At 71.9% G+C, this 113875-nt stretch carries 100 protein-coding genes and 1 tRNA gene (2 of these 101 running past the window's edge); 69 read left to right on the forward strand and 32 right to left on the reverse strand.

The features are described 5' to 3' along the window. The 3 genes in view from ACTMTJ_RS22275 to ACTMTJ_RS22285 are tightly spaced (at most 14 nt apart) and all read left to right on the forward strand, a layout consistent with a single transcriptional unit that may run on beyond the window. On the forward strand, positions 1-174 hold the end of the coding sequence (locus tag ACTMTJ_RS22275) for a hypothetical protein (protein WP_441219548.1). Its footprint begins 204 nt before the window's first position; the window shows 174 of its 378 coding nt (coding positions 205-378); its start codon lies off the left edge, out of view; it ends in the stop codon at positions 172-174. Position 175: 1 nt separating this feature from the next. After that, the gene (locus ACTMTJ_RS22280; RefSeq protein WP_441219550.1) at positions 176-1468 is read left to right on the forward strand and encodes a glutathionylspermidine synthase family protein; all 1293 of its coding nucleotides are present in this window, start codon (positions 176-178) and stop codon (positions 1466-1468) included. Positions 1469-1482: 14 nt separating this feature from the next. Then, positions 1483-2346, forward strand: a complete 864-nt coding sequence (locus ACTMTJ_RS22285) for a DUF350 domain-containing protein (RefSeq protein ID WP_441219552.1) — start codon at positions 1483-1485, stop codon at positions 2344-2346. Here the strand turns inward: ACTMTJ_RS22285 and ACTMTJ_RS22290 are convergent, their stop codons facing one another. From ACTMTJ_RS22290 to ACTMTJ_RS22300, 3 genes are read right to left on the reverse strand one after another with little or no spacing between them, the layout of a single operon-like run. Further along, positions 2347-2676: an ArsR/SmtB family transcription factor gene (locus ACTMTJ_RS22290; RefSeq protein ID WP_441219554.1), complete on the reverse strand. Its 330-nt coding sequence runs from the start codon at positions 2674-2676 to the stop codon at positions 2347-2349. Next, positions 2663-3097 (reverse strand): SRPBCC family protein, encoded by a 435-nt coding sequence (locus ACTMTJ_RS22295; protein WP_441219556.1) that lies wholly within the window; start codon positions 3095-3097, stop codon positions 2663-2665. Before ACTMTJ_RS22295 ends, ACTMTJ_RS22290 begins: the two co-directional genes overlap by 14 nt. Positions 3098-3145: 48 nt before the next feature. Next, positions 3146-3388 (reverse strand): hypothetical protein, encoded by a 243-nt coding sequence (locus ACTMTJ_RS22300; protein ID WP_441219558.1) that lies wholly within the window; start codon positions 3386-3388, stop codon positions 3146-3148. On the opposite strand from ACTMTJ_RS22300, the gene ACTMTJ_RS22305 reads away from it, so the two are divergent. The 12 genes from ACTMTJ_RS22305 (at position 3374) to ACTMTJ_RS22360 (ending at position 22176) form a co-directional block, all read left to right on the forward strand. Beyond that, positions 3374-3682 (forward strand): hypothetical protein, encoded by a 309-nt coding sequence (locus ACTMTJ_RS22305; protein WP_441219560.1) that lies wholly within the window; start codon positions 3374-3376, stop codon positions 3680-3682. The genes ACTMTJ_RS22300 and ACTMTJ_RS22305 overlap by 15 nt on opposite strands. A gap of 29 nt (positions 3683-3711) precedes the next feature. Continuing rightward, on the forward strand, positions 3712-4314 hold the full coding sequence (locus ACTMTJ_RS22310) for a DinB family protein (protein WP_441219562.1): 603 nt from the start codon (positions 3712-3714) through the stop codon (positions 4312-4314). A gap of 288 nt (positions 4315-4602) precedes the next feature. After that, a complete protein-coding gene (locus ACTMTJ_RS22315; protein ID WP_441219564.1) occupies positions 4603-5634 on the forward strand; it encodes a LacI family DNA-binding transcriptional regulator in 1032 nt (343 codons plus the stop codon). Between the two features lie 158 nt (positions 5635-5792). Then, positions 5793-7295, forward strand: coding sequence for an L-arabinose isomerase (araA, locus tag ACTMTJ_RS22320; RefSeq protein WP_441219733.1), 1503 nt, complete (start codon positions 5793-5795; stop codon positions 7293-7295). 53 nt (positions 7296-7348) lie between these two features. Then, on the forward strand, positions 7349-8635 hold the full coding sequence (locus ACTMTJ_RS22325; RefSeq protein ID WP_441219566.1) for an ABC transporter substrate-binding protein: 1287 nt from the start codon (positions 7349-7351) through the stop codon (positions 8633-8635). A gap of 72 nt (positions 8636-8707) precedes the next feature. Then, complete coding sequence (locus tag ACTMTJ_RS22330; RefSeq protein ID WP_441219568.1) at positions 8708-9592, forward strand: carbohydrate ABC transporter permease; 885 nt, start codon at positions 8708-8710, stop codon at positions 9590-9592. A gap of 3 nt (positions 9593-9595) precedes the next feature. Then, positions 9596-10513 carry a carbohydrate ABC transporter permease gene (locus tag ACTMTJ_RS22335; RefSeq protein WP_441219570.1) on the forward strand — a complete coding sequence of 306 codons (918 nt, stop codon included), beginning with the start codon at positions 9596-9598 and terminating at the stop codon, positions 10511-10513. 2 nt (positions 10514-10515) lie between these two features. Continuing rightward, a complete protein-coding gene (locus ACTMTJ_RS22340) occupies positions 10516-12423 on the forward strand; it encodes a glycoside hydrolase family 127 protein (protein ID WP_441219572.1) in 1908 nt (635 codons plus the stop codon). Positions 12424-12563: 140 nt separating this feature from the next. Then, the gene (locus ACTMTJ_RS22345) at positions 12564-17222 is read left to right on the forward strand and encodes a galactose-binding domain-containing protein (RefSeq protein ID WP_441219574.1); all 4659 of its coding nucleotides are present in this window, start codon (positions 12564-12566) and stop codon (positions 17220-17222) included. A 64-nt stretch (positions 17223-17286) separates the two neighbouring features. Next, positions 17287-20427: an OmpL47-type beta-barrel domain-containing protein gene (locus ACTMTJ_RS22350; RefSeq protein ID WP_441219576.1), complete on the forward strand. Its 3141-nt coding sequence runs from the start codon at positions 17287-17289 to the stop codon at positions 20425-20427. A 34-nt stretch (positions 20428-20461) separates the two neighbouring features. Next, complete coding sequence (locus tag ACTMTJ_RS22355) at positions 20462-21094, forward strand: hypothetical protein (RefSeq protein WP_441219577.1); 633 nt, start codon at positions 20462-20464, stop codon at positions 21092-21094. Between the two features lie 62 nt (positions 21095-21156). Next, positions 21157-22176, forward strand: coding sequence for a hypothetical protein (locus ACTMTJ_RS22360; protein WP_441219579.1), 1020 nt, complete (start codon positions 21157-21159; stop codon positions 22174-22176). Between the two features lie 57 nt (positions 22177-22233). Here ACTMTJ_RS22360 and ACTMTJ_RS22365 read toward each other — a convergent pair whose 3' ends face one another. Continuing rightward, complete coding sequence (locus ACTMTJ_RS22365; protein ID WP_441219581.1) at positions 22234-23106, reverse strand: DUF559 domain-containing protein; 873 nt, start codon at positions 23104-23106, stop codon at positions 22234-22236. Between the two features lie 203 nt (positions 23107-23309). On the opposite strand from ACTMTJ_RS22365, the gene ACTMTJ_RS22370 reads away from it, so the two are divergent. The 6 genes from ACTMTJ_RS22370 (at position 23310) to ACTMTJ_RS22395 (ending at position 31845) form a co-directional block, all read left to right on the forward strand. Next, complete coding sequence (locus tag ACTMTJ_RS22370) at positions 23310-23789, forward strand: Crp/Fnr family transcriptional regulator (RefSeq protein WP_441219583.1); 480 nt, start codon at positions 23310-23312, stop codon at positions 23787-23789. Next, a complete protein-coding gene (locus ACTMTJ_RS22375) occupies positions 23789-26776 on the forward strand; it encodes an FAD-dependent oxidoreductase (RefSeq protein ID WP_441219585.1) in 2988 nt (995 codons plus the stop codon). Before ACTMTJ_RS22370 ends, ACTMTJ_RS22375 begins: the two co-directional genes overlap by 1 nt. Before the next feature lie 54 nt (positions 26777-26830). Beyond that, positions 26831-27187, forward strand: coding sequence for a YciI family protein (locus ACTMTJ_RS22380; RefSeq protein WP_441219587.1), 357 nt, complete (start codon positions 26831-26833; stop codon positions 27185-27187). Positions 27188-27218: 31 nt separating this feature from the next. Next, complete coding sequence (locus tag ACTMTJ_RS22385) at positions 27219-28268, forward strand: S66 family peptidase (protein ID WP_441219589.1); 1050 nt, start codon at positions 27219-27221, stop codon at positions 28266-28268. Positions 28269-28332: 64 nt separating this feature from the next. Next, entirely contained in the window at positions 28333-30561 is a 2229-nt protein-coding gene (locus ACTMTJ_RS22390) for a glycoside hydrolase domain-containing protein (protein WP_441219734.1), read from the forward strand. A gap of 9 nt (positions 30562-30570) precedes the next feature. Next, positions 30571-31845 carry a glycosyltransferase gene (locus tag ACTMTJ_RS22395; RefSeq protein WP_441219591.1) on the forward strand — a complete coding sequence of 425 codons (1275 nt, stop codon included), beginning with the start codon at positions 30571-30573 and terminating at the stop codon, positions 31843-31845. Positions 31846-31896: 51 nt separating this feature from the next. On the opposite strand, the gene ACTMTJ_RS22400 is transcribed toward ACTMTJ_RS22395, so the two are convergent. Together ACTMTJ_RS22400 and ACTMTJ_RS22405 are read right to left on the reverse strand one after the other, a co-directional pair. Continuing rightward, positions 31897-32319: a calcium-binding protein gene (locus ACTMTJ_RS22400; protein ID WP_441219593.1), complete on the reverse strand. Its 423-nt coding sequence runs from the start codon at positions 32317-32319 to the stop codon at positions 31897-31899. Positions 32320-32995: 676 nt separating this feature from the next. Continuing rightward, positions 32996-35575 carry an ATP-binding protein gene (locus tag ACTMTJ_RS22405; RefSeq protein ID WP_441219595.1) on the reverse strand — a complete coding sequence of 860 codons (2580 nt, stop codon included), beginning with the start codon at positions 35573-35575 and terminating at the stop codon, positions 32996-32998. A 160-nt stretch (positions 35576-35735) separates the two neighbouring features. On the opposite strand from ACTMTJ_RS22405, the gene ACTMTJ_RS22410 reads away from it, so the two are divergent. Further along, positions 35736-36791, forward strand: coding sequence for a class I SAM-dependent methyltransferase (locus ACTMTJ_RS22410; protein ID WP_441219596.1), 1056 nt, complete (start codon positions 35736-35738; stop codon positions 36789-36791). Between the two features lie 73 nt (positions 36792-36864). On the opposite strand, the gene ACTMTJ_RS22415 is transcribed toward ACTMTJ_RS22410, so the two are convergent. Further along, positions 36865-38373: a ricin-type beta-trefoil lectin domain protein gene (locus ACTMTJ_RS22415; RefSeq protein ID WP_441219598.1), complete on the reverse strand. Its 1509-nt coding sequence runs from the start codon at positions 38371-38373 to the stop codon at positions 36865-36867. 203 nt (positions 38374-38576) lie between these two features. Between ACTMTJ_RS22415 and ACTMTJ_RS22420 the strand changes: the two genes are divergently transcribed. The 9 genes from ACTMTJ_RS22420 to ACTMTJ_RS22460 all read left to right on the forward strand — a co-directional run bounded on the left by ACTMTJ_RS22420 (position 38577) and on the right by ACTMTJ_RS22460 (position 49959). After that, on the forward strand, positions 38577-41075 hold the full coding sequence (locus tag ACTMTJ_RS22420) for a LamG-like jellyroll fold domain-containing protein (protein WP_441219600.1): 2499 nt from the start codon (positions 38577-38579) through the stop codon (positions 41073-41075). Between the two features lie 117 nt (positions 41076-41192). Then, positions 41193-42644, forward strand: a complete 1452-nt coding sequence (locus ACTMTJ_RS22425; RefSeq protein WP_441219602.1) for a DUF2252 domain-containing protein — start codon at positions 41193-41195, stop codon at positions 42642-42644. Positions 42645-42660: 16 nt separating this feature from the next. Further along, a complete protein-coding gene (locus ACTMTJ_RS22430) occupies positions 42661-43497 on the forward strand; it encodes a class II glutamine amidotransferase (RefSeq protein WP_441219604.1) in 837 nt (278 codons plus the stop codon). 166 nt (positions 43498-43663) lie between these two features. Continuing rightward, positions 43664-45325, forward strand: a complete 1662-nt coding sequence (locus tag ACTMTJ_RS22435) for a serine hydrolase domain-containing protein (protein ID WP_441219605.1) — start codon at positions 43664-43666, stop codon at positions 45323-45325. Positions 45326-45327: 2 nt separating this feature from the next. Continuing rightward, on the forward strand, positions 45328-45999 hold the full coding sequence (locus ACTMTJ_RS22440) for a response regulator transcription factor (RefSeq protein ID WP_441219607.1): 672 nt from the start codon (positions 45328-45330) through the stop codon (positions 45997-45999). Then, the gene (locus tag ACTMTJ_RS22445; RefSeq protein ID WP_441219609.1) at positions 45996-47069 is read left to right on the forward strand and encodes a HAMP domain-containing sensor histidine kinase; all 1074 of its coding nucleotides are present in this window, start codon (positions 45996-45998) and stop codon (positions 47067-47069) included. The genes ACTMTJ_RS22440 and ACTMTJ_RS22445 overlap by 4 nt, the downstream gene beginning before the upstream one ends. A gap of 251 nt (positions 47070-47320) precedes the next feature. Then, complete coding sequence (locus ACTMTJ_RS22450) at positions 47321-47908, forward strand: hypothetical protein (RefSeq protein ID WP_441219611.1); 588 nt, start codon at positions 47321-47323, stop codon at positions 47906-47908. A 135-nt stretch (positions 47909-48043) separates the two neighbouring features. Continuing rightward, the gene (locus tag ACTMTJ_RS22455) at positions 48044-49063 is read left to right on the forward strand and encodes an SPFH domain-containing protein (protein ID WP_441219612.1); all 1020 of its coding nucleotides are present in this window, start codon (positions 48044-48046) and stop codon (positions 49061-49063) included. Continuing rightward, positions 49063-49959 (forward strand): hypothetical protein, encoded by an 897-nt coding sequence (locus tag ACTMTJ_RS22460; RefSeq protein ID WP_441219614.1) that lies wholly within the window; start codon positions 49063-49065, stop codon positions 49957-49959. The genes ACTMTJ_RS22455 and ACTMTJ_RS22460 overlap by 1 nt, the downstream gene beginning before the upstream one ends. On the opposite strand, the gene ACTMTJ_RS22465 is transcribed toward ACTMTJ_RS22460, so the two are convergent. Genes ACTMTJ_RS22465 through ACTMTJ_RS22475 form a run of 3 tightly spaced genes read right to left on the reverse strand, consistent with a single transcriptional unit; the run spans position 49956 to position 53080 of the window. Next, entirely contained in the window at positions 49956-51017 is a 1062-nt protein-coding gene (locus ACTMTJ_RS22465; RefSeq protein WP_441219615.1) for a threonine aldolase family protein, read from the reverse strand. The genes ACTMTJ_RS22460 and ACTMTJ_RS22465 overlap by 4 nt on opposite strands. Then, positions 51014-52438 carry a M28 family peptidase gene (locus ACTMTJ_RS22470; protein WP_441219617.1) on the reverse strand — a complete coding sequence of 475 codons (1425 nt, stop codon included), beginning with the start codon at positions 52436-52438 and terminating at the stop codon, positions 51014-51016. Before ACTMTJ_RS22470 ends, ACTMTJ_RS22465 begins: the two co-directional genes overlap by 4 nt. Positions 52439-52453: 15 nt before the next feature. Then, positions 52454-53080 (reverse strand): TetR/AcrR family transcriptional regulator, encoded by a 627-nt coding sequence (locus ACTMTJ_RS22475; RefSeq protein WP_441219619.1) that lies wholly within the window; start codon positions 53078-53080, stop codon positions 52454-52456. Between the two features lie 36 nt (positions 53081-53116). Here ACTMTJ_RS22475 and ACTMTJ_RS22480 point away from each other — a divergent pair, with 36 nt between their 5' ends. From ACTMTJ_RS22480 to ACTMTJ_RS22490, 3 genes are read left to right on the forward strand one after another with little or no spacing between them, the layout of a single operon-like run. Beyond that, positions 53117-53743: an FMN-dependent NADH-azoreductase gene (locus ACTMTJ_RS22480; RefSeq protein ID WP_441219621.1), complete on the forward strand. Its 627-nt coding sequence runs from the start codon at positions 53117-53119 to the stop codon at positions 53741-53743. A gap of 60 nt (positions 53744-53803) precedes the next feature. Then, on the forward strand, positions 53804-54565 hold the full coding sequence (locus ACTMTJ_RS22485; RefSeq protein ID WP_441219623.1) for an ABC transporter ATP-binding protein: 762 nt from the start codon (positions 53804-53806) through the stop codon (positions 54563-54565). A gap of 3 nt (positions 54566-54568) precedes the next feature. After that, positions 54569-56470 (forward strand): FtsX-like permease family protein, encoded by a 1902-nt coding sequence (locus tag ACTMTJ_RS22490; protein ID WP_441219625.1) that lies wholly within the window; start codon positions 54569-54571, stop codon positions 56468-56470. A gap of 434 nt (positions 56471-56904) precedes the next feature. On the opposite strand, the gene ACTMTJ_RS22495 is transcribed toward ACTMTJ_RS22490, so the two are convergent. Further along, positions 56905-57474, reverse strand: coding sequence for a hypothetical protein (locus tag ACTMTJ_RS22495; RefSeq protein WP_441219627.1), 570 nt, complete (start codon positions 57472-57474; stop codon positions 56905-56907). A gap of 106 nt (positions 57475-57580) precedes the next feature. On the opposite strand from ACTMTJ_RS22495, the gene ACTMTJ_RS22500 reads away from it, so the two are divergent. The 12 genes from ACTMTJ_RS22500 (at position 57581) to ACTMTJ_RS22555 (ending at position 68280) form a co-directional block, all read left to right on the forward strand. After that, positions 57581-58120, forward strand: a complete 540-nt coding sequence (locus ACTMTJ_RS22500) for an RNA polymerase sigma factor (RefSeq protein WP_441219629.1) — start codon at positions 57581-57583, stop codon at positions 58118-58120. Next, on the forward strand, positions 58117-58971 hold the full coding sequence (locus ACTMTJ_RS22505; RefSeq protein ID WP_441219631.1) for a hypothetical protein: 855 nt from the start codon (positions 58117-58119) through the stop codon (positions 58969-58971). The genes ACTMTJ_RS22500 and ACTMTJ_RS22505 overlap by 4 nt, the downstream gene beginning before the upstream one ends. Continuing rightward, positions 58968-59642: a hypothetical protein gene (locus ACTMTJ_RS22510; RefSeq protein ID WP_441219633.1), complete on the forward strand. Its 675-nt coding sequence runs from the start codon at positions 58968-58970 to the stop codon at positions 59640-59642. Before ACTMTJ_RS22505 ends, ACTMTJ_RS22510 begins: the two co-directional genes overlap by 4 nt. Continuing rightward, positions 59639-60433, forward strand: a complete 795-nt coding sequence (locus tag ACTMTJ_RS22515; RefSeq protein ID WP_441219635.1) for a hypothetical protein — start codon at positions 59639-59641, stop codon at positions 60431-60433. Before ACTMTJ_RS22510 ends, ACTMTJ_RS22515 begins: the two co-directional genes overlap by 4 nt. A gap of 12 nt (positions 60434-60445) precedes the next feature. Further along, positions 60446-61333 (forward strand): ATP-binding cassette domain-containing protein, encoded by an 888-nt coding sequence (locus ACTMTJ_RS22520; protein ID WP_441219637.1) that lies wholly within the window; start codon positions 60446-60448, stop codon positions 61331-61333. A 36-nt stretch (positions 61334-61369) separates the two neighbouring features. Next, positions 61370-62272 (forward strand): SDR family oxidoreductase, encoded by a 903-nt coding sequence (locus ACTMTJ_RS22525; RefSeq protein WP_441219639.1) that lies wholly within the window; start codon positions 61370-61372, stop codon positions 62270-62272. Next, on the forward strand, positions 62272-62862 hold the full coding sequence (locus tag ACTMTJ_RS22530) for a TetR/AcrR family transcriptional regulator (protein ID WP_441219641.1): 591 nt from the start codon (positions 62272-62274) through the stop codon (positions 62860-62862). The genes ACTMTJ_RS22525 and ACTMTJ_RS22530 overlap by 1 nt, the downstream gene beginning before the upstream one ends. Positions 62863-64242: 1380 nt before the next feature. Beyond that, positions 64243-64755, forward strand: a complete 513-nt coding sequence (locus ACTMTJ_RS22535; protein WP_441219643.1) for a sigma-70 family RNA polymerase sigma factor — start codon at positions 64243-64245, stop codon at positions 64753-64755. A 22-nt stretch (positions 64756-64777) separates the two neighbouring features. Then, complete coding sequence (locus tag ACTMTJ_RS22540) at positions 64778-66043, forward strand: WD40/YVTN/BNR-like repeat-containing protein (RefSeq protein WP_441219645.1); 1266 nt, start codon at positions 64778-64780, stop codon at positions 66041-66043. A 10-nt stretch (positions 66044-66053) separates the two neighbouring features. Next, positions 66054-67220, forward strand: a complete 1167-nt coding sequence (locus ACTMTJ_RS22545) for an AAA family ATPase (RefSeq protein WP_441219647.1) — start codon at positions 66054-66056, stop codon at positions 67218-67220. Between the two features lie 57 nt (positions 67221-67277). Further along, complete coding sequence (locus tag ACTMTJ_RS22550; RefSeq protein ID WP_441219649.1) at positions 67278-67652, forward strand: PadR family transcriptional regulator; 375 nt, start codon at positions 67278-67280, stop codon at positions 67650-67652. After that, positions 67633-68280: a hypothetical protein gene (locus tag ACTMTJ_RS22555; protein ID WP_441219651.1), complete on the forward strand. Its 648-nt coding sequence runs from the start codon at positions 67633-67635 to the stop codon at positions 68278-68280. Before ACTMTJ_RS22550 ends, ACTMTJ_RS22555 begins: the two co-directional genes overlap by 20 nt. 8 nt (positions 68281-68288) lie before the next feature. On the opposite strand, the gene ACTMTJ_RS22560 is transcribed toward ACTMTJ_RS22555, so the two are convergent. Beyond that, positions 68289-69086, reverse strand: a complete 798-nt coding sequence (locus ACTMTJ_RS22560) for an anti-sigma-D factor RsdA (RefSeq protein WP_441219653.1) — start codon at positions 69084-69086, stop codon at positions 68289-68291. After that, positions 69083-69667 (reverse strand): RNA polymerase sigma factor ShbA, encoded by a 585-nt coding sequence (shbA, locus tag ACTMTJ_RS22565; RefSeq protein ID WP_441219655.1) that lies wholly within the window; start codon positions 69665-69667, stop codon positions 69083-69085. The genes ACTMTJ_RS22560 and shbA overlap by 4 nt, the downstream gene beginning before the upstream one ends. 123 nt (positions 69668-69790) lie before the next feature. Between shbA and ACTMTJ_RS22570 the strand changes: the two genes are divergently transcribed. The 12 genes from ACTMTJ_RS22570 (at position 69791) to ACTMTJ_RS22625 (ending at position 82894) form a co-directional block, all read left to right on the forward strand. Beyond that, positions 69791-70738, forward strand: coding sequence for an ABC transporter ATP-binding protein (locus ACTMTJ_RS22570; protein ID WP_441219657.1), 948 nt, complete (start codon positions 69791-69793; stop codon positions 70736-70738). Further along, positions 70735-71487 carry an MlaE family ABC transporter permease gene (locus tag ACTMTJ_RS22575; protein WP_441219659.1) on the forward strand — a complete coding sequence of 251 codons (753 nt, stop codon included), beginning with the start codon at positions 70735-70737 and terminating at the stop codon, positions 71485-71487. The genes ACTMTJ_RS22570 and ACTMTJ_RS22575 overlap by 4 nt, the downstream gene beginning before the upstream one ends. 1 nt (position 71488) lies before the next feature. After that, positions 71489-72277, forward strand: a complete 789-nt coding sequence (locus ACTMTJ_RS22580; protein ID WP_441219661.1) for an MlaE family ABC transporter permease — start codon at positions 71489-71491, stop codon at positions 72275-72277. Then, on the forward strand, positions 72274-73566 hold the full coding sequence (locus ACTMTJ_RS22585) for an MCE family protein (RefSeq protein WP_441219663.1): 1293 nt from the start codon (positions 72274-72276) through the stop codon (positions 73564-73566). Before ACTMTJ_RS22580 ends, ACTMTJ_RS22585 begins: the two co-directional genes overlap by 4 nt. A 76-nt stretch (positions 73567-73642) precedes the next feature. Continuing rightward, positions 73643-74674 carry an MCE family protein gene (locus tag ACTMTJ_RS22590; RefSeq protein WP_441219665.1) on the forward strand — a complete coding sequence of 344 codons (1032 nt, stop codon included), beginning with the start codon at positions 73643-73645 and terminating at the stop codon, positions 74672-74674. Continuing rightward, on the forward strand, positions 74671-75645 hold the full coding sequence (locus ACTMTJ_RS22595; RefSeq protein WP_441219667.1) for an MCE family protein: 975 nt from the start codon (positions 74671-74673) through the stop codon (positions 75643-75645). Before ACTMTJ_RS22590 ends, ACTMTJ_RS22595 begins: the two co-directional genes overlap by 4 nt. Continuing rightward, positions 75645-76823: an MCE family protein gene (locus ACTMTJ_RS22600; RefSeq protein ID WP_441219669.1), complete on the forward strand. Its 1179-nt coding sequence runs from the start codon at positions 75645-75647 to the stop codon at positions 76821-76823. The genes ACTMTJ_RS22595 and ACTMTJ_RS22600 overlap by 1 nt, the downstream gene beginning before the upstream one ends. After that, positions 76820-78211 carry an MCE family protein gene (locus tag ACTMTJ_RS22605; RefSeq protein ID WP_441219671.1) on the forward strand — a complete coding sequence of 464 codons (1392 nt, stop codon included), beginning with the start codon at positions 76820-76822 and terminating at the stop codon, positions 78209-78211. Before ACTMTJ_RS22600 ends, ACTMTJ_RS22605 begins: the two co-directional genes overlap by 4 nt. Positions 78212-78213: 2 nt before the next feature. Beyond that, positions 78214-79419 carry an MCE family protein gene (locus ACTMTJ_RS22610; protein WP_441219673.1) on the forward strand — a complete coding sequence of 402 codons (1206 nt, stop codon included), beginning with the start codon at positions 78214-78216 and terminating at the stop codon, positions 79417-79419. Positions 79420-79444: 25 nt separating this feature from the next. Beyond that, on the forward strand, positions 79445-80146 hold the full coding sequence (locus ACTMTJ_RS22615) for a hypothetical protein (RefSeq protein WP_441219675.1): 702 nt from the start codon (positions 79445-79447) through the stop codon (positions 80144-80146). An 11-nt stretch (positions 80147-80157) separates the two neighbouring features. Then, positions 80158-80631, forward strand: a complete 474-nt coding sequence (locus ACTMTJ_RS22620; RefSeq protein ID WP_441219677.1) for a hypothetical protein — start codon at positions 80158-80160, stop codon at positions 80629-80631. A 586-nt stretch (positions 80632-81217) separates the two neighbouring features. Further along, positions 81218-82894 carry an alpha/beta hydrolase domain-containing protein gene (locus ACTMTJ_RS22625; protein WP_441219679.1) on the forward strand — a complete coding sequence of 559 codons (1677 nt, stop codon included), beginning with the start codon at positions 81218-81220 and terminating at the stop codon, positions 82892-82894. A 148-nt stretch (positions 82895-83042) separates the two neighbouring features. Here the strand turns inward: ACTMTJ_RS22625 and ACTMTJ_RS22630 are convergent. The 6 genes from ACTMTJ_RS22630 to ACTMTJ_RS22655 all read right to left on the reverse strand — a co-directional run bounded on the left by ACTMTJ_RS22630 (position 83043) and on the right by ACTMTJ_RS22655 (position 87435). Further along, positions 83043-83181, reverse strand: a tRNA-OTHER gene (locus tag ACTMTJ_RS22630). 120 nt (positions 83182-83301) lie between these two features. Then, on the reverse strand, positions 83302-84033 hold the full coding sequence (locus ACTMTJ_RS22635) for a DUF7873 family protein (protein WP_441219681.1): 732 nt from the start codon (positions 84031-84033) through the stop codon (positions 83302-83304). Positions 84034-84094: 61 nt separating this feature from the next. Beyond that, a complete protein-coding gene (locus ACTMTJ_RS22640) occupies positions 84095-84586 on the reverse strand; it encodes a hypothetical protein (protein WP_441219683.1) in 492 nt (163 codons plus the stop codon). 37 nt (positions 84587-84623) lie between these two features. Further along, positions 84624-85250: an NADPH-dependent F420 reductase gene (locus ACTMTJ_RS22645; RefSeq protein WP_441219685.1), complete on the reverse strand. Its 627-nt coding sequence runs from the start codon at positions 85248-85250 to the stop codon at positions 84624-84626. Positions 85251-85305: 55 nt separating this feature from the next. Continuing rightward, positions 85306-85689 (reverse strand): VOC family protein, encoded by a 384-nt coding sequence (locus tag ACTMTJ_RS22650; protein WP_441219687.1) that lies wholly within the window; start codon positions 85687-85689, stop codon positions 85306-85308. Positions 85690-86445: 756 nt separating this feature from the next. Continuing rightward, the gene (locus ACTMTJ_RS22655) at positions 86446-87435 is read right to left on the reverse strand and encodes a LacI family DNA-binding transcriptional regulator (protein ID WP_441219689.1); all 990 of its coding nucleotides are present in this window, start codon (positions 87433-87435) and stop codon (positions 86446-86448) included. Between the two features lie 198 nt (positions 87436-87633). Here ACTMTJ_RS22655 and ACTMTJ_RS22660 point away from each other — a divergent pair, with 198 nt between their 5' ends. The 4 genes from ACTMTJ_RS22660 to ACTMTJ_RS22675 all read left to right on the forward strand — a co-directional run bounded on the left by ACTMTJ_RS22660 (position 87634) and on the right by ACTMTJ_RS22675 (position 92912). Further along, complete coding sequence (locus ACTMTJ_RS22660) at positions 87634-88605, forward strand: carbohydrate ABC transporter permease (RefSeq protein WP_441219691.1); 972 nt, start codon at positions 87634-87636, stop codon at positions 88603-88605. Positions 88606-88709: 104 nt separating this feature from the next. After that, a complete protein-coding gene (locus tag ACTMTJ_RS22665; protein WP_441219693.1) occupies positions 88710-89525 on the forward strand; it encodes a carbohydrate ABC transporter permease in 816 nt (271 codons plus the stop codon). Between the two features lie 20 nt (positions 89526-89545). Continuing rightward, a complete protein-coding gene (locus ACTMTJ_RS22670) occupies positions 89546-90889 on the forward strand; it encodes an ABC transporter substrate-binding protein (RefSeq protein ID WP_441219695.1) in 1344 nt (447 codons plus the stop codon). 40 nt (positions 90890-90929) lie between these two features. After that, positions 90930-92912, forward strand: a complete 1983-nt coding sequence (locus ACTMTJ_RS22675) for a beta-galactosidase (protein WP_441219696.1) — start codon at positions 90930-90932, stop codon at positions 92910-92912. Positions 92913-92961: 49 nt separating this feature from the next. On the opposite strand, the gene ACTMTJ_RS22680 is transcribed toward ACTMTJ_RS22675, so the two are convergent. After that, on the reverse strand, positions 92962-95025 hold the full coding sequence (locus ACTMTJ_RS22680; protein WP_441219697.1) for a cellulose binding domain-containing protein: 2064 nt from the start codon (positions 95023-95025) through the stop codon (positions 92962-92964). A gap of 190 nt (positions 95026-95215) precedes the next feature. On the opposite strand from ACTMTJ_RS22680, the gene ACTMTJ_RS22685 reads away from it, so the two are divergent. Next, positions 95216-95893 (forward strand): transglycosylase SLT domain-containing protein, encoded by a 678-nt coding sequence (locus ACTMTJ_RS22685; RefSeq protein ID WP_441219698.1) that lies wholly within the window; start codon positions 95216-95218, stop codon positions 95891-95893. 173 nt (positions 95894-96066) lie between these two features. Here the strand turns inward: ACTMTJ_RS22685 and ACTMTJ_RS22690 are convergent, their stop codons facing one another. The 3 genes from ACTMTJ_RS22690 to ACTMTJ_RS22700 all read right to left on the reverse strand — a co-directional run bounded on the left by ACTMTJ_RS22690 (position 96067) and on the right by ACTMTJ_RS22700 (position 97656). Beyond that, entirely contained in the window at positions 96067-96342 is a 276-nt protein-coding gene (locus ACTMTJ_RS22690; RefSeq protein ID WP_441219699.1) for a hypothetical protein, read from the reverse strand. After that, positions 96339-96890, reverse strand: a complete 552-nt coding sequence (locus ACTMTJ_RS22695; protein WP_441219700.1) for a hypothetical protein — start codon at positions 96888-96890, stop codon at positions 96339-96341. The genes ACTMTJ_RS22690 and ACTMTJ_RS22695 overlap by 4 nt, the downstream gene beginning before the upstream one ends. A gap of 121 nt (positions 96891-97011) precedes the next feature. Further along, positions 97012-97656 carry a TetR/AcrR family transcriptional regulator gene (locus ACTMTJ_RS22700; RefSeq protein WP_441219701.1) on the reverse strand — a complete coding sequence of 215 codons (645 nt, stop codon included), beginning with the start codon at positions 97654-97656 and terminating at the stop codon, positions 97012-97014. Between the two features lie 138 nt (positions 97657-97794). On the opposite strand from ACTMTJ_RS22700, the gene ACTMTJ_RS22705 reads away from it, so the two are divergent. Further along, the gene (locus ACTMTJ_RS22705; RefSeq protein WP_441219702.1) at positions 97795-98958 is read left to right on the forward strand and encodes a glycosyltransferase; all 1164 of its coding nucleotides are present in this window, start codon (positions 97795-97797) and stop codon (positions 98956-98958) included. On the opposite strand, the gene ACTMTJ_RS22710 is transcribed toward ACTMTJ_RS22705, so the two are convergent. Then, the gene (locus ACTMTJ_RS22710) at positions 98930-99397 is read right to left on the reverse strand and encodes an ATP-binding protein (protein ID WP_441219703.1); all 468 of its coding nucleotides are present in this window, start codon (positions 99395-99397) and stop codon (positions 98930-98932) included. The two genes, ACTMTJ_RS22705 and ACTMTJ_RS22710, sit on opposite strands and share 29 nt — an antisense overlap. After that, positions 99384-100262, reverse strand: a complete 879-nt coding sequence (locus ACTMTJ_RS22715) for an MEDS domain-containing protein (RefSeq protein ID WP_441219704.1) — start codon at positions 100260-100262, stop codon at positions 99384-99386. Before ACTMTJ_RS22715 ends, ACTMTJ_RS22710 begins: the two co-directional genes overlap by 14 nt. 104 nt (positions 100263-100366) lie before the next feature. On the opposite strand from ACTMTJ_RS22715, the gene ACTMTJ_RS22720 reads away from it, so the two are divergent. Further along, entirely contained in the window at positions 100367-100702 is a 336-nt protein-coding gene (locus ACTMTJ_RS22720) for an STAS domain-containing protein (protein WP_441219705.1), read from the forward strand. 23 nt (positions 100703-100725) lie between these two features. Here the strand turns inward: ACTMTJ_RS22720 and ACTMTJ_RS22725 are convergent, their stop codons facing one another. Further along, positions 100726-101898: a hypothetical protein gene (locus ACTMTJ_RS22725; protein ID WP_441219706.1), complete on the reverse strand. Its 1173-nt coding sequence runs from the start codon at positions 101896-101898 to the stop codon at positions 100726-100728. Continuing rightward, on the reverse strand, positions 101895-102416 hold the full coding sequence (locus tag ACTMTJ_RS22730; protein WP_441219707.1) for a SigE family RNA polymerase sigma factor: 522 nt from the start codon (positions 102414-102416) through the stop codon (positions 101895-101897). Before ACTMTJ_RS22730 ends, ACTMTJ_RS22725 begins: the two co-directional genes overlap by 4 nt. 106 nt (positions 102417-102522) lie before the next feature. On the opposite strand from ACTMTJ_RS22730, the gene ACTMTJ_RS22735 reads away from it, so the two are divergent. Continuing rightward, positions 102523-103464, forward strand: a complete 942-nt coding sequence (locus ACTMTJ_RS22735) for an acetamidase/formamidase family protein (RefSeq protein ID WP_441219708.1) — start codon at positions 102523-102525, stop codon at positions 103462-103464. A 751-nt stretch (positions 103465-104215) separates the two neighbouring features. Here ACTMTJ_RS22735 and ACTMTJ_RS22740 read toward each other — a convergent pair. The 3 genes from ACTMTJ_RS22740 to ACTMTJ_RS22750 are packed head-to-tail and all read right to left on the reverse strand — an operon-like array spanning position 104216 to position 108309. Continuing rightward, positions 104216-105634, reverse strand: a complete 1419-nt coding sequence (locus ACTMTJ_RS22740) for a dihydrolipoyl dehydrogenase family protein (protein ID WP_441219709.1) — start codon at positions 105632-105634, stop codon at positions 104216-104218. Positions 105635-105694: 60 nt separating this feature from the next. Continuing rightward, complete coding sequence (locus ACTMTJ_RS22745; RefSeq protein WP_441219710.1) at positions 105695-106651, reverse strand: 5'-methylthioadenosine/S-adenosylhomocysteine nucleosidase family protein; 957 nt, start codon at positions 106649-106651, stop codon at positions 105695-105697. After that, the gene (locus tag ACTMTJ_RS22750; RefSeq protein WP_441219711.1) at positions 106648-108309 is read right to left on the reverse strand and encodes a hypothetical protein; all 1662 of its coding nucleotides are present in this window, start codon (positions 108307-108309) and stop codon (positions 106648-106650) included. The genes ACTMTJ_RS22745 and ACTMTJ_RS22750 overlap by 4 nt, the downstream gene beginning before the upstream one ends. A 242-nt stretch (positions 108310-108551) precedes the next feature. On the opposite strand from ACTMTJ_RS22750, the gene ACTMTJ_RS22755 reads away from it, so the two are divergent. From ACTMTJ_RS22755 to ACTMTJ_RS22765, 3 genes are read left to right on the forward strand one after another with little or no spacing between them, the layout of a single operon-like run. After that, positions 108552-109592: a macro domain-containing protein gene (locus ACTMTJ_RS22755; protein WP_441219712.1), complete on the forward strand. Its 1041-nt coding sequence runs from the start codon at positions 108552-108554 to the stop codon at positions 109590-109592. A 31-nt stretch (positions 109593-109623) separates the two neighbouring features. Next, positions 109624-110637: a glutathione S-transferase family protein gene (locus tag ACTMTJ_RS22760; RefSeq protein ID WP_441219713.1), complete on the forward strand. Its 1014-nt coding sequence runs from the start codon at positions 109624-109626 to the stop codon at positions 110635-110637. Positions 110638-110669: 32 nt separating this feature from the next. Beyond that, positions 110670-111707: a LysR family transcriptional regulator gene (locus ACTMTJ_RS22765; RefSeq protein WP_441219714.1), complete on the forward strand. Its 1038-nt coding sequence runs from the start codon at positions 110670-110672 to the stop codon at positions 111705-111707. Here the strand turns inward: ACTMTJ_RS22765 and ACTMTJ_RS22770 are convergent. Together ACTMTJ_RS22770 and ACTMTJ_RS22775 are read right to left on the reverse strand one after the other, a co-directional pair. Beyond that, positions 111617-112288, reverse strand: coding sequence for a uridylate kinase (locus ACTMTJ_RS22770; RefSeq protein WP_441219715.1), 672 nt, complete (start codon positions 112286-112288; stop codon positions 111617-111619). The genes ACTMTJ_RS22765 and ACTMTJ_RS22770 overlap by 91 nt on opposite strands. A gap of 95 nt (positions 112289-112383) precedes the next feature. Continuing rightward, positions 112384-113875, reverse strand: partial view of a pectate lyase family protein gene (locus tag ACTMTJ_RS22775; RefSeq protein WP_441219716.1) — the 3' portion only. 32 nt of this gene lie beyond the right edge of the window; the window shows 1492 of its 1524 coding nt (coding positions 33-1524); its start codon lies beyond the right edge, outside the window — the gene reads right to left on this strand; it ends in the stop codon at positions 112384-112386.

The raw sequence follows: 113875 nt of genomic DNA on the forward strand, positions 1-113875 counted from the left end.
TACGGGCGCGGCCTCCGGCCCGGCCACAAGCTCACCGGCGGCACGAAGATCCCGTTCGGCGACGCGGCCGCCCGCGAGCGGTACGGCCTGCCACCCACCGGCAAGATTGCCAATGGCACCGTGGTGGCGGGCGGCTTCGGCAGCGACTCCGGCCGCGGCAGCGGAGGGGGCTGAGGTGCGCCGCATCGCCGCCGGCGCTGTCCGGCCGGGCTGGCGCGAGCTCATCGCCGCCCAGGGACTCGTGTACAACGAGACGCCCGGACCCGACGGCGAGCCCGTGCTGTATTGGCGGGAAGGTCCGTTCTACGACTTCACCGCCGCCGAGGTCGAGTCCCTGCACACCGACGCCGAGGCGCTCTTCGAGATGTGCGTGGCCGCGGGCGACCACATCCTGGAAAACGGGCTGCTCGGCCGGCTCGGCATCCCCGAGTTCACGTGGGAGCAGGTGGCCCGCACCTGGTACGACGACGACACCGGCCCGGGCGGGCGCTCGCGCGGCGACTTCTCGCCCAGCGTGTACGGCCGCTTCGACGTGCGGTACGACGGCGGAAGGCCGCAGCTGCTGGAGTTCAACGCGGACACACCGACCGCGCTACCCGAGTCCGCGGTGATCCAGTGGTACTGGCACCAGGAGACCGCGCAGGGCAAGGACCAGTGGAACGCGGTGCACGAGCGGCTCGTCGACGCCTGGCAGCGCAACATCGGTCGCCTGCGCCAGGCCCGGCCACACCTGCCCACCCCGCTGACCATCCACTTCGCCTGCGACGGGGCCGACGACACCGGCGAAGACCTGTTCAACACCGAGTACCTGATGGAGACCGCGCGCCAGGCGCTGGAGCCGCTGGGGTACCGGGTGAAGTTTCTGTGGATGAGCGAGATCGGCGCCGGCGACCCGGCCACCGACGACCATTTCTACGACGCCGACCTCGAGCGCATCCACGTCATTTTCAAGCTGTACCCGTGGGAGTGGATGAACGACGACCGCTTCGCGCGGCGCTGCTTCCGCGACATGGGCGACCCGTTGCGCGACAGCACGGTGTGGATCGAGCCGCCGTACAAGATGATGTGGAGCAACAAGGGCCTGCTGCCCGTGCTCTGGCAGCTGTTCGGTGACGACCCGGCGCGCCGCGACCTGCTGCTCCCGGCGTACTTCGAGGACGAGCGGCCGGCCTGGCTCACCTCGTACGTGCGCAAACCGCTGCTCGGCCGCGAGGGCGCCAACGTGAGCATCGTCGTCGACGGCGAGACGGTGCTCAGCAACCAGGGCCCGTACGGCGGTCCGTACGTCTGCCAGGCGTACGCGCCGCTGCCCACCTTCCCCGACGAGCAGGGCGCGCGCTGGCATCCCGTGCTGGGTGTCTGGATGATCGACGGCGAGCCGGCCGGGCTCGGCATCCGGGAGAGCGCCGGCCCGGTCACCGACAACCTGAGTCACTTCGTACCGCACACCATCGACTACATCGGCTGAGGAGCGCTGACGACATGGATGATCCGGCGCCACTGATAGCGGTACTCCAGGTGCTCATCGTCGTGGTGGGCGTCGGTGCCGGCTGGTGGCTGCTCAACAGGCTGACGGCGTTCGACGACCACGCCGAGCTGTGGCTGGCCAACAACTGGGCCTATCTGGCCCAGCGGGTGGGGTTCGTGTTCGTCCAGGTGGTCGGGGTGTCCAGCCTCGTCGGCCAGGACACCTCGGATTGGTCGTCGCTGGGCTGGGTGGCCGGCGCCCTCGCCTGGGCCACGGTGCTCGCCGCAGTCGGCCTGCCGCTGACCGACTGGATGATCCTGCGCACCCGCACCCGCACCCGGCTGGCCACGCTCGACAAGGTGCCGCTCTCGGTCGGGCTGGTCCGGCTGGGGTTCTACATCGGACTCGGGATGGTCGTGCGCGCCACGTTCGTCGGCGAGGCACCGACCTTGCGCACCGGACTGCTCGCCACGCTCGTCTTCACGGTGGCCGGGATCGCCGCCCTCGTCGTCGCCTTCTACCTGCACAGCGCGGTGACGCGAGGCCACCTGCGCACCGCGGTCGGGGCCGGCGGCGTCACCGAAGGTCTGGAGAGCGCCGCGGTGCTCGGCTCGGTGGGCCTGATCCTGTACGGCGCGATGGCCGGCGACTTCACCACGTGGTCGGACAGCCTGCGCGGCTTCGGCGTGGCGCTCGGCATCTCCTACGTCGGCCTGTACGTCGCGCGCTACGTCATCGACTGGTTCGTCCTCACCGGAGACTGCACGCTGAAGACCATCCACGAGCGGCAGCAGAAGGGTGCCGCGGCGCTGCTCGCGTTTCTCCTCGTGATGGTGGCGATACCGGTCAGCGCCGCGGTCAACCTCTACGTCGAGTAGCTACCTCAACCGCTCTTGGAGGGCGGCGAGCGGGCCGTCCCAGTCGCGGGCGAGCGCGGCGAGGAACTGCTGCGCCACCTTCATCGGCGCGGAGTCGAGCCGGTAGCGCACCCGGCGCCGCTCGCCCGGCTCGGCCACCACCAACCCCGCCTCGGCGAGCAGGGCGAGGTGCTTGGCGATGGCCTGCCGGGTGATCGGCAGCTGGCCGGCCAGGTCGGTGGCGGTGGCCGGGCCGCGGGCCGCGAGCGCGGCGAGGATGCCCCGCCGGCTCGGGTCGGCCAGTGCGGCGAAGACCTCCTGGGCCACCGCCTCCAGGTCAGGCTTTTCCATCGAGGTACGTGACGAGCTCGCCCAGCTCGCTGGTCCAGCCCGACGTGTTGCCCGAGAAGGCCGCCTTGTGCTCGGTGTCCGGCAGCTGCGCGAACCCGCTCTCGACCATCGTCAGGGTGGTGCCGCCGCTCGAGGGCTCGAGCGTGAACTCCACATAGGTGCGTCGCGGGTCGCCTTCGGGAAGGCCGTAGATCGACCACGTGTAACCGAAGACGCGCGGCGGCTCAAGGCGCTCGATGTTGAGCGTGGCGGTGTCGCCGCTGTCCCAGGTGAGGGTGGCCTGGCCGCCGACGCGCAGGTCGACCTCGGCGCTGTTGCCAAACCAGGTGCCCAGGCCCTCGGCGGTGGTCAGCGCCGCCCACACCCGCTCCGGTGGGTGGGCCAGCTGGAGCGTGCGCTCGATCCGGTCGGGGAATGCCATGTCCATCTCCTTGTAGCAACGTTTCGGTTGCCACCTAACGTATAGCAATCATTTGGTTGCGTCAAGCCGCCGGCCGCCACCCGTGGCCGTGAGGTCGAGTGCTGGCGCGAGGTAGCTGAATGCCTGGTCGACGAGGTCGGCCAGGCTTTCCCGGCCGTCGCTGTCGGTCCAGCGGCGCAGCGTGGTGTGCAGCGCGGGCGTGTCGAGGATCAGCCGGCTCACGTGCAGGGTCTTGGCCGGATGGTCGACGCTGGTCTGGACGAACGGCGACAGGGCGTGCCGCAGTGCCACCGCGGGCGGCTCGCCGGCGGGTCGGGAGCGCAGCTCGCCGGCCTCGGCAACAGGCTCATCGCGCAGGACATCGAGATGGGCGCGCTGCCCCCGCTGTACGCGGCGACCGCGCCCGACGTCGAGAGTGGACAGTTCTTCGGGCCGGGCGGCTGGCGAGAGCTGCGCGGGTATCCCACCGTGGTCCAGCCGGATCCGGCGGCCGAGGACCCGGAGACCGCGCGCCGCCTGTGGCAGCTGTCCGAGGAGCTGACCGGCGTTCGCTACGACGTGCCGGCGACCGGCACGCCGCGGTAGCCCCATGGCTCTCTGGGATCCTCGGCTACATGACTGGAACGGATCCCAAGGCCGACCTTCGGCACTACCTCCAGCGCGGCCGTGACGCGTTGCTGTGGAAGCTGGACGGGCTCTCGGAGTACGACGCCCGCCGGCCACTGGTGCCGACCGGCACGAACCTGCTCGGGCTCGTCAAGCACGTGGCCAGCGTCGAATCCGGGTACCTCGGCGAGACGTTCGGCCGGCCATTCGGGGAGCGGCTGCCCTGGCTGGACGAGGGCGCCGAGCCGAACGCCGACATGTGGGCGACCGCGGAGGAGACCCGCGAGGAGATCGTCGGCCTGTACCGGCGGGTGTGGGCGCACTCCGACGCGACGATCGACGCGCTGCCGCTGGACGCGCCCGGCCGGGTGCCGTGGTGGTCGCCGGGGCACGACGAGGTGACCCTGCACAGGATCCTGCTGCACATGGTCGCCGAGACCCACCGGCACGCGGGCCACGCCGACATCGTGCGTGAGCTCGTCGACGGCGCGGCCGGCTGGCGGCCCGGCGCCGACAACCTGCCGGGGCGCGACGCGGGCTGGTGGGAGGGCTACCGCGACCGGCTGGAGCGCGTCGCGCGGGAGGCCGGTCCTTACGACGCGTCCCGGTGACCCGCACAATCCGACGGATCGACACAGGTCGACGTGGAGGTGGGTGCGCGGGCGCGATGCCGGCGCCAGCGTAGATCGTTTTCGGAGTCGTTTTCGGGTGAGCGGTCTCGCCCTCTCTCGGGCCTGACCCGTTGGTGTAGCCTTCAGTGCCAGCATGGGGGTCGAGAGGGCCGTGACTGTACTGAAACGTTGCCGAAAAGGGTTTCAGGGTCTGTACTGTCGTAAGGAGTGGTCGATCCAGGCGCTTCGCGGGCGTGGCACGCGCCGGTCGCCGAGAGGGAGCGCCGCATGAGCACTGAGCAGGAGGTCCCGGCCAACCGGGCGCCCACGCTGACCGATGTCGCCAAGCTCGCCGGGGTGTCGGTGGCCACGGCGTCCAAGGCCATCAACGGCCGCGACGAGGTCAAGGCGGCCACTCGCGAGCGCGTGCTCAAGGCCGCCGAGATGCTCTCCTTCGCGCCGAACGCGCTCGCCCGCGGGCTGCTCAGGGGTCGCACCGGCACCGTCGGCCTGCTGACCAGCGACCTGGAGGGCCGCTTCTCCATCCCCATCCTCATGGGCGCGGAAGACGCGTCCGGGGCGGGGCAGGTGTCGGTCTTCCTGTGCGACGCGCGCGGCGACGCGATCCGCGAGGTGTACCACGTGCGCGCGCTGCTCTCCCGGCGCGTCGACGGCCTGATCGTGGTGGGTTCGCGTACCGACGCGCGGCCGCCGCTGGCCGGACCGATCCCAGTGCCTGTCGTCTATGTTTACGCTCCCTCGGCGGACCCCGGCGACATCTCGCTCACGGTCGACAACGTCGGCGGCGGGCGGCTCGCCATCGAGCACCTCCTGGCCTGCGGCCGGCGCAACATCGCGCACATCACCGGCGAGGCGAGCTTCCAGGCGGCCCGCGACCGCGCCGAGGGTGCGGAGGCAGCGCTCGCCGACGCGGGCCTGGCCATGCTCGGCGGCCGGCCGTACTACGGATCCTGGGACGAGACGTGGGGGCGGGCCGCGGCGCACATCGTGGTCGAGCAGCACCCCGAGGTCGACGCGGTCTTCTGCGGCAGCGACCAGATCGCCCGCGGCGTCCTGGAGACGCTGCGCGACCTGGGACGCGACGTGCCGGGCGCCATCTCGGTCATCGGCTTCGACAACTGGGAGGCAATCGCCGCGCACTCCCGGCCGCGGCTGACCAGCATCGACATGAACCTGGAACGCCTCGGCGCGGCCGCCAGCCGGCGCCTCTTCGCGGCCATCGACGGCGGCGCTCCGCCCACGTCGGAGCAGTTTCCGGGGCGGGTCGTCATGCGCGACTCCACGGCGCCCGCAAGCTGACCCTGCCTGCCGAAAACTTTTCGACGCCGGACGCGCCGCGCACGCGGGTCGATGACTCGCGGGTCGTTACCGAAATCAACTGTTGACACGGCTGTAATGGGCGGCCAGAATCCCCGAAAAGGTTTTCGGAACCGGAGGGGAGGTGGGCGCTCGTGGGCATGACGGAAGAGCCGGCGGAGATCTGGTTCCTGACGGGAAGCCAGTCGCTCTACGGCGAAAGGGTGCTCGAACAGGTCGCGGAGCAGTCCCGTGACGTGTGCCAGGCGGTCGCCGCCGGTCTCCGGGCGGGTCCGCGTGTGGTGTGGAAGCCGGTGCTCACCACCGCCGACGCGATCCGCCGGACCCTGCTCGACGCCACCGCGGACGACTCGGTGGTCGGCGTGATCGCGTGGATGCACACGTTCTCGCCGGCGAAGGCGTGGATCGCCGGCCTCTCCGCCCTCGGCAAGCCGCTGCTGCACCTGCACACGCAGGCCAACCGGTCGCTGCCCTGGGCCGAGCTCGACATGGACTTCATGAACCTCAACCAGGCCGCGCACGGCGACCGCGAGTTCGGCTACGTGCAGTCGCGCCTGGGCGTGGCCCGCAAGACCGTCGTGGGCTTCGCCGCCGACCCGGCCGTGCGGGAGCGGATCGACGACTGGGCCCGCGCGGCGACCGGCTGGCGGGCGGCCCGATCGCTGCGGCTGGCCCGCTTCGGCGACAACATGCGCGACGTCGCCGTGACCGAGGGCGACAAGGTCGGCGCGCAGGCGGCGCTGGGCGTCTCGGTCAACGCCTACGGGGTGAACTCACTGGTCGCGAGCGTCGACGAAGTAGACGACGTTAACGTGAACAAGCTCGTCGCGGAGTACGAGGAGCGCTACGACGTCGCGCCGGAGCTGCGCCGCGGCGGCGAGCGGCACGAGTCCCTCCGCTACGGCGCCCGGATCGAGATCGGCCTCCGCCAGTTTCTGGAAGACGGCGGCTTCGGTGCCTTCACCACCAACTTCGAGGACCTTGGCGGGCTCAAGCAGCTGCCCGGCCTGGCCGTGCAAAACCTGATGGCCGACGGCTACGGCTTCGGCGGCGAGGGCGACTGGAAGACCGCGGCACTGCTGCGCATCCTGAAGGTGGTGGCCGGCGACCGGCCGGGCGGCACGTCGTTCATGGAGGACTACACCTACCACTTCGGGCCGGGCGAGCCGAAGATCCTCGGCGCGCACATGCTCGAGGTCTGCCCGAGCATCGCCGAGGGCCGGCCGAGCCTCCAGATCCACCCGCTGTCGATCGGCGACCGCGAAGACCCGGTGCGCCTCGTCTTCACCGCCGCGACCGGACCGGGTTTCGTGGTGGGCCTGGCCGACCTGGGCGGCCGCCTCCGCCTCACCGCCAACGAGATCGACCTCGTCGAGCCGGACAAGCCGCTGCCGCGGCTGCCCGTCGCCCGCGCGGTCTGGAAGCCCCGCCCCGACCTCGCCACGTCGGCCGAGTGCTGGCTGCTGGCCGGCGGGCCGCACCACACGGTGCTCAGCACCGCGGTCGGTCGTGGGGCGCTCGTCGACTTCGCCGAGATGGCGGGCGTCGAGCTAGCCATGATCGACACGGCGACCGACCACCAGTCGTTCGCCAACCACCTCCGCTGGAACAACGCCTATTACCGCCTCGCGCAGCGGCTGTAAACGAACCCGAAATCCGAATAAAACCCCTAGGAGGACAGTCAATGAGAGGAATCGTGGGCAGACGTACCGCCATGCGTTCACTGGCCGGCGTCCTTGCGGCGACGCTGACCCTCGGCATGGCGGCCTGCGGCGGCGACGACGAACCGGCCGGCGGCACCGTCAGCGCCGGGCCCAACGGCGTCGACGACGGCAGCGAGCTCACCCTTTGGACCCGTGCACCGCTGGAGAAGCAGGCCAACCTTCTCGTCGAGGCCTACAACGCCAGCCACCAGAACAAGGTCAAGCTGACTGTCGTACCCAACGACGACTACGTCGCGAAGGTGGGCGCGGCGGCCGGCTCGGGCGGCCTCCCGGACCTGTTCGCCGCGGACATCGTCTACGTGCCGAACTGGGTCAACCAGGGCCTGTTCCAGGACATGAGCTCCAACATCAACGGCCTTCAGTTCAAGGACCAGATCAACAAGGGCCACCTCTCGGCCGGCACGCTCGACGGCAAGCAGTACGTGCTGCCGTTCGTGCTCGACCTGTCGATGCTGTTCTGGAACAAGCAGCTGTTCAAGGACGCCGGCCTCGACCCGGAGAAGGCGCCCGCCACGCTCCAGGAGTACGCCGACGCCGCCAAGAAGATCCAGGCGCTGAAGAAGCCCGGCGTCTACGGCACGGCGACCGGCCTCAACTGCGGCGGCTGCCTCGTCTTCACCTGGTTCCCCTCGATCTGGGCCAGCGGCGGCGAGGTGCTCAGCGCGGACGGCAAGTCGTCCGAGCTCGGCAGCGACACCGCCAAGCAGGTCTACAGCACCTGGGCCGACCTGTGGAAGTCCGGCGCGGTGCTGCCCTCCTCGGCGGGCGAGACCGGTCCGACGTGGACCGCCGGGTTCACCGAGGGCAAGGTGGGCCTCATGTTCTACCCGGCCACGCTGCTCTCCTCGACCCCGTTCGAGGCCGGTGTCGCCGGCATCCCCGGCCCCTCCGGCGGTGCCTCGACCTTCGTCGGCGGTGACGGCATCGGCGTCTCGAAGGACTCGAAGAAGGCGGCACAGGCCTGGAACTTCCTGAGCTGGATGATGTCCGAGGACGCCCAGGTCGAGGTGCTGGCGAAGAACAAGGACGTGGTGTCCCGCGCCGACCTGGCCAACAACAAGTACGCGGCGGCGGACCCGCGTCTGGTCACCATCAACGAGGTGGCGGGCAAGGGCGACACCCCGGTCGCGATGAACTTCCAGCAGGCCTTCAACGCGCCGAACAGCCCGTGGCTGACCCTGGTACGCAACCAGGTGCTCAACGGCAAGGGTGATCTACAGAAGGACAACGGCGAGATCACCTCCGTACTCGGGCAGTAGATATCCGACGTGGGCGTGTGCCGACCGGTATCCGGCACACGCCCACGCGCCGAATGAACGGAGAGAGGCCCCATGAGCGTGCGCAGCTCCGGGCGACTGCGCGGCCGCCAGGCCCTGCTCGGCTGGCTCTACGCGACACCGACGGCGGTCTTCGTGCTGGCGCTGTTCGCCATCCCGCTGCTGCTGGTCGTCAAGATGTCGCTGTCGAGGTGGCCGCTGCTGACCGGCGACCAGGGCATCAACGCCCCTGACAACTTCGAGAAGGCGGTCAACCACCGCTTCTTCACCGACTCCGTGGTCTTCACCATCAAGTACACGGTGCTCGCGACGGTTCTCCTGCTGGTCCTGGGGTTGGGGTTGGCCCTGCTGGTGCAGGAGTCCAGCCGGTGGAACAACCTGCTCCGCGCCTCGTTTCTGATCCCGAGCGCGCTCGGGCTGGCGTCGGCGTCGCTGCTCTTCTACGTGTTCTACTCGCCGTTCGCGAGCCCGCTCAAGCCCCTGATGGACAGCTGGGGCTTCACGTTCCTCGGCTCACCCAACGCCGCGCTCTTCTCCACGACGTTCCTGATCGTGTGGCGCTACGCCGGCTTCTACATGGTGCTGATGCTCGTCGGCCTCCAGGGCATCCCGGCGGACGTCTTCGAAGCGGCCCGCTCCGACGGCGCCACCCGCTGGCAGACCTTCTGGCGGGTCACGCTGCCGCTGCTGCGCCCGACGCTCGCCCTGACGACCGTGCTCTGCGTGACCGGCTCCCTGCTCGCCTTCGAGCAGTTCTACATCCTCACCAAGGGCGGCCCGGACAACAGCACCATCACCATCGTCCAGCTGATCTACAGCGTGGCGTTCCAGGGGCAGAACGACCTCGGGGTCGCCGCGGCCATCTCGGTCATCGTGCTGGTCGCGCTGGTCGTCATCAACGCGCTTCAGCTGCGCGCCTTCCGGTCCGAGGAGAGCTGACCGATGGCTGTCGATTCCCGTTCCACCTCGACCGCCGCCGCCGGGGGAGCGCCGCCGTCGAGCGCGCCCCCGTACCGCCGGCGCGACGTGCGCCGCGTCAGCATCGGCGGTATCGCGCTGCGCACGCCCTACTGGGTGTTCACCGGCGCGCTGGCGCTGATCTTCCTGGCCCCGCTCGTCTGGACCGCGGTCGCCTCGTTCTCCCCGCAGGCGGGCACCAACCAGGTGGACGGCTGGGGCTTCGGCAACTACCGGACGCTCGCCGAGTACCAGGCCGGCATCTGGCGCTACCTCTTCAACTCGGCGTTCGTCTCGCTGCTGACGGTCGCCCTCACGCTGACCATCTCGTTTTTCGGCGGCTACGCGTTCGCGCGGTTCCGCTTTCCGGGCAAGAACGTCTTGTTCCTGCTGACGCTCGCGATCCTCATGGTCCCGTACGCGACGCTGCTGATCCCGCTCTACGTGCTGCTCAACGAGGTGGGGCTGGAAAACTCGCTGGTCGGCGTCGCACTCGTGCTGACGATGTTCCAGCTGCCGTTCTCGACCTTCCTGATGCGGATCTCGTTCGAGGCGGTGCCCCGCGAGCTCGACGAGGCCGCGACGGTCGACGGGTGCTCCTCGTTCGGCGCGCTGTGGCGGGTGCTGCTGCCGGCGGTCAAGCCGGGCCTCGTCACGGTCGGGTTGTTCGCGTTCCTCACCGCGTGGAACGACTTCTTCGCGCCGCTGATCCTCATCAACGACACCGAGAAAATGACGCTCCCGCTGGCCGTGTCCAACCTGCGCGGCCAGGTGCAGGGTGTCGTCGACTACGGGGCGACCGAAGCGGGAGTCGTCGTGCTCGCCCTACCGTGCATGGTCCTGTTCCTCCTGCTTCAACGACACTACGTGCGCGGCTTCATGTCCGGCGCGCTGAAAGGCTGAGCATGAAAGGCACCGCACCTACGGCCGCGCCTGTCCTGCCCATCCGGGGCCGGTTCCGGCCACTCGGGCTCGGAGACGTCCGTATCACGGGCGGCTTCTGGGCCGAGCGCCAGTCGGTCAACGCCGGGGCGAGCCTCGCGCACATCGAGCACTGGCTCGAGCGTGAGGGCTGGATCCGAAACTTCGACCTGGCCGCTGGGGGAGACATCGCGGGCGAGCGCCGCGGGCGCGAGTTCTCCGACTCCGAGGTGTACAAGTTTCTCGAGGCGATGGCGTGGGAGATCGGCCGGACCGGTGACGCGGGGCTGGAGTCGAGGTTTCGCGCCGTGGTGTGGCGGGTGGCCGCGGCGCAGGAGCGCGACGGCTACCTCAACACGAAGTTCGGCCGGCCGGGGCAGCAGCCGCGGTGGTCCGACCTCGAATGGGGACACGAGCTCTACTGCGTCGGCCACCTCCTCCAGGCCGCCGTGGCCCGCGCCCGCACCCGGCCGGGTGCCGACGACGGCCTGCTGGAGGTCGCCCGCCGGGCAGCCGACAACGTGTGCGAGACGTTCGGGCCGGACGGCATCGACGGCGTCTGCGGCCACGCGGGCATCGAGACGGCGCTCGTCGAGTTCGCCCGGGTCACCGAGGACGAGCGCTACCTCGGCCAGGCCGCGCTCTTCGTCGACCGCCGGGGGCACGGCCGGCTCAGCGACGTGGAGTACGGCCGGGAGTACTTCCAGGACGAGCTTCCGGTGCGGCAGGCGACTGTCCTTCGTGGACACGCCGTGCGCGCCAACTACCTGGCCGCCGGTGCCGCCGACGTCGCGGTCGAGCTGAAGGACGCCAGCCTGCTGGACGCGGTGCGTACACAGTGGACGAATACGGTGACGCGGCGCACGTACATCACCGGCGGCCAGGGCTCGCGCCACCAGGACGAGGCGTTCGGCGGAGACTGGGTGCTGCCGCCCGACCGCGCCTACTCCGAGACCTGCGCCGGCATCGGCTCGGTGATGCTCGCGTGGCGGCTGCTGCTCGCCGACGGCGACTCCCGCTACGCCGACCTCATCGAGCGGACCCTCTTCAACGTGGTGTCGACCTCGCCGGCGGCCGATGGGCGGAGCTTCTTCTACACCAACACCCTGCACCGCCGCGAGCTCGGCACCGAGCCCGACGCCGACCGGCCCAGCATCCGCGCGGCGGCCTCGCTGCGGGCGCCCTGGTTCGAGGTCTCCTGCTGCCCGACGAACGTGGCCCGCACGCTGGCCAGCCTGACCGCGTACGTCGCGACGTCGGACGACGAGGGCCTCCAGCTGCACCAGTACGTGCCGGGGACCGTCGCGCACCGCCGCCCGGACGGGCGGGTCCTGAGCGTGACCGTCGCGACGGAGTACCCGCACGACGGGGAGATCCGGGTGCGCGTAGACAGCGACGACGAGCACCCCTGGACGCTGTCGCTGCGGGTGCCCGGATGGGCGGCCGAGGGCGCGACCGTGACCGTCGGCGGCGAGACCCGGCCGGTCGCGCCGGGCTACTTCACCGCACAGCGGACGTGGCGGCGCGGCGACGAGGTCTGCCTGTCGCTGCCGCTGGCGCCGCGCTTCACCTACCCGGACACCCGCATCGACGCGGTACGGGGCTGCGTGGCCGTGGAGCGCGGTCCGGTCGTGCTCGCCGTGGAGTCCGTGGACGTCCCCGGCCTCGACACCGTCGACGAGCTGCGCGTCGACACCAGCCGGCCGCCCGCCCTCGTCGACGGGCGGGTCACGGTGCGCTTCCGGCGGGTGCGCCCGGCCGAGCACGACTGGCCCTACCTGACCGCTCCGGCTCCCGTCGTGGACGAGGACCCGGTCGAGGTACCGCTGGTGGAGTACCACGCGTGGGCCAACCGTGGCCCGTCGACGATGCGCGTGTGGCTTCCCCAATAGACGTTTCCTGTGTTAGCGCTCACACCGGGCGGTGAGCGGCCCCGCGTAACAAGGAGGAAGTGCAAATGATCCGCAGACGCGTGCGAAGAGCGCCCGTATGGGCCGCCCTAGCCACGCTCATGGTGGGAGGAGCCGTCGTCATGCCGTCTCCGGCCTACGCCGACAGCCCGATCCTGCCCGGCAACGAAGGTGACGTCGGCGTCTACACCGACGGTCTCCACCACGTCATGGAAATCGGCGACCCGACCTACGGCAACACCGGCGACGTCGCCAACCAGCTCAACCCCGGCGTGCCGTTCACCGCCGGCAACATGCACCAGTCGATCTTCGAGAAGGATCTCGCCGCCGGCGGCACCGACTACTACCTCGACCGCGTTCTCGGCGTCCCCGGCACGCTCGGGTCGGCCGTGCTGATGACCCGCGGCCGCTCCCTCTACATGCGCGGCGTGAGCAACAACAACTTCACCGTCATGGGCTTCGCCGGCAGCGCGTACGTGGGTGGACCGAACAACCTCGGCAACCTGTATACGGTGACCGTTCCTGGGCAGACGGTCACCGAGGTGAACGCGAACCGGTTCAACGCGCCGAGCCACGCCAAGACCCGGTACACGATCGGCACCACCGGGGTGACCGCCGACCAGACGAAGTTCGTCACCTACGACAACGTCGCGGTCTCCGCGATCACCTTCACCAACCCCGGCGGCTCGCCGGCGACCTTCACGGTCCGGGCCGCCTCGCCACTGGCCACCCAGCCCGGTGAGGGCGCGGCCGAGGTCACCGGCACCCGCGTCATCACCAGCGGCTCCAACAACGGCACCATCGACACCCCCTGGGACACCGTCCGGGTGAGCCTCACCGGTGGCGGGTTCACCCGCTCGGGCGCCAACCTCGACCGCGAGGTCACCGTGCCCGCCGGTGGCAGCGTCTCCCTCTCCGTCGTCGGCGCGGTCTCCTCCGCCACGTTGCCGAAGACCGTCGAGAGCTACAAGCAGTACGCCGGCCTGGCGCCGGCCGAGGCGGTGCGCACCGGCATCACCGCCTTCAACCGCCAGTGGGCGCAGGACGTCCCGTACATCGACGTGCCCGATCCCGCGCTGGAGAAGGCCATCGTCTACCGCTGGTGGGGCGAGCGCTACAACAGCCTCGACGCCAACGCGACCGGCCACGTCTACCAGTACCCCACGACGATCGAGGGGGTGAACCTCTACCAGAACTCCGTCGCGCTGACCCAGCCGATGCACCTCCAGGACACCAAGTGGCTGCGCACGCCATACCTGCCGTACGGCCAGATCCTCAACATCGGCGAGCTCTCCGGCTCCTCGGCGTTCCTGGACAGCCCTGGCCACACGAGCTGGAACAACCACTACTCGCAGTACCTCGGCACGGCCGGCCTCGAGGCGTACAACGTGCACGGCGGTGGCAAGGAGATCGCCGGCAAGTTCGCGCACTACTTCGAGGGCGACGGTGTCGGCCAGCTCGAGCACTACGACGGCAACGGCGACAAGCTCATCGCCTACAACAGCAACTTCATGCCGGGCAACGACGCCGACGCCATCACCTTCGGCTACCCGAAGGTCAACGCCGGCGCGCCCGGCGCGTCGACGATCGAGCGTCCCGAGTCGGCGTACGTGTGGGGCGCGTTCGACGCCGCCCGGCAGCTGTACCAGATCTCCGGCGCCGACCAGGCCAAGATCGACGAGATGGCGGCCGGTGCCAACGGCGTCCGCGACGCGGTGCTCAACCGGCTGTGGAGCCCGGACACGCGGATGTTCCTCGCCGGCACGTCACACGGGGCGACGAGCGCGCCCAGCTCCAACGGCAAGCCCAACCCGCTGCCCGAGTCGGCCCGCACGCTCATCCCGGCGAAGGAGTCGAACCTCTACGACGTCTACGCCCAGAACCTGATCCCCTTCGACCAGTGGCAGAAGTACGTCGACGGCTTCCGGTTCCTGACCTACGGCGACAACTTCCCGATCTTCCCCTTCTACACCGCGAACCAGTACGACCGGGCCGCGTACGGGATCGGCGGCTCGAACAACTTCTCGAACATCAACTTCACCGTGCAGTACCGGGGTGTTCGCTCGGCGCTGCGCCACTACGACCCGGAGCAGAAGTACGTCAACCCGGCCTACGCCAAGCGGCTGCTCGACTGGATGGCGTGGAGCATCTATCCGAACGCGGACCTGCGGGCCCCCAACCAGGCCGAGTACTACTCCGGCTGGAACCCGACCACGAAGACCTACAACCGCAACAACCCCAACCACATCATGTTGGGCAACATGAACTACATCTTCGTCGAGGACATGGCCGGCCTCCAGCCGCGGTCCGACGACAAGATCGAGCTGTGGCCGATCAAGTTCGGCTACGACCACTTCATGGCGAACAACCTGCGCTACCACGGGCAGGACGTCACGATCGTCTGGGACCCGGACGGCACGAAGTACGGCCTGGGCTCCGGCTACAGCCTGTTCGTCAACGGTGAGAAGAAGGTCAGCACCGACAAGCTCGGCAAGCTCACCTACGACCCGAAGACCAACCAGGTGCAGGTCGAGGACGGCGTGACCGTCACCTTCAAGGCGGCTTCGGGCGGCGACTTCCCGAGCGCCGTGGACACCCCGATCCAGGACGACCGGGTCGTCGACTACCTGAAGACGGCCGGCATCGACCTCACCGAGGACGCGCCGAACCTGGCCAAGGGCGCCACTCTCGCGTCGTCGTACACCCAGCAGGGCCCGCGGCCGACGCCGTGGCGGCAGTTCCACACGCCGGGCTGGAGCAGCGGCACGATGAACTACACGCCGGGCGCGATAAAGGAGACCGAGCGACCCGTGTCGCTGGCTGCCGTGACCGACGGCGTCACGGCCAACGAGCCCTACTGGGGCAACTACGGCACCGCCGACAAGAACGGCTACATCGAGCTCGACCTGGGTTCGGCGAAGTCGTTCGACAACGTGAAGGTGACCTTCGTCAGCGACCGCCAGGCCGGCGGCTACCGCGAGCCGGCGCGCTGGTGGGTCCAGGTGCCCGACGGGAACGGCGGCTGGAAGGAGATACCGGGGCAGTTCAAGAACCCGACCGTCACCTCGGCGAAGTTCAACGAGGCGCTCTTCCAGACCGTCACGTCGAACAAGGTGCGGATCGCGTTCACCAACAACCCGACCTTCTTCACGGCGATCGCCGAGATCCAGGTGTACAACTCGGGTCGCGACGTGCCACCGGTCAGCAACCAGGCGCCGGTCGTCACCGCCGCCCGCGACGCCACGGCGGACGGCAACCTGTCCACCCGGCTCGTCGGCACGGCCACCGACGACGGCGTGCCCTACGACAGCGAGCTCACACTCGGGTGGGAGACGGTGTCCAAGCCGGACGGTGCGGGGGTCATCTTCGCCGACGCGAAGGCGCTCGCCACCCGCGTGACGGGCACGGTCGCCGGCGACTACGTGTTCCGGTTCTTCGCCGACGACGGTGAGAAGCGGACCGAGCGGACCGTATCGGTGACGCTCGCCCCACGCCAGGTCACGGCGGAGTTCGGCTCCTCGGCGGCGATCACCACGAGCGGCAGCGCGTCGTGGGAGAACCCGTTGCGGGTCAACGAGGCCACCACGCCGGCGAGCTCCAACCCGGGCGCCGGCAACGGCTGGGGCAGCTGGGGCCAGACGCAGAACGGCACCAGCGAGCAGACGGCCGCGTGGATCCAGTACAAGTGGAACGCGCCGGTGCGACTGTCCTCTACGGACATCTACTGGTACGACGACAACGGCGGCACGCGGCGGCCGACGGCCACGACGTACGCGATCGAGTCGTCGACTGACGGCACCACGTGGACCCCGGTGACCCTCACCGGCGGCTCGACGTACGCCGACGGCCTGGCCACCAACGCCTACAACCGCTTCAACTTCGAAGCGATCTCGACGAGCTACCTGCGCATCCGCATCTGGGGCGTGCAGACCGGCGGCGCGGGCACGGGCGTGCTGAGGTGGCGGGCCAACGGTGAGACCGTCGACTCGGTGCGTTCGCCGGTGCTCATGCGCACGACGGTGGGCGTGGTGCCCACGCTTCCGAGCGAGCTCGACGGCGTGTACGCCAGCGGTGCCCGCGGGAAGATCGCGTTCAAGTGGCAGCAGATCACGCCGGAGATGGTGGCCGAGACCAACGTCGACCCGTTCGTGGTCTACGGCACGAACGACGCCTACGGCCTGATCGCCGAGGCCCGCATCTACGTGCGGCCGGAGACCGCGCCGGGCGGCATCTCGATCCAGGGTGCCGAGTCGTTCCAGCAGACCGTCGACGTGGGCGAGCTGCCCTGGCTGCCGGACAAGGTGGAGGTCTCCTACAACGACGGATCCCGGGACAACCAGGCCATCGGCGTCGACTGGGACTTCGACGAGAGCATCGTCGACACTCCCGGCCGGTACACCATCGTCGGCGACCTGATCCTGCCTCCCTACGTCAGCGCGTCCGGCACCACGCAGACCACGCTGACCCTGACCGTCGGCGACGGCGGCCTGGCGTGGGAGGTCGAGGTGCAGGCGCGCACGCAGTGCATCGGCACCAACGCCTACGTCACGGTCAACGCGAAGAACACCGACGACGTGCCGCTCACCATCGAGCTGACCACGCCGTACGGCTCCCGCACGGTGTCCAATGTGGCTCCCGGGAAGTCCGCCTACCAGGCGTTCAACTCGCGCGCCAGGACGGTGGCGGCCGGCACCGCGACGGTGAAGGTCACCGGGACGGTCAACGGCCAGCCGGTGACCGCGGAGTTCCCCGCGCCGTACGGCGCGATTACCTGCGGCTAGCTCCCATCGAGGGTGGCGGCGCGGCACGGCGCCGCCACCCTCCCAGCCCAAGAGTGGGGACATCGTGAGATTCTTCGTCAGACTCTTGGCGGCCACCGGACTCTTCGCCGGTGGGCTGGTCGCGATCGCCGCGCCGGCTCAGGCCGCCGACTCGTACACCTTCACCAACACCACCAACCCGATCCTCGGCGACGGCAGCTACTACTCCGCCGACCCGGCGCCGCTCGTGGTGCCGGCGGGCGCGCCCGGCAACGAGAGCGGGCGCGACGAGCTGTACATCTACACCGGACACGACGAGGCTGGACCGTCCACCAACGACTTCATCATGAACGAGTGGGGAGCGTTCCGCACCACGGACGTCCAAGCTGGACAGTGGACCCACTACCCGTCGCTGATGCGGCCGGAGCAGGTCTTCGCCTGGGCCACGCCGGGGCGCGCGTACGCCGGCCAGGTGGTCCGCGGTGTCGACGGCCGCTACTACTGGTACGTACCCATCAACGAGCGGGACAGCCCGGCAGCCGACAAGTTCGCGATCGGCGTGGCCGTCTCGGACAGCCCGACCGGCCCGTGGACCGACCACGCGGGCGGCCCGATCATCTCCCAGCGGGTGCCCACGGCCAACAACATCCACAACATCGACCCGACGGTCCTCGTCGAGGGCAACCGGGTGTTCGTCTACTGGGGATCGTTCAGCAACCTGCGGATGCTGGAGTTCCAGCCGGACATGAAGACACCGGTCGGCACCCAGCGCACCATCACCGGCCTGACCGGCTTCTTCGAGGCGGCCTGGCTCTTCAAGCGGGGCAGCACCTACTACATGGCGTACGCCGGCAACAACGCCGGCCCGACCTCGCCGTGCACGCCGGCCAACTACCACGCCTGCATCGCGTACGCCACGGCAACGGCGCCCGAGGGGCCGTGGACCTACCGGGGCACCATGCTCCGGCCGGTCTCCTCGACGACCAGCCACCCGGGCATCCTGGAGTTCAACGGCCAGTGGTACATCGCGTACCACACCGCCGACGCCGTCGGTGGCGGCCACTTCCGCCGCTCGGTGGCGATCGACAAGGTGGAGTGGGACGACACCCAGACTCCGCCGCGGATGAAGCTCGTCACGCCGACGCCGGTCAAGGGCCGCGACCTCACGCCCCGGCCGAACATCGCGCAGGAGGCGAAGGTCACCGTCTCCAACGAGCCGGTGCCCACGCAGTACTGGGTGAAGGCGCTCAACGACGAGATCGTGCGCGCCAACCCGCTGCCGCCGGACATGTGGGGCACCTGGACCGGCAACAACCCGCCTCAGCAGTGGGTGCAGTACACGTGGGACCAGCCGATGCGGATCGCCAGCTCGCAGATCGAGTTCTGGAACGACCAGCCGCAGGGCACCGGCGTGGGCGTCGCGGCTCCGGCCCGCTGGCGGATCCAGTACTGGAACCTCGACAGTGGACAGTGGGTCGACGTGCCGAACCCGAGCGGCTACCCGACGGCGACCCAGGGCTTCCAGAACACCACGTTCGACCCGGTCACCACGACGCAGGTGCGCGCGACGTTCGACGCGTCCACCAACGGCAGCACGTACTCGGCGGTGGCGGTCGAGGAGTGGAAGATCCTCGCCGCGCAGCCCACGTCGGTCACCGCACCGGACATGACGGTCGAGGTGGGGGAGCGGGAGCTGCCCGGCACCGTCGGCGTGGCGTTCGGCGACCAGACGCTCCAGGTGCCGGTCTTCTGGGACGCGGTGACCGCGGAGCAGGTCGCCGCGCCCGGCACGTTCACGGTGCGGGGCACCGTGCTCGGCTACGCCGCCGGCCGGGTCTCGGCGCAGGTGCGGGTCATCTCGCCGGGTGACACCGAGGGTGACGTGACCGCGCCGACCCTGACGCTCACGCCGAGCGGCAGCGCGGGCAGCGCGGGCTGGTTCCGGTCCGCGGTGCGGGTGCGGGTCGCCGGCGTCGACGACCGGGGCGGCCGGATGACCATCGAGTCCAAGGTGGACGGTGGGCAACCGGTCGTCGCCACGGAGGTACGCTACGCCGACGTCGACGTCACCGGGGACGGCCAGCACGCCGTCACGGCGACCGCGACCGACCGGGCGGGCAACCGCTCGGCGCCGGCCGACCTCGCCGTGCGGATCGACGCCGCGGCACCGGTCAGCGCGGGCACCGTGGGCGCCGACCGGGCGGTCACGGTGACGTCGACCGACGCGACGTCCGGGGTCGCCCGGATCGAGTACGCGATCGACACCGGCGCGTGGACCGCGTACACCGGTGCGGTCACGGCGCCCGACGCCAGCAAGCACACAGTGTCGTTCCGCGCGCTCGACGTGGCCGGAAACCTGGAGACGGCCAAGACGGTCACCATCCCGGCGGACATCTCCGGGCCGCTGACCGGCAACATCGGGCCGATCGGGACGCCGACCGCCTCGTACACGGCGGGCTGGAACAGCGTCACCGCGCTCAACGACAACGCCGACCCGGCCAACCCGAGCCAGGCGCAGATCTGGGGCACCTGGTCCGGCAACCGGCCGGAGACCCAGTGGATCCAGTACGACTGGGCCCGCCCGGTGCGGATCAACGCGACGGAGCTGAAGTTCTGGCGGGACTCCGACCAGGGCAGTGGCGAGGGCGTCGCCGAGCCGGACGGCTGGGTGCTCCAGTACTGGGACGAGGCCGCGGCGGCCTGGCGGGACGTACCCAACGCGTCCGGATACGGCACGAGCACGACCGCGTTCAACAACGTCACCTTCGACCCGGTGACCACGCCGCGCGTGCGGGCGACGATCCGGGCCAACGGCAACGGCGACACGTGGTCCGCGGTGGCGGTCACGGAGTGGCGGGTCTTCGCCGACGACCCCGGCACCGGGCCGGCCACGGTGCCCGTCACGGTCACCGTGCAGCCGAGGTGCATCGCCGGCAAGGCGTACCTCGCCGTGCAGGTGCGCAACGACCACGACGCCCCGGTGGCGATCGGGGTGGTGACCGCGTTCGGCGAGCGGTCCTTCCCGAACGTCGCGCCGGGTGCCAACGCCTACCAGTCGTTCGCCACGCGGGCCGCCTCGGCCGCGGCGGGCTCGGTGACCGTCCGGGCCACCGGGACCGTGGACGGCAGAGAACGCTTGCCTGGTCCCATTCCGACAGGCTTCGTGGGAGGCGAGGTGACGACTGTCTACACCGCCGACTACGCCGGCGTCACCTGCACGGCATGATCAACTTACTCGCGATCCCGAAAGGCAAATGAGCATGAGCAGAACCAATCGCAGACGGCTGGCCGCGGCGGCCGCCGCCACGGCGGCCCTGGGCGGGGCGATGGCACTACCGGCGCCGGCCCTGGCCGCGCCCGGTGACAGCGACGACGTCCGGGTGACCGTCGACATCGAGGAGATCCAGGAGCCGGGCGTCCTCGCCATGTCGATCGCCGGCGACGCGGTCGCGCTGGCCGAAAACGGCTCGACCCTGCTGGTCCGCCAGTTCGTCGGCACCCTGCCGACGGTGACGGTCACCGACACCCGTACTCCGGAGGAGGTGCCCGACGGCGCCGCCTGGGCCGTGCTGGGCAGCGCGACCGACTTCGTCGGTAGTGCCGGCCAGGCCCCGATCAGCGCCGGCCACCTCGGCTGGAAGCCAAACCTGATCGACGGCGACGAGGAGGGCCTGGTCACCGAAGGTGAGGAGGTCGTGACCGTCCTCGACGAGCCGACCCAGCCCGGTAACAATGTGGGTCTCGTCGACCAGGAGCTGCTGGTGTCGACGTTCGACTCCGAGGCGGTCACCGGCGACGCGTACTCCGTCAACGCCAACCTGTACCTGCGTGCCCCGGCGGACGTCGCCGCCGGCGCGTACACGTCGACGCTGACCCTGTCCCTCTTCGAATGACGCACCGGTGGGGGGCCGCGCGGCAGCGGCCCCCCACCACACCCGGGCCGAAGGACGTCGCCATGATCCGAACCCTGCCCCGGCTGCTCGCCGTGCTGGCCGCGGTCGCTGTCGCCGTGCCGATCGCGCCGGCTGGTGCCATGGCGGAGCCGACCCCGCCGACGCTCACGTGGGCGGTGCAGCCGGCCAACCAGCAGGGCCCGGACGGGCGCCGCTGGGTCGAGCGCACACTCGACCCGGGTCAGGTGGTGACCGAACGCCTGGCCGTACGCAACTTCAGCGACCGCAACACGGTTTTCTCCCTCAAGGCCGCCGACGGCTACCTGACCGACAAGGGCCGCTTCAACATGCTCCCGTCCAACCAGAAGTCGGTGGACGGCGGCACCTGGATCAAAGTGCGGGACAAGGTGACCGTCGGCCCCAAGGCCACGGTGGTCGTGCCCTTCACCATCACCGTCCCGCCGGACGCGCGGGCGGGCGACCACCCCGCCGGCATCGCGGCCACGGTCACCGCCACCGGGGGCACGGTCGCGGTCGAGAGCCGGGTCGGCTTCCGCGTGATGATGCGGGTCAGCGGCACGATCACCGCGTCACTCGCCGTCGACGACCTCACCACCACCTACCGGCACTCGTGGAACCCCTTCTCGGCCGGCACGATCCGGGTCAGGTACACCACGAGGAACGACGGCAGCGTCGGCGTGACCGGCCGCGGCCGGGTGACGACGGCGGAGCTGTTCGGCGTGACCAAGCACAGCGCCCAGGCCGACGTCCAGGAGACGCTGCCCGGCGGCACCCGCGAGGTCGACCTCCGCGTGCCCGGCGTGTGGGCGCTGGGCCGCCTCCGCACGACCGTCGAGCTGACCCCCGCCGTCTTCGCCGGCGACACGAGCGGCGCCGAGATCCGCCCCACCACCGCCACCGTGACGGTCTGGACGCTGCCCTGGCCCCAGCTGATCCTCGCGGCCATCCTGATCGGCGCCTTCTTCGCCCTAAGCATCCTGATCCGACGCCGCCGGCGCCGCCTTGCCACCCTCCTCGCCAAGGCCCGCGAGGAAGGCCGCGCCGAAGCCCTCGTCGACTAGGCGCTAACGCAGATCTTGGTATGGATCGGCCCCTATTAGGGCCCATCCGTGCCAAGGTCAGCTGGTCCAGCCGGCAGCTCGCAGTGCCGCGCGGAGTTGGGTCGCCACTTCGTCGGGTTTGTGGCGGACCAGCCATGCGGGGAAGCGCAACAGGGTGTCGCCGGCGATGGCGATCTCGTTGTGGTGCCGCATATCGGCGTACCACGAGGCGACCCGCAGGTGCTGGGCGCCGTCGATCTCCACGTGGACGCGCCACCGGTCGAAGTAGACGTCGCGGTAGCGGCGCCGCCCCGCCGAGTCGACCCGTGCGACCTGCCGCGACGGCTCCGGCAGCTGGTGGCGCCGGCACAGGCGGGCGAAGTCCATCTCGGCGATCGACTCGGCGCCGCCGGCCGCATCCGCCACCGCCTCGACGATCAGCCGCCGTCGCTTGATGCGGGGCATCCGCTCCAGCACGGGTGTCATGTCGACGGCGGCGACGAGGCGCTGCTGAAACCCGGCGGCGATGATCGCGGCGGCGTCCCGGTCCGAGGCAGCCCACTGAGCCGCGTCGACCAGCGACCGTGCTGGCATCGTGCACGGTGGCCGCCCCATCCGGTGCTGGTCCTCGATCGGCACGCGGTAGGCGCGGTGTACGACGACGCCCGGCGGCGGTCGCCGGTGCTGCCGGGCGGCGGGGATGACCACGTGGATCTGTGGGGTGTCCACGCCTCGCATGCCCAGCACGGCCAACGCCGACCGGCCGCCCAACATGGCGATGCGCCCGTCGCCGACCGCCAGTGCCGCGATCCACCGACGCTGCTGCACGGTCACCGTCCCGCTGTGCGTGAGATAGATACCCCGGTGAACGGCCTGCCAGCGCCCGGACGTGACACTGTGCCGGATCGCCTTCGCCGACATGTGCCGCAACGCCTGACGCCGGCTGATCACACCGTCTTGACGAAACAACAGAACGTCGAGATCCCCAGACCACACGAGCAAATCCTGACCAAGCCGTCGCCGCGTTGGGAGAGGCTGTGGATAACCCGAGATCTTGGTACGGATTGGCCCCTCTGAGGGCCCATCCGTACCAAGATCTGGACTTGCCTGGGGTTCGTAGACTGCGGGAGTCCCCATCGAATCGAGGACTGACGATGGTCTCCGGTCTGTTCGACTATCCGGGCGATGAGGACGGGGGGAGTGCGGCGGCCGGCCGTGAGCCGGCCGCCGACACCGGCGTGCTGCTCCGCGAGGCCACCGCGGCCGACTGGGCGCTGATCGGTGAGCACGCCCAGCCTCGGCGTTACGAGCCGGGTGAGCGGATCTTCGCGGCCAACGACGCCGAGCGGTGCCTGTGGATCGTGGCGGCGGGGCGGGTGACCGTCGCGTCCGGGCGGCACGTCGTCGACGAGCTCGGGCCCGGCGGGGTGTTCGGCGAGCTGACGTTCCTCACCGGCGAGCCGGCGCGGTCGACGGTGCACGCGGCCACCGAGGCCACTGTGCTGCGGCTCAGCCTGGCCGGCTTCGAGGTGCTGGCCGGCAAGGACCCGACCCTCGCGCGGCACCTGCTCTTCGACCTCGCGCAGGTGCTCGCCGTCCGGTTGCACCGGCTCCGGAGGCTGGTGGGGGGCTGATGAGCGCGCACGGTTCGCTGCTGTCCACAGTGGATCTGCGTGCCGGCGTGCGCCGCGAGTACATCGTGGAGATCCGCGAGCCGGACCGGTCGGCGCGGCGGGTGGTGGTCACGGATCTGGTCGAGGTGGGCCGGCGGCGCGCCGACCGGGCGCCGGACATGCTCGCGGTGCGGCATCCGAGCGTCTCCCGCCGCCACGCGCGGTTCCAGGTGATCGGCGGCGAGCTGACCGTGACAGACCTCGGCAGCATGAACGGCACGCGGGTCAACGGCGACCGGATCAGCGGCACCACGCGGTTGGCGCTCGGCGACACCGCCTCGCTCGCCGCGGTCGACATCGCCGTGGTCGGCGGGCGAGCGTCGCACGAAGCCGTCAAGCCACCCGCGCCGGCCGCCGCGACCCATCCGTTTCCCACCTACCTCCAGCTGCGGCGCCGCCTGCCGGCCGGTTTCTGGGTCGGGCCGCAGGCCGTCGCCGTGGCCGCGGTCGCCGGGCTGTGTGTCCTGCTCCTGGCGCGACCGGCGACCGGCCTCCAACTGCTGTGGGGGCTGGCCGTGCCACTGCTGCCCCTGCTGTGGGTGGTCGCGCCCGGCCTCTGGCGCAACAGCTGCCCGCTCGCGGCCACCAACCAGCTGCCCCGCCGGGCCGGCTTCGGCCGGGCGAAGCCACCGCCGGCCTGGCTGCGCAACGGCGGGTTCGTGGTGGCGGTCGGGTTGTTCCTCGTGCTCGTGCCGACCCGCCGCGTGCTCTTCGACCACAGTGGACCGGCGACGGCTCTCCTGCTGGTCGGTGTGATGGCTGGCGCGCTCGCCGGCGGCCTGCTGTTTCGGGGCAAGAGCGGCTGGTGCTCAAGCGTGTGCCCGCTGCTGCCGGTGCAGCGGCTGTACGGGCAGACGCCGTTCGTCACCGTGCCGAACAGCCACTGCCGGCCGTGCGTCGGCTGCGCGAAGCACTGCTACGACTTCAACCCGCGCGTGGCCTACCAGGCGGACATGCACGACAACGATCCTCGGTGGACGGCGCCGCGCTCGTTCTTCGCCGGCTGCTTCCCGGGCGTGGTGGTGGGCTTCTTCGTCGTACCGGATGTGCCGGCGGCGCTCTTCTACCTCGTCTTCTTCGCCGTGGTGCTGGCGAGCGCCGGCTCGTTCTTCGCCCTCGACGCGCTGCTGCGGCTGCCGGCCAGCGCGCTCGCGGCGGTGTACGGCGCGGTCGCGCTGTCCACTTTCTACTGGTTCGCCGCGCCGGTGCTCGGCGAGACCGTCCACCACTTCACCGGGGTACCGGCGGCGGCGGTCTCCTGGCCGGTGCGCGTGGCGGTGTTCGGGCTCGCGGGCGTCTGGGTTCTGCGGACCTTCGGTGTCCGGCGGCTGTTCCTGCGGTGGTCGGTGGAGAGCCAGCCGGTGCGCCTCCCACCCGACGGCGCGGCCCGGCTGGCGGGCGACTCCGGGTGCGAGGTGACGTTCGAGCCACAGGGGCGGCAGGTGGTCGCCACCGCCGGGGAAAGCCTGCTCGACCTGGCGGAGAAGGACGGGCTGCCGATCGAAGCCGGGTGCCGGATGGGCGTCTGCGGCGCCGACCCGGTCGCGATCCTGGCCGGCGCCGACCAGCTGTCACCGCCGGCCGACGACGAGCGGGCGACGCTGCGCCGCCTCGACCTCGGCCCGGACGTCCGGATGGCGTGCTGCGCCAGGGTCAATGGACCGGTCACCGTCTCGCTCGACCCGCGCAGCGCCCCCGCGCCACCCGCACCCGCGCGGCGCCGCGGGACACCCACGCGCCGCATCGTCGTCGTCGGCAACGGCATCGCGGGGGTCACCGCCGCGCAGGAGATCCGCCGCCTGGAACCCGACTGCGAGGTGCACGTCGTCGGCCGCGAGCCGCATCCCTTGTACAACCGGATGGGCATCTCCCGCGTGGTATACGGGCGTTCGGCGATGGCCGGGCTGTTCCTGCTCGCCGAAGACTGGTACGAGCGCCGCGACATCACCTGCTGGCTCAACACCCGCGCGGCCGGCCTCGACCTGGCCGCGCGCACGGTAGCGCTCGGCACCGGCGAGCGGTTGGCCTTCGACCGGCTCATCCTGGCCACCGGGGCGCGCGCCGACGTGCCACCGATCGCGGGCGTGGCCACGCCGGGCTGCTTCGCGCTCCGCGACGCCGACGACGCGGTGCGCATCCGGGCGTACGTGCAGGAGCACCGTGCCGCCCGCGCCGTGGTGGTCGGTGCCGGCCCGCTCGCCGTCGAGGGCGCGTACGCCCTGCACGAGCTGGGCCTCGAAGTGTCCATTGTGGTGCGCGGTCCGGCTGTCCTGCGGCGGTACCTCGACCCGCGCTCGGCGGAGCTGCTGACCGGATACCTGGCGGCGCGGGGGATCGCGCTGGTGAGCGGCGCGGCCGTGGCCGGGGTGCACGGCACCGACCGGGTGCGGGCGGCGACCCTCACCGACGGCCGCCAGGTGCCGACCGACCTGGTGCTGCTCGCCGTGGGCGCCACGCCCGAATCGGGGCTCGCCCGGTCGGCCGGCATCGCCGCCCGGCACGGCATCGTCGTCGACGACGAGCTGCGTACCAGCGACCCGGGCGTCTACGCGGCCGGCGACTGCGCCGAGCTGCGCGGCCAGGTGACCGGGCTGTGGCCGGCGGCGGTGGAGCAGGCGACCGTCGCGGCGGCGAACGCGCTCGGCGAGCACCGCACCGCGCCCGCCACCGAGACGCCGATGCTCCTCAAGGGCATCGGCATCGACCTGGTCTCGGTCGGCCGGGTCCGCCCGGCGCCCGGGGACCGGGTGCTTATCCACGAGGACCCCGCCCGGTACGCGCACGGCTGGCTGGTGCTCTCGGACGGCCGGGCCGCCGGGGCGGTGCTGCTCAACCTGCCCCGTGAGGCGCCCGGGATCCTCGCCGCCGTGCGCTCCGGCGCCGTGTTCACCCCTCCTGGGATCTGGGTCGAGCCGGCACGGGTGAGCGGCCAGCGGCTGCCTCGGTGAGCACGCGCTGTTCGGCCGTGACGCCGGAGCCGGGCGTTCTCCTATGCTCTCGCCATGAAGTTTGACCAGCACACTCTCGTCCTGCTGGTGCGGCCGCCGGACGCGCCGGAGCTGACGCCCGAGGAGGCCGACGCGCTCCAGGACGCCCACCTCGCTTTCCGTGCCGACCTGCGCGACCAGGGCTACCTGCTCGGTGGCGGCCCGCTGATCGACCAGGACGACGAGCGCCTGCGCGGGATCTCCGTGATGTCGGTCGACCCGGCGACCGCCCGCGGGCTATGCGCGGCGGACCCGGCGGTCCGGGCCGGGCGGCTCGCCGTGCAGGTGATGACTTGGATGGTGCCCGCCGGCAACGTCCACTTCGAGGCGGTACCGGCGCCGAGGTCGATGCGCGAGGTGGAAAGCGACTGACGCCCGAAGGCGGATCTGTTTGGATCGCGGCATGACGCATGAGCTCGTGCACCCGCCGAAGGCCCGTCCAGGAGATCGCATCGCGGTCCTCTCGCCCTCGTTCGCGGCGGCCGGCGCCTTCCCCGAGCTGCACGAGCAGGCCATGCGCCGGCTCACCGAGGTGACGGGCCTGATTCCGGTGGAGTACCCGACGACGCGTCAGGTCGGCGCGACCGCCGAGGCCCGCGCGGCGGACGTCAACGCGGCCTTCGCCGACCCGGAGATCCGCGGGATCCTGGCCGTCGTCGGTGGCGACGACCAGATCACCGTGATCCCGCACCTCGACGCCGACCTCGCGCGGGCGGATCCCAAGCCGTTCCTCGGCACCAGTGACAACACCAATCTGCACCACTGGCTGTGGGAAAACGGCGTCGCGAGCTTCTACGGCGGCTCCTCGCAGGTGCACCTCGGCCCGGGGCCGGGCGTCGACGAGATCCACGCCCGGTCGTTGCGGGCGGCCCTCCTGACCGGTGAGCGGCTCGAGATCACCGAGCCGGGCGAGTCCGAGGACATCGGCGTCGACTGGGCCGACCCGCGTGCCCTGGAGTCCTTCGGCGAGCGGGAGCCGACCGGGCCGTGGAGCTGGTACGGGCCGGCCCGATCGGTGAGCGGTCCGGCCTGGGGAGGATGCGTCGAGGTGATCGAGTGGATCCTGACCGCGGGGCGGTTCCCGTTCGCGCCGGACGTCCTTCAGGGCGGGGTGCTGCTCATCGAGACGTCCGAGGAGCTGCTCCCGGCGGTCAACGTCGCGCGGATCGTCCGTTCGCTCGGCGAGCGGGGGTTGGTCGGCGCGGTGGACGCGGTCCTGTTGGCCCGCCCGCCGGTCTCCGACTTCACCCGCCGCCCGCCGGCCGACGAGCGGGCCCGGCTGCGTGACGAGCAGCGGGACGCGGTCGTGGAGGTGGTCGCCCGGTACAACGCGGAGGCCGTGGTGTGCGTCGGCGTCCCGTTCGGGCACACCAGGCCGCAGTGGATCCTGCCGCACGGCGGCACGATCACCGTCGACGGCGCCGAGCGCCGGATCTTCGCCGACTACCGGTAAGGCGGTATCGCCGACTTCATCTGGCCGAAACCCAGGATGTGCGCGTTCTGGGTAATGTCCGACCATCCTCGACGACGTTGATCCTTTCATCGGTACGGCCGCGACCGACCTGCCCCGGGCAGCTGGTCTTGCGGCCAGTTGGTGGTGGCCGAAACCGCAGGTGGGCAACACGCATCCGGGCGCCACGTCACCGCTGGGCATGGTGTCCGCGTGCGCCTACTCGGGCGCCTACCCGACCGGGTACGGGCGCTACACGAAGAGCACCGAGGGCCGGCCCGAGGAGATGTTCGACCGGGTGCAGGCGTCCGGGTTCACGCACTTCCAGCAGTCCGGCACCGGGGCGATCCGCAAGTACTACAACTACGTCCGGGTGACCCCGATGGTCGAGCCGCTCGACGTGCTCGGGCAGGCCTGGCCGCTGCACGACGAGATCGCGGAGGCCGGCTACTACGCGGCGACCGTCGACACCGGGGTGCGCTGCGAGATCACCGTCGGCGCGAAGGTGGCGGTGCACCGGTACACGTTCCCGGAGCACCACAGCGCACGCGTCGTGATCGACATGTCCTGCGGCGGCCTCGACGTCGAGCTCGGCCGCACCGTGCCGCTGCGGGCGCAGGTGGAGAGCATCGGGCACGGCCGCGCGCAGGGCACGGTCGTGATGGAAGGCGTGCCGCTGTCGGTCTACCTGGAGGTCGACAGTCCGGGCTGGCGGCAGATGCTCTGGTACGACCGGCGGCTCATCGACGGCGGCAGCCGCCTCGACTTCGAGAGCATCCGGCACACCACGCTGCGCCCGTTCGGCATGCTCTTCATGGGCCAGGTCAAGGCGGGCCAGACGATCGAGGTGCGGCTCGGATTCTCGCTGCGCGGGTGCGAGCAGGCGCGGCAGAATCTCGAGCGCGAGTGCTGGCCGGCGCAGCCGGCGTTCGACACCGTGCGCGCCGCGACCCGGGCCCGGTGGGCCGACCACATCGACCGGGTACAGGTCGACGGTGGCACGCCCGCCCGGCGCCGGGTGATGGCGACCGCGCTGTACCACTCGCTGATCAAGCCGTGCTTCGCCGACGACGAGAGCCCGTTCTGGCCGTCGTCGGGGCCGTACGCGTTCGACATCTGCACGATGTGGGACATCTACAAGACGCAGCTGCCGCTGCTGGCCGCCATCGTGCCGGACCGCTCCGCCGACCTGCTGGAGTCGCTCATCCGGGTGGCCGAGGAGGAGGGCAACTTCCCCAACGGGTACCGGATGGCGCGCGGCGCCGACCGGTTCTTCCGCCAGGCCAGCGCGCTCGCGCACACCGCGCTTGCCGACGCGCACGCGCTCGGCCGGCCCGCCCTCGACTGGAGCTGGGCGCTCGTGCACATGGTCGACGACCTGCGCCGCCTGTACGGCGAGGACTTCTTCGAGCACGGCCTGGTGCACCCGATCACGCACACGCTCGACCTCGCGTACGCGCACCACTGCACCGCGCAGGTGGCCCGCGCGCTCAACGACCGGCGCCTCGCCGACGACCTGGAGCGGCGCGGCCAGCAGTGGTCCAACGCGTTCGACCCGGCGACCGGGCTGCTGCGCGACTCCGAGTTCTACGAGGGCGGCAAGTGGAACTACTCGTTCCGGCTGCTTCACGACATGGCCGCGCGGATCGCGCTGGCCGGCGGCGACGCGGCGTTCGTCGGCAAGCTCGACCACTTCTTCGGCTTCGGCGCCCCGCCGGTCACCCAGCCCGGCCGGCACCCGACACCGGCCGAGATGACCGCCGGCTTCGCGCTGCACCGCTTCGAGGGGCTCAACAACGAGCCCGACATGGAGGTGCCGTGGGCCTACCACTACGCGGGCCGGCCCGACCGCACCGCGCAGGTGGTGCACTCGGCGCTGACCTGGCAGTTCGGCACCGGGCCGGGCGGGCTGCCGGGTAACGACGACTCCGGCGCGCTCAGCTCGTGGTACGTGTGGGCGTCGCTGGGGCTGTTTCCGGTGGCCGGGCAGAGCCTGTTTCTGGTCAACGCGCCCGCGTTCGAGCGGGCGGCGATCCGGGTCGGCGACGAGGAGTTCGTCGTGGAGACCAGCGGCCACCGCGAGACGCCGATCGGCGTGGACGGCATCGACGCGGAGCCCAAGCCGCAGTACGTCCAGTCCGCCACGCTCAACGGCAAGCCACTGCACGCCACCCACCTGCGCGCCGCCGACCTGCACGCCGGCGGGCGCCTGCACCTGCGGCTGGGCCCGCAGCCGTCGTCCTGGGGATGCGACATCCGGCCACCGTCCCACCCCGCGCGCAGCGCCAGCCCCTGAGGAAGCCCCATGATCCTGCCCTCTCGCCGTCTCGTCATCGTGGTAAGAGCCGACCCGGTCATCTGCGGCCACTCCGGCGAGGCGCGCAACCTCGCCGAGGTCGCGCTCACCCGCGGGTACGACGACGTCCGGCTGCTGACCTGGCCGATACCGGCGCTCCAGGCGGCCGGCCTGCCGCTCAAGCCGCTCGACCGGCTGCTGCCGTACAGCCCCGGGATCACCGTCGAGCGGCCGGAGGCGGTCGGCGACTACCGGGTGCCGGACGGGCGGCACATCGCCGGCCTCACCGGCCGCCTCGTCGAGCTGCTCGCCGAGCGGGTGCCGACCACGTGCCTGTCCATGTACCTCGTTCCACACACGACGGTCGTCAACGACGCGGTCGCGGCGGCGCGGGCGGCCGGCTACGCCCCGGACGTGCGCACCGTCGCCAAGGCGGTCGGCTCCGACGTCACCAACGTCATCAAGTCGTGCCTGCGGGACGGGCGGTTCGGGGCGGCGACCGTCCTGTTCACCACGTTCCTGGCCAGTGACGAGGTGGTGGCGGTGTCCGAGTACACCCGGGACGAGATCGTGCTCTCGGCCGAGCAGGTCGACGCGCACTGCGGCACGCGGTTCGCCGACGAGTGCCGGCGCCGGGTGACCGTCAGCTACCCGCCGATCGACGCCTCCGCCTACCTCGACCCGGATCCGGCCGCGGTCGACGCCGCGCTCGCGCGCCGCGGGCTGGAGCGCGGCGGCTACATCCTCTTCCTGTCCCGGGTCGCGCGGGCCAAGGGGATCTACGACCTGGTGATCGCGTACGGCCAGATGCGGTGCCGCGACAGCGTCCGGCTGATCGTGGCGGGCACCGGCCCGGCGCTGGAACACGTGCGGGCCATGTCCAAAGAGGACGACCGGATCACGTTCCTGACCGATGTGGACGACCGGGAGAAGCCGCTGCTCATGGCCGGCTGTGCCGCGTACGTGCTGCCCACTAAGCCCGAGCCCGACTTCGTCGAGACGTTCGGCATCGCGCTCGCGGAGAAGATGCTCGCCGGCGGCGGGCCGATCGTCACCACGCTGACCGGCGGCACCGGCGAGGCGGTCGGCGACACGGCGGTCCTCACCGAGCCCGGCGACATCGCCGCCCTCGCCGAGACGGTGGACCGGGTGGTACTCGACATGCCGGAGGCCGAGAAACGCGACCTGGCGCGGCGGGCACGCGACCGCGCCATGTTGTTCGACCGCGGTGTGGTCTTCGACAGCCTGTTTCCGTCGGCGGCGCCGGCCGCCGCGGTGGGCTGACGACGGCGCTGGTGCCCGGCCCCTGGGCCGGGCACCTTTGGTGGCCGCGTGTCAGCAGGGCAGGAAGTTCTGGAAGTAGATGATGTCCGGCCACTGGTCGCCGGAGCACCAGTCGTCGCCAAGACCGCCGTCCATCACGTCGTTGTTGCCGCCGCCGCCCAGCCTGTCGCTGCCCTGGTTGCCGTACAGCAGGTCGTCGCACGCGTCGCCGAGAAGAAGGTCGTGGCCCGGGCCGCCGATGAGCACGTCGCGCCCGCCGCCACCGTGGATCTCGTCGTTGCCCTCCCCGCCGAAGATCAGATCGGCTCCGGCGGTGCCCACGTAGGTGTCGTCCCCAGGTCCCAGGAAGACGACTATGCCCGGCTCGTCGCAGTCGTCCGGGATGCTCGCCTGAGCCGGCGCCGCTACGGCCGCCAGCACCGCCGACGCCAGCAGAGTGGCCGCCGCCGACGCGATCATGAGTCGTGCACGCATGGTTGGTTCCCCCTCCGGTCCTCCCCGACACCTTGTCGAGGGACTGGGGGACCGTCCCATCCCGGCATCATCGTGGCGTCATCGTGGGCGTCACCCGGCCGCCAGAGTGAAAGCGATCCGACAGCGCCGCGACGGCACGCGCGCCAAGGTGGAGCCGCTGGAGCGCCGGGCCGGCAGGTTTTGCCCCCGTCCGTGTCAGTTGGAGACCGTATGCTTCCGCGGGGACCGTTCCCGGCCGGCGGCTCGCGGGGCGAGCCGAGATCCCCGGCCGTCCACTGCCGGGTCCGCGGGACAAGCCCCGAAGGGGTTCTTCGCGGGGCCTATCTCCGCCATCCTGACGCGGCGTCACCAGCTCATGGGTCGGGACTTCGAGATCTCGGAGAGTTGGGGTTGAAATAGCGCCCTTAACTCTCCGAGATCTGGAATCTCGCGCCGCTCACACCGCCGCGGCGGTTACCGGCGGCGACGAAAACCCGCAGCTTTCCCAGAGCGCCGATCCGGGAGCAGGCATTGTGGACAAACAGCGACCGTCGCGCGGCCCGAGGGGGTGAGCGCGGCCAGCGGCGGACGGGTGAGGCCGCGGGAGCGGCGGTCTGGACCACGACGGACATCGCGGTAGCTCAAATCTTTGTCCTAAAAGGAACTCAGCGCCCGGCACCTCGACTCCGAAGGGTCTCTAGGAAACGAGGCCGAGCGCCCGAGCGCGGCTGGCGGCGTCGCGGCGGGTGCGGGCGTCGAGCTTGTCGAGGACGGCCGCGACGTGCGTGTCGACGGTGCGGACCGACAGCACCAGCTGGACGGCGATCTCGGCGTTGCTCAAGCCCTGCGCGAGCAGCCGGACCACCTCGACCTGCCGCTCGGTGAGGCCGGCCGGGTTGTCGCGTGTGGACGGTGTGGGGCCGCGCGGCACGCGGGCGACGCCGAGGTCCTTCAGGCGTTGGCGGACGCGGCGGGCGAGCGGCTCCGCGTTGAGTGCGTCCAGGGTAGACAGCGCCGTCAGCAGGTCGTCGGGGTTGTCGCCCTGCGCCAGCGCGCTCGCCCAGTGGTACGGGCAGCCGGCGGCCTGCCACAGCTCGGCGGCCTCGCGCCACCGGCCGGCGGCCTGGAGCGCGTAGGGGTGCGCGTCGTCCGCCACGGGCACGTCCGCGCCGGCCAGGCGCATCCAGTAGCCGAGTTCGGCGGCGAAGGCGTGCGCGCCGTACCGGCGGACCTCTTCGTAGTAGGGCGCCACCGCGGCCGCGGCGGCGGACGCGTCGCCGCGTAGCCATGCGGCCTCGATCAGCGCGCTCGCGGCGGGCGCCAGGCGCTGCGCCTCGCCCAGGCCCTTGGCCAGCTCCCAGGCCTCGGCGATGATCTCGTCGCCACCCTCCTGGCCGCGGCGGACACGGGCGCGGCCGGTCACCACCATCGCAGGGCAACGTTGGGTGGGGCCCTCGTGCATGGCCCACTCGGCCTCGCGCTCCGCCTCGTCCCAGGCGCCGCGCAGCAGGAGGAGCATGCCGTTGGTGAGGTGGAGGTAGCGCAGGAACCCCAGGAACTCGGCCTCGTCGGCCAGCTCGATCGCGTCTTCGAGGAGCCGCTCGGCCTCGTCCAGGCGCAGGTCGTCGAGGTACTGCCAGGACATGTTGGTGGACGCGCGGCAGGCATGCTCGACCTCGCCGGCCTCAAGCGCGACCGCGAGGCTCTCCTTCAGCAGCGCCTCGGCGTCGGAGTCGCCGTGGTGCCAGGACGCGGTGCCGACGTTGTTGAGCGCGTGCGACAGGATGCCGGCGTCGCCGATCTCCCGCGCCATGGCCGCGGCCCGCCGCCCCACCTCGACCGCCTCGTCGTTGTGGCCGGCCATGGCGCAGAGCTGCGCACGGTTGCTCAGGGCCAGCGCCAGCGCCCGCGGGTCGCCGGCACCCTCCAGGATCTCGATCGCCTCGGCGCCGCTGACCTCGGCGTCCGCGCGGACGCCCGCCCACCATTGCATCCGGGACAGCCAGCGCAGGCTCAGCCCGAGCGCACGCGGGTCGCCGAGCCCGCGGCGTACCTCGACCGCGTCCCGCTGGGCGCGCACCGACTCGGCGCCGAGGCCGATCGTGTAGCACTCGATGGCGTACTCCTCGAGCAGGTCGGCCTGCTCCGCCACGGTGAAGTGGGCGCGGTGGGTCAGCACCAGACGGTAGTGCGCGGCGGCCTCGCGGTGCGATCCGGCCGCGACCGCCTCGCGTGCGGCGGCCGGGCCATGGCGGATCACGGCGGCGTCGTTGCCGGCCTCGGCGGCGTGGTGCATGACCCGGGAGAGGTCGACGGTGTCCAGCCGGTCGAGCAGCGCGGCGAGCACCGCCTGGTTGCACGCCACGCGGCGGACGGCCGGCATCGAGTCGACGATGGCGCGGCGCATCAGCTCGTGGCGGAAGCCGATCCGCTTCGCCGAGGCGGTCAGCACCCCGCGCCGCTCCGCGGCGGCGAGCGCCGGGAGGCCGCCGGGCACCACCGCGTCGACGAGCCACCGCTCGACGCCGGACGGCACGACGGCCAGCTGCTCCACCGCGTCCCAGGAGCGGCTGTCGAGGTCCTTCATGCGCGCCGTCACCGCCTCGGCGATGGTCGGTGGCACCTTGTCGGCGTCGCCGGAGGCGTACACCTCGGCGACGTAGAACGGGTTGCCGGAGGTCACCGCGAACACGTGCTCCGGGTCCATCCCGGTGTGCGCGCCGAGGCGGCGCACCGCGTCCGGGGACAGGCGGGCCAGGCGCAGCCGCCGGGCACCGGACGCCAGGCCCAGCAGCTGGTGCATCGGGTGGTCGCGGGTCAGCTCCTCGTCCCGGTAGGTCAGCACCAGCACCGCGGGCAGCCGCGCGATCCGCCGCACCAGGAACCGCAGGACGTCGAGCGTCGCCTCGTCGGCCCAGTGGACGTCTTCCACCACGAGCACGGTGGGGTGGTCGGGCCAGTCCAGCTCCGCGCGGAGGGCGTCGATCACGGTGCTCCGGTCGCCGGACTCGAGCGCCTGGGTGAGCCGCTTGCCGACGCTGCCGATCAGGTCGCGCAGCGGGCCGAGCACGCGTGGCGTGGCGAGGTCGTCGCAGTAGCCGACCAGCAGCCGCCCTTCGGCGGGCAGCACCCCGCGCACCGCGTCGACGAGGCTCGACTTGCCGATGCCGGGCTCGCCCATGACGAGCACGATCGAGCCGTCCCCGCTTTTCGCCTCGCGGGCGGCGGCGCCGAGTTCGGCGAGCTCACGCTCGCGTTCCAGGATCGATCGGCCCATTTCTCGGATCATCGCACGCGATCTCTACCTACGGTGTCGGCAATCCGGCGCAACCCGATGTACGTAACGCCAGGCTCGGACCTCGGTAGTCGCCACGGATCCGCCGCACCCAGCGCGCGCCGTACAAACAGGCAATACGACGCGAGCCAGGAGGGTAACCATGGCAGTCAACGAAGATCGTCTTATGGAGTTCGTGCACCGCTTCGTCGGTGACCTCGGCGCCACGATGGCGGCCGGGAGCATCGTCGTCGGCGACCGGCTGGGCCTCTACCGGGCCCTCGCCGAGCGCCCGGCGCGCCCGCAGGAGCTGGCCGAGCGCACCGGCACCGCACCCCGGTACGTCGAGGAGTGGCTGCGTGGGCAGGCCGCCGGCGGCTACATCCAGTACGACGCGGCGACCGGCGAGTACGCGATGACGGAGGAGCAGGCGTTCGCGCTCACCGATCCGGAGGGGCCGATCTTCGTACCTGGCGCGTTCCAGCTCGCCCTCGGCGCGCTGAAGGCGGAGGGTGAGATCACCAAGGCGTTCCGCACCGGCGAGGGGGTCGGCTGGCACGAGCACGACGCGGAGGTGTTCACCGGCTGCGAGCGCTTCTTCCGGCCCGGCTACAGCGCCAACCTCGTCGCCTCCTGGCTCCCCGCGCTGGACGGCGTCGAGGCGCGGCTGCGCGACGGCATCCGGGTCGCGGACGTCGGCTGCGGCCACGGCTCGTCGACGATCCTGATGGCCCAGGAGTACCCCGCGTCCACGTTCACCGGCTCCGACTACCACGGGGAGTCGGTGGCGGCGGCCCGCAAGCAGGCGGCGAACGCCGGTGTCGACGGGCGCGTGCGGTTCGAGGCGGCCAGCGCGCAGTCGTTCGGCGGCGGGCCCTACGACCTGGTGACCACGTTCGACGCCCTGCACGACATGGGCGACCCGCTCGGCGCCGCCCGGCACATCCGCGGCCAGTTGGCCGACGACGGCACCTGGATGATCGTCGAACCGGCGGCCGGTGCGACGGTGAGCGACAACCTCAACCCGGTCGGCCGGGTCTACTACTCGTTCTCCGCGTTCCTCTGCGTGCCGAACGCGCTCTCCCAGGAGGGCGGCTACTCACTTGGCGCGCAGGCCGGCGAGGAGCCGGTGCGCCACCTGGCCGTCGACGCGGGGTTCACCCGCTTCCGCCGGGTGGCGGAGACCCCCTTCAACATCGTGTACGAAGCGCGACCGTAGCCACATCTCCGGGGGGATCTCGGGCGGCACCGTGGGGCGGTGCCGCCCGAGCGTGCGTGGGGGTAGACGACCGTCAGCCGCGGTGCCACTTCTGGTTGGCGCCGCCGTGGCAGTCCCAGGTGATGAGGCGGGCGCCGTCGGCCGTGTTCCAGTCGGCGACGTCCACGCACTTGTTGGCCTGCGGGTTGACCAGGTCGCCGGCGGCCGTGAGCACGAACTGCTGTGCCGGGTTGCCGCTACAGTTCGCGAGCTGGATCACCGCGCCGTTGGCGGTCGAGCCCCAGGCCACGTCCATGCAGAGGCCGAAGGCGCGGATCGTGCCGTCGCCGGGGAAGGTCCAGTTCTGGGCCGCGGTGCCGTTGCAGGTATAGAGCTGGAGGTACTGGCCGTCGACCCCGTTGGAACCCGGCACGTCGACGCACTTGCTGGCGTACCCGATGATGCGGCTGGTGCTACCGCCGCCGGTCGTGGTCAGGGAAAGGCCGTACACGCCGAGGATCTCGTTCACCGGTTGGTAGACGGTGGTGCCGCCGCTGGAGCAGTTGCCGCCGGCGCCGGAGGTGACGCCCTGGGCCTGGTTGCCGGAGATGAACGAGCCGCCGGAGTCGCCGGGCTGGGCGCAGGCGCTGCTGGACACCAGACCGTACACAAGGGAGCCCGAGTAGTTGACGGTCACGTTCTTGGCGGTGATCGTGCCGCAGCGCCAGCCGGTGGTGCGGCCGGAGCGGCACACCGAGCTGCCGACGGCGGCTTCCTGCGAGCCGGCCACGTTCGTCGTGCCGCCGTTCCACGTGTTGACGACCGGGCGGGAGACCCAGTTGGAGTTGACCTGGACCCAGGCGTAGTCGTTGTCCGGGAAGGACGAGCCGCGGAACGTGCCCTGCGCGACACCGCTGCCGCTCGTGGTGCTGCCGGTGCCTCCACAGTGGCCGGCGGTGACGAAGCCGCCGGCGACCGCGAAGCCGACCGAGCAGAGGACGCGGTTGTCGATGACGTACTCGTCGCCACCGCGCACGTCGTACACCGGGCGGTAGGGGGTGGCCTTGACGACCGTGCGGACGCCCGTGACGCCGGCGGCGAAGCGCCTGGCGGCGTCCACAGTGGAGGCCTCCACCACCACGCTGTTCGTGGTCGGGTCGACGTACCAGGAGTGGACGGCCGCGCCGGCGGTGCGGCGGTCCAGTGCGGCCTTGGTGCGGTCGAGGTCGGCCGCGCCTCGGGTCACGTACCGCGGCTGGGCACCCGCAGCCCGTACCAGGGAAGCTTTTGTCCGGTCGGTGACGCCGACGACGAGTGACTTTCCGTCCTGGGCGACCCAGGCGCCGCCGTAGGTTTCGCCGAGGTCGGCGCGGAGCCGGCGCTCGACGAACGGGGCGGCCGCCTCGACGACGAGGCGGTCGTGGATCTGCGCGTCGCTCAGGCCGAGGTCGCGGCGGAGGGCGGCGAGCTGACCCGCCGGCAGGCCGGCGGGCTGGGCGGTGGCCGCGGGCGCGGCCGGGTCGGGTGCTGCGGCGGCTGGCGGGACGGCCGCGCCGAGGGTGAGCGCGGCGGCGGACACGAGGACACAGAGGTGACGGACCATCGGATACCTCCCCAGGAGCGAGAGCGCTCTCTGAGAGGAACCTTTACTATTCGCGTGGACGTTTGTCAATGAACGGATCTGATCGGACTCCGCCGCCGGGCTGCGGCGGGTGAGCGCCGCCGAGACCGGTTTTGATCGGATCGGAGACCGAATGTGACCGGTTGATATTGACTTTGATCGGGCTGAGTGCTTGGTTGGGTCCCATGAGACGCACCGTCGCATTGACCGCTCTGACGAGCCTGGTCGCCGCGGCCGCCAGCGCGCCCGGTGTGGCCAACGCCGGCGCCGCACCCGCCGAGTGGCAGCCGGGCACACCCCCGATAAGCACGCCGTGGACCGCCGAGGTCGGCCCGGACAACGCACTTCCCGAGTACCCGCGCCCCCAGCTCGTCCGCAGCCGCTGGCAGAGCCTCAACGGGGTGTGGCAGTTCGCCGGCGCGGCCGAGGGTGAGGCGCCGCCGTTCGGCGAGGAGCTCAGTGAGCGCGTTCTCGTGCCCTACCCGATCGAGTCCGCGCTCTCCGGCATCCAGCGACGCGAAGACCGGATGTGGTACAAGCGGACCTTCCGCGTGCCGACCCGCTGGCAGGTCGGTGGCGAGCAGCGGCTGCGGCTCAACTTCGGCGCCGTCGACTACGACGCCACGGTGTGGGTCAACGGCACGCGGGTCGCCACCCACCGCGGCGGCTACGACGCGTTCAGCGTCGACGTCACCGACGCCCTGCGCCCCACCGGCCAGCAGGAGCTCGTCGTCGGCGTCACCGACCTGACCGACCAGACCTGGCAGCCGGTCGGCAAGCAGCGCAATGTGCCGGACCGGGGGATCTTCTACACCTCCTCCTCGGGCATCTGGCAGAGCGTGTGGATGGAGCCGGTGGCGGCCGGCCACATCGAGCGGCTGCGGATGACCCCCGACGTCGGCGACGGCAGCCTCAGGCTCACCGCGCTGGCCGAGGGTGGCGACGGCCTCACCGTCGAGGCGGTCGCCTCCTCCGGCGGCAAGGTCTTTGGCCGGGTCAGCGGGCCCGCCGGCGCCGAGCTGCGCCTGCCGGTGCGCAACCCCAAGCTGTGGTCGCCCGACTCGCCGTTCCTCTACGACCTCACCGTCAAGCTCTTCGACGGCAACCAGCGGGTCGACCTCGTCACCTCGTACTTCGGCATGCGCGAGGTCGGCACGAAGAAGGGCGCCGACGGCAAGCCGTACATGACGCTGAACGGCGAGATCCTCTTCAACATGTCCACACTGGACCAGGGGTTCTGGCCGGACGGCATACACACCGCGCCCACCGACGAGGCGCTCCGCTTCGACCTGGCCGAGCACAAGCGACTCGGCTTCAACACGGTGCGCAAGCACATCAAGGTGGAGCCCGACCGCTGGTACTACTGGGCCGACAAGCTCGGGCTGATGGTGTGGCAGGACATGCCGTCCATGCGCACCGGCGGGACACCGCCCGAGGACGCGCGCCAGGAGTTCGAGCGGCAGCTGCACGAGATGGTCGAAGAGCACCGCAGCTGGACGTCCATCACCGTGTGGGTGCCGTTCAACGAGGGCTGGGGCGAGTGGGACCGGGTCGCTACCGGGCGCATCGCCGACGAGGTCGGCGCGCAGGACCCGAGCCGCCTGGTCAACGCCCACAGTGGAGTCAACTGCTGCAACTCGCACGGCGACTCCGGTCGCGGCGACATCGTCGACTTCCACGAGTACCACGGCCCCGCGTCCCCGGTGCCGAGCGGCGACCGGGTGGCCGTCGACGGCGAGCACGGCGGCTTCGGCATGGAGGTCGACGGGCACATGTGGTTCGGCGAGGGCCACGGGTACGGTGCGCTCCTCCCGGACAGCGCCGCGCTCACCGCGGCCTACGTCCAGAACCAGCGCAACCTGCTCACGATCGCCAACCGGTGTGGCCTCTCCGGTGGCGTCTACACCCAGATCACCGACGTGGAACACGAGGTCAACGGCTTCTACACGTACGACCGCCGGGTCGCGAAGATGGACTTCGGGCGGGTACACGACGTCAACCAGGCGATCATCCGGTCGGTCGACGGCACCGGCGCGAACGTGCCGGCGCCACCACCCGGCACGCCCGGCCTCACCGGCGTCGGCTACTGGCCGATGGACGAGGGCAGCGGCACGGTGACGGCGGACGCGGCCGGCGACCACGACGGCACGCTCGTGAACGGTCCAACGTGGACACCGGGTAGGAGCGGGAGCGCGCTCCAGTTCAACGGCGCCAACCAGTACGTGGACACCGGCGCCCCGATCCTCCAGACGACCGGCAACTACACGACCTCGGCGTGGGTCAAGCTCGACAGCCTCGGCGGCTTCGCCACCGCGGTGAGCCAGGACGGCGACCCGCACAGCGCGTTCTTCCTCCAGTACTCGGGGGCCGACAACCGCTTCGCGTTCAGCTTCGCGGGCGTCCGGGCGCTCGCGCCCACCGCGCCGGAGACCGGCCGGTGGTACCACCTCGCGGGCGTGCGCGACATGGGCACCGGTTCGCTGACGCTCTACGTCGACGGGCAGAAGGCCGGCACCGCCAACTCCTGCCTGGGTGCCTCGTCGAGCGGCAACACGGTCATCGGCCGCGGCAAGTACAACGGCAATCCCGTCGACTTCTGGCGCGGCGCGGTCGACCAGGTGCGGGTCTACGACCGCGCGCTCTCCGCGGCCGAGGTGGCGCAGCTGTACACCGCCGGAGGATAGGGGAGGTAGGTGGTGAAGGGCTGGCCCTCGGCGTGGCCAGCCCTTCGCCCGTTCGTGTTTCCGCGGGAGACCGGCCGCTATACGATCACATGATCGGTGTCGAAGCGGGGGTCAACCGTGACAGCCAGCACCGTGGATCTCCTGCCGCTCGGATGGGCGGGCGGCGAGGGTCGGCGCGATCCGAAAGCGCGGGCCAAGATGGGCCGTGCCGCCCGAAAGCGGGTGCCGCTCGCCAGCCACGCCGAGTGGCGGCCGGGCCCCGATCGCCTCGACCCGCTCGCCGTGCTCGCGGCACAGGACACCACCCGCCTGCCGGAGCTCGTGCCGATCCGGTACGGGCGGATGCTCGTCTCGCCGTTCACGTTCTACCGGGGCGCGGCCGCTGTGATGGCGGGTGACCTGGCTTCGACCCCGGTGTCCGGCTTCGTCACCCAGCTGTGCGGTGACGCCCATCTGTCCAACTTCGGGGCGTACGCGTCGCCGGAGCGCAACCTCGTCTTCGACATCAACGACTTCGACGAGACGTTTCCCGGGCCGTGGGAGTGGGACGTCAAGCGGCTCGCCGCGAGCTTTGTCATCGCCGGCCGCGACAACGGGTTCGGCCGCAAGCAGCGGGCCGCGACCGTCCTCGCCACCGTGGCCGGCTACCGGCGGGCGATGACCGCCTTCGCGGAGATGGGTGAGCTGGCCGTCTGGTACGCGCGGGCCGACGCCGACCGGGTGCGGCGGGTCAACGCCGCGGGGATGACCAAGGCCACCCGCCGGAAGTTCGAGCGGGCCGAGGCGCGGGCACGCACCCGCGACAGCATGCAGGCCCTGCGCAAGCTCACCGGCCTCGTGGGCGGCCAGCGGCGGATCCTCGCCGACCCGCCGCTGGTCGTGCCCATGCAGGACCTGCTGCCGGACATCGAGCGCAAGCTCCTGGAGGAGCAGATTCGTGGCCTTCTGCGCGGATACCGGCGGAGCCTGCCGGCCGCCCGGCGGCACCTGCTCGACGCGTTCGAGTTCGTCGACATGGCCCGCAAGGTCGTCGGCGTGGGCAGCGTCGGCACCCGCTGCTGGATCGTGCTGCTGCGCGGCCGCGACGACGGCGACCCGCTGCTGCTCCAGGTGAAGGAGGCGCAGCCCTCCGTGGTCGCGCCGTACATCATGGACAGTGGCGCGTTGCCCTGCGTGCGGCACTGCGGTGAGCGGGTGGTCGCCGGGCAGCGGCTCATGCAGGCGGTCAGCGACATCTTCCTCGGCTGGCAGACCGCCGAGGGCGTCGACGGCCAGGTGCGCGACTTCTACGTGCGCCAGCTGCGCGACTGGAAGCAGACGGCCGTCATCGAAGGCATGGATCCGGACACCATGCGGTCGTACGGCGACCTGTGCGGGTGGGTGCTGGCCCGCGCCCACGCGCGTACCGGCGACCGGATGGCGATCGCGGCCTACCTCGGCGACGGCGAGACGTTCGACCGGGCCCTGCTGGAGTTCGGCGAGCGGTACGCCGACCAGAGCGAGCGCGACCACGCCGCTCTCGCCGAGGCCGCCGGCGCGGGCCGCGTCCCGGTCGTCACCGGGGTTTGAGGGAAGGAGAGCGACGATGTGTCGCTGGCTGGCCTACTCGGGAACACCGATCCTGCTCGAAGAGCTGCTGTACAGGCCGCGGCACTCGCTCATCGACCAGAGCCTGCACGCCCGGTTCGGGGTGGAGACGACCAACGGCGACGGGTTCGGCGTCGGATGGTACGGAGTGGACGGTCCGCCCACGCCGGCGCTCTTCCGCGGCACCGGCCCGGCCTGGGGCGACCCCAACCTGCGCGAGCTGGCCCACGCGATCTCCTCGCCGCTCTTCCTGGCACACATCCGGGCGAGCACGGGGACGCCGGTGCAGCAGACCAACTGCCACCCCTTCCGCGAGGGGCGCTGGATGTGGCTCCACAATGGAGTGATCCGCGACTTCGCGAAGCTCAAGCGCGACCTCGTGTTCGCGGTCGACCCCGCCCTGTACCCCAACATCGCCGGTTCGACGGACTCGGAGGTGATGTTCTACCTCGCGCTCACCTTCGGCCTGCGGGACGAGCCGGTCCCCGCGGTGGAGCGGATGGTGGGCTTCGTCGAGTCGGTGGGCCGGACGCACGGCGTCGCCGCGCCGATGCAGATGACGGTGGCGGCGACCGACGGCGACCGGCTGTGGTCCTTCCGGTACTCCAGCGAGCGCAACAGCAGGTCGCTCTCGTTCAGCACCGAGATCTCCGCGCTGCGCCAGCTCTACCCGGACAACGAAGTCTTCCAGCGGGTGTCCGACGAGACGCGGGTCGTCGTCTCCGAGCCGATCGCCGAGCTCGACGGCGCCTGGCAGCCGGTGCCCGAGTCCAGCTACCTGGTCGTCCAGAAGGGCGCGGACGAGCTGGGCGCCTTCCACCCCAGGGCGGCGTGAGCCCGCGCCCGCGATCAGAAGAGGACCGGCCGGAGGAGGCGGTGTGGGCAGAGCGGCGGCTTCTCCGCATATCGCGCCGACGCCGTGCTGATCCTCGGCGCGGTGCTCGCGCTGGTCGGAGCCGCGTTTACAACAGGTTCACGACGCCGCTCCTAGCTTCGCCGGCATGAAGAGGTACGTGACGATCCTGACCGCGGCGGCGCTCCTCGTGCCGGCCGCGTGCACGGAAGACGACAACGGGCCCCCGCCGCGGTCCGCGAGTGCCTGCCCGCGCGAGCTGGACGCGGCGCTCGGCGCGTGGGCGGGTGCCGGCTTCAGCGGTTCGGTCGCGGTCGCGACGGGGGAGCGGTTCGACTGCCTTGCCGCGTACGGCTCGGCGGACGACGCGACCGCGACGTCCAACAAACCGGAGACGGTCTTCGACATCGGCTCGGTCACCAAGGCGTTCACGGCCGCGGCCGTCTACCACCTCCTCGACGACCGCCGGCTGGCGCTGGACGACCGCGCCGGCGCGCTCCTGCCGGATCTGCGCGGCCCGGTGCGGGAGGCCACCGTGCGGCAGCTGCTGCTGCACACCAGCGGACTGCACGGCACCCACGCCAACGACTCCGAGCCGCTGAGCCGGGAGGCCGCCATCGCGAGAATCGACGAGCTGGACCTGGCCGGCAAGCCCGGCGAGCGCTACCTGTACTCCAACGCTGGTTACACTCTGTTGGCCCTGATCATCGACAAGGTGTCAGGTACCAACTATCGGGACTACATGGTGTCGCACATCCTTCCGCTGCCCGGCGGCGGCCGCGCGGGTGGCTTCTGGAGCGGGCAACCGGCGGCGCCGGGGCCGCGCGCGGTCGGTTACATGGAGGGCGGCGGCACCGGTGCGCGCGGCGACTTCGCCGGCCCGTACTGGGCGTTCGAGGGCAACGGCGGCCTCGCGATGACGATGAAGGACCTCGCCACCTGGACACACGCGCTCTTCACCGGCAAGGTGGTGTCCGCCGGTTCGGCCGCGGCGATCGCCAAGCCGGGGCGCGATCTGGGCGAGGGGCGGGGCGAGGCGCCCGGCTGGGTGGCGTTCGACGCGTCGCGTTTCGGCGTGCCGTTCCTCGCCACCGCCGGCGGTGGCGGCGACATCGGGCACAACGCGGTCGTCGTGTGGCTCCCCGGCCAGCGGCGCACGATCGCGATGGCCTCGAACAAGCCGAAGCTCTCCGCCGAGCGGCTCCTCGAGACGATCGGCCCGGCGCTGGCCAAGGGCGAGCCGTTGCCCACCCCGAGCGCGCGGGCCGGCGGCGGCGACCTGGCGAGTGCCGCCGGCACGTACAAGCTGGGTACCGGCGGGTCGTTCCAGGTCGCCGTCCGTGCCGACCACCTGACCGCGACCCCGACCGGGACCGACGCGGTGGCCGCGCTCTTCCCGCCACCCGCGGACGTGTCCACAGAGGACCTCCGCCACCACGAGAACCAGGTGCGCGAGCTGCTGGCCGGGAAGACGAAGGAGGGGCGCAAGGAGGTGGAGGCCTTGGAGTCCGACATCGGGCCGCTGGACTCCGTCTCGGTCGCCGGCACGGTCGTCGCCGACGGCGAGCTGCGTACGTACGTGACGATCACGACCGGCGGCCGGCCGATCCTCGGCTGGTACGCGCTGGACGAGGCGGGCGGCGTCGGGGCGGCCGAGCTGCCCACGGACGCGCCGTCACTGGACCTGGTCCCGTCCGGCGGCGGCAGCTACCGGCCGGACCGGCCGGTGCCCGTGACGATCGCGTTCGCCGGCCGTCGCATGACCCTCACCGGTCCGGCCGGAGCGGTGACCGCCGAGCGGACCGGCTGAGCGTGCGCGTACTCCTCGTGGAAGACGACCCGGACCTCGCCGAGGTCGTCGCCCTCGGGCTGCGCAACGAGTCGTACGCGGTCGACGTCGCCGGCACCAGCGGCGGCGCGGAGGAACACCTCCGGACGACCGCGTACGACGTCGCCTGCGTCGACCTCGGCCTGCCCGACGGGGACGGGCTCGACCTGGTGCGCCGCCTCGGCCGCGACCCCGACCTGCACCGCCCGCGGCGGCTGCTCGTGCTCACCGCGCGGGACGGCGTCGCCGACCGGGTCGCCGGGCTCGACGCGGGCGCGGACGACTACCTCGTCAAGCCCTTCCACTTCAGCGAGCTCACCGCCCGCCTCCGCGCGCTGGCCCGCCGCGCCGACGAGCACGGCACCACACTCCAGGTCGGCGACCTGCTCCTCGACCTCGCCACGCACCGCGCGTGGCGGGCCGGCGTCCCGCTGGTGCTGACCGCGCGCGAGTACTCCCTCCTGCGCTACTTCATGCACCATCCCGGACGCGTACTCTCCGCGGAGGAGTTGCTGGAACACGTGTGGGACGCGCACGCCAACCCGTTCACCGCCTCGGTCCGCGTGATCCTCAGCCGCCTGCGCCGCAAGCTCGGCGAGCCGGCGCTGATCGTCACCCTCCCCGGCGCCGGCTACCAGCTGAGGGCCGAGCCGTGAGGCGGGGGTGGCGGTCGCTGCGGGTGCGCCTGGCGACTCTCGGCTTCCTCGCCATCTACCTGCCGGCGCTGCTGCTCTTCGGCGTGATCCTGGCGACCGACACCGAGGTCACAGTGGACACCGGCGAGCCGGTGACGTCGACCCGCCACCTCTCCGGCTGGCCGCTCGCCACGTTGCTCGCGCTCGGCCCGGTCGCCGCCCTGCTCGCCTGGTGGTGGGCTGGCCGCGCGGTGCGGCCGCTGCACCGGGTGCGCGCGGTCGCCGAGGACATCGAGGCCACCGACCTGAGCCGCCGCATCGGCCTGGAACGCGGGCCGGTCGAGGTCACCGCGCTCGCCGCGAGCTTCGACGCGATGCTCGACCGCCTGGAGGCGGCCGCCGAGACCCAGCGCCGCCTCGTCGAGGAGACCAGCCACGAACTGCGCGTGCCGCTCGCCGTGCTGATGACGAACGCCGAGGTGCTGCTCGCCCACCCCACGCCCACCGTCGAGGTCTATCGCCAGGGCCTGGAACGCGCCAAGGCGGCCGCCGACCGTCTACAGCGGACAATCGAGGAACTGCTGGTCGACGCGCGCGGCCGGGCCCGCACGCTCGACCGGCGGGCGGTCGACCTCGCGGCCGTCGTGCGCGCTCTCGTCGAGGAGGCCGGCGTGCTGGCGACGGCCCGGGGCGTGGACATCGCCGTCGGCGGCCCGCCTTCCGTCGTGTGCCAGGTGGACGAGCCGACGGTACGGCGCGCCGTCTCCAACCTTCTCGACAACGCGATCCGCCACGCGCCCTCGGGCTCGACAGTGGACGTCCACGTAGGACGCGCGCCGGATCGGCTGGTGTCGGTGACCGTCGTCGACCACGGCCCCGGTATCCCCGCCGGGCAGCTGGAGCACATATTCGAGCGCTTCTGGCGCGGCGGCGAGGCGGGCACCGGCGAGGCGGGCGGCGGCGAGGCGGGCACCGGCCTCGGGCTCCCGATCGCCAGCCAGATCGCCCAGGCACACGGCGGCGCCGTCACAGTGACCTCACCCGGCCCAGCCGGCGACGGAGCCGTCTTCCGCCTCACCTTGCGTGGCTGACCGGAGTCACGTCACGCATCGCCGCTTGTGTGCGCGGTGCGCCCGATGTCCGGTGGCTCGGCCGGAATGGCCGGCACCCGGGTGTCGTTGAACAGGCGGCTCACGAATGACCCCGATGGCGGGGCTCGAAACGGGCCGGATTTGTTGGAATGGCGGGCCGGGTCGGGTCGTTGACCAACCGGCGCCAGAGTTTCCCCCTTTTTCGTGCCACCGCAATGGTGCGCGCGTTCCCCCCTGGATTGGAGAAGAGCGTGAACACGATGCTGCGTAAGACGGTGACCGCGTTCGCGGGTTTCGCCTTCGCCGGTGGTGCCCTGCTCGGTCCGTCCGCGGCGGCGATGGCCGCACCGGCCGCGCCGGAGATGACGTCGGTGGCGTACACGACGTCGGGTAAGCCGACGGTGGAGTCGCTGACTCCGCACGGCGTGCAGGGTCGGCAGTCGTACCTGGTGCTCAGCGATGAGCAGGTCGGTAACGCGAAGGCGATCATCGCGGCGACGAAGAAGGCCGGAATGGACGAGCGTGCGGCGGTTGTGGCGATCGCCACAGCGTTGCAGGAGTCCAAGTTGGAGAACCTGGGTCATCTGGGTGACCTGAACGACCACGACTCGCTGGGACTGTTCCAGCAGCGTCCGTCGGTCGGTTGGGGTACGCCTGAGCAGGTCACCGATCCGGCGTACTCGACCGCGGCGTTCCTGTCCGGTCTGAAGAACGTGGACGGGTGGCGGAACATGCCGCTGACCGACGCCGCGCAGGCGGTGCAGGTGTCGGCGTTCCCGTTCGCGTACGCGCAGTGGGAGTCGATGGCGGCCAAGACCGTCGCCGCCTACTGGAGCTAACTCCCCCGAAGACAGCTGGCCGGGTTCCTCCCCACCCCCCCCGGGGAGGGACCCGGCCAGCGCCTTATCGCCGCCTTGACGAAAAGACCTTCGAGTCGTTATCGTCATGGCGACGAAAATGAGGGAGGAGTCGGGATGGCCGACATCACGAGGAGACTGTTCCTGCGGCACCTGCGCGGGGCGCCGACAGCTTATGTGCGGCATGTCGTCCGCGGGCGGGTGCGGCACGAGGGCGTGGGCACCTCGTTCTGGTACCGGCCGCTGCACGCGGTGCTCTCCGAGGTGCCGGTGGACGACCGCGAGCTGCCGCTGCTCTTCCACGCCCGCACGGCCGACTTCGCCGACGTGACCGTGCAGGCCACGGTGACCTACCGGATGAGCGATCCGGCCCTCGCCGCGAGCCGGCTCGACTTCTCCATCGACCCGCTCCGGGGCGGGTGGCGCGGTCAGCCGCTCGACCAGGTGGCCACGCTGCTGGCCGAGCTGGCCCAGCAGCCGGCCCTCGACCTGCTGGCGCGGGTGCCGCTCACCGAGGCGCTGGCCGGCATCGCGACGGTCCGCGAGGCGGTGGCCACGGCCCTCGCCGGTGACCAGCGGCTCACCGAGATCGGTGCGAGCGTGGTCTCGTCGCGGGTGGTGGCGATCCGGCCGGAGCCGGAGGTCGAGCGGGCGTTGCAGACCCCGACCCGGGAGGCGGTGCAGCAGGAGGCCGACCGGGCCACCTACGCCCGCCGCGCGGTCGCGGTCGAGCAGGAGCGGGCCATCGCGGAAAACGAGCTGCAAAACAAGATCGAGCTTGCTCGCCGCGAGCAGCAACTCGTCGAGCAGCGCGGCGCCAACGACCGCCGGGCGGCCGAGCTGGAGTCCGCGGCGAAGCTCGTCACCAGCCAGGGGCAGACCGACCGGGCCCGGCTTGCCGCCGAGTCCGAGCGGGCGCGCGAGCAGGCGCGGGCCGACGGTGTGCGCGCGGTCGGGCTCGCCTCGGCGGAGGCGGAGACCGCCCGGCTGGCCGCCTACCGCGATGTCCCCGAGTCGGTGCTCTACGCGCTCGCGCTGGAAAAGCTGGCCGGCCAGCTGCCGCAGATCGGCGAGCTGACCATCACGCCCGACGTGGTGACCAAGCTCGTCGGCAGGCTGTCCAACGGAGCCGCGTGATGACCCTGCCACCCCGGGTCGTGACCGTGACCCGGCGCAGTGAGCTCGACGAGCTGCTGGCCCGCCACGGCACGCTCGGCGCCGCCGGCTACTTCCTCCGGCAGCGCGGCCGCGACCTCGCCGAGGTGCGGCGGCGGCACGACGCGCAGGCGGCCGCGCTGACCACGGTCGGCGCGGCCGTCCCGGCCGACTGGCGTCGGGGGCACGTCGACCGCGACGACCTGCCGCGGTTCATCTTCGGGCCGGAAGACATCGTGCTCGCGGTCGGCCAGGACGGGCTGGTCGCCAACGTCGCCAAGTACCTCGACGGGCAGCCGGTCGTCGGCGTCGACCCGGAGCCGGAGCGCAACCCCGGCGTGCTGGTGCAGCACGCCCCGGCCGCCGTGGCCGCGCTGCTGCGGCGCGAGCTGCACACCGAGCGGCGGACGATGGTGGTCGCCGAGCTCGACGACGGCCAGCGGCTGTACGGGCTGAACGAGGTCTACATCGGACACCCGAGCCACCAGTCGGCCCGCTACGTGCTCGGCACGGCTGACGGCGCGGTCGAGCGCCAGTCCTCCTCCGGCGTCGTGGTCGGCACGGGCACCGGCGCGACCGGGTGGTGCGCCTCGATCGCCCGGCCGCTGGCGTACGTGCCCGACCTGCCCGAGCCGACGGAAACGGAGCTCTGCTGGTTCGTCCGCGAGGCCTGGCCCTCACGCGCGACCGGGACCACCCTCACCCAGGGCAACCTGTCCGGCCCGGAGCGGCTGGAGCTGACCAGCGAGTCGGAGCGGCTCGTCGTCTTCGCCGACGGGCTGGAGACCGACCATCTGGTGCTCGCCTGGGGCCAGCGCCTGCGGATCGGGCTGGCTGACCGCTCACTCAGGATCGTGCCGCGCGCTCCAGCGAACTAGGGTCGCGCCGCGCGCTCCAGAAGCTCGTGGATGAGCGCCACCACCTCGTCCGGCGTGAAGTCCATGGCGTTGTCGCCGACGCTGACCTCGAAACCGCACCGGGTGGGGTCGGGCGAGGAGCGGGTGCGGCCGAAGACGTACATGCCGCGTTCGGCCACCATCTCCGCCCCGGCCCGGTCGACGTCCGCCTGCGACGCGGGCAGGTGCACGTGGAAGATCGGGGTCTGCGGCGGGTCCGGCAGCGCGAGCGCGGCGCCGTCCGCGTTGATGGCGCGGGCGATCGCGATCGCGTGGTCGCGGAAGGCGGGCATCCGGTCCGGCAGCTCGTCGAGCCCCACGAGCGCGGCCAGGGCCAGCGGCCAGGCGTCGCGGATGCCGCCGCCCAGCCGCTGCCGCCAGACGGCCGCCTCGGCGAGCGTCTCCGCGTCGGCGGCGAGCACCGCGCCGCGGACCCCTTGGAGTCCTTTGTAGAGGGACACGTAGACGGAGTCGAAGGGTGCGGCGATCTCGTCCAGCGGGCGCTTGTAGTACGTCTGCGCCTCCCAGATCCGGGCGCCGTCGAGGTGGGCCGCGGCACCGCGTTCGCGTACCGCGGCGACCTGCGCGGTGAGGTCGTCCCACTCCGGCAGCAGGCCGCCGATGTCGCGCTGCGGCAGCTCCCAGACGACCGCGGCGAGTGGTGCGCCGATGGCCGCCAGGTCGGCGCCGGTCATCAGCCGGTGGCGGTCGCCAGCCGCGTGCATGCGCAGCCCGTGCACCACGGCGTAGCCGCGCTCCTCCCACACGTCGAGGTGGCACTGCGGGTGCGCGGCGAACGACCAGCGCCCGCGCCGCTCGGCGTGGACGCGCAGCACGGTCTGCTGGGCCATCGTGCCGCTGGGGAAGAAGAGCGCCGCCTCCTTGCCGAGCAGGTCGGCCAGGCGCCGCTCCAGCTGGGCCACCGGGCCGCGCTCGCCGTCGGGCGGGGTGTCGGGGTCGACATGGTCGAGCATGCGGCGCAGCACCGCGTGGGGCATCCGGCGATGGGGCGCGTGCAGGAAGAGAGATCGGCCGCTCATCTACCGATGATGCCGCGCCAGTCGGCGGGGGAGACGCCCCGGGTGGCCGCCACGATGCGGGCGGCCGCGCGGGTGAGCGGCACCAGCCCGGCACGGTCGACCTTGTCGAGCGTGTCCGCCTTGTCGAGCAGATACCACGGCGCGGCCAGGAAGTTGACGATCGGCACACCCGCCGAGTAGTAGAAGGCGGCGTCGGTGGGCGGGCGCTCGCCCAGCGCCGTCGGCGGCAGGATCAGCGACCGGTGCACGCCCTCGGCGACGAGCGCGGCGCGCACCTCGGCCTCCAGCGCCGGCACCGCGCTGGTGAAGAACCACCGCGGCACCGGCAGCCCGGTCGGCACCACGGCGCCGTGGCGCTCGGCGAACTCGCGGGCCGCGTGCTCCAGGTGCAGCTCCAGCACCGTGCGGTCGAGCTCGGCGCGGTGGGCGGCGATGAAGCCGAGCTGGCCCGTGAAGCCCGCCACGTGCGCGGCGTGCAGCAGGAACACCAGGCGGTGGGGCCGCTCCCGTCGCGGCCGGGACGCCCAGTGGCGGGCCTGGGCCAGCACGAGCGCGATGCCGCTGGCGTCTTCGACGGCCGACGACCAGGGACCGTCGTGGTGCGAGCCGACGATCACGAGGTCGTCGTCGGCCCCGGGCAGCTCGCCGACCACGTTGTGGGTGGTGACCGGGTCGACGGTCGTGACCGTGGTCAGCCGCACCCGCACCGGCCCGGTCGCGAGCCGGTCGCGCAGCCACTGCCCGTCGCTGCCGCTGATCCACACGCCGGGGATCGGCCGCGCCACCGCGTCGTACGGCACGAAGTAGTGGTGGGAGTCGCCCGGGTAGCCGGGCAGCGCGCCGATGAACGCCGCCGCGCCGGCCGCGATCGACGGCTCCATCACCGAGAGCAGCTCGGGCCCGAACGGCAGCACGTGCTCCGCGCCGGCGAGCGTGCCCTCGGGGTCGACGACCCGCTGCGGCTGGACCGCGCCCAACCCGAGGTCGGCGGGGAGGCGGAGGAGGCGCACGTCGTAGAGGGACGCCTTGCCCGCCACGGCGGCGCCGAAGGGCGCCAGCTCCAGGTCGAGCCCGGCGGCCGGCGCCGCGTACGGCACCGGGTAGCAGTCGAGCTCTCGGGCCGGCCCGTCCGGCGGGGTGGCGCGCAGCGACCAGCGGTGTGGGCGCCAGCGTTGGGCGGTCACCGGCTCGAGGCGCACGCGCTCCAGGCCGAACCGCCGGAACTGGCCGGCGATCCACCGCTCCACCCAGATGTCGGCGGGGTAGCCGGGGCGGCGGATGCCGCGCTCGTAGATCGTGCGGATCCAGCCGAACATCGTCGCCTCGCCCGGCACGGACGGCCCGCCGCCGGACAGTGGCAGCCCGGCGCCGATTACCCCACTCGACCGCAGCACCGCGCGCCGCGTCCACAGTGGCCGCATGGACATCGATTCTAGTCAAACCAGGTCGCGAACGAGAGAGCGCATCGTGCCACGTACCCGATCAGCGCCGAGGTCGGCCACGACGGCGCGGAGGTGTTCGGCGGCGAGCGGGGCGAGCAGGGTGTGGGCGTCGGCGTCCGGGTCGGCGCGGTGGGCGAGCAGCAGCGCGACGTGGCGGTGCCAGAAGCGGTAGGCCCCGATCCGGTAGCGCGCGCCGGGCGACCCGGTCTCCGACACGCGGAGCAGGTCGAGGTGGTCGAGGGCGTACGTGACGTAGGCGTCGACGAACGCGACGAGCCGCTTGCCGGAAGTGGGCTCCGCGGGACCGAGTGGGGCCGCGCCGAACAGGATCGCGTCCTGGAGCTCCCGCTCGCGCGCGTCCAGCAGGGCCACGGCGAGCCCGGCCTTGTCGCCGAACCGCCGGAAGAGCGTGCCCTTGCCCACGCCGGCGGCCGCGGCGATCGCGTCCATCGACACCGCCGCCACGCCGTGCTCGCGGAAGAGCGCGGCGGCCGCGTCGAGCACGGCGACCCGGTTGCGGGCGGCGTCCGCGCGCTCGCGGGGCGGTGACGAGCGCAACACGAGCAGCTCGTCGGCACCGCTGGTGGAAGCGGACCGTGGTCCGGTAGCGTCTGGAGCCATAACCGGACTGTAGTCCAATTCCGTGGAGGATGCGCCATGACCAGCCTTTTGCACATCTCCGCGTCGCCCCGCGGCGCCGCGTCCGAGTCGCTCGCCATCGCGGAGACCTTCCTGGAGGTTTACCGGGAAAGCCACCCGGGCGACGCGGTCGAGACCTGGAACCTGTGGGACGAGGGTGCCCTGCCGCCGTTCGGTCCGGACGCGGCCGCGGCGAAGATGGCGGTCTTCGCCGGCGCCGACCCGGAGGGCGACCAGGCCGTCGCGTGGCGGCTGGCCAAGGAGACGTTCGCCCGCTTCGCCGCCGCCGACCGCTACCTCTTCAGCGTCCCGATGTGGAACTCGGGCGTGCCCTACATCCTCAAGCAGTTCATCGACGTGGTGAGCCAGCCCGGGATGGTGTTCTCGTTCCACCCGGAGCACGGCTACACCGGGCTGCTGGTGGGGAAGAAGGCCACGGTGGTCTACACCAGCGCGGTGTACGGCGACGGGCGCCCGCCCTCGTTCGGCGCCGACTTCCAGGTCCCGTTCTTCGGTGGCTGGCTGCGCTGGGCCGGCATCACCGACATCGAGGAGATCTACTTCCGCCCCAACCTGGCGGTCGCCGACGCCGACCCCGGCCGGCGGGCAGCCCACGCCCGCGCCCGCGATGTGGCGAAGGTCTAGCTAGCCCTACCTTCAAGAGGCCCGTTGGCGTTACTGTGCCGCCGCTCGATGCCGGCTGCAATGGTGTACGTGGAAACCCATATCACGCAACAGCTCGTGGCCGAGGCGGTCGAGCTCAGCGGCGTGTCCCGGGTGTACGGGACGCGGAGCGCCGCCGTGCGCGCACTGGACAATGTAGACATCGCCTTCCCGGCCGGCTCGTGGACCGCGGTGATGGGGCCGTCCGGCTCCGGCAAGTCGACGCTGCTGCACTGCGCCGCCGGTCTGGAGAAGGTCACGTCCGGGCGGGTGCGGGTCGCCGGGCGCGACATCACCGACGCCTCCGACGCCGAGCTCACCCGGCTGCGCCGCACCGTGATGGGCTTCGTCTTCCAGAGCTTCAACCTGATCGGCTCGCTCACCGCCGAGCAAAACGTGGCGATGCCGCTGCGCCTGGCCGGCCAGCGGCCGCCCCGGCGGGTCGTGCGCGACGTGCTGGCGTCGGTGGGCCTGGCCGACCGCGCGCGGCACCGCCCCGGTGAGCTTTCCGGCGGCCAGCAGCAGCGCGTGGCGATCGCGCGGGCGATGGTGACCCGCCCGGCGGTGCTCTTCGCCGACGAGCCCACCGGTGCGCTCGACACCAAGTCGGCGCGCACGGTGCTGGGCCTGCTGCGGGCGATGGTCGACAACGGCGGCCAGACGATCGTCATGGTCACCCACGACCCGGCCGCCGCGGCGAGCGCCGACCGGGTGGTCTTCCTCGGCGACGGGCGGGTGGTCGACCGGCTGGAGCGGCCCACCACCCGCCAGGTCGCCGACCTGCTCGCCCGGTGGGAGGAGTAGGTCATGCTGCGCATGTCGTGGAGCACGTTTCGCGACCGCTGGCAGGTCTTCGTCGGCGCGATCGTCACGGTCTGCCTCGGCGTCGCACTCGTCCAGTCGTCGCTGCTGACCCTCGTCTCGGCGGCCACCGCGAAGATCCCGCCCGGCCTCAGCGCCGCCGAGGCCCGCGAGCTGGCCGACGGCTACGACGGGGCGGTCGCGCTGCTCGGCATGACGATGGGGCTCGCCGCGTTCGTCGCGATCTTCATCGTCAGCTCGACGTTCGCCTTCACCGTCGCGCAGCGCCGCCGCGACCTGGCGCTGCTGCGGCTGACCGGTGCCGGCCGGCGGCAGGTGCGCACGCTGCTGGTCGGCGAGGCACTGCTGCTCGGCACGCTCGGCTCCGCCCTCGGCGTGCTCGTCGGCCTGCCGGTGATGCGGCTGCACGCCTCGATGCTCAACAGCTTCGGCTTCGTGCCCGCGGGCTTCGCGGGGGAGTGGCGGTCCTGGATCGTCTACGTTTCCGCGGGCACCGGCATCGGCATCGCCGTGCTCGGCGTGCTGGCGGCGTCCCGGCGGGCGGCCAAGGTGCGGCCGTTGGAGGCGCTCCGCGACGTCGGCGGCGCGGCCCGGGTGATGACGGCGTCCCGGTGGGTCTTCGGCACGTTCTTCCTCACCGGCAGCATCGCGCTGCTCATCCTGGTGCCCACGCTGGGCGGCGAGGCGGCGCTGCCGCTGTCCATCTTCGTGAGCTTCACGCTGGTGATCGCCTTCACCGCGTTCGCCCCGCTGGTCGTGCCGCTGGTGAGCTGGCCGTTCGGGCTGCTCTTCCGGGGCCGGCTCGGGGTGCTCGCACACGCCAACCTGCGCGCCGGCGTACGGCGCAGCGCCTCGACGGCCGCCCCGATCATGGTGCTCGTCGCGTTCGTGGTGGGCATGGCCGGCACGATGTCCACGATCACCGAAGCCAGCCGCCAGGAGGTCGCCCGAGACCTCCGTGCCGATCTGGTAGTCGACGCCGACCGCCCGGTCCGCGACCAGGTAGCCGCCGTGCCAGGCGTCGACGCGGTCTCCGAGGAGGCGCCGCTGCTCTTCGACATGGGCTTCGACTACGGGGACGGCGAGGTCACCTACGAGGGCGTCGACGCGGTCGCCGTCGACCCGGCCGCGTACGCCCGCACCCACCGCCTGGTGCCGACCGCGGGCAGCCTCACCGACCTGCGCGGCGCCACGATCGCGGTCAGCCCCAGCTATTCGCCCGAGACGCACTACCGGGTCGGCGACACGATCCCGGTGCGGATCGACGGCGGGCCCGACAAGCTGCGGATCGTCGCGCTGCTGCCGGACACGCTCGCCGGGCCGTTCTTCCTGCTCCCGCCCGACCTGATGCCGGACGGCGGCCCCCGGCGGTACACCGTGCGGGCGGCCGACCCGCAGACCGTCGCCACGCGGCTCGCCGGTCTCGGCCAGGTGAGCACCGCCGGGCAGTGGATCGAGACGTACGCCGACGAGCAGCAGCGCCAGAGCATCGACGTCATGGTCGCCCTACTCGGCATGGCGATGCTCTACACGGTCATCGCGATGGTCAACGCGGTCGTGATCTCCGCCTCCGACCGCCGCGGCGAGTTCGCGGCGGCCCGCGTCACCGGCCTCACCCGCGCGCAGGTGGTACGCGCCGCCCTGGCCGAAGCACTGGGCGTCGTAGCCATCGGCCTGCTGCTCGGCACGCTGGCCGCGGCCGGCACGGTGATCGGCATCGCCTACGCGATCAAGGACATGATCGGGATCAGCGCGGCCAGCCCACCGTGGGCACTCCTCGGCCTGGTCGCCCTCGGCGCCACCGTCATCGTGGCCGCGGCGAGCGTGCTCACCACACTCTCCGCCACCCGCACACCGCCAATCCGCCTGGTCGCCGCCCGCGAGTAGCCACCCACCTTCGGAGTCAGCATCGCGTTCTGGGTAGATCAACCCGCTATGAACGTTTTGTCGCGCTTTCGACCTCTGATCCCTCATTTAGATAAAGATTTGAGCTACCGCGATGTGCGCCGTGGTCCATGCCGTTGCTCCCGCGGCCTCACCCGTCCGCCGCTGGTCCCGCCTCACCCCTGCCCCGCCCGGCTCTCACGAGGGCAACGACCCGCTGAGGCGCCTCATGGCCGACCCGGCAAGTGACATTGTGGACAATCCGACGCCGTGCGGAAAGAGGCCGTGCGCACCCCTGCCATCCCGATGGGCCCGGAGCGCTCCCGCCGGAGGCAAAGGGTTTGCTCTGGAACCGCGGAGCCGGCGGCCCGCGGGAGCATACGGTCTTCAGCTGGCGCGGACGTGGGCAAATCTGCCTCTTGGGAAAACGGTGCCTGCTAGAGCAGTGCGACGACGATCAGCGCTATCCCTGTCGGGATGTCGATTACGGCGCAGTACTCCGACCAGGAGCGGTGTACGACCTTGTTCACCTTGAAGTGGTAGGCGTCCCACAGGCCGTGCGCGAGGAAGCCGAGGCCGGCCACCGCCGCGCCGAGGCGGGGTGCGACCGCGGCGCAGATCAGCGTGATGATCCCGAAGGCGAGCATGCCGGCGGTTTGCAGCGAGAACGTGTCGACGTCGGTGAACCGGCGGCGCGCGACCGCCAGCAGCCAGAGCACCGCCACGACCACCACGATGCCGACGAACGGGTTGGCCCACGACACGTCCAGGTCGTTGAGCACGTGCAGCACCGACATCACGGTGCTGAGGATCGGAAACGCCAGCCAGCCGGTCCACGGGCGGCCGATCGCGTACGCCAGCATGTAGATGCCGGCCATCAGCGCGACGCTCGGGCCAAATAGCTCGGCCTCGTTGTCGACCATCGCCATCAGACCGATCGCGAACGCCACCGTGACGATCGCCAGCGCCGTCGGCCAGCGGCCGGTCAGCCTGGCAGGCTTCGTCATGGTCGGCATCCAAGCACGGCGCTGCTTCAGTCCGGCTTCACCGGATAGCTGAGAGGTCGCTTTGAACGCGTGAACCTTTCCGCCCGCCGGGTGCTACCAACCAGTGATGGACGACGACGCGGCGCTGCTGGCGCTGGTGGCGCGGGGTGACGGCGGCGCTCTGGCGCGGCTGTACCAGGCGTATGCCGGCCGCCTCTTCGGCTACCTGCTGCGCCTGGCCGGTGACCGGATGGTCGCGGAGGAGATCCTTCAGGACACGATGCTGGCGGTATGGCGCGCGGCGGGCGGGTACGCGGGTGCGTCGGCCGTCTCGACCTGGCTCTTCGGCATCGCCCGCCGGCAGGCGTACTACCGCCTGCGCGGCCAGCCGCCGCCGGCGCCGTTCGAGGCGGTCGACCGGCCGGATCCGGCGCCCGGGCCGGAGGATCTGGCGATCGCGGCCGCCGGCGGCAGCCCGCTCGCGGGCGCGGTCGGCGACCTGCCGGACCACCAGCGGGACGTCGTCGCGCTGGTCTTCGTCGCCGGCCTGCCGCTGGCCGAGGCGGCCGCCGTCCTCGGCGTGCCGGTCGGCACGGTCAAGAGCCGGCTGCACCACGCCCGGGCCGCGCTGGCCCGCACGCTCGCCACCCAGGAGGTGCCGAAATGAACCTCGAGTACGTCACCGGCGCGCTACCTCCGGCGGAACGCGCGGCACACGAGGCCCACCTCGCCGAGTGCGCCACCTGCCGCGCGGACGTGGCGGCCTGGCGTGCCCTGGCGGGGACCGGGGAGGACCCGCCCGGCCCGGAGCTTGTCCACCGCGTGTTGCTGCGCAGCGCCCTGGATGGGCCGCCGCCGGCCACCCGGCGACCGGCCTGGTTTTCCCTCGCTTTGCTGCGGGCCGAGGCGCGGCTGGTGCGGCCGGCGGTCCCGATCGCCTCCGCGCTGGTGATGGCGCTCGGCGTGGCGCTGGCCGCGGCGTCCCCGCCGGGCCTGACCGGGCAGGTGTTCGCCCTCGTCGCGCCGGTCGTGGCCGCGCTCGGCATCGCCGGTCTGTACGGGCCGCGCCGCGATCCGGCGTTCGAGGTTGTCGCCGCCACGCCCACCGCCCCCGCGCTCATCCTGCTCAGCCGGATCGCGCTGGTCTTCGGGTACGACCTGGTGCTCGCGCTCGCCGCCTCGGGGGTGCTCGCCGTGCTGGGCGGCGATCCGGGTGGCGTGTTCGCGCTCGTCGACGCGTGGCTCGGGCCGATGGCGCTGCTGTCCGCGCTGAGTCTCGTGCTGGCCGTGTGGCTCGGCGCCGACGTCGCGGCCGGCGTGGCGGTCGTGCTGTGGTCGCTGCGGGTGCTGGCCGGCGGCTTCCTCGACGACGCCGACTGGGGGCTCGACGCGGTACGCCTCGTGTGGGCGACGAACGCCGGCACCGTGCTGACCGCCGCCGCGCTCACCGCGCTCGCCGTGTTTCTCGCCGGCCGCGGTGAACCGATCCGGCGCCACCGCGCTACCCACCCGGTGTGAGACCAATCGACCTCTGGCGGTACGAGGTGCGGCGCGCGGGCTGGACCGCGCTGTTGACCCCGCCCGTTGCCACCGCCGCCCTCGTGCTCATCGCGCTGCTCGACGGCGGCGCGGACACCGACCGCAACCTCGTGGCCGCCCTGGAGATGGCCCTGCCGCTGGCCGCCGGTGTCGGCGCCGCCTCGCTGGTCGGCCGCGACCCGGCCGTCGAGCTCCAGCTGACCGTGCCGACCGCGTACCGCTCGACGCTGCTGCGCCGGCTCGCGGTCACCTTCGGCTGGGCGGCCCTGCTCGCGGTACTCCTGGTGGCCGGCCTCCTCGCGACCGGCTGGTGGCCGGAGAGTCGCGGGGTGCTCAGCGGCCAGCTCATCTGGCTCGCACCCACCCTGTGGCTGGCCGGGCTGGGGTTCCTGGGCGGCGCGGCCTTCCGCAGCCCGGCCGCGGCCGGCGGTCTCGTCGCCACCGTCTGGATCGTCGACCAGGTCTTCGCCGGGTTGCAGGAGCACTACTGGTTCCGGCTGGTGTACCTCTTCGCGACCACCCGCGGCGCGGTGCCGGAGGACTGGACCGCCAACCGCGTCACGCTCGTCACGACCGCGCTCGCCCTCGGCGTGCTCGGCTGGGTGCTGCTCGGGCGTTCCGAGCGGCTGCTGCGCGGGGAGGCGGAATGACCGCGGCGTTCCGGTACGAGTTTCTGATGCAGGTGCGCAAGCGGTCGATGTGGATCGCGAACGGCGTCGTCGTGGCACTGATCGGCCTGCTCAGCGCCCGCACCCTCGGCGACCTGCTGCACGACCCGGACGTGAAGGAGACGGTGGCCTCCGCCGCCGTGCTCGTCAACGTGATCCTGCCGGTCATCTACGGCTGCTTCCTCGCCGACCGCCTGGTGCGCGACGACCGGCTCGGTGTCGCGTCGATCCTCGACGCCACGCCCGCCTCCGCCGGGGGACGGCTGGCCGGCAAGCACCTCGGCGCCTGCGCGGCGGCGGCCATCCCGCCCGCGATCGTCTACTTTGGATTCGCGGCGCTCTACGCCGCCACGTCCGGCCGGCCCGCCGCGCTCGCCTGGGCGGCCGGCCTCTTCGCGCTGGTCATCCTGCCGGCGGTGCTGTTCGTCGGCGCGTTCGCGCTCGTGGTGCCGCTGCTCGTTCCCGCGCCGCTGTTCCGTGTGCTGTTCGTCGGGTACTGGTTCTGGGGCAACGCGGTCAGCCCTGGCGTGATCCCGACGCTCTCGTCGACCGTGATAACGCCGATCGGCAGCTATCCGACGCAGGCGCTGTTCGGCTACCCCAGTCCGGAAGACGGGCTGAAGATAGCCGGGCCGGTGCCGGGCGCCATGTTCAACTTCCTGCGCCCCGAGGCCACCGCCGCCACCGCCTGGCTGTCCATCGGCGTGCTGCTCGCGCTCGCCACCCTCGTCCTCACCGCCGCGCCCGCGCTGCGCGCCCGCACCACTCGATAAGGAGAGAGTCCCTTGCGGATCGAGATTTCCGGCCTCACGAAGACGTACAAGGGCAAAGGGCCGGCCCTCGACGGCCTGGACCTGCTCGTGCCGACCGGCATGTTCGGCCTACTCGGCGCCAACGGCGCCGGCAAGACCACGCTGATGCGGATCCTCGCCGGCCTGTTGCGGCCCACGTCGGGAGAGGTGCGGATCGGCGGGTACGACGTGACGACGCGCGCCGGCCGGCAGTCGGTGCAGCGGGTGCTCGGCTACCTGCCGCAGGACCTCGGCGTCTACCCCGACCTGAGCGCCCGCGAGTTCCTCGACTACGTGGGCCTGCTCAAGGGCATCGACGACCGCACCACCCGCCGGCGCCGCGTGGGTGAGCTGCTCGAGGTGGTGGCGCTCACCGCCGACGCCGACCGCCGGCTGCGCGGCTACTCGGGCGGGATGCGCCGCCGCGTCGGCATCGCCCAGGCCCTGCTCGCCGACCCGCGCCTGCTGATCGTCGACGAGCCGACCGCCGGGCTCGACCCGGAGGAGCGGATCAGGTTTCGCACGCTGCTGTCCCAGCTCGCGGGCGAGCGCACGGTGCTGCTCAGCACCCACATCGTCGACGACATCGCGCAGACCTCCCGGGAGCTGGCAGTGCTGGCGAAGGGGCGCCTGGTCTTCCGCGGCACGGTCGACGACCTCACCCGCCGCGCCGACCGTCGAGTGTGGTCGGTCGTCACGGCCGGGCCTGCGCCGACCGCCGGGACTGTCGTGTCCGCGCTGCCGGCCGAGGGCGGGTTGCGGTACCGGGTGGTCGCCGCGGCACCACCCGCGCCCGGTGCCGAACCCCTCGAGCCGACGCTCGAGGACGGCTACCTGGCACTGGCACAGGGCGGATCGCCGGGGGGCGTGATGCGGCCCTAGGTTGTTAGTAAACGTACGTTCGTTTATAGTCGTGGAATGCCTAACTCTCTCGCTGGCCGGGTAGCCCTGGTCACCGGCGCCACCCGCGGCTGCGGCCGCGCGATCGCGATCGAGCTCGGCGCGCTCGGCGCCACCGTCTACGGCAGTGGGCGCTCCACGCGGGCCGGGCGCTCACCGATGAACCGCCCGGAGACGATCGAAGACACGGCCGAGCTCGTCACCGCGGCGGGCGGTGAAGGGATCGCCGTGCGCTGCGACCACACCGACGCGGACGACGTCCGCGCGCTCGTGGAGCGGATCCGCGGCGACCACGGCCGGCTCGACATTCTCGTCGACGACGTCTGGGGCGGCGACCCGTTCGTGCAGGACAAGCCGTTGTGGCAGCATCCGCTCGACGCGACACTCGACGTCCTGCGCAACGGCGTCGAGACACACCTGATCACGAGCCACTTCGCGATCCCGCTCATGCTCGAGGGCGCGGGTGGCCTTGTCGTCGAGGTCGGTGACGGCAAGTATGACGTGCCCTACCGGGGAAACATGGCTTACGACCTCGTGAAGACCGCCGTCGCCCGCATGGGGCATGCGCTCGCGCACGAGCTGCGGCCGCACGGCGTCACGGCCTTGGCTGTTACACCCGGATACCTGCGGTCGGAGGCGATGCTCGACCACTTCGGCGTCACGGAGCAGACCTGGCGCGAGGCGGCCGAGCGGGTGCCCTACTTCAGCCACTCCGAGACGCCACACCTGCTCGGTCGCGGGATTGCCGCGCTCGCCTCCGACCCCGACCGGGACAGGTTCGCCGGTCAGTGCCTCGGCTCGTGGGACCTCATGCGCGCCTACGACCTGGTCGACATCGACGGCGCCCGACCGGACTGGGGCGCCGTCGACCTCGAAGCCCGCCAGGAGATGCTGACCAGCGGGATGCCGGCGTCCGCCTGATGCCGCGTCCACGCACGATCAGCGACGAGGCGGTCCTGGACGCCGTCCTCGCCCTGGCCCACCGCGTCGGCCCGGCACGCGTGACGTTCGCCGCGGCCGCCGCGGAGGTCGGCCTGTCGGCCGCCACGCTCGTCCAGCGCTTCGGGACCAAACGCGAGCTCCTGCTCGCGGCCGACAAACGAGGGATTGACCTCTGGGTCGACGCCCTGGACCGCTCGACGGCCACCTCGCCGCTCACGCGCATCGTCGACGGGCTGGTGCACGCCGTCGAGCCGGTCACCACGCCCGAGCAGATGACCAACTCGGTCGCGATGCTCCAACTCGACCTCTCCGATCCCGCCTTTCACGCCGAGACCCTCCGCGGCGCGCGCACCGTCCGCGCCCGCGTCGCGCGCGACCTGGACGCGGCTCTTGCCGCCGGCGAGCTGCGCCCCGGCACCGACGTGGCGAAACTCGCGAAGCTGGTGGAGACCACCTACCACGGCTCGATGATCGGCTGGGCGATCCACCGCGAAAACACCCTCGCCAACTGGATGCGCGAGCACCTGGAAGCCGTGCTGGCACCGCACCGCACTACAAGCCCGTCATGACATTTGAGCCTTGTGGAGTCAAGGTGGCTTCGTCGCTGAATTCCCCTTTTCCCTTCGGGATCATGCTAGATGGCTCGTGGGGGTGGGATGTCTCAGGCGGTGTGGGACGCCGATCGGACCGCGGCGATGTCCACCACCTGGGGTGGAGCTCTTTCGGCTGGTCCGAAGCGCGGTGGCCGCTGGCCGTAATCGGCGGATCGTCGCCGAGCGATTCGACAATTCATCATTTGACCTTTCGCGAAACACCGCTATCGTGCATATCCAAACTCTAGGCATATCGGCAGCCGCACCGATCGGTCGCGCAAAAGGTTTCCGGCATGATCGACCATCGGTTTGGGGGCAGCAATTTCCCGACCACTGCGAGACAATTGACCATGCGGCAGTTGCAGTTGTTCACCTCGACCGCGCTCGCCGAGATGCGGGATCGGACCGCGTCGCGTAACTATTCTCCCGAGCGTGACGAGTTCCGTCGCGAGCATGAGCGCCATCGCGCCTGGGGTCTGATCCAGCGCCACGGCCACCGCCGGCGCCACCTACGCGACAGCGCTTTTGCCGCACGGGCGGTGAGCCCGTCCGAAACCCGACCACCGGACCCGACTCGACAGTCGCCCGCAGCCCCGACATCCACCCCGCCCGAGCAGCAGAGACACGCGACGCCGAGCGCAAACACCTCGACCAGCCAACAGGCCGCCCACCCTGGCCAGCCCGCCCACCCCGGGCACGGCGACAGCCGCGACCACGCCGAGCCGTCTCGAGGGCCGGCGTCCACACCGGACAAACCCATGCCGGTGAGATCGCTGCTTCGCCCACCATCGCCCACAGCAGGCAAAGCCGCCCTTTGTCTCAGGACCGGGCCGCAGTGCTTCTCGCGCCGGCTACCACCAATTCACCGGCTGGCCGACTTTACGATTGGTGCCGCGACTGAAGGCGCCACGTCGGCTCGACCACGTAGTCCGCCTGCTTTCTGTCAGTTCCGCGATAACCGGGCGCCCCCACCGGCCACACTCACCCAAAAGGGGCCGGGCAGGCCGCAAGGCGGCGGGTGCGGTCGCGCGGCCCGATGCCCGCATCATCGCCGGTCCTGGTCGCCCGGGCGCTTCAAGCCAGGCGCGGGCGCCGCGCGTGGTGGGCTTGCGGCGCGGGCCCGGCAGCGGAGGCCGGGGGTCTCGGGGAGCGCTAGCGAGCCGCCGGCCGGAGCGGTGCCCGCGGGAGCATGCGGTCCGCAGGTGACGCGGACCGGGGCAAATCTGTCCGGGGAAGGTCGACGAACGACCGAGGAGGGGCCGCGAAAGGCCGAGGACGCCCCCAGGAAGAAGCCGCGTGTCACCTGGCGGGTGGCTCGGGAGTCGTACCAATGACGCAGCCGTGACGGGGGTGAGGGTGGACGATCGGGAGCACGTCCGGGAGGTGTACGCGGTCTCGGCCGGGCGGTTGGTGGCGCAGATGTTCGCGCTGACCGGTGACTTCGCCGAGGCGCAGGACCTGGTGCAGGAGGCGTTCGTCCGGGCGCTGGCGCGGCCGCGGGCGTTGCGGCAGGTGGACAACCCTGAGGCGTGGCTGCGGACCGTGGCGATGAACCTCGCCCGCTCCCGCCACCGGCGGCGGGTGCTCTTCGACCGGCTGGTGCGCAGCGGGCGGGTGGAGCGGCCGCCGGGGCAGGTCGACGGGCTGTCGCCCGACCACGTGGCGCTGGTGACCGCGCTCCAGCGGCTGCCGCGCGACGTGCGTGCGACGGTCGTGCTGCACCATATCGCCGATCTGCCGGTGGCCGAGGTCGCCCGTGCGCTGGCGTGTTCGGTCGAGGCGGTGAAGACCCGCCTCGTGCGCGGGCGGCGGGCGCTCGCCGGTCACCTCGACGACGAGCCGGCGCCCAGCCGCCAAGCACCCTCCTGAGTGGACCGATTGGAGAACGACCATGCCTGACATCGACTTCGACGGGCTGGGGCGGGCCGCCGAGACCGCGTTCAAGCCGCACTTCGCCGACGTGGTCCGGCGGCACGCGCGACGCCAGCGGCGGGTGCGGGTGGCCGGCGCGGCCCTCGTCGTCACGGCCGTGGGGGTGGGTGGCGCCGCGGTCGGTCTGGCCGGCGACGGGGCGCCCGCACCCGGGCCGGGGGGCGGGGTCGCCACGACGCCGCCGTTCGGCCCCTCCACGCCGTTCACGCCGGATCCGGCCGCCGGCGGGCTCCGGTACGGCGCGATGGTCGTGGGCGACCTCGACCACATGTACATCCGCTGGAACGAGTGCCGCGGCGTCAACTGCCCCAACTTCGTGGCCGCCACCGCGGACGGCGGTGCGACGTGGCGGAGCACCTCGCTGCCCGTCGCGGGGGGAGGCGCGCTGATCGACCTGCGGGCGGTGGGGCCGCACACGCTGGTGGCGAGGTCGCAGGCGGACAAGGCCGCGGGCTTCCCGCCGGCGCAGACCTGGCACGCGAGCGCCGACGGCGGCGTGACCTGGCGCGAGATCGAGCCGCGCGAGGTGGCCGCGATACCGGACGGCTGGGTGGTACTGGACGAGCTTCCCTTCATCGAGCGCATCGTCGCGGCCGACCCGGCGACCGGCGACGTGGTGTCGGTACCGCAGCGAGGGCTCTCCCAGCCGCGGGTGGCGGGCGGCCTGCCGCCGTCCGCGGGCCTGTGGGTCAGCGGGTACACGGGCACCGACACGGCGGCCGACGGTCACCTGACCGGTGTCGGGAGCGTCGTGGAGTGGAGCCGCGACGGTGGGCGCGGGTGGGAGCGGCACGCGTTCACGGAGCCGCTGGTCTCCTCCGAGAGCGGGTTCGGCTCGGTCGCGGTCGCCACCGAAGACGGCCGCACCGTGTACGCGGTCGGCCGGGTCGGCGGCACGCTGCGGATCCACCGCACGGTGGACGGCGGACGGACGTGGACGGCGATGCCCGCGCGGTACGACGTGGGCGGGCGGTCGATCACGGCGGCGATGGGCGCGGGCGGCCGCCTGCTGATCCAGGCCGGGCCCGAGGGCGGCCAGCCGGCGCTGCTCCTGGAGAGCGTGGACGGCGGTACGACGGTCCGGGCGCTGCCCGCCGGTCCCGGTGGCGCGGCGGTCCAGGTCCCCGGCGGGTACGCGCAGAGCGGCCACCCCTTCTCGAAGGGCGCCTGGCTCTCCGAGGACGGGGTCACCTGGCGGTACGTGGGCCCGCCCGCCGTTCGGTAGCGTGGCCGGGGTGATCGGCACCCTGGCCGTGGAAAACTACCGCTCGCTGCGCGACCTGGTCGTGGAGCTCGGCCAGCTCACCGTGGTGACCGGGGCCAACGGCACCGGCAAGTCCAGCTTGTACCGGGCGCTGCGGCTGCTCGCCGACTCCGCCCGCAACGGCGCCGTGGCCGCGCTGGCCCGCGAGGGCGGGCTTCCCTCCACGCTGTGGGCCGGCCCGGCGACGATCGGCAAGGCGGTGCGGGCCGGCGAGTACCCCGTGGAGGGCACCGTGCGACGCGGCCCGATCAGCCTCAAGTTGGGCTTCGGCGGCGAGGACCTCGGATACGCGATCGACTTCGGCCTGCCCAACGAGGCGCGTGAGTCCGCCTTCCGGCTGGACCCCCAGGTCAAGCGGGAGGTGGTCTGGGCCGGGCCGATCCTGCGGTCGGCGACGCAGCTCGTCGACCGGGCCGGCACCGCGCTGCGGATCCGCGAGGGCCGCGCCTGGTCGGCGTTTCCGGACGCGGTCGGGCCGTTCGACAGCATGCTCAGCGAGTACACCGACCCGCAGCGCGCGCCCGAGCTGCTGACCCTCCGCGAGCGGGTGCGGTCGTGGCGCTTCTACGACCAGCTGCGCACCGACGCCGGCGCGCCCGCGCGCGAGGCGCGGGTAGGTACGCGGACGCCGGTGCTCGGCCACGACGGCGGCGACCTGGCCGCCGCGCTCCAGACGATCCGGGAGATCGGGGAGGGCAAGGCGCTGGACGCCGCGATCGACGCGGCGTTTCCCGGCAGCCGGCTGGAGATCGAGGTGGAGGGCGGGCGCTTCGAGGTGCGGCTGCGCCAGCCCGGCCTGCTGCGCGGGCTCGGCGCCGCCGAGCTCTCCGACGGCACCCTGCGCTATCTACTGTGGACGGCCGCCCTGCTGACCCCGCGCCCGCCCGCGCTGCTGGTGCTCAACGAGCCGGAGACGAGCCTGCACCCCGAGCTGATCCGGCCCCTGGCCGCGCTGATCGCGGGCGGCGCGGCGCGTACCCAGGTGGTGGTGGTCAGCCACAGCCGCCCGCTGATCGACGCGCTGACCCACGACGAGCCGGACCTGGTGCGGATCGAGCTGGTCAAGGACCTGGGTGAGACCCGTGTGGCCGGGCAGGGGCGCTTCGACCAGCCCGCCTGGCAGTGGCCCAAGCGCTAGCCGCCCACTTCGAGTTCCTACTAGGCGGCGCCTAGTACCGCCGGTATTATGCGTGGCATGGTAGCTGCGAACGGTGCCGAGGAGTCGGCCGAGCGGCGCACCCAGCTGCTCCGCGGCGTGCTCGACATGTGCCTGCTCGCCCTGCTGGCCAAGGCGCCGGCGCACGGCTACGAGGTGGTCCGCCGGCTGGAGGAGGCCGGCGTCGAGGGCGTCGGTTACGGCACGGTCTACCCGTTGCTGACCCGCATGCGCCGGCTCGGCCTGGTCGCCGACGAGGTGCGGACGAGCCCCACCGGCCCACCGCGAAAGGTGTACGAGCTGACCGACAGTGGCCGGGCGGCCCTCGACAGCTGGGCCCGCCAGTGGTCCGACTTCGCGGGGATGGTCGACGCCACGCTGGCCGGGAGGGGTCATGGAGCAGCCAAGAGGTGACCGGGACGAGGCGGCGATCGAGCGCGTCCTCGGCCGCGCCGACCGGGAGTGGCGCCGGATGCGGGTGCTGGCGGAAGACCGGGCCGCGCTCCGCGACGACCTCCGGATGGAGCTGGTCGCGTCCGCCGCCGACGGCGTGCCTCCCGACCGGCTGATCGATCCCGACGAGCTGACCACGTTCGCGCGCGACCTGGCCACCAGCGCGGGCGTCCGCCTTGTGTCGTTCGAGTACCGCCGACTGCTCCTCGCCGGGCTCGTCGGCGCGGCACCGGGCGTGGTCGTGGCCTGGTTTCTCGCCTGGCGGTGGTGGTTGGTGCCGCTGGAGCTCGATCTGGTCACCCGCTACAGCCTCTGCGCGGTGGTGTTCGTGGCCGGTGTCCTCATCGCCATCGATCGGGGGATGCGCGGCGACCCGGTGCGCGAGCGCACGGTAACCGCCACCGCGGTGGCGGTGCCGGTGGCCGGCGCGCTGGTGGTGCCGGTGACGATGGGGTTCGCGTCGCTGGTCGACTACAACACCGCCACGCCGGTGCTCATGATCGAGGCCACGATCGTCGCCAGCGCGTTGGCCGCGGGCGCCGTCGCGGCGCGTCGGTGGGCGGTCGCGCCGATGCTCGGCCACCGCTGACGCCCGGGTCAGTCGCCGCCGGGGAGGATCGGGGGCAGTGTCGGGAGTGGCAGCGGCGGGAGCGGGAGCAGCGGGGTCGGCAGGGGCAGGTCCGGGAGCAGCCCGCCCGACGACGTCGACGGCTCCGGGGCGGGATCGCCGCCCTCCGGCGGGGGTGCGGGCTTTGTGCCCCCGGACGAGCCCGGCGGGCTGGTGCGCGGTGAGGGTGGCGGCGTGGACGTGCCGGGTGCCGGGGTGGTGGCCGCCGGCGGGGGCGCGGTGGCGGCGTTCAGCGTGCTGAGGAGGGCGTCCACCTCCGCCCGCAAGCGCGCGGCCGTGTCGCGGTCGTCGATGCGGGCGATGTGCTCGGCGGCCGTGGCCAGCAGTGACCGCGCGTCCGCCGGACGGCCCTCGGCCAGCGCCTCGCGGGCGTCCGCGATCGCCTTCTCCGCGGCCTTGACCTCGGCGCGCTGCGGATAGACCACTTTGGACACCGGCCACAGCACGCTGCCCGGCTGGGCCTGATGCGCGGTGATCGCGAGCCCGACCGCGAACACCGCGGCCGCCGCGGCGCCCAGGATCGCCTGGACCAGCCGGCGCTTGCGCCGCGGGTCGCCGGCGGGCAGCGGGGGAGCGGACACCGGCTCGTCCAGGAAGACCTCGTCGGCGTCGAGGTCGGCGCGCCAGGCGGCCAGCATCGCCGCCGCGGGGTCGGTGGCCAGGTCGTCGTCGACCGGCTCGCCGCGGCCGAGCGCGTCCAGCAGCCGGTCGTCGGCGGCGATCTGCGCCACCGATACCGGCTGCTCGGCCTTGCCTCGGTCGGTCATGCCGCACTCACCTCGTCGAGCGCACTCCCGGCCAGCGTACGCAGCCGGGCCAGCCCGCGGGACTGCGCGACCCGGACCGCCGCCGCCGACATGCCCATGACCTCGCCGACCTCCTCGGCGGGGAGCCCGACCGCGACGCGTAGCAGGATGATCTCGCGCTGTGCCTGCGGGAGGCGGTCGAGCAGCGCGGAGAGGCGCCGGGCGAGGTCGGTGGAGACGGCCTGCTGCTCGGGGCCGGGCGCGGCGTCCGGGCGGTCGAGCACCTCCGCGGAGGTGGACATAGCGGACGAGTCGCGGATCGCGGCGCGCTGGGCGTCGGCGACCTTGTTGGCGGCGATGGCGTACACGAAAGCGGAGAACGGCCGGCCCTCCTCCCGGTAACGCGGGAGCGCGCGCAGCACGCCGAGGCAGACCTCCTGCGCGACGTCGTCGGCCGTCGTGTACGCGCCGCCGATGCGGCCCAGCCGCGCCCGGCAGTACCGGACCAGGCCGGGGCGCAGCGCCGCGAGCAGGGCGGACGTCGCCGCGGAGTCGCGCTTGGCGGCGCGAGCGACGAGCTCCGGATCGATCGTTGCCGTCATGACGTGGGGAGAGCACCTTCGTTACCCGGGGGTTAACTCCAGCACCGTACCGGTGAGCAGCCCGAATGGCCACCGGAAGAAATTGGTTGTTACGCCCGCCGGCGCCGCCGCGATGCAACAGACGTGGGAGTCGAGGTGCGGGTCGAGGGGCTGACCAAGTCGTTCGGCCGCCAGCCGGTCTGGTCGGACGTGAGCCTGACCCTGCCCGCGGGCGAGATCTCGGTGCTCCTCGGCCCGTCCGGCACCGGCAAATCGGTCTTCCTGAAGACGCTCGTCGGCCTGCTGCGGCCGGATCGCGGGTCCATCTGGATCGCGGAACACGACCTGACCCGGCTCTCCGAGCGCAAGCTCTACGAGGTGCGCCGCCTCTTCGGCGTGCTCTTCCAGGACGGCGCGCTCTTCGGCTCGATGAACATCTACGACAACGTGGCCTTCCCGCTGCGCGAGCACACCCGCCGCACCGAGTCGCAGATCAGGGACGTGGTGCGGGAGAAGCTCGAGATGGTCGGGCTCGTCGGCGCCGAGGAGAAGCTGCCCGGCGAGATCTCCGGCGGCATGCGCAAGCGCGCCGGCCTGGCCCGGGCCCTCGTGCTCGACCCGGAGATCGTGCTCTTCGACGAGCCGGACTCCGGCCTCGACCCGGTCCGCACGGCCTACCTCAACCAGCTCATCATCGACCTCAACCAGCAGACCGAGGCGACGTTCCTGATCGTCACGCACGACATCAACACCGCGCGTACGGTGCCGGACAACATCGGCCTGATCTACCACGGGCATCTGGCGATGTTCGGGCCGCGGGAGATGCTGCTCTCCAGCACCGAGCCGGTCGTGCGGCAGTTCCTCAACGCGCAGCGGGTCGGCCCGATCGGGATGGCCGAGGAGAAGGACGCCGACGAGCTGCGGGCCGAGGCGGAGGCCGGTGTGGAGCTTCCGCCGCTTCCGCCGATCCCGTTTCAGCTGCGCCCCTCCAACGGCCTGCCGCGCGCGGCCGAGCACCCGCCGGGAGCCTGGTGCATCGCGAACGGTGTGGAGCCGCCGGCCGGGTCGTTCCAAGCGGCAGGTGTCCGATGATCACCGCTACCGGCAACTTCGTCGCGTTCAGCCTCGACACCCTGCGCGGGCTGCCGCGCCGGCCGTTCCAGGTGCGCGAGTTCGTCCAGCAGGCCTGGTTCATCAGCTCGGTCTCCATCCTGCCGGCCGCGCTGGTCTCCATCCCGTTCGGCGCGGTCATCGCGCTCCAGCTCGGCTCTCTGGTACGCCAGCTGGGCGCCCAGTCGTTCACCGGTGCCGCCTCGGTGCTGGCCGTGGTGCGGGAGGCCGGCCCGATCGTGACCGCGCTCATCATCGCCGGCGCGGGCGGCTCCGCGATCTGCGCCGACCTGGGCGCGCGGAAGATCCGCGAAGAGCTTGACGCGATGCGGGTGCTCGGCATCGACCCGATCCAGCGCCTCGTCGTGCCCCGCGTGCTCGCCTCGATGCTCGTCGCGGTGCTGCTCAACGGCCTCGTCAACGTCGTCGGCGTGGGCGGCGGCTACTTCTTCAACATCGTGCTCCAGGGCGGCACGCCGGGCGCGTACCTGGCCAGCTTCCAGGCCCTCGGCCAGCTACCCGACCTGGTCGTCGGGGAGATCAAGGCGCTCGTCTTCGGCGCGGTGGCGGCGCTCGTCGCCTCGTACAAGGGGATGACGGCCAAAGGCGGTCCCAAGGGCGTGGGCGAGGCGGTCAACCAGAGCGTGGTGATCACGTTCATGCTGCTCTTCGCGCTCAACTTCGTGATCACGGCGATCTACTTCCAGGTCGTCCCGCAGAAGGGGGCGTGACGTGCTGGACACGCTCGGCGCGCAGCTCGCCTTCTACCTCCGGGCCTTCGCCTGGACGCCGCGCACCGTCCGCCGCTACAAGCGTGAGGTCGTGCGCCTGCTGGCCGAGGTGAGCTTCGGCAAGGGCGCCGTCGCCGTCGCCGGCGGCACCGTCGGCGTCATCTGCTTCCTGACCTTCTTCACGGGTACCGAGGTGGGGCTCCAGGGCTACCAGGCGCTCAACCAGATCGGCAGCAGCGCGTTCACCGGCTTCGTGTCGGCGTACTTCAACACCCGCGAGATCGCCCCGCTGGTGGCCGCGCTCGCGCTCTCCGCGACGGTCGGGTGTGGATTCACCGCGCAGCTCGGCGCGATGCGCATCTCCGAGGAGGTGGACGCGCTGGAGGTGATGGCCGTGCCGTCGCTGCCGTTCCTCGTCACCACCCGGATGATCGCCGCGTTCGTCGCCGTCGTCCCGCTGTACGTGATCGGCCTGCTCTCCAGCTACCTCGCCACCCGCACGATCGCGGTCTTCTACTTCGGACAGTCGGCGGGCACCTACGACTACTACTTCGACCTGTTCCTGCCGCCGGTCGACGTGCTGTGGTCGTTCTTCAAGGTGCTCGTCTTCGCGGTCATCATCGTGCTGGTGCACTGCTACTACGGCTACACGGCCACCGGCGGGCCGGCCGGCGTGGGCGTGGCGGTCGGCCGGGCGGTGCGGCTCTCCATCGTCGCGGTCAACATCGTGGACTTCTTCCTCTCGCTCGCCATCTGGGGCGCCACGACGACGGTTCGGATAGCGGGATGAGACATCGTATTCTCGGCATCGCGTTCGTGCTGCTCCTCGTGGCGGCGCTCACCGCTTCGGTACTCCAGTACCGCAAGGTGTTCACCCCGGTCACCTGGGTGACGCTCGACGCCGAGCGGGCCGGCATGCAGCTCAGCCCCGGCGCCGACGTCAAGCTGCGCGGCGTGGTCGTCGGCGACGTGCGTTCCGTCGACAGCGACGGCCGGGGAGCGCGGCTGCGCCTCGCGCTCGACCCGGCGCTGGCCCGGCAGGTGCCGGCCGACGTGACCGCGCGGCTCCTCCCGAAGACGCTCTTCGGCGAGCGCTACGTCGCGCTGCTCGGCGGCACCGGCCCGCCGATCCGGGACGGCGCCGTCATCACCCAGGACCGCAGCCGGAACGGCGTCGAGCTGGAGCGGGTGCTCGACGAGGCGCTGCCGCTGCTCCAGTCGATCCGCCCCGACCGGCTCGCCGCGGTGCTCGGCGCGCTCGCCGCCGCGCTCGACGGGCGGGGCGAGCGGCTCGGCCAGACCCTCGTGCGCACCGGTGACTACCTCGGCGAGCTCAACAAGGAGATGCCGGTCATCGCCGACGACGTGCGCAAGCTGTCCACAGTGGTCGACGCGTACGACGCGGCGCTGCCCGACCTGCTCTCGATCCTGCGCGACGTCACGGTCACCGCGAACACGGTGGTCGACCAGAAGGCGGAGCTGGCCGCCTTTCTCGCCAGCGCCACCGCGGCCGCCGACACCACCCGGCTCTTCCTCGACCGCCACGACGACCAGCTGATCCGGCTCGGCGACGTGAGCCGGCCGGTGCTGGAGCTGCTGGCCACCTACGCGCCGGAGTACCCGTGCCTGATGCGCGGCCTCGTGGCGCTCCAGCCGCGCGTGGAGGAGACGTTCGAAGGCGGGAAGTTCCACATCACACTGGAGATCACCAAGGACGGCGGCAAGTACGAGCGGGGCCGCGACGAGCCCGTGTACGGCGCGGGCAACGGTCCACAGTGCTACGGCCTGCCCAACCCGCGCGTGCCGGCGCCTGAGCACCCGATCAACGACGGGTACGACTACGGCGGCGACCGCACGTCGCCCAAGCTGCCGATCGGCCTGCCCTCGACGACCCAGGCGGCCGCCGGCACCCGCCCGCCGGACGCGCCGGAGATGGGCTCGGCCGGCACCGCCGAGGAGCGCGACCTCATCAAGCCGATCGTCAGCGCGGTCACCGGCCTCCTGCCGGTCGAGGTGCCCGACATCGCGGTGCTCCTGTGGGGCCCGCTGCTGCGCGGAGCGGTGGTGAACGCACCATGAGCGAGCGAAGCGAGCGAATCATCAGGCAGAGTGTGCTGAGAGGCTCGTGGCCGCCCGCAGCGAAGCGAGGACGGCCATGAGTTGGCGGGCTCCGCTGGTCAAGCTTGTCGCGTTCGCCGCGGTGACGATGCTGCTGACCGCGATGCTGGCGCAGACGCTCGGCTCGCTCTCCGGTGGCGGCACCGCGTACAAGGCCCGGTTCACCGACGTCACCGGGCTCCTGGAGGGCGACGACGTGCGCATCGCCGGCGTCCGGGTGGGCCAGGTGGAGGGCATCCGGGTCGCGGACAACACGGTGGCCGAGGTGGAGTTCACCGTCGACGAGGACATCCCCCTCGCCGACGGCGTCCGGGCGAAGATCCGCTACCGAAACCTCGTCGGCCAGCGGTACATCGCGCTCGCCGAGGGCCCCGGCGACGGGCGACCGCTGCCCGCCGGTGGCCTGATCCCGCTGGCCCGGACCACGCCCGCGCTCGACCTCACCACGCTGTTCAACGGCTTCCGGCCGCTCTTCACCGCGCTCACACCGGAAGACGTCAACAAGCTGGCGTACGAGATCATCCAGGTGCTACAGGGCGAGGGGCCGACGGTGACCAGCCTGCTGCGGCGCACCGCCTCGCTGACCAACACGCTCGCCGACCGCGACGAGGTGATCGGCCGGGTGGTCACCAACCTCAACGGGGTACTGTCCACACTGGCCGATCGCGACGAGAGCCTCGACACCACCATCACCCAGCTCCAGAGCTTCGTGAGTGGGCTGTCCGGCGACCGCGAGGCGATCGGGCAGGCGGTCGCCAACCTCGGCGAGCTGACCGGCGCGACAGCCGACCTGCTGACCGACGCCCGCCCGGCCATCAAGGGCGACGTCGCCGCGCTGGAGCAGGTCGCCGGCACGCTCAACCGCAACGAGGACGTCATCGACCGCACGCTCGGCTCGTTGCCGGGCAGGTACGAGTCGCTCACCCGGGTCGCGTCGTACGGCTCGTGGTTCAACTTCTTCCTCTGCGACTTCGACGGCCGGGTCACGCTGCCGGGCGCGGGCTCGGTCACGCCGGCCGCCCTGAACTCGCCCGCGGCCCGCTGCGACACGTCGGGAGGTGCCCGATGAAGCGGCATCCCCGCATCACCGGCGCGGTTAGCCTCGCCGTGCTCGCACTGCTCGTGGCGGCCGCGTTCCAGCTTGACGGCATCACGTCGATCGGCGACCCCGCCTACCGGGCGGCGTTCCGGGACGCGAGCGGGCTGGCACCGGGCAACGAGGTACGCGTGGCCGGCGTGCGCGTGGGCAAGGTGACCGACGTCGGTCTGGCGCGCGGCCCGGCCGGCCCGTACGTGCGGGTGCGCTTCCGCCTCGACGACGGAAGCGTGCGCCTGGGTGAGCGGACCGGCGCGACGATCCGCATCAAGACCGTGCTCGGCCAGAAGTACCTCGCGCTCGCACCCTCCGGCCAAGGGCTGCTGCCCGAAGACGCGGAGATCCCGCTCGACCGCACGGCGTCGCCGTTCGACGTGATCCAGGCGGTCACCGGGCTCGCCGAGACCGTCGACGAGATCGACTCCGCCCAGCTCGGCGAGGCGTTCACCACGCTCGCCCGCACCTTCGCGGACACGCCGTCCAGTGTGGAGACCTCGCTCTCCGGGCTTTCCCGGCTCTCGCGGACCATCGCCAGCCGCGACGCCGAGCTGCGCGCGCTGCTCGCCCGAGCGCGCACCGTCACGGCCGTACTCGCCGAGCGGGACGAGGAGTTTCGCAAGCTCGTCGCGGACGGAGACGCGCTGCTGCGCGAGGTCAGCCGCCGCCGGGACGCCATCCACGAGCTGCTGGTCGGCACCAACCAGCTGGCCAAGGAGCTTTCCGGCCTGGTCGCCGACAACCGGGAGCGGCTGAAGCCGGCGCTCGACCAGCTGCGCGGCGTCGTGGGCATCCTCCAGCGCAACCGCGACGACCTCACCAAGACCATCGAGGGGATGGCGCCGTTCGTCAACGCCTTCGCGAACGTGGTCGGCAACGGCCGCTGGTTCGACTCGTACGTCCGCGGCCTGCTCCAGCCCTACCAGCCGACGGTCGGGGGTGGCTGATGCGGTGGCGTGCGGTCGGCGCGCTCGCGGTGTCCACAGTGGTCGCCGTCGCGGCCTGCGCGGTCGTCCAGGACGAGCCGGAGCGGAGCCTCGTGGCCCACTTCGCCCGCGTGGTCGGCGTCAACCCCGGCTCGGACGTGCGCGTCCTCGGTGTCCGCATCGGACACGTGGTCGCGGTGCGGCCCGAGGGGCGCACGGTGCGCGTGGAGATGCGCTACGACCGCGAGTGGCGGGTGCCGGCGGGCGCGCAGGCGGTCATCGTCCCGCCCAGCGTGGTCAGCGACCGGTACGTGCAGCTCACCCCCGCGTACAACGGCGGGCAGGCGCTGGCCGACGGCGCCGAGCTGCCGGTCGAGCGCACCGCCGCGCCGATGGAGATCGACGAGATCTACCAGGCGCTCGACGAGTTCAACCGGGCGCTCGGGCCGCGGGGCGCCAACAAGGACGGCGCGCTGAGCGACCTGCTCGCCGTAGGCCGCGCCAACCTGGAGGGCAACGGCGCCGCACTCGGCGAGACGCTCGACGGCCTCTCCCGCGCGCTCGAAACGCTCTCCGACGGGCGGCAGGACCTCTTCGGCACGGTCGGCAACCTCCAGCAGTTCACCACCGCGCTGGCCCGCAGCGACCAGCAGGTGCGCTCGTTCAACGCGCAGCTGGCCGGCGTCGCGCAGCAGCTGGCCGGTGAGCGCGACGAGCTGGCCGCGGCGCTGCGCAACCTGGCGACCGCGCTGGCCGACGTCACCACGTTCGTCAACCAAAATCGGGAAGCGCTGAAGTCCAACGTGGACGCGCTCGCCGACGTGACCGGCATCCTCGTGCGGCAGCAGCGGTCGCTCATCGAGATCCTCGACGTGGCGCCGCTCGCACTGTCCAATCTCAACCTCGCGTACAACCCGCGGTCCGGCACCCTGGACACCCGCGACAACGTACTCGGCCCGTACGACCCCGCGAGCTTCGTCTGCTCGCTGATGGTCGACCTGCTGCCCGCCGCGAAGGTGTCGGACAAGTGCTTCAAGCTCGCGCAGACCCTCCAGGCGAAGAAGCTGCCCATGACCGACCAGCTCCGCAAGCTCCTCAAGCTGCCACCCGCGGCCAAGCCCGCCGCGCCCCAGCCGCAGCCGGCACCGGCGGAACCGCCATCCACTGTGGACCGCACACTCGGCGGGATACTGCGATGAGGATCCTGACGCCCGGAGTGCTCGCGCTGGCCATGCTGGCCGGCGGGTGCGGCCTGCCCAGCCTCGCCGACGTGCCGCTGCCCGGCGGCGCGCCGTCCGGGCCGAGCTACCGCGTCACTGCGGAGTTCGCCGACGTGCTCGATCTCGTCAAGCAGGCCGCGGTGAAGGTCGACGACGTGACCGTCGGCAGCGTCGAGGACATCTCGCTCGACGGCTGGACCGCCAAGGTGCGGCTGCGCATCGACCGCGACGTGAAGCTGCCCGCGAACGCCACGGCCGCCGTCCGCCAGACAAGCCTGCTGGGGGAGAAGTTCGTCGCCGTCTCCGCGCCCACCACCGAGGCGGCCCGGGGCACGCTTGCCGACGGCGCCACGATCCCCTTGGTGCGCACCAAGCGCGGCGCCGAGGTGGAGGAGGTGCTCGCCGCGCTCGGCCTGCTGCTCAACGGCGGCGGCCTGGCCCAGCTCAAGACCATCAACCAGGAGCTGGGCACCGCGCTCGACGGCCGTGAGGCCGAGGCGAAGGCCGCGCTCCGGCAGCTCGACGCGTTCGTCGGCGGCCTCGACAAGCAGAAGGCCGACCTGGTGCGCGCCATCGAGGCACTGGACCGGCTGACCGGCCGCCTCGACAAGCAGAAGGCGGTCATCGGCGACGCGCTCGACGCGCTCGGTCCGGGCATCACCGTGCTCGCCCAGCAGCGCGAGCAGCTCACCGCCGCGCTCAACGCGCTGGGCGAGCTCGGCACGGTCGGCGCGCGGGTCGTCAAGGCCAGCAAGGACGACACGGTCGCCAGCCTGCGCGCGCTCCAGCCGATCCTCGACAAGCTCGCCGAGGCCGGCGACGCGCTGCCGAAGTCGCTGGACTTCATGCTCTCCTACCCGTTTCCGCCGAACGTCACCGGCGCGATCGTCGGTGACTTCGTCAACCTCTCCATCACCGCCGACCTGGACGCCGCGACGATCCTGTCCAACCTGGTCGTGGCCGCGCCCACGCCCGCCTCGTCGAGCGCGCGGAGTCCGTCCGCCCCGTCGGGCGGCGGCTCGTCCAAGGCGCGCCCGAAGCCGGGCTCGAAGACGACGCCGACATTGCCGGGCCAGCTGCCGCCGCTCTGCCTCCCGCTCGACGGGATCATCCCACCGGGATGGGTGCCGCCGAAGGAGTGCGAGCTGCCCGAGGGGTGCACGCTGCTCGCGCCCGGCTCGCCGGTGCCGCTCGGCGCCCTCGTCGTGCCGAAGAACGGGCTGCTGCCACAAGGGACGGTCTTTCCGGCCGGCACCAAGCTCGCCGCCGGCACGATCCTCACCGTGCAGTGCCTGCTCTCCCCGGTCACCGGCGCCGTCGAGGGCATCGTCGGCGGGGTCGGCGACCTGCTCGGCGGGGGAGGCTAGCCATGATCAAGACGAGTACGAAGCTCCAGGTGCTCGCGTTCCTCGTCGTGAGCGTGGTCGGCATCGCCTACGTCGCCGTGCGGTACGTGGGCCTCGGCGACCGGCTGCTCGGCCGCGGCTACATCGTGCACGCCGACTTCGCGGAGGCCGGCGGCATCTTCCCGAACGCACCGGTCACCTACCGCGGCTCGCCCGCCGGCCGGGTGACGGCGGTGCGGCTGCACGGCGACGGCGTGCGAGTCGACCTGCGGCTCGGGCGCGACGTGCGGGTGCCGGACGCGCTCCGCGCCGTCGTGACGCAGCGCTCGGCGGTCGGCGAGCAGTACCTCGACCTGCGCCCGGAGCGGGACACCGGCCCGTACCTGACTGACGGCTCGGTCATCCCGCGGGACCGCACCGGCACCCCGATCGCCGCCGAGACGCTGCTGGCCAACCTCGACGCGCTCGTCCACTCGGTCGACCCGGACGACCTCGCGGTGGTCATCGACGAGCTCGGCACCGCGTTCGAGGGCAACGAGACCGCGCTGCGCACGATCCTCGACGCCAGCGACGCGCTGCTGACCGACGCGGCGGCGAGCCTGCCGGAGACCGTCGCCCTCATCCGTGACGGCCGCACGGTGCTCACCACGCAGGCGGAGTCGGCCGGCGCCATCCGCGAGTGGGCCGACGGGCTCGCCAAGCTGTCGGCCACGCTCCGCGAATCCGACGCTGACCTGCGCCGGCTGCTCACCGTCACACCGCCGGCCGCGGCCGAGCTCGTCACCCTGCTGCGCGACCTCGAGCCGACGATCGGCACGCTGCTCGGCAACCTCGTGTCGACGGGCGGCGTCGCCGCGCGCCGGCTGCCCGGCATCGAGCAGATCCTCGTCGTGTACCCGCTGGCGGTGAGCGGCGGCTTCACCGTGACGCCGGGCGACGGCACCGCACACCTCGGGCTGGTCGTCAACATCGACGACCCGCCGTCCTGCAAGTACGGCACGTCCGCGAAATGCACCGCCGCCGATCGGGCGCGGGGCTCGGGCGTGCGCAGCACCGGTAACGCGCCCCGGCCCGGCGGTCCCGATCCCGTCGCGGGTTACGACCCCGGCACGGGGCTGGTCACCGCGCCGGACGGCAGCCCGCTGCGCTTCGGCGCGACCGGCGGCCAGGGCGCGCTCGCCGGTGACCAGTCCTGGAAGCAGTTGCTCCTTGCTGGCCTGGCTCCGTAGCCACTTCTCGTCAGGGAGGCATCCCATGCCCACGCGCGAAGAGCGCACGCTCAAGCTGGTGAAGGGTACCGGCGGCACCGCGACCCGCCGCCGGGCGGTCGTGCGCCGGATCCCCCGCGTGGAGGAGGATCCGGTAGAGCTGCTCGGCCGCCTGGACGAGGAGCCGGTCCTGGAAAATCCCGTCGTCCGCCGGCGTCCACCATGGAGATCCAAATCGGAATCCGGGTCCAGCTCCGCCGTGCGCGGCCGCGGCTCCCATCGCGCGCCAATAGTGGCCTGCGTGGTGTTGGCGGCCACCCTGGCCGCCGCCATCCTCGGAGGCTACCGCTGGTACGGCGACCGCGCGCTGGACCAGGCGCACGAGGCCGCCCTCGCCGCCGCCCGCCAGACGGCCGTCAACTTCGTCTCGGTCAGCGCGTCCAGTGTGGACCGTGACCTCCAGCGGATCGTGGCCGGCGCGACGGGCGAGTTCAAGGACGAGTTCGTGCGCGGCCAGGCCCAGGTGCGCTCCGCCATCGTGGAAAACAAGGTGGAGTCGACCGGCACCGTGCTCCGCGCCGGGCTGGTCTCCGGCGACCGCCGCTCCGCGGTGGTGCTCGTCGCGGTCGACGCGACCGTGAAGAACGTCAAGGCGCCCGAGGGACGGCCGTCGCACTACCGGATCCAGGTGGACGTGACCCGTGACGGCGATGCCTGGCTTGTCTCCCGACTCCAGTTCGTCGGATGAGGAGGGTCCACATGAGACTCAAGCTCGTGCCCGCGCTCGCAGTCGCGGCCGCGCTCGCCGCGGGTGCGGCCGGGGCCACCTGGTGGAGCCACCACCGCGCGAACCAGCGGGAGACCGCCGTCAAGCAGTCACTCGCCGCCGCCGCGCCGGCCGCGAAGGCGATCTTCTCGTACGACTACCGCACCTTCGACGCGAGCGTCGCCAACGGGAGGCTTTTCGTCACCGGCGGCTTCGCCGACGAGTACGCGCAGACGACGGCGGCACTCAAGGACACCGCGGTCAAGGAGCAGGCGGTCGTGGTGGCCGAGGTCTCCTCGACCGGCGTGGTGGAGGCCGGCGGCGACGAGGTCGAGCTGCTGCTCTACCTCAACCAGTACCGGCGCAACGTGAACACGGCCGGCGAGAAGGTGGACCAGAACAGGGTCGTGCTCACGATGGTGCCGGTCGACGGTGAGTGGAAGGTCGCCAAGGCCGCCGCGATCTAGAGACCTTCGGAGTTAGGGTCGCCGCGGTCTCGGGCTCGATTCAAAGGCAGATTTGAGCTACCGCGATGTCCGTCGTGGTCCAGACCGCTGCTCCCGCGGCCTCACCCGTCCGCCGCTGGTCACGCTCACCCCGCGCGTGGTTCGTTTGTCCCCAATGCCCCGTGCCGAAGCGGCGGGCAACAGACCGGACAGATGCGCCGTCACCGCGAGTAACCGCCGCGGTGGCGTGAACGGTGTCCGGTGCGAGATCTTGGAGAGTTAGGGCGCTATTTCAACCCTACCGTTCTAGATCTCAAAGCCCGACCCCGCAGCTGGTGACGCTGCGTCAGGATGTTGTAGGTAGGGGCTTGTCCCGCGGAGCTGGCAGTGGACGGCCGGTTGTGGCCAGGCTCGCGAACCCCGACTCCAAAAGGTCTCTAGACACGGCGCCGGCCGGGCGGAGATCTGATCTAGCCAGGGCGGCGCCGTCGTTGGTAGCCTCGGGCCGCAGGCGTGACACGAGGTGGCACCCGTCCGCGCGCCTGCCACTGTGTACACCGGCCCGGTGTCGGCGGCGCTGGGACATGACCTTCACCTGAGGTGAGTCGTGTCTGTCCTGCCTACGTACCGCCGACGTCTGGTCGCGCTCGCCGTGACCGGCGCCCTGACCGTCCCCATTGGCCTCGCCACACCCGCGAGTGCCGGCCCGCACCGGCCCCGCCCCTCCACCGCGACCGGTGCGAGCGTCGCCGACCCGGCGGTCAGCGGGCCGGTCGCCAACACCTCGCCCGTCGGCGATCCCGCCCACGGCTACCCCTTCCTCGCCACCGACGTCGACCTGGCCGCGGCGGGCTACGTCGAGCGCGAGTACCTCATTTCCGGCACCGCGACCCGGTACGCCACCAGTGGCACGTCCACCGCGGCCGTGACCAGCACGGGGCACGCGTACAGCACGCGCATCGTCGTGCGGCGGCCGGCCTCGGCGAAGAAGTTCAACGGCGTGGTGATCGCGGAGTGGTACAACGTGAGCAACCAGTGGGACCAGGAGGTCGACTGGTTCCAGACGCACGAGCATCTCATCCAGGAGGGGTACGCCTGGGTGGGCATCTCGGCCCAGCGCGCCGGGCTGCACTCGGCCACCGGCCTGAAGGCGTGGAGCCCGGCCCGCTACGGCTCGCTCGACCTCACCGCCGGGGGCACGATCCTGGACGACACCCTGTCCTACGACGTCTTCAGCCAGGCCGTGAAGGCGGTGCGCCGGCCGGCCGGCGTCGACCCGCTCGGCTCGCTGCCGAAGCCGAGCTACGTCATCGCGACCGGGCACTCGCAGTCGGCCGGCCGCCTGGCCAACTACTACAACGGGATCCAGCCGCTGGCGAACGTCGTCGACGCGGTCGTCCTGCACGGCGGCGGTGGGGTGCTCCGCACCGACCTCGCGGCGCCGGTCTTTCGCATCAACTCGGAGGGCGACGTCGCCACCGGCATCCTCTCCGCGGCGGCCCGGGCGCAGGCCGACTCGCCGGTGTTGCGGGCCTGGGAGGTGGCCGGCGCGTCGCACGGCGACTGGAAGCTCATCACCGACTACGGGCCGCTGCGCAAGCGGGACATCGGCACGTACCCCGGCGGCTACCCCGGTGAGCCGCAGAACTGCACGCTCCCGTCGCTGTCGCGGGTGCCGCAGCACATGGTGCAGGGCGCGGTGTACGACCACACGGTCGACTGGGTCGCGTACGGCGAGCAGCCGCCGACCGCCCCGAAGATCCAGACGACCGCGGCGGGTATCGCGCGGGACGGCCTGGGCCTCGCCCTCGGCGGCATCCGGCTGGCGCAGCACGAGGCGGCACTGCGGGTCAACAGCGGCGTCAACACCGGCCCCGGCTTCTGCTTCCTCGACGGCAGCTCGCTGCCGCTGACCGACGCCCAGCTCGCCATCCTGTACCCGAACCTGCGCTCCTATGTGGACAAGTCGGTCGCCGCCACCCGCGCCGCGGTGCGGGCCGGCTACGTGCCGCGTGACGTCACCCGCGATCCCGCCTGGTACACGGACGTCCGGGAGCTGGTGGGGGAGTACGCCGCCGCCGGTCGCATCCCGGCCCGCACCGCCGCCGACCTGGAGCGGCGACTGCGGCGCGCCGAGCGGCACGGCGTCGCGGGCGAGGAGTGGGCGGCGGTCGCCCACCTGCTGGGGGTGGCGGCCGTGGCCTACCGCGACCTCGGGGCAGACCCGGCGGCCCGCGACGCGGTGCTCCGGCCCACGCTCGCTCTGATCAAGCTCGTCGGCTGACTCGACGGGCGGCTCGCGTGGCGAGGCCCGGGGATATATCCAATCCCCGGGCCTCAGTGTGCCACCGACTTGCGCGCGCCAGCACGTTTAAAGGACGCTCGTCATCCGTTACGACATCGGGTTTTGCCTTTAAACTATCGCCCCACGTTGGAGGGGCGAGCTGGAGTTGAACCAGCATCCGACGGTCACCGCGGGCGTCCGTTCGACCTGGCGTTCGGTGGCGAATGCTGAGGCTGGAGCGAGAGTCTGAGATTTACCGTGGCTGCCTCTGCCAATTGGGCTACCCCGGCGCGAGTGCCGGGGACAGGGATCGAACCTGCACTGGACCACGTCGTCAGCTTCGGCTTCACCTTCAGCTTCACGCCCTTCGGCGCACCCCTGCGCTCCCACAGGGGCATCCATGACGGCTACCCGAAGAGGTAGCCGAATACCGCCGCACCGACCCGCTGGTCGACGGCCTCCGCGTTGTTGGCCTCTTCACGGGCGAACTTGACCGCGGTCTGTAGCGCCGCGACGCGTTCGAGGATCTCGTTGACCCGCTTGGCCGGCAGCGCTCCGGAGAACTTGACGGTCGTCCAGTATCCGACGGCCACGTCTTCGTAGTAGACCTCGACCTGGGCCGGGTGCTTGTCGGTGGCCTCGGCCTTGACGTGGTTGCGCGGCACCTTCTTGGTGCGGATGGTGCGCACCGGCTCGGTGCGCCAGCTGTCGGTCGAGTCGTCGCGCACCCACGTCTCGGCCGCGTCGAGGACCGGCAGCTTCTTGACGAACGTGTGCAGGTCGACGAGCTGCTTCTCCAGGAACAGCAGGTACGACACCGGGACGCCGGTGGCGATGGTCTGGCCGTCGACCACGACATCGGCCCGGGCGACGCAGTTGGTCCAGTCCTTTGTGGCCGTAACGTCGAAGAGGCGGGTGAGCGTGGTCGCGACCTGGCGAAGGATTTCTTCCGTCTTGATCTGCACGCGGGTCGACTCGGCCGGCAGCTGCTCGCCCTCTTCGTCCTTCGGCTGGTAGGTGCGCGAGATGCCCGCCAGCGGCGCGGTCTTCTGCACGGCGTGGTGAGCCTCGGTCAGATCGGCGAACGACTTGCTCTTGACGCCCTTTTCGACCGCGATTATCTGGTTGAGCCTGGGCACGATCACTCCTCTCAAGCAGCGGTACGGTAGCACCGCCGCGCTCGGGAACGCCGACCCATTTCTAGGGCGCGACCTCGACCGGTGTCGCGTCGGCCAGGAGGCGGAGGATGGCGCCGGTCACCGGCGGGCGCTGCTCGCCCGGACAATCGGCCGTCGTGATGGCGCTCATCCCAAGCCGCAAGGTGTAGACGAGGGCGTCGGTGCACGTGAGGCGGTAACGCCGTGCCTGCTCGGCCTCCTCGCGAAACGCCGCACCGTCCAGCAAGCGACGGAGCTCGTCGTTTTGCGCGGTGGAGAGCCGGCCGTTGCTGGTCTGCCCGTCGCCGGCGCAGTTGTCGCAGGACCACGCGCCGGCGGGTTCGACGTCGAGGATCCGGATCTTCGGCGCCTCGCCGGCCGGTCGCTGCAACAGGGTGAGGCGAGAGGGTGGCTCGGTCGTCGCCGGCGGGCCGGCCGTCGACCGGGTCAACTCAGACTCGGGGTCGCCGCCCGAGCAGGCGCAGAGCGCAACTGTCAACGCGGCGACCGCGAGCAGGCGGGACGTGCGGATCACGCGAGGAGGATACAAGCAAGCCGGTCACGCCGGCGGCCTACCGGCGGGCAGCCGCGAGGCCGTCGCGCACGCCGGCCGCGTCGAGGTCGGTGGTGTACACGGGTGTGCCCGGCTGCTGCCGCCAGCTGTCGTCGAGACCGCCCGCGTCGATCGGGTCGAAGCCGAGCTCCTCGACAAGCCCCATCACCCTGCGCTTGGCGTCCACGTCGTCGGCGGCGACCGGGAGCGCGATGCGGGCCGGGTCGCCGGCGGGACGGCCGTCCGTCAGCAGGTGTCCGGCCTGGATCGTGTTGAAGGCCTTGACCACCGTCGCGCCGGGCAGATGCTCGGCGGTCCACCGGCTGGACGTCGCCGACCGGTCGTCGAGCGGGCCGATAGGGCCGTCGCGCTGCGGGTAGTAGTTGTCGGCGTCGATGACGACCTTGCCGCGCAGGGCTTCGGCGGGCAGGTCCGGGACCGCGCGCACCGGGGTCGCGATCACCACGAGGTCGCCGGACTCGGCCGCCTCCCGCGCGGTGCCGGCGGTGGCGCCGGTCTCCGCGGCGAGTGGGGCGATCGTCTCGGGACCGCGCGAGTTGCCGACCGTGACCTCGTGGCCGAGGGACTGGAGGCGGCGGGTGAGCGAGCCGCCGACGTTGCCGGAGCCGATAATTCCGATCTTCATACCCGGTGCAACCACCCGGCGGCGGCGCGGGATGCCCGCCGCCGGGTGTGATCGATCAGACCGGCCCATTCCAGTCGACGAGCTGCACGATCACCCCGTTGGGGTCGCGCACCTGGAAGGCCCGCTCGCCCCACTCTTCGGCGGTGAGCGGCATGGTGATCGTGACGCCCTCGGCCTGGAGTCGGGCCAGCTCACCCTCCAGGTCGTCGACCACGAACGCGAGGATCAGCCCGCGCGCGTGGTCGTCCCGCTGGTCGGCGGGGAGGGTCTCGAGGCCGCGGCGCAGGAAGACGACGTTCATCCCCGCGTCGTCACGGGTGAGTGAGGCGAACCCGTCCGCGGCCATCGCCTCCCGAAACCCGAAGTGCTCGACCAGGAAGCTACTGGACGCGCTGACGTCGTCGACATTGAGCGAGACGGCCGAGGAGGTGATCTTCATGCTCAATATTGTACACCGTACAGAGATAGTTGCCCGCCTCCGCGTCAGCTGCGGACCGCTTGCTCCCGCGGGCACCGTTCCCGGCCGGCGGCTCGCGGGGCGAGCCGAAATCCCCGGCCGTCCACTGCCAGCTCCGCGGGACAAGCCCTTACCTACGACATCCTGACGCAGCGTCACGAGCGTCGGGAGCCGGGCTTTGAGATCTTGGAGAGTTGGGGTTGAAATAGCGCCCTAACCCTCCAAGATCTGGCATCGGGCGCGGTCCACACCCGCTGGGGCGGTTACTCGTGGTGACATTGCCTCTGTCCGGTCCGGTGCTCGTCGCCCCGGCAAGGGACATTGTGGACAAACGAACCGTGCGCGGCAGGACTCCGATGGCCGCGCCCGCGGCGGCAAGGACAACGACGGCATCGAGCTTCCGAGACCGCGGCGACCCTGACTCCGAAGCTCTCTAGAGATCTTTCGGCCTCGAGTTGGAGCTTGCCCGGGTCCGTGTCAGCCGCGGACCGCCGCTCCCGCCGGAGAGCGCGCGGGTCGGCGGCGAGCGTGCCTCGCGGCTGTTGCCGATGGCGGCGAAGCCCCGCTGTTTGACCTCGCCGTCGATTCGGTGCGGACATTGTGGACAAGCCCTCACTCCCGGAGGGGTGGGCGTGACCAGCGGCGGACGGGCGAGGCCGCGGGAGCAACGGCATGGACCACGACGGACATCGCGGTAGCTCGAATCTCCGTCCTAACAGGATCCGGAGGGGGCGGGTGTCAGGCGCGGGGTGGTGGCGAGGTGCTCGCCCGGACCACCAGTCGCGTGGGCACGAGCGCCGTGCCCGGCTCGGTGATCTCGTGGCGGATCTGCCGGAGCACCGCCTGCACGCACAGCCGGCCCACCGCCGCGAAGTCCTGGTGCACGGTGGTCAGCGGCGGGATGAACGAGCTCGCGTCCGGGATGTCGTCGAAGCCGACCACGCTGACGTCGTCGGGGACGCGGCGGCCCTTCTCGTGGAAGGCGCGGAGCAGGCCGAGTGCCATCTGGTCGTTGGCGGCGAAGACCGCGGTGCACTCCGGCTCGGCGGCCAGCTCCATGCCGGCGCGGTAGCCGGACTCGGCGGACCAGTCGCCGTGCCGCACCTCGGGGATGGGCCGGCCCGCCTCGGTGAGGATCGCGCGCCACGCGTCCGCCCGGCGTTGGCTGGCGAACGACCCGGCCGGCCCGGTCAGGTGCCAGACCGTGTGGTGGCCGAGGTCGAGCAGGTGGCGCACGGCCTGCCGGGCCCCGTCGGCCTGGTCGGTGTCGACCACCGTGTAGCGGTCGCCGGCGTCGGAGTCGACCACCACGACCTGGGCGCCGGGCGGCAGGATGACCGTCGCGGCGTCGAGGAGGTGCACCTCCATGATCACGATGACGCCGTCGACGGCGAGCTCGCCGAGCCGGGTGAAAGCGCCGAGCAGTCCGTCCTGGGTGGGGGAGGCGACCGGGATCAGCGTGATCGCGTACCCCTCGTCGGCGGCGTGGTTGGCGATCGCCTCGACCGTGCGGCTGTTGCCGGTGGTGGCCAGCGTGAAGAGGATGACCCCGATGGTGCGGAACTCGCCCCGCTTGAGTGCCCGGGCCGCGCTGTTGGGCCGGTAGCCGAGCTGCTTCATCGCGGCGAGCACCTGCTCGCGGGTCGAGCCGACCACGCCGGGGTGGCCGGTGGAGACCCGCGAAACGGTCTGTGCGGAGACGCCGGCCAGCCGCGCGACGTCCGCCATCGACACACCGCGCCTGGGTCGCTGGCGCGGTGGCGGCTTCTGTTCCGTCACCGGCGGAGCCTTCCGAGAGTCGGGGTTGACGATCGCTTGACGGCGGTGACACTATCACCGCGTAATGTTTGCGTAAACATCATTAGCGGGCTAAGACTGTGAGCTGGGTGTTTGCGTAAACATCCAGGCCTGACATATGGGGTTCACATGGCAGTGGCGAGGGTCGCTACCGGGCGCGGGGTCGCGCGGCGGAGATCGCTGGTGGGCTGGGGTTTCATCGGCCCGTTCCTGGCGGTCTTCGCGCTCGTCTTCCTCGCCCCGATCGGGTACGCGATCTACCTCAGCCTCTTCCGCAACCGCCTCATCGGGGGCAACTCCTTCGTCGGGATCGACAACTACACGCAGGCGCTCCAGGATTCTCAGTTCTGGTCCGCGCTCGGCCGGGTGGCGCTCTTCCTCGCCGTCCAAGTGCCGATCATGCTGTTTCTCGCCCTGCTGGTCGCGCTCGCCATCGACAGCGGCCGGCTGTACGGGAAGAGCTTCTTCCGGATCACGATCTTCATGCCGTACGCGGTGCCGGCCGTCGTGGCCACGCTGATGTGGGGCTTCATGTACGGCACGAACTTCGGCCTCATCGGCAACATCAACGACGCGTTCGGCGTCACGCTGCCCGACCCGCTCTCCCCGGATCTGGTGCTCGCCTCGATCGGCAACATCGTGACCTGGGAGTTCGTCGGGTACAACATGTTGATCTTCTATTCGGCCCTGCGGGTCGTGCCGGCCTCGCTCTACGAGGCGGCCGAGATCGACGGGGCCAGCCAGTTGCGCATCATCCGGGCGATCAAGCTGCCGGCCATCCGCGGCGCGCTGGTGATCGCCACGATCTTCTCGGTGATCGGCAGCTTCCAGCTCTTCAACGAGCCGGCCATCCTGCAAAACATCGCGCCCAACGCGATCACCACCTACTTCACACCCAACCTCTACGCGTACTCGCTGTCCTTCTCCGGCCAGCAGTACAACTACTCGGCCGCCGTGGCGATCGTGATGGCCGTGATCACGATGGTGATCGCGTACGTCGTGCAGCTGCGCGGCATGCGGAGGGAAGGCCAAACCGGAATTCGGGTCGAGCGCCGTCGTGGTCGGCCGCGGCTCCTATCCATTCGCGGAAGGTCCCGTTGAAAATGTCCGTCTCAGTGCGGCCTCCGCTTGCCCGGTCCCGCTCGGCGCTGACGCCGGTGCGAGCCAAAGCGCGGCGCGGCCCCCGTCGCAGCGTCACCCTCACCGTGCTGACCGGTATCATCCTGGTGTACAGCCTGATCCCGCTCGTCTGGCTGCTCGTCAACTCGACCAAGACGCAGGCCAACCTCCTCGACTCGTTCGGCCTGTGGTTCCACGGCGACTTCGCGCTGTTCAGCAACATCGCCGACACGTTCACCTACGACAACGGCATCTTCCTGCGCTGGCTCGGCAACACTCTGCTCTACGTGCTGGTCGGCGCCGGCGGGGCGACGTTCCTGGCGGTGCTCGGCGGCTACGGGCTGGCCAAGTTCGACTTCCCGGGCAAGCGGGCGGTCTTCGCGGTCGTCATCGGTGCGGTGGCCGTGCCGGGCACCGCGCTGGCCGTGCCGACGTTCCTCATGTTCAGCAAGATGGGGCTGACCAACACGCCGTGGGCGGTCATCATCCCGTCGCTCGTCACGCCGTTCGGCCTCTATCTGATGTGGACGTTCGCGGCGGAGGCGATCCCCGACGAGCTGATCGAGGCGGCCCGCGTCGACGGGGCGAGCGAGTTCGGCACGTTCTTCCGGATCTGCCTGCCGCTGCTCGCTCCCGGCATCGTCACGGTACTGCTCTTCAGCATGGTCGCCACGTGGAACAACTACTTCCTGCCACTGATCATGCTGAAGAACCCGGACTGGTATCCGCTCACGGTCGGCCTCAACTCGTGGAACCAGCAGGCACAGACCGCCGGCGGCGAGCCCGTCTTCAACCTCATCATCACCGGATCGCTGCTCACGATCCTCCCGCTCCTGGCCGCGTTCCTGCTGCTCCAGCGCTACTGGCAGTCGGGCCTGGCCGCCGGCAGCGTCAAGCAATGACACTCCTGAAGGGACCCCACATGAGAAGAACACCCTTACGGATGGCCGCTCTCGCCACGGCGGCGCTCCTCGCCCTCGCGGCGTGCGGCTCCGGTGACGACGACTCGGGCGACGGCGCCGGGAGCGGTGGCTCCACCGTCTCCGACGCCACCATCCAGGCCGCCCTGGAGAAGGGCGGCAACCTCACCGTCTGGGCCTGGGAGCCGACCCTCAAGGAGGTCGTCACCAAGTTCCAGGCCAAGTACCCGAACGTGAAGGTCAACCTGGTCAACGCCGGCACCGGCAACGACCAGTACACCGCGCTCCAGAACGCGATCGCGGCCGGCAAGGGCGTGCCGGACGTGGCGCAGATCGAGTACTACGCGCTGCCGCAGTTCGCGCTAGCCAAGTCCGTCGACGACCTGAAGAAGTACGGCGCGGAGAGCCTCAACAGCACGTTCACCCCAGGGCCGTGGGCGTCGGTCAACACGGCCGGTGGCACGTACGGGATCCCGATGGACTCCGGCCCGATGGCCCTCTTCTACAACAAAGAGGTCTTCGACAAGCACAGCATCAAGGTGCCGACCACGTGGGCCGAGTACCTCGACGCGGCGCGCAAGCTGCACAAGGCCGACCCGAAGGCGTACATCACCAGCGACATGGGCGACGCCGGCTTCACCACCAGCCTCATCTGGCAGGCCGGTGGCAAGCCGTTCAAGGTGGACGGCACCAACGTCACCATCGACTTCTCCGACGCCGGTTCGAAGGAGTTCGTCTCCACCTGGCAGCAGCTGATCAGTGAGAAGCTGCTCGCGCCGATCAACGGGTGGAGCGACCAGTGGTACCAGGGGCTGGGCGACGGCACCATCGCGACGCTCGCCACCGGCGCCTGGATGCCGGCCAACTTCGTCACCGGTGTGCCGAAGGCGTCCGGCAAGTGGCGGGTCGCGCCGATGCCGCAGTGGCAGGCCGGTGGCAACGCCAGCGCGGAAAACGGCGGCAGCTCGCTCGCCATGCCGGTCAAGGGCGGCAACAAGGAGCTGGCGTACGGCTTCATGAAGTACGCCAACGTGGACGAGGGCGTGCAGATCCGGCTGGACGGCGGCGCCTTCCCGGCGACGTCGGCGGACCTCAAGTCGGAGAAGTTCCTCGCCACCGAGTTCCCCTACTTCGGCGGCCAGAAGGCCAACGAGATCTTCGCCGAGTCGGCGCAGGACGTGGTCAGCGGCTGGTCGTACCTGCCCTTCCAGGTCTACGCCAACAGCATCTTCAACGACACCGTGGGCAAGGCGTATGTGTCCTCCACGACGCTCCAAGATGGACTGAACAGCTGGCAGCAGGCAAGCGCCAAGTACGGAACGGAACAGGGATTCAGTGTCAAGTGAACCATCGCGGCCCGGCGCTCACGAGGCGCCGGGCCGTTGGTTGCGTTGGCCCGGCGGTGGTCCACCGCGGCTCGCGTACGGGGCGGACTACAACCCCGAGCAGTGGCCGCGGCACGTGTGGGACGACGACGTGCGGGCGATGCGGGCCGCGGGGGTCAACATCGTCTCGCTGGCCATCTTCTCCTGGGCCCGGATCGAGCCCACCGAGGGAGAGTACGACTTCGCCTGGCTCGACGACGTGATGGACCTGTTGCACCGCAACGGGATCGCGGTCGACCTGGCGACGGCCACCGCCTCGCCGCCGCCGTGGCTGAGCACCAAGCACCCGGAGATTCTGCCCGTCGACCGCACCGGCGCCACGCTCTGGCCGGGCGGGCGGCAGCACTGGCGACCGACCTCGCCGGTCTTCCGCGAGCACGCGCTGCGCCTGGTGCGGGCGATGGCCGAGCGGTACGCGGACCACCCGGCGCTCGCCGCCTGGCACGTCAACAACGAGCTCGGCTGCCACAACGTGTACGACTACTCGGACGACGCCGCGCGCGCGTTCCGTGACTGGCTGCGCGCCCGGTACGAGACGGTCGACGGGCTCAACGCCGCGTGGGGCACCGCGTTCTGGGCGCAGCGGTACAGCGAATTCGACCAGGTGTTACCGCCCCGGCAGGCCGCCTCGTACCCGAACCCGACGCAGCAGCTCGACTTCAAGCGGTTCTCCTCCGACGCGCTGCGCGACTACCTGCGCGCCGAGGCTGAGATCCTCCGCGCGGCCACGCCGGACGTGCCGCTCACCAGCAACTTCATGGTGATGGGCGACACCGCCGGGATGAACTTCGCCACCTGGGTGTCCGAAGTGGACTTCGTGTCGAACGACCACTACCTGCTGCCCGGGCCGCAGGGTCAGGACGAGCTGTCGTTCTCCGCCAACCTCACCGGCAACCTCGCCGGCGGGCACCCCTGGTACCTGATGGAACACTCGACCAGCGCGGTCAACTGGCAGCCGGTTAACCTCGCCAAGCGCGACGGCGAGCTGGCCCGCGACTCCCTGACGCACGTGGCACACGGCGCCGACGCGGTCTGCTTCTTCCAGTGGCGGCAGTCCGCGGCCGGCGCGGAGAAGTACCACTCGGCGATGGTGCCGCACGCCGGTGAGGAGAGCGAGGTCTTCCGGTCAGCGTCCGAGTTGGGGCGGACGCTGACCGGGCTCGCCCCGGTCGCCGGCGTGCCGCGGCGACCGGCGCGGGCGGCGATCCTCTTCGACTGGGAGTCGTGGTGGGCCAGCGAGCTCGACTCGCACCCGACGTCGCGGCTGCGCTACCGGCAGGAGGCGCTCGACTGGTACTCGGCGTTCCTGTCCCTCGGCATCCGGGTCGACGTGCGGCCGGTCGCCGCCCCGCTCGACGGCTACGACCTCGTGGTCGCACCGATCCTGCACGTGGTGCCGGCGGCGCTCGCTTCGCGGCTGGGAGATTACGTCGCCGGTGGCGGTCACCTCGTCACGACGTACTTCTCCGGGATCGTCGACGAGAACGACCACGTGTGGCTGGGCGGCTACCCGGGCGCGCTGCGCGACCTGCTGGGCATCCGGATCGAAGAGTTCGGCCCGCTGCTCGACGGAGACAGCGTGGTGCTCGACACCGGCGCGACCGGCACCCTCTGGACCGACCGGATCGACGTCACCGACCCGGCGGTGGAGGTGCTCGCGACATACAAGACCGGCGAGTACGCCGGCCGTCCCGCGGTCACCCGCCGCGCGGTGGGCACGGGTTCGGCGAGCTACGTCTCGACCCGGCTCGGCCCGGCCGGGCTTAGCCCGATGCTGGGCCAGCTCGCGGACGCGGCGGGCGTACACAGCGAGCTGCCCGAACCGCTGCGCGGCCGGGTGGAGCTGGCGGTCCGGGGCCCGCACTGGTTTCTGGTCAACCGCACCGACGAGCCGGTCGAGCTGGCCGGCCTGCCGGGGGAGCCGCTGCTGGGCGGTGAGGTGCTGCCCCCGCGCGGCGTCGCGGTCCGTACGGTGGCGGCCTAGCTAGGGCCGGCCCCGCCCGCGCTGGCCGCGCGGGCAGGGCCGGTGACCCTCATAGCGTCGTACACACAGACCCGTTGAGGTCGAAGACCGCGGGCGTCACGTTCGGCCCGCTGTAGCCGCCGACGAAGCCGATGCTCACCGTGGCACCTACGTCGAGCCCGCTGCCGGCCGTGTTGGTCACCTTGACGGTGCGGCCGGTGGCGGTCCAGCTGGCGTTCCAGCCGCCGTTCATCTGCTGCCACGCGGTCGGCCAGTCGTAGGTGAGCGTCCAGCTGGAGAACGCGCGGGTGCCGGTGTTCGTGATGTCCAATGTGGCCACGAAGCCGCTGGACCAGTCCGCCGTGTACGTCCACTTGACCGTGCACGCGCTCGGCGCCGGCGTGCCGGTGGTGAAGGTGAGCGGGGGCGAGGCCCAGGAGACGTTGCCGGCCGTGTCGCGGGCCAGCACGTTCACCGTGTACCGGCTGCCGGGTCGCAGGTTGTGCACGGTCAATGAGGTGCCGGGCGTCTCGCCGAGCTGCTCGCTGACCGCGCCGTTCTGGCGGTACACCTCGTACTTGGCGATCGGGTGCGCGCCGGCGCGGGCGGCCGGCCAGCTGACCGTCGCGGTGCGGTCGGTGACGGCGCTCGCACTCGGCTGGTCGGGCGTGCCGGGCAGGCCGGCCACGGTCCGCGAGTTGCGCGCCTGCACGACGGTCAGCGAGTACGGCGGGAGCGTCTGGCTGGTCGCCGTGCCGGCCTGGGCGGTGGCGATGGAGGAGGCACCGTTCGTGTACGTGTGGACGGTCACCGCGCCGGCGGCCGGAGCGAAGCCGGCGTAGTCGATCGTGACGTCGCGCGCGTTGTCCGGGTCGCGGTTGAGCAGCAGCACGTTGACGTCCCCATTGGACCGCCGCACGGCGTGCGCGGTGACGAGCGGGTCGCCGGTGGCGGCCCGGACGAACTGGTCGCCGGGGCGGGCGAGCTTGTTCATCAGCGAAAGCCCGTAGTAGGGCGCGAACGGCGTGTTGAGCGCCGGCTGGCAGGTGGTGCCGTCGGAGGTGCAGCCGCCGCTGGAGAACATGCCGAAGTCGCCGTAGTCGGTCTGCCCGGCCACTGTGGACACCGTGCCGATGCCATTGTGGACGTTCCACCACTGCACGGTGAATACGCCGTTCGCGAGCAGCGAGGCGTACGTGTCGGCGAGGAAGATGGCGCCCGGCTGGGTGTTCTGGCCGACGCCGACGTTCAACTCGGTGAGGCTGATGCCGATCCGACCGGCGTTCGGCCCGGCGTACTTGGCGATCTGCTGCCGCAGGATGTAGAGCGCGTCGGTGAGGTGCTCCGTCTTGCCCATGGCCTCGGCCGCGTTGCTCCCGCCCGGATACCAGTGCACGTCGACAAAGTCGATCTTCGAGCCGGCGATGGAGAGGACCACCTGGTTCCAGCTGCCCGCGTCGCCCTCGGCCACGACCGCGTCCGGCCACCCGGCCGGGATCGTGAGCACCGCGCCCACCTTGATGGTCGGGTCGACCGCCTTCATCGCGTCGGCGTAGGCAACCACCTCGGTGGCGTACTGCCGTGGGCTCTTGTCGGCGTGGTTGTCCGCCTCCCAGGCCGCGCCATAGTGGCCGTTGCCGTAGTTCTCGTTGCCGACCGTCCAGTACTTCACGCCGTACCCCTTGACGACGTTGGCCTGGCGCACCCAGCCGGCGGCCTCGGCGGCGGTGCCGGTGCCGTAGTTCGCGATGATCATCGGAGTGGCGCCGGTGCGCCGCACGCCGGCCATGAACGTGTCGAAGTCCGTGTTCGGCGCGACGTAGCCGCCGGGCGCGGTGTGGTCGGCCCAGTGGTAGATGTCCGCGTACGAGCCGCCCGGGTAGCGGCGCATCGTCACGCCGGCGGACTTGAGCAGGTCGGCTACGGCGTTGGTGCCGAGCTGCGGGTCCCAGATGGCGTCGTTGATACCCAGTCCGGTGTCGGGCATCGTGGCGAGGCCGGCCCGCGCGTTGACGGTGACGGTGGTCGGGATGTCGGCGGCCTGCGCGGCCGGCTGGCTGATGCCGGCGAGCACGCCGCCGGCGAGGAGGAGAGCCGCGGCGGACGCCGCGCGGCGAATGGTGTGGTGTCTCATCGGTCAGACGCTCCGGGGACATGACGCATCGGCAGTAAGCGGTCGAAGGGTTGCCCTGCCCACGACCATGTCCGGCTCTGAACCGATTGCAGTATCGATCGAGCACCGTCGCTTGGCAATCACCCTCTCCGGCAGTCCGCTATGCTCCATCGCTGGCGCCACCTCCGCCCCCCGACGAAGGGACCGCTTGATGAGTCGGCTGTGGAGCCGGTTCGGCATCCGGGCACTCGCGGTCGCGCTGCTCCTGGTGGGTGCCGGCGGTGGCTACCACCTCGGTCAAGGCCGCGACGCCCAGGAGCGGGGGATCAGCGCCCAACTGGCCGCCGACGCCGGGCAGGAGGAGATCGAGTTCCTCAAGGAGCGTCACCGCGAGTACACGGCCGCGACCGCGCAACAGCGCGAGGCCCAGCGGATCGCCGCCGAGAAGGCCGCGGCCGCCGCGCGTACGGAGGCCGATCGGGCCCGCAAGGCCACCGACGCCGCCAACCGCAAGAAGCGCGAGGAGAAGGAGCGAAACGCGGCGCCGCCACCCTTCACCGGGCCGATCCCGGCCTCGTGCAACGCCTACAGCGGCAACCGCAAGACCGGCTGCGCGCTGCTGCTGAGCAGCGGCTTCGGGCTCGACCAGATGCCCTGCCTGGACAAGCTGTGGACCAAGGAGAGTGGCTGGAACCACAAGGCCCGCAACCCCTCGTCCGGCGCCTACGGCATCCCGCAGGCGTACCCGGGCACCAAGATGAAGTCCGCCGGCGCCGACTGGCAGACCAACCCCGCCACCCAGATCAAGTGGGGCCTGGGCTACATCAAGGGCCGCTACGACGACCCCTGCGGCGCCTGGGCCCACTCCGAGGAGACCGGCTCCTACTAGAGAGTTTCGGTGTCAGCGTCGCCGCGGCCTCACCCGTCCGGCGCTGGTCGCTCACGGATCGCAAGCGTCCCGTCAGGGCCAGCGGTCGAGGCGGATCCAGCGGTAGCCGTACCCGTGGACGTCGACCGCGTCGGGGTCGAGTTTGTCGCCGTAGTCGCCGTCGGCGGCGACGCTCAGTGGTACACCACGCTGCCGCTGAAGCGGGCCAGGTCGCCGACCCGGTCCAGCGGCACGGGGTGGTCCACGACGTGCCGCACCACGTCCAGGTGCTGGTGCGGGAACTGGTGCGGGACCATCGCCCGCGACACCACGACCCGCTTCCACGGCGCCCGGTCGTGCCAGATGAGCGTGCTGGGGCTCGCCTCGTCCGGCGGGCCGTACTTGTCCGCCGTCGCGTCGGCCGCGGCCTGCGCGCTGGTGGGCCAGCCCTCGGTCAGCTGTTGCTTCATGCCCGGCTCCCGCCTCCGCGCGCCGGCACCGGCGCGACCGGCTCGTCCTCGTCCGCGGTGCCCGCGCCGGCGGTCACCGCGGCGAAGGCGAAACCGCTCGTGTACGGCTGGGCGCGGCCCATCAGGTGGCCGGCCACCATTTCGGTGTACTCGCGCCGCGCCTCCGCCACGTCGATCCGGCCCTCGACCAGGTCGTGCGCGAGGTTGACGGCGAGGAAGTTGATCGCTTCGACGTCGCAGGTGGCCGCCAGCTCGCCGCGGGTCCGCTCGACCCGGATGCTGCCGTTGAACGCGGTCAGGTCGGCGGTGCTCTCCCGGGGCACCTCGAGGTCGACCCAGCCCTCGATCCGATCCTGATGCGGCTGGGGAAACCGGTGCTCGACCGGGTCCCGGTTGACGACCAGCCGTTTCCAGGGCAGTGGATGGTTCCACACCAGGCGGCTGGGCATCGCCTCGTCGGGTGGCCCGTACCGCGCCGCGGTGCGCCGCGCGGCCGCGCTGGCCTCCGCCGGCCAGTCACCCACCACGCGGTCCAAGGTGTCTGTCACGGTTCGTCCTCCGTGTCGATGGCCTTCCGGGTCGGGTACCCCTGGGGCGCGGGCCCATACCTGCCCGGGACGGCCGTTTCCGATCACCCCGGACGGGCGGCCTGTGGAGAGCGACGACGCGTCAGTGACGGGCTGACGGCACCGGTGCCGCGAGCGCGGTGAGCGCGGTGGCGACCCAGTCCCGGTAGGCCTCGACCGGCCAGCCGCGCTGGTGCACGAGGAGGCCGTAGAGCAGCGGCGAGTTGAGCGCCCAGATCGTGTCGCGCAGGTAACCGACCCGGGACAAGTCGGCGTCGCCCCGCTTGGCGGCCACGGTCGTGGCGATGTAGCCGGCGCCGGTGAGCCGGTGGCGGTCCAGGTCGGCGACGAGCGCGGCGATCTGCGGGTCGGCGTCGGCCGCGGCCACCGCGACGGCGTAGATCGGGTATGCCCGGTGCGCGACGTCCGCGACCGCGTCCGCGTAGCGCCGGAGCGCCTCGGCGGCGGTCGGCGCCTCGTGCACCCGCCGGTCGCCCTCCTCCGTGTCGCCGCCGATGGCGGCGTCGACCGCCTCCTTCAGCAGGTTGACCTTCGACTTGAAGGCGGCGAACACGGTCGGTGTCGACACGCCCGCCTCGGCCGCGACCTGCGCGATCGAGGTGGCGGTGTATCCGTGCGCGCGGAAGAGACGGGTCGCCACGCGCAGGATCCGCTCGCGGTTGACTCGGGCCTGTGCCCGGCGGCCGGAGGCGTCGTAGCGGCGGCGGCTCACCGGCGGCAGCGTCATTGGGCTACCTTATCCTCTATTCGATAAAGTCCAAGTCAACCGAAAGTGACACGGAACGGGCCGTCCGAGCGGCTCATTCGCACACGGCCCGAGCGGACGAAACTGGGGGTGGGTCGGCCGGAGCGTGGGGGAGATGGCATGAGGATCCTGTTCAGCGGCTGCCCCGGATACGGGCACCTGTACCCCATGCTTCCGCTCGCCCGAGCCGCCACGCGCGCCGGTCACGACGTCGCGATAGCCACCGGGCCGGAGCTTGCCGCCCACCTGGCCGGGCGCGGATACCAGACGTGGGCGGTGGGGCCGACGTTCGCCGAGTCCTGGGACGAGCGCAACGCCGCACTGCCCGACCTCGAAACGGTGCCGCCCGACCGGCACCTCACGCTCGACATCGGGGTGCTCTTCGGCGCCTCGGCCGTCAAGCGCGCGGTCGACCTCGTGCCGCGCGCCGAGGAGTGGCGGCCCGACCTGGTGATCCACGAGATGATCGAGTTCGCCGCGCCGATCGCCGCGCACCGCACCGGCGCCGCCCACGTGACGCACGGGCTCGGTGTGCCGCCGCCCGCGTCGATGCGGGACGCGCTCGGCTCCGCGATGGCGGAGGTCTACGCCCGATGGCACGCGCCAGACCTCGCCGACACCGTCTTCGCCGATCCCTACCTCGACATCTGGCCGCCCGCGCTGCGGCCCGAAGGCGGGCTGGCCTTCACCGACCCGGTGCCGCTTCGGACGTACCCCGGCGAGGTCCTCCCCACCGACCGGCTGCCGGACGCCGTCGCGGCCCTGCCCACCGCGGACGTCGCGTACCTGACCCTCGGGACGATCTTCCACACCGCGCCCGGCGTCTTCGAGGCGTGCCTGGCGGGGCTGCGCGGCCTGCCCCTCGACGTGGTCGTCACCGTCGGTCACGACGGCGACCCGGACCGGTTCGGGCCGCAGCCGCCCTCGGTGGTGGTCGAGCGCTACGTGCCGCAGGCGCTGCTGCTGCCGCGCTGCCGCGTGGTGATCTCGCACGGCGGGGCCGGCACGGTGCTCGGCGCGTTCGCGCACGGCCTGCCCCAGCTGATCATCCCGCAGGCCGCCGACCAGTTTCTCAACGCGGCCGTGGCGGAGGCGGCCGGCGCCGCGATCACGCTCATGCCGGGGACGGTGGCTCCGGAAGCGGTACGCGAGGCGGTGCGGCGGCTGCTCGACGAGCCGCGGTTCGCCGTGGCCGCGCGGGCGGTGCGGGCCGACATCGAGGCGTCACCCGGCGTCGACGCGGTGCTCGACACGCTTACCCGGAGTGCCTGCCGTCAGGGCTGAAGGCGGCGACGGCGGCGGTGATCGTCGTGCCCTTCGGGCCGGTCTCGATGACCAGGTCTTCGCAGAGGTGCCGCACGATCCAGAGGCCACGCCCGCCGAGCGCGGTCGGCTCGGGCTGGCGGGTGCCGGCGGTGAGGTCCGCGATGCCCGGGCCGTGGTCGGTGATCTGGCAGCGCAGCAGGTGGCCGTCCAGCCACAGCCGCAGCCGGCCCGAGCCGCCGCCGTGCCGGATCGCGTTGGTGGCCAGCTCGCCGCCGATGATCAGCAGCCGTTCGACCTGCTCCGGCGCGGCGCCCAGGTCGTCGGCGTGGGCGGCCAGCGCGGCGCGCAACGCGTACAACCCGTCCGCGTCGAACTGGTGGTCCACGGCGACCGCCTCGGGAACCATCGTCGGCGCCGGACCCGCCCGGTCCCGAGCGGGCGGGTCAGCGCTGGTCATCGCCCGGTCTTACCCGAAGCTGAGGCGTGTCACGCCCGCCGACAAGATCCAGCACCGTCGCGGGCAACCCTTGACACATCACGGTCATCCGGCGCGAGCCCGGCAGCCGGGCCGCCGCCTGCACGATCGCGGCCGCGCAGGCGGCGTCGATGTACGACAACGCGGTGAGGTTGACGGTCATGTGCCGGTCGAGCCGGCGGGACTCGGCCAGCGCCTGCTCCAGCACCTGCTGCTGGCGGTAGTCGATCTCGCCGGCCACCCGCACGCCGGCCGGGCTGTACTGCCGGCAGATCCGCAGCAGCGGGCCGTCGTGGTAGACCCGCGCGGCCACCGTCTTGGTGTGCGCGGTCGCGGCGAAGGCGAGTGTGACCGCGTCGAACCGCTCCCGGTCGTACTGGCAGATCACCGAGAGCCGACCGTCGCTGAAGAGGTCGGCCATCTGCGTCTCGAAGCCGTGCAGCCGCTCGGCACCGGCCGGCCGCGCCGCCCAGGACATGTCGGCGGTCAGCCGTAGCCCGGTGTAACCCTGCCGGGACGCCGCGTCGACCTCGGCGGCGACCGCCGCGACCATCGCGCTGGCGGACACACTCCCGCCCAGCAGCGCCGCCTCCACGGAGGCGATGGTGAGCTGCCCCCGGCGGGTCGCCGCGCTGCCGCGCACCTGTCGGGCGTTGAACTCGGCGGCGAGCGCCGCCGGCGGCAGCTGGTCGGTCCAGCACAGCACCCGCTGCCCGGCCCGCAGCCCCTGGCGGACGAACGCCGCCAGCAGATCGAGCCGCTCTTCGGCGTCGGTGAACGTCAGGCACGCGTGGTCGCCGAGCCCGACCTGCGCCAGTCGCGCCGCTTCCATCGCATCGTCACCCATGTCCCGAGAGGTAGCCAGCGGGGCTACAGTCACGCAGATCCTAGCCCCGCGGGGGGATGCCTGGCCGCGTCACGTGTGGGAGGCTCGGGGTTGGAGGTCCTGTCATGACTCGCTTGACGACCACCGTCAGTGTCGACCTCGGCCGCCTACGGCTCGCGCTGGCCGGCGAGATCGACCTGTCCAGCGTCGACGTGCTCCTGCGGGCCCAGGGTGAGGCGCTCGCCAGCGCGGCGTCCCGGCGGCTCCACGGCGTGGTCGTCGACCTCGATCGGGTCACGTTTCTCGACTCGACCGGCATCGGTGCCCTGGTCGGCGGCTTCCGCCAGGCGGCGACGGCCGGCCTGACATACCAGCTGGAAAACCCACGCGGCCCCGTCGCCCGCGTCCTCGACGTGGCCGGCGTGCTGGCCACGCTCGCGCCGGAGCGCCGGGCCGCGTAGGGCGACCCGGCGCGATCCGCCACTCAGAAGGCGATCCGCTCCCGCACCTCGCGCGGGAGGCGGGTGGCCTGCATCGTGACCAGGTTGTCGACCGAGGGCGTGCCGGTCAGCGCGTGCACCGTGCGCAGCTCGCCGGTGCGCAGGTCGACGGACTCGACGGTCGTCCGCGGCTGTCGCGACGGCCCCATCCCGGACCAGAGGAGGAGCTCGTCCGTGCCGCGCCAGCCGACGACCTGGGGCCACCGATTCCCGCAGGTCGACTGGGCGGCCGGGCAGCGTGGCGTGGTGACCCGGCGGACGACGGCGCCGCGGCGGTCGGTCAGGGCGAAGACGTTGGCCTGGTCGTTCGCTTGGACCACCAGCCCGTCGCCGCCGGGTCGTACCGCGATCGCGTGGGTGCCCTCCGGCACCGGCAACGTGCCGATTTCGCGTCCGGCGAGGTCGTAGATCGTGTCAGCGACCGTGACCCGGTCGTTGTCCAGCAGCCAGGCGGACCCCGCGCCCAGCGTGTATGTGGCGAGGTGCGCCGGGTCGGGCGGGCTGGGCGGCGGCGTGGTGGGCAGGGCGGCCTTTATCGGTGGAGGCCCGGCGTCCGCGATCACGGTGGTCTGTCCGGAGGCAAGGTCGACGACCACGAGGTCCGTGCCGTCCTCCCGCATGGACCAGTAGGCGGCGTGGCGTCCGTCGGGCGAGATCTGCGGGGCTCCGTGGGCCGGCTTGGGGCCGTCGTACCAGCGGATCTCGCCGGTGGCCGTGTCGTACCGGCCGAGCTTGGTCGGTCCCGGGTCGGGGACCCGCCTGAGCACGGCCGCGTACCGCATGTCGGTGGTGGGCGCCGACACGTGGGTGGCCTCCACCGCCCGGTAGTCGCCGGTCGCCGGGTCGAGCACCTGCCAGTTCTTGTCGACCGTCATCGGGTCGCCCGCCTGGGTCGGTATGCCGCCGCGGTGCATGGCGAACACCGCGTTGCGGGCGCCGGGCACACCGGGCGGCGCCGCCTGGTCGGTGCGGAGGACGGCATAGGGCGTGGCCACCGCCGCGGCCGCGACCACGGCGGCGGCCGCCACGAGCACCGTGCGCCGCCGGCGCCGCGCGCCACCCGCGGCCAGCGCCCGTTCGGCGATCCCCTCGGGTACCACCGCGGTGTCGGCGATGTCGGTCAGGCTCTCCCGGACGAGTTCGGGCAGTGCGTTCATCGGATGCTCTCCTCGTTCAGCTCGGTCTCGTTCAGCTCGGGGGCGATCTGCCGGAGGCGGGCGAGGGCCCGGTGCAGCTGGCTCCGCACGGTCCCCGGCGAGCAACCCAGCAGGGCGGCGGTCTGCTCCTCGGACAGGTCCTCGAAGTAGCGGGCGACGAGCACGGCCCGCTGGCGTGGGCCCAGCCGCATCAGCGCGTGTCGCAGCGCCAGCCGGCGGTCGGTCGCCCCGATCTCGTCGCGGTGGTCGGGCCGCTCGGGCACGTGGTCGGTCGGCGTCTCGCGCAGGCGCTGGCGCCGCCGCCACACGGTGACCTGCGCGTGGTACATCGCGCGCCGCACGTAGGCCTCGGGATCACCCTCGATCTTTCCCCAGCGTGCGGCGGTGCGGACGAGCGCGCCCTGTAGGAGGTCCTCCGCCGCGTGGTGGTCACCGGTCAGCGCCGTCGCCACCCGGATCAGCCGGCCACCGCTCGCGGCGACGAACTGCCTGAACTGTTCCCGCTCCGACTCCCGCATCCCGCTCCGACCCTCCGTCGCTCCTGCCCCCTCTCAGACGAGCGAGCGCGGTCAACCACTGCATATGACTTGGCGACTCGGGCACGGGTACGTGATAGTGCGGGCCATGGGGACATCGCACACCATCGAAACCGGCGGCTCGACCCTCCACGGCTACTTCTCCCGCGACTACGCACCCGTCCTCACCGTCGATCCGGGTGACTCGGTGCGCTTCTCGACCCTCGACGCGTTCTGGTTCGCCGGCCCGTACACCGGCGGCAGCCTGGACGACCGGCCGCGCAGCGAGCACCACCGTCAGGGCTACGGCCACGCGCTGGTCGGCCCGATCGCGGTGCGTGGTGCCGAGCCGGGCATGGTGCTCGAGGTACGCGTGGACGAGATGGTGCCGGGGGACTGGGGCACGACTGTGGCGGGCGGCTGGCCGAGCGTCTTCAACGAGCGCTACGGCGAGGTCGAGGGGCGGACGCTCCAGTCCTGGGAGCTCGACCCGGCGGCGATGACCGGCCGCAACCAGTACGGCCACACGGTGGCGCTGCGCCCCTTCCTCGGCGTGATGGGCATGCCACCGGCCGAGCCGGGTGAGCACTCCACCACGCCGCCCCGCTCCCACGGCGGCAACCTCGACTGCAAGGAGCTGGTCGCGGGCAGCACGCTCTACCTGCCGATACCGGTGGCGGGCGGGCTCTTCTCCGCCGGCGACGGGCACGCCGCACAGGGTGACGGCGAGGTCAGCGGCACCGCCATCGAGTGCCCGATGGAGCGCGTCGCGCTGACGTTCGGGCTGCGCGACGACTGGGAGCTGACCGCGCCGGCCGCGCGCACCCCGGCCGGCGACTGGCTCACACTCGGCCTCGGCGACACGCTCGACGACGCGGCGTACGCGGCGCTGGAAGGCATGTTCGCCCTCCTGGAGCGGCTACACGACGTCTCCCGCCGGGACGCGATCGCGCTCGCCAGCGTCGTGGTCGACCTGCGCGTCACGCAGATCGTCAACCAGGTGGTCGGCGCGCACGCCGTACTCCCGCGCGGCGCCATCGCCGAGAGCTGAACGCCCCGCCGCAAGAGACAGAAGATGTGAGCTACCGCGACGTCCGTCGTGGTCCGGACCGCTGCTCCCGCGGCCTCACCCGTCCGCCGCTGGTCACGCGGTGCTCGCCGAGATCCCTGACCTCCGCTGCCAGGTCCGCCGGACCAGCCCGTCCGGGCTGAGCCAGGATCGTGAAGGATCCGGGTCGTCATGGCGACCCAGATCCTTCACGCAAACGGAATCGCGATCCGTCGCCGTGATCTCGAAAGCGTTGGTGCGATAAGGAGATTCGGGCTACCACGACGTCCGCCGTGGTCCAGACCGCTGCTCCCGCCGCCGCCGGTCACGAACGGCCAGATCTTGGTACGCATGCGTCCCCCAGAGGGGCCAATCCGTACCAAGATCTGGCGGGCCCGGCGGAAGCCGTTGCCGATCATGGTCTTGCCCGCAGGCTTGCAGCGCGGAGCCGGCAGCGGACGGCCGGGGGGTTCGGCTCGGTCTACGAGCCGCCGGCCGGGAGCGTTGCCCGCGGGAGCAAACGGCCTACAGGTGACGCGGACGTGGGCAAATATGCCTCCAGCCATCTCACGAAGGGCGAGCCACCCCGACTCCGAAAGGTCTCCTAGATCGCCCCCATCCTGATGGCCCGGAGGCTTGAGAGGGGTAACCGCAACCTACAGCGGACGGGTGAGGCCGCGGGAGCAACGGCACGGACCACGACGAACATCGCGGTAGCTCAAAATGAAAGGAACTTGGCTTCCTGGGGCGGAGGCTAGGGGCGGCCGTACGTCTCCAGCAGCCGCAGCCAGACCTCGTTGATCGTCGGGTACGCCGGCACCGCGTGCCAGAGGCGGTCGAGCGGCACCTGGGCGACCACCGCGATGGTCGCGGCCTGGAGCAGCTCGCTCACGTCCGGGCCGACGAACGTGACGCCGAGCACCACCTTGCGGTCTTCGTCGACGACCATGCGGGCGGTGCCCTTGTAGCCGTCCGCGTACACGCTCGCGCCCGCGACCCAGCCGATCTCGTAGTCGACCGACCGCACGCGGTATCCCTTGTCGGTGGCCGCCTTGAGCGTGAGGCCGACCGACGCGACCTCCGGATCGGTGAACGTCACCTGCGGCACCGCCTCGTGGTCGGCGGTCGCCACGTGGGTGCCCCAGGGGGCGTCCTGCACCGGCTTGCCCTTGGCCCGCGCGGCGATCACGTCGCCCGCCGCCCGCGCCTGGTACTTGCCCTGGTGGGTGAGGAGCGCGCGGCGGGTGACGTCGCCGGTCGCGTACAGCCAGTCGAAACCCTTGACCCGCATCGTGTCGTCGGTCTCCAGCCAGTCGCCCGGCGTCAGGCCGATCGCGTCGAGGCCGATGTCTCGGGTACGCGGCGTGCGGCCGGTCGCGACGAGCACCTCCTGCGCGGTCACCGCCGCGCCGTCGCCGGTGTGCACGGTGACGCCCTCCTCGGTGCGGTGGACGCGGGTGGTCTGGGTGTGCAGCAGCACCTTGACGCCCTGGTCGCGGAGCGCCTCGGCGACCATCTCGCCGGCGAACGGCTCCATGCCGGACAGCAGCCCGCCGCGCGAGATCAGCGTGACCTCGGTGCCGAAGCTCGCGTACGCCGTGGCCATCTCGGTCGCGACCACGCCGCCGCCGATGATGGCGAGGCTCTCCGGTGTAACCTTCGCGCTCGTCGCGTCGCGGCTGGTCCACGGGTCGGCGTCGCGAAGCCCGTCGATGTCCGGGACGAGTGCGTCGGAGCCGGTGGAGATGGTCACCGCGTGCCGCGCCCGCAGCACCACCTCGCTCCCGTCCGCGGAGGTGACCGTGACCTCTTTGGGGCCGGTGAGGCGGCCGTGGCCGCGGACGAGCGCGATGCCCGCGCCATCCACCCAGCTGACCTGGCCGTCGTCCTTCCAGTCGTGGACGGTCTCGTCGCGCCGGGCGAGCGCGGCGGCCACGTCGAGGCTGCCGGTGACCGCCTCCTTGGCGCCCCTGACCTGGCGGGCCGCGCGCAGCGCCTGCGCCGGGCGAAGCAGCGCCTTAGACGGCATGCACGCCCAATACGAGCACTCGCCGCCGACGAGCTCGTGCTCCACGAGCACGGCGGTCAGGCCACCCTGGACGGCGCGGTCGGCGACGTTTTCCCCGACCGCGCCGGCGCCCAGGACGATGAGGTCGTATTCGGTCGCATCCATCGTGGGCATCTCTTTCGTCGCGGTGTCCGGCCGCGTCCCACCCTATGCCGTCCAGGTGGCTCAGCGCGGGCCCTCGCGGCGGTGCGCGTCCCGGGTGTGTCCGCCGCGCGGGTCGACCGGCGGGCATTCGGCGAGCAGCGCCCGCACGTACGCCGCCGCGGCGATCGACGCGTAGCCACGCCAGCGGCCGTCCGTGCCGTGTTCGCCGTAGTCGCTGATGCCCCGCACCACGAACCACTCCAGGCCGTTGGCGAAGCCGGCGCTGCCGATGCCCGAGCCCTCCATCTCGATGGCGAGCAGGTCGTGTGCCTCGGCGATCCGGTCGCGGACCCGGGCGTCGCGCAGGGAGCGGTTGGCGCTGCCGATGTAGCCGTAGCGGACGGCCGGCTGGCCCTGGGTCGGGCGGGCGTACGCCGGGATCCGCCGCTCCGCCACGTCGAGCCAGTGTTCCCAGGGGCGTTCGCCGCCGATCTCGTTGGCCTGGAGGTATTTGGCGCGGTGGGTGAGAAGCGAGGACGGGCGGGGGAACGGGCGCCTGGGGACGGGTCCGTCCACTGTCTCCTCGACGTGGTCGTACTCGACGAGCCCCCAGGTCGACACGACGATGTCGCCCAGGCTCACCCGCTGGGGCACCCCGCACGCGATGCCGGACATGACGACGGTGCTGACCGAGCCGAAGCTGCGGGCGAGGTTGGCGCACGACTCGGCCGCGGCGTTGTTGCCGGTCTCGCCGAGCATCGTCAGCACGACCCGGTGCGGCCGCTTCGGGTCCCGGCTGGGAAGCGTGCCGAGCACGTAGTCGGCGCGGTCGTCGCGGACACCCCGCGGCGCCGCGGCGTCGTCGAGCAAGGCCCGCGTCGCCGCGAACTCCTCGGGCAGCGCGGTCACGATCCCGAACTCCGGCCGCGGCCCCTTCCGGGCCTCCGCCGGCGACCCGCCGCCGAAGGTGTGGTGGTTTCCGATGCCGACGTTCTCCGCGTACACGTCGCCGAACTGCCACGTCTGGGAGGTGCTCACTCGTCGTCCTTTCCGGAGTCGTCCTTGGGGCTGGGTCCGAACGTGTGGCCGTTGCCGAAGCCGACCATGTCGCCGCGCACGTCGCCGATGTTCCAGTTCTGGATGTTGTTGACGGTCTTCTTCATGGAGTCGTCCAGCGGTTCGGTGTCGACGCCGAGGCCGTCCAGGTACTCCTTGACGCAGCCCAGCACGCGGCTTTGCAGGTAGGTGTTGATCCGGGCCAGGTCGGACGTCACGAAGTGGCTCAGCCGTTTCGGGCTCGTCACCGAGACGCCTTCGCGGAGCGAGTTGACCGCCCCGAAGTCGTAGGGGCGGCGCCGGCGGGCGGCCCGCCGCCACAGCCGCCGCCAGTGGCGCAGCCGGATGACCCGCCAGACCTCGCGGGCGCACTCGATCGGGCCGCGGACGGCGAGCTCCGGGGCGAGCCGGGTGCCGGCCCGCACGGCGAGGGTCAGGCGGTCGAGGGAGTGCGTGGGCAGGCCGGCCACCACCTCCTCGATGTCCTTCTTGAGTGGCGGCACGACGTGCGGGACCATCTCGACGGACAGGTGCGCGCCGTTCAGGTGTGGCCGGACGAACAGCGCGACCGCGATCTCGCCGTGCCGACCGACCTCCTCGACCCAGAAGTAGACCCGCTGGAAGTCGGTGTGCTCGGGATGCTGGAGCCGCTCGGCGAGCTCGGGCCACTCCATCCGCTCGCGAGGCAGCGGCGGGTCACCGGCGAGCAGATCGGAGCCCCACGGAATCCGAGTGCCGTCCACGTAGAGGCGGTGCCCCGTGCCGACCCGGCGGGCGCCGTTCGCGGCGGACGGGATCTCGCCGCCGAACCGCGCGCTGAGAAACTCGTGCATCTCCACGATGTCGACCGGCTCCGGCACCTTCTCCTTGCCGTCGTCGCCGGTGGCGCCGCGCAGGACGTCGACGTCGACGCTCCACGGCCGGACCCGGAAGCCGTTGCCCACGAACGGAAACTTCGCGCGCGCCGCGTTGTACGGGACGACGTTCGCCGTCTTGAGCCGCGCGATGCGTTCCTCGACGGCGTCGTCGAGCGGCGGCGCGAGGTCGCCGGGCGGCCCGGCGTGGGTGAGGATCGCGCGGGCCCGGTGTTGCGCCCACAGCAGCTCGCCGACAGCCATTGACCAGGCCGCGACGATCGCGCCGAGCACCGTGCCCACGGTGATCCAGAGGCGCGGCTCCCGGACGAGCACGAGCACCCCAGCCGCGGCGAGGACGAGCAGCCCGATGACCCAGCGGACGTTCGGGATGCGGGTCTCCGGCCGCTCACGCCCCTGCGTGTACGCCCGGTAGCCCCAGAAGAGCGCCAGCGCGGCGGCCACGACGAGCCCCGCCACCGGGCCGAGGAACCCGCCGGCCTGCACCGCCGGCACCGCGACGGCGACCGCGACCAGCAGGCACAGCAGGATGTCGCGGAGGCGGCGGGTCCGGAATACGACAGTGGAGTGCCGCACCAGCGCCCGCACATCGAGGCTGGTCGACGGTGCCCAGGCCGCTGGCTGTCCATGATGGACCATTCCCAGCACGTACTCGGCCAGTCCACGCTGGAGATAGACGGCGGCGCAGAGGGTCTCGTCGACGGTGCGTTCCGGTTGCGGCGCCGGGGGCGGCGTGACCGGGGCCGGAGCGGTCGTGATGCTCATGGAATCCCTCCAACGGACGGGTGACCCGATCCCCGAAGGGCGTGGCTAAGCTGCCACGCGACGCAGGGGGGAGAAGGTGATCAATGCGAGGGGGTTGACGTGAGGGACGGGCCGACGATCGAGGTCATGATTCGACGCGGGATCGGCGCCGCGCAAGGAAGACCGGACCGCACCGGACGGTGCGGGGCGTCCGCCCAGGCCGGGGTCGGATGTCCGGCGTCCGCCGCCGGACGGGGCACGGCGTGAGGCCCGCGCGGCCGCCTGTCGACCCGGCGGAGGCGCTGGCGGAGTTCTGCGCCGCGCTCCAACGGTTGCACAAGGAGGCCGGTGGGCCCACCGTCGACGTGCTGCACTGGGACCAGGACGTGCCGCTGCGGCGGACCCAGATCTACGCCACGCTCGCCGGCGAGATCAACGCACCGCCCACCTTCGACTTCGTCCAGGCCTTCGTGCAGCGGTGCAAGGCGTTCGCGGCACAGCAGAAGCGCGCACTGTCTCCGGTGACGTCGGGGTGGGACTGGGCCGGCGACCACCATTTCCTGGCCGAGCTGTGGCGCCGCTCGGAGCGGGCGACCCCGCCGCCGGAGCCAGAGCCGCCCGTAACCGCCCGGCCGCTCACCGTCCAGGAGATCAGCCTCTACCCGGTGCCCGGCGCGGGGCCACCCCGGGCCATCGGCGTGATCACCGGGTCGCTCCGGCAGATCCGGTCCGCGAACGTGTGGGTCAACTCCGAGAACACCGAGATGCGGATGGCCCGGTTCGAAGAGTTCTCGATCTCGGCCGTGATCCGCTACGAGGGTGCCCGGCACGACAGCGGCGCGCGGGTGGTCGACGACATCATCGCCGACGAGCTGGAGGCCAAGGTCGCCGGACGCCGTCCGGTGGCGCCCGGCACGGCGATCGTCACCGGCGCCGGCGAGCTGTTCGGGCGCAACGGCGTGCGCCACATCGTGCACGTGGCGACCGTGCAGGGCGAGCCGGGGCGCGGCTACCGGCCGGCGCGAGACCTCGCCCGCTGCGTCGACAACGCGCTGCTGGCCGCGGAGACCCTCGAGATGCCCGACGGCGAGCGGGTCACGATCCTCATCCCCCTGCTGGGCACCGGCAACGGCGGCGCGGACGTCGTCGCGACCGCCGACACCCTCATCCACACCGCGGCCAACTACCTCCGCACCACCGCCGCCACGCGGATCGAGACGGTGCTGTTCCAGGCGTACACGGACGTGGACCGCCGGGCCTGCCACCGCGCGCTCCGTTCGGCCGGCCTCTCGCCCGCGGGGTGACCTTCTTCTCCGCGTCGGGAACGATTGACGTATGACCTATGTCAGCACGACGGGTGAGTTCACCCGCGACCAGCGCTACATCGCCACCCGCATCACCGCGGACGGGAGCGACGGGTACCCGGTGGAGCCCGGCCGCTACCGCCTCGTGGTCAGCCGCGCCTGCCCCTGGGCCGGCCGGGCCGTGATCGTCCGCCGGCTGCTCGGCCTCGAGTCGGTGCTGTCGATGGCCATCGCCGGGCCGACCCACGACGCGCGGAGCTGGACGTTCGACCTCGACCCGGGCGGCCGCGACCCGGTGCTGGGCATCGAGCGGCTCCAAGAGGCGTACTTCGCGCGCTTTCCCGGCTACGAACGCGGGATCACCGTGCCGGCCATCGTGGACGTGCGCACCGGGCAGGTGGTGACCAACGACTACGCGCAGATCACCCTGGACATGTCGTCGGAGTGGCGGGCGTACCACCGGCCGGGCGCGCCCGACCTGTACCCGGAAGAGTTGCGCGCCGAAATCGACCAGGTCAACCGGGTGGTCTTCAGCGACGTCAACGACGGCGTGTACCAGTGCGGCTTCGCCGGCGACCAGGAGGCGTACGAGGAGGCGTACCGGCGCCTCTTCGCCCGGCTCGACTGGCTCTCCGACCGCCTGGCCGACCAGCGCTACCTCGTCGGCGACACGATCACCGAGGCGGACGTGCGGCTCTTCACGACGCTGGTCCGCTTCGACGCCGTGTACCACGGGCACTTCAAGTGCAACCGGCACAAGCTGACCGAGCTGCCGGTGCTCTGGGCGTACGCGCGCGACCTCTTCCAGACGCCCGGCTTCGGGGACACCGTCGACTTCGACCACATCAAGCGGCACTACTACGAGGTCCACCGCGACATCAACCCGACCGGCATCGTGCCCGTGGGCCCCGACCTGTCCGGCTGGCTCACGCCGCACGGGCGGGAGGCGCTGGGCGGCCGGCCGTTCGGCGCGGGGTGCGAGCCCGGCCCGGTCGGCGAGTCCGAGGAGGTACCGGTGGAGCACAGGGCGGCGAGCTGGTCGTGAAGCTTGGGGGATGAATCGGCTACAAAGAAGCGGTGAGCCGTGACCTGGAGATCCGCATGCTGCGCTCGTTCGTCGTGGTGGCGGAGGAGCTCCACTTCAGCCGCGCGGCGCAGCGGCTCTTCGTGGCGCAGCAGGCGCTGAGCCGCGAGATCCAGCGCCTGGAAGACCGGGTCGGCCGCCCGCTCTTCACCCGGACCACGCGCCAGGTCACGCTCACACCGGCGGGCGAGGAGCTGCTCGGGTACGCGCGGCGGCTGCTCGCCCTCCACGACAAGGCCCTGCACGCCCTGCGCGGCGAGGCCGAACAGCTGCTGGTCGACGTCGTCGGCCCCGGCCTGACGCCGTCGCTCGTGTTGGCCGAGGCCCGCGGCCGGGTCCGGGAGGTCGAGTTCTTCGCCCGCGAACGCCAGGGGCTCGACGGCGCGGTCGCCACGCTGAGCGGCCGCGCCGGGCGGATCGACGTGGCCTTCGGTCGCTGGACGGCACCCGGCGCGCGCTCCGCCGGCCTACGCCACCGCCCCGTCCGCCTGGAACCCGTCATGGTGCTGCTGCCGGCGGGACACCCGTTCTCGGCCCGCGCCGAGATCCCGCTGGCCGACCTGGAGGGCAGCGGCGTGTGCTTCCGCGCCGGCGACCACGTCACCCACGACTGGGACGACGCGATGCGCCAGCTGCTCGGTCCGCTGGGGATGGACCCGGCGCTGGCGCACCCGCCGGTACACGGCGCTGACGAGCTCGCCCACCACCTCCACCTGCGCGACGCGCCGATCCTGACCCTGAGCACCCAGCCGCCCGTCGACGGCGCGGCGCTCCGCCCACTGGTGCGCCCGGCGGTGGTGTACCCGTGGGCGATGGTCTGGCGCGCGGACCTGGACCATCCCGGCCTGCGCGCGTTGCACGACGCCGTCGACCGGCTGTCGGCCGCGCTTGGCTGGCTACGCCCACCCGACGGCGCCTGGCTGCCCGAGCCCGAGGCCCGTCAGACCCGCACGACAAGGCTCGGTGCGGCGGGATCCTCGTTGCCCACCACGACGTCGGCGCGCTCGCGCGGCCGCACCTCGTCGACGTAGCGCCGCTCACCGGGGATGTACATCGTGCGGTAGCGGTGCTCCGCCTGCTCCGCCGAATCCATCCACTGCTGGTCGCGGGCGATGCCCCGGCGCAGCACCTCGTCGAAGCTCACGTCGACGTAGATCCGCAGATCCCACAGCGCGTCGAGCTCCGGCCGCTGGAGAAACGCGCCGTCGGCCACCAGCACGGCGTCGTCCGGCGCGACCTCGACCGGCGCGTCGACGGCGTTGAGCGCGGGCAGGTCCATCACTGCGGTGCGGTATCGCCGGCTGCCACCCGGCCCCAGCGGGACAAGCAGCTGGTCGCGGATCGCGGCGTGATCCCAATACTCCAGGTAGTAGCCCTCCGGCGACCCTTTCGGGTACGTGGTGCGCAGCGCGACGGCCCGCTTGAAGTAGTCGATGCCCGCGCGGATGACCGCACGCTCGGTGCGCGCCCGCAACACCCCCGCCAACTCGTCGGCCATCGTCGTCTTCCCCGCCGCCGAGCACCCGTCGATCGCCACCCGCACCGGGTGCGGCCGTCCCACCGCGAGCACCACCCGCGCCAACTCGGCCAACACCGTGTCCCGCTCACCCACCCGACGATTGTGCCAGCACCCCGTCCGGCGTCCATGGCGAAATCCTCGAGCTACCACGACGGGCGAGGTCGGGATCTCGGCGAGCCCTCTCGGCGTCAGGAGATGCGGCCCGCCCCCGCGCCGGCGGTTACCAGTGCGGGGACGGCGCTGGCACTGTCCGGCGTGTACGCGTAGTAGGCGCGCGGGTCGGCCACTGCGCCGCCGCTCTCGCAGGGGCCGGAGCGGACGAAGACGTTGCCGCGTTCGGCCAGGCGGCCGGGGGCGGAGTCGGCGTAGCCGCTGACCGAGTGGCACGGGAAGGCGACGTCCTCGAAGTAGTTGGCCTCGACGAGTACGCCGGCGTTTTCCGTGGAGGCGACGCCGTAGAGGCCGATGCCGCGGTAGTAGTTGTTGTACACGTGGACCGGTTCGCCGAAGCGCACGCGCGGGTGTCGCTGGTTTGAGCCGTCGAAGTAGTTGTGGTGGTACGTGACCTTCAGATAGCCGATGTCGTCGGGGAACGTGTCGGAGTGCCCGAGCAGCATGCTCTTGTCGGTGGCGTGGAACCTGTTCCAGGACACGGTCACGTTCGTCGACCGGCGTTTGACGTCGACCGACCCGTCGAAACCGGGGTAGAAGTCGTTGTGGTCGATCCAGACGTGGTGCGATCCATTGTGGACGCTGATCGAGTCGTCCGAGGCGTCGCGGAAGGTGATGTTGCGGATGATGACGTTGTCACCGGGGCGCGTGGTCGTGCCCAGCTGGAGACCGCCGCCGGTGATCTCGGCGGTGGAGCCGACGCCGATGATGCTCTTGTTGGCGACCACCGTGACCATGTCGTCGACCGCGATGCGCCCGGCGACCCGGATGACGTACGGGGTGTTGGCGCCCGCGTACTGTGCCAGCTCGGCCGCCGTGGTGACGGTGACGGTGGGGCCGCCCGCGCCGCCGGTGGTCCCGGTGGCGTGGCCGTCCGGCTGGCCGGGCAGCGGCTGCGGCGGTGGCGAGGTGGTGACACCGGGCGTGGGCGTCGTCGGTGTCGGGCCGGCCGCGTCGGTCACCAGCACGTCGTCGAACGAGGCGCTGGCGTAGTAGGTGGCCAGGCCGACCGAGCCGGACGCGTACGCGCTGTCGGTGGCGGTCGCGACCAGCTGTCCATTGAGGAATCCGCGCAGCGTCGTGCCGGTCGCTTCGAGACGCAGCCGGTGCCACGTGTCGAGCGCGGCCGTCGCGGGCGCCGCGGCCAGCGTGGTGTGACCGCCGGAGCCGCGGCGGCCGAGGCGCACCTCGCCCGCGTTGGTGAGCGCGAGGTAGTAGTAACCGCTTGTGCTCTGCGCGCGGGCGATGATCCCGGCGTGGCGGGCGGTGCCGTTGAAGCCGGTCGGCTTGACCCGCGCCTCGACCGTGTAGTCGCTCCACGAGCTGGATCCGGCGAGCGCGCGGGCGTCGCTGCCGGTGCCCGACTGGCGGTAGACGGCCGAGCCGTCGGTGACGACCGACCAGCTCCCGCCGGAGCGGGTCCAGCCGCTCGCGCCGCCGGTGAAGTCGGCGCTGAAGAGGGTGGCGGCGTGTGCCGCGTGCACGCCGGCGAACACGAGCGCGGCGACC

It is taken from the genome of Phytohabitans sp. LJ34, assembly GCF_052068095.1.
Classification (GTDB): Bacteria; Actinomycetota; Actinomycetes; order Mycobacteriales; family Micromonosporaceae; genus Phytohabitans.

Excerpts from the sequence above, each read along its gene's own strand:
- ACTMTJ_RS22285 (WP_441219552.1), top strand. The coding sequence starts at position 1,483 with ATGGATGATCCGGCGCCACTGATAGCGGTACTCCAGGTGCTCATCGTC.
- ACTMTJ_RS22290 (WP_441219554.1), bottom strand. The coding sequence starts at position 2,676 with ATGGAAAAGCCTGACCTGGAGGCGGTGGCCCAGGAGGTCTTCGCCGCA.
- ACTMTJ_RS22295 (WP_441219556.1), bottom strand. The coding sequence starts at position 3,097 with ATGGCATTCCCCGACCGGATCGAGCGCACGCTCCAGCTGGCCCACCCA.
- ACTMTJ_RS22310 (WP_441219562.1), top strand. The coding sequence starts at position 3,712 with ATGACTGGAACGGATCCCAAGGCCGACCTTCGGCACTACCTCCAGCGC.
- ACTMTJ_RS22315 (WP_441219564.1), top strand. The coding sequence starts at position 4,603 with ATGAGCACTGAGCAGGAGGTCCCGGCCAACCGGGCGCCCACGCTGACC.
- araA (WP_441219733.1), top strand. The coding sequence starts at position 5,793 with ATGACGGAAGAGCCGGCGGAGATCTGGTTCCTGACGGGAAGCCAGTCG.
- ACTMTJ_RS22330 (WP_441219568.1), top strand. The coding sequence starts at position 8,708 with ATGAGCGTGCGCAGCTCCGGGCGACTGCGCGGCCGCCAGGCCCTGCTC.
- ACTMTJ_RS22335 (WP_441219570.1), top strand. The coding sequence starts at position 9,596 with ATGGCTGTCGATTCCCGTTCCACCTCGACCGCCGCCGCCGGGGGAGCG.
- ACTMTJ_RS22340 (WP_441219572.1), top strand. The coding sequence starts at position 10,516 with ATGAAAGGCACCGCACCTACGGCCGCGCCTGTCCTGCCCATCCGGGGC.
- ACTMTJ_RS22345 (WP_441219574.1), top strand. The coding sequence starts at position 12,564 with ATGCCGTCTCCGGCCTACGCCGACAGCCCGATCCTGCCCGGCAACGAA.
- ACTMTJ_RS22355 (WP_441219577.1), top strand. The coding sequence starts at position 20,462 with ATGAGCAGAACCAATCGCAGACGGCTGGCCGCGGCGGCCGCCGCCACG.
- ACTMTJ_RS22360 (WP_441219579.1), top strand. The coding sequence starts at position 21,157 with ATGATCCGAACCCTGCCCCGGCTGCTCGCCGTGCTGGCCGCGGTCGCT.
- ACTMTJ_RS22370 (WP_441219583.1), top strand. The coding sequence starts at position 23,310 with ATGGTCTCCGGTCTGTTCGACTATCCGGGCGATGAGGACGGGGGGAGT.
- ACTMTJ_RS22375 (WP_441219585.1), top strand. The coding sequence starts at position 23,789 with ATGAGCGCGCACGGTTCGCTGCTGTCCACAGTGGATCTGCGTGCCGGC.
- ACTMTJ_RS22380 (WP_441219587.1), top strand. The coding sequence starts at position 26,831 with ATGAAGTTTGACCAGCACACTCTCGTCCTGCTGGTGCGGCCGCCGGAC.
- ACTMTJ_RS22385 (WP_441219589.1), top strand. The coding sequence starts at position 27,219 with ATGACGCATGAGCTCGTGCACCCGCCGAAGGCCCGTCCAGGAGATCGC.
- ACTMTJ_RS22395 (WP_441219591.1), top strand. The coding sequence starts at position 30,571 with ATGATCCTGCCCTCTCGCCGTCTCGTCATCGTGGTAAGAGCCGACCCG.
- ACTMTJ_RS22400 (WP_441219593.1), bottom strand. The coding sequence starts at position 32,319 with ATGCGTGCACGACTCATGATCGCGTCGGCGGCGGCCACTCTGCTGGCG.
- ACTMTJ_RS22405 (WP_441219595.1), bottom strand. The coding sequence starts at position 35,575 with ATGGGCCGATCGATCCTGGAACGCGAGCGTGAGCTCGCCGAACTCGGC.
- ACTMTJ_RS22410 (WP_441219596.1), top strand. The coding sequence starts at position 35,736 with ATGGCAGTCAACGAAGATCGTCTTATGGAGTTCGTGCACCGCTTCGTC.
- ACTMTJ_RS22415 (WP_441219598.1), bottom strand. The coding sequence starts at position 38,373 with ATGGTCCGTCACCTCTGTGTCCTCGTGTCCGCCGCCGCGCTCACCCTC.
- ACTMTJ_RS22420 (WP_441219600.1), top strand. The coding sequence starts at position 38,577 with ATGAGACGCACCGTCGCATTGACCGCTCTGACGAGCCTGGTCGCCGCG.
- ACTMTJ_RS22430 (WP_441219604.1), top strand. The coding sequence starts at position 42,661 with ATGTGTCGCTGGCTGGCCTACTCGGGAACACCGATCCTGCTCGAAGAG.
- ACTMTJ_RS22435 (WP_441219605.1), top strand. The coding sequence starts at position 43,664 with ATGAAGAGGTACGTGACGATCCTGACCGCGGCGGCGCTCCTCGTGCCG.
- ACTMTJ_RS22455 (WP_441219612.1), top strand. The coding sequence starts at position 48,044 with ATGGCCGACATCACGAGGAGACTGTTCCTGCGGCACCTGCGCGGGGCG.
- ACTMTJ_RS22460 (WP_441219614.1), top strand. The coding sequence starts at position 49,063 with ATGACCCTGCCACCCCGGGTCGTGACCGTGACCCGGCGCAGTGAGCTC.
- ACTMTJ_RS22465 (WP_441219615.1), bottom strand. The coding sequence starts at position 51,017 with ATGAGCGGCCGATCTCTCTTCCTGCACGCGCCCCATCGCCGGATGCCC.
- ACTMTJ_RS22470 (WP_441219617.1), bottom strand. The coding sequence starts at position 52,438 with ATGCGGCCACTGTGGACGCGGCGCGCGGTGCTGCGGTCGAGTGGGGTA.
- ACTMTJ_RS22475 (WP_441219619.1), bottom strand. The coding sequence starts at position 53,080 with ATGGCTCCAGACGCTACCGGACCACGGTCCGCTTCCACCAGCGGTGCC.
- ACTMTJ_RS22480 (WP_441219621.1), top strand. The coding sequence starts at position 53,117 with ATGACCAGCCTTTTGCACATCTCCGCGTCGCCCCGCGGCGCCGCGTCC.
- ACTMTJ_RS22485 (WP_441219623.1), top strand. The coding sequence starts at position 53,804 with ATGGTGTACGTGGAAACCCATATCACGCAACAGCTCGTGGCCGAGGCG.
- ACTMTJ_RS22490 (WP_441219625.1), top strand. The coding sequence starts at position 54,569 with ATGCTGCGCATGTCGTGGAGCACGTTTCGCGACCGCTGGCAGGTCTTC.
- ACTMTJ_RS22495 (WP_441219627.1), bottom strand. The coding sequence starts at position 57,474 with ATGACGAAGCCTGCCAGGCTGACCGGCCGCTGGCCGACGGCGCTGGCG.
- ACTMTJ_RS22500 (WP_441219629.1), top strand. The coding sequence starts at position 57,581 with ATGGACGACGACGCGGCGCTGCTGGCGCTGGTGGCGCGGGGTGACGGC.
- ACTMTJ_RS22505 (WP_441219631.1), top strand. The coding sequence starts at position 58,117 with ATGAACCTCGAGTACGTCACCGGCGCGCTACCTCCGGCGGAACGCGCG.
- ACTMTJ_RS22515 (WP_441219635.1), top strand. The coding sequence starts at position 59,639 with ATGACCGCGGCGTTCCGGTACGAGTTTCTGATGCAGGTGCGCAAGCGG.
- ACTMTJ_RS22525 (WP_441219639.1), top strand. The coding sequence starts at position 61,370 with ATGCCTAACTCTCTCGCTGGCCGGGTAGCCCTGGTCACCGGCGCCACC.
- ACTMTJ_RS22530 (WP_441219641.1), top strand. The coding sequence starts at position 62,272 with ATGCCGCGTCCACGCACGATCAGCGACGAGGCGGTCCTGGACGCCGTC.
- ACTMTJ_RS22540 (WP_441219645.1), top strand. The coding sequence starts at position 64,778 with ATGCCTGACATCGACTTCGACGGGCTGGGGCGGGCCGCCGAGACCGCG.
- ACTMTJ_RS22550 (WP_441219649.1), top strand. The coding sequence starts at position 67,278 with ATGGTAGCTGCGAACGGTGCCGAGGAGTCGGCCGAGCGGCGCACCCAG.
- ACTMTJ_RS22555 (WP_441219651.1), top strand. The coding sequence starts at position 67,633 with ATGGAGCAGCCAAGAGGTGACCGGGACGAGGCGGCGATCGAGCGCGTC.
- ACTMTJ_RS22560 (WP_441219653.1), bottom strand. The coding sequence starts at position 69,086 with ATGACCGACCGAGGCAAGGCCGAGCAGCCGGTATCGGTGGCGCAGATC.
- shbA (WP_441219655.1), bottom strand. The coding sequence starts at position 69,667 with ATGACGGCAACGATCGATCCGGAGCTCGTCGCTCGCGCCGCCAAGCGC.
- ACTMTJ_RS22575 (WP_441219659.1), top strand. The coding sequence starts at position 70,735 with ATGATCACCGCTACCGGCAACTTCGTCGCGTTCAGCCTCGACACCCTG.
- ACTMTJ_RS22585 (WP_441219663.1), top strand. The coding sequence starts at position 72,274 with ATGAGACATCGTATTCTCGGCATCGCGTTCGTGCTGCTCCTCGTGGCG.
- ACTMTJ_RS22590 (WP_441219665.1), top strand. The coding sequence starts at position 73,643 with ATGAGTTGGCGGGCTCCGCTGGTCAAGCTTGTCGCGTTCGCCGCGGTG.
- ACTMTJ_RS22595 (WP_441219667.1), top strand. The coding sequence starts at position 74,671 with ATGAAGCGGCATCCCCGCATCACCGGCGCGGTTAGCCTCGCCGTGCTC.
- ACTMTJ_RS22600 (WP_441219669.1), top strand. The coding sequence starts at position 75,645 with ATGCGGTGGCGTGCGGTCGGCGCGCTCGCGGTGTCCACAGTGGTCGCC.
- ACTMTJ_RS22605 (WP_441219671.1), top strand. The coding sequence starts at position 76,820 with ATGAGGATCCTGACGCCCGGAGTGCTCGCGCTGGCCATGCTGGCCGGC.
- ACTMTJ_RS22610 (WP_441219673.1), top strand. The coding sequence starts at position 78,214 with ATGATCAAGACGAGTACGAAGCTCCAGGTGCTCGCGTTCCTCGTCGTG.
- ACTMTJ_RS22615 (WP_441219675.1), top strand. The coding sequence starts at position 79,445 with ATGCCCACGCGCGAAGAGCGCACGCTCAAGCTGGTGAAGGGTACCGGC.
- ACTMTJ_RS22620 (WP_441219677.1), top strand. The coding sequence starts at position 80,158 with ATGAGACTCAAGCTCGTGCCCGCGCTCGCAGTCGCGGCCGCGCTCGCC.
- ACTMTJ_RS22645 (WP_441219685.1), bottom strand. The coding sequence starts at position 85,250 with ATGAAGATCGGAATTATCGGCTCCGGCAACGTCGGCGGCTCGCTCACC.
- ACTMTJ_RS22650 (WP_441219687.1), bottom strand. The coding sequence starts at position 85,689 with ATGAAGATCACCTCCTCGGCCGTCTCGCTCAATGTCGACGACGTCAGC.
- ACTMTJ_RS22655 (WP_441219689.1), bottom strand. The coding sequence starts at position 87,435 with ATGGCGGACGTCGCGCGGCTGGCCGGCGTCTCCGCACAGACCGTTTCG.
- ACTMTJ_RS22660 (WP_441219691.1), top strand. The coding sequence starts at position 87,634 with ATGGCAGTGGCGAGGGTCGCTACCGGGCGCGGGGTCGCGCGGCGGAGA.
- ACTMTJ_RS22670 (WP_441219695.1), top strand. The coding sequence starts at position 89,546 with ATGAGAAGAACACCCTTACGGATGGCCGCTCTCGCCACGGCGGCGCTC.
- ACTMTJ_RS22680 (WP_441219697.1), bottom strand. The coding sequence starts at position 95,025 with ATGAGACACCACACCATTCGCCGCGCGGCGTCCGCCGCGGCTCTCCTC.
- ACTMTJ_RS22685 (WP_441219698.1), top strand. The coding sequence starts at position 95,216 with ATGAGTCGGCTGTGGAGCCGGTTCGGCATCCGGGCACTCGCGGTCGCG.
- ACTMTJ_RS22690 (WP_441219699.1), bottom strand. The coding sequence starts at position 96,342 with ATGAAGCAACAGCTGACCGAGGGCTGGCCCACCAGCGCGCAGGCCGCG.
- ACTMTJ_RS22700 (WP_441219701.1), bottom strand. The coding sequence starts at position 97,656 with ATGACGCTGCCGCCGGTGAGCCGCCGCCGCTACGACGCCTCCGGCCGC.
- ACTMTJ_RS22705 (WP_441219702.1), top strand. The coding sequence starts at position 97,795 with ATGAGGATCCTGTTCAGCGGCTGCCCCGGATACGGGCACCTGTACCCC.
- ACTMTJ_RS22710 (WP_441219703.1), bottom strand. The coding sequence starts at position 99,397 with ATGACCAGCGCTGACCCGCCCGCTCGGGACCGGGCGGGTCCGGCGCCG.
- ACTMTJ_RS22715 (WP_441219704.1), bottom strand. The coding sequence starts at position 100,262 with ATGGGTGACGATGCGATGGAAGCGGCGCGACTGGCGCAGGTCGGGCTC.
- ACTMTJ_RS22720 (WP_441219705.1), top strand. The coding sequence starts at position 100,367 with ATGACTCGCTTGACGACCACCGTCAGTGTCGACCTCGGCCGCCTACGG.
- ACTMTJ_RS22725 (WP_441219706.1), bottom strand. The coding sequence starts at position 101,898 with ATGAACGCACTGCCCGAACTCGTCCGGGAGAGCCTGACCGACATCGCC.
- ACTMTJ_RS22730 (WP_441219707.1), bottom strand. The coding sequence starts at position 102,416 with ATGCGGGAGTCGGAGCGGGAACAGTTCAGGCAGTTCGTCGCCGCGAGC.
- ACTMTJ_RS22735 (WP_441219708.1), top strand. The coding sequence starts at position 102,523 with ATGGGGACATCGCACACCATCGAAACCGGCGGCTCGACCCTCCACGGC.
- ACTMTJ_RS22740 (WP_441219709.1), bottom strand. The coding sequence starts at position 105,634 with ATGGATGCGACCGAATACGACCTCATCGTCCTGGGCGCCGGCGCGGTC.
- ACTMTJ_RS22750 (WP_441219711.1), bottom strand. The coding sequence starts at position 108,309 with ATGAGCATCACGACCGCTCCGGCCCCGGTCACGCCGCCCCCGGCGCCG.
- ACTMTJ_RS22760 (WP_441219713.1), top strand. The coding sequence starts at position 109,624 with ATGACCTATGTCAGCACGACGGGTGAGTTCACCCGCGACCAGCGCTAC.